The following is a 113,438-nucleotide window of genomic DNA, read 5'->3' as shown; positions in this document are numbered from 1 at the left end:
CAGAGGTTAGATACCAAGATTCTAAAACTGTGGCCAAAATTAGTTGACCACTACAAACCGATGCAATATTGGTGGAAAGTGTGGTTATGATGCTGGTGAGTGGATGCCAGAAAAAAATCAGTGTTGGTTTGCTAATCGAGTGCTTCAAATTAAAACCAAGTACAGCCTAAGTGTTGATAGAAATGAAGCTGAAGTTTTAGAGAGAACTCTGTCCGCATGTAGTTCATTTGAAATGATACTCTATCCTCACTCAGAGCTTAGCAACTCAGACCAAAAAGGTGATGAACAAGGAACCCCCTTAGAAATGTATGATGACAACAAGAATGGTCGCATAAGCTGTTCTGAGGCCAAAAAGCACAAAATTACGCCAGTGCTTAGTCAACACCCAGCTTATCAATTTATGAGGGACTCTGATGGTGATGGTATAGTGTGTGAGAATTAAACCAACATAACGACTTGGACAAACAAAAAGCTATTTTGCATTCATTTATCGCTTGAATTACAGGTTGCAATCCCCACCTATTTATAGTGTTTTTTCGACACTAAAGAAGTTGAGGTTATTGTTGCATTTTAAATAGAGGTTGTAATTGGAATACGCGAAATTAAGTAGAACACAGATAGCCAGAATCTGGGTGAGAATCTACCTCAAGAAGGTGGTGAGTACACCCATATAACGATCTCATATAATACTTCTAGCTTAAAGTTTCGCTCATGCACAGGTTGAGAGAAGTTTTTGTAGGCTTATTAAACCTTTCTAATACCAAAGTAAAAGCTTATTGCGTGGTAGATAACATTAGAGCATTTGCATTTTAGTTGGATGCGTAGCCTAACAAGAGACTATTGTGCTGAACGGCTGAGATTGGCACTTAGCGGAAGAACCTACTGAGTTTTAATTGGTAGTAATGAGTAAATAATAGTCGTTAAAAAAATCTTTGACAAAATATTGAAATATAAATCGTTAATATTTATAAGGGAAATTCATTGAAAGAGAAAGCAACTTCATACCTCTACCAATCCGTCACAGACATACAAAATACTATACGAGCCTTTGATGTGAAACTTGGTTTCTTGTTTATGGTCATTTTTTTACCTTTAGTAGGCCTTAAAGACTTAGTACCTCTGCTACAAGTGCTAATTGATAAAAGTCTCTATATAGTTTTGCTTTCTGCCTCGTTCGTATCGTGGCTCTTCGCTTTATACTTTCTCTTTTTAGGAGTGCGCCCTATTAATAATCCTAAGGAATACATAAAGGGGGATACTCCCAAAGGCACCTTCTATGCTGGAGGGTTATACACTTTTAAAAAAATAGATTATTTTTTGAACTTCCCAATTAAGACAAATAACGACATGGAAAACTTTATTAAATTGTTACCTCAAAGTGATGATGATATTCACAAGGAGCTAGTATTTGAAATACATAAACTTGCATATATTCGAGATGTAAAAGCAAAACGTACAACTGCATGTGTTTACAGTATTTTAGTTTGTGGTTTCATATCGGTGTTAACAATTATTTTCGTGACTCTAAAAATTGGAGGAATATAAGTGCTCAATCCAACTCAAATAGATGAACTAAAGAACATCATAGATAAAAGCTTAAGTAGAGCAGAAAAACATTGGGAAAACGGAGGCAGTGAACTCCAACCAATGCTAGAGAGCGTAGGCACTGAAGGTGAGAGAGTATTTAATAAAAGTAAATCAGATATACCTGGCCATGAATATGTGCAAGAAGAAGAAACCGTAATTAGTGAGTTTATAGCTTTTGTAGCTGATATGCGAGATAGCACTAAGCACCTAAGAGAGGCTATAAGTGCAAGAAAGTCAGATGTATCTCAGCTACAAAGAGTTTTTTACGAAACTTCTGCATTATTGCCAGCTTTAGCCTATGTAGTAGAAGCTTATGGCGGGAAAGTGACTGAGTTTCTTGGTGATGGTGTACTTGCCTTTTTTAGAATCGAAGAAAATAAAGAAGAAGTTGTTAGGCAATCACACAAAGCAGCCAAAGTATGTATCGAACAAGCCAGAGAGATTTTAAATAAAGTTTTATACGATAAGTACGGATTGCCACAAATTGATATAGGCGTTGGTATGGCACTAGGAAAGGCACTTATCACATTAACTGGGCTTGAAGGTAATAAAAAGCCGATAGCTTTTGGTGAGTGTGTATTTCGAGCAACAAAGTCTTCGAGTGGAAAAAATACAATAGAAGTAGATGAAATGCTATACCACGCTTGGCCTACTAGTAAAGGCGGGAAGCTGAGATTCACAAAACAATCAAATAACTCTTTTAATTCCTATATCATAGATATTTCATAAAGTATGGAGCATTAGTTTAAAATGGAAGTAAAATATAGCTATTATGATTATAAGAAGAGCATAGAGCGAATAGATGAAACTTTGAATACTCCTGATGCAGCTTATGAAGAAAAAAAATCAATCCCCTCACGGGATAACCTAACCTTCAACAATGGTTTCTATGTTAGCTGTTCTGCAATGTTCATAGATATCAGGGGTTCGAAAACTTTAAATGAGAAACACAAAAGACCTGTCTTAGCTAAAATTTATAAAACTTATATTTCAGAGCTAGTCGCTGTTATAAAAGACCATTCAAAAGTTAGTGAAATATATATTGAAGGCGATAGTGTGTGGGGAGTTTTCGATACCCCTCAAAAATATGACATAAATGAGCTTTTCAATGTTGCAGCTAAAGCTTCGTCACTTATAGATATTCTTAACATAAAATATAAGAAGAAAGGATACTCTGAGTTGACCGTTGGTATAGGTTTGTCCTATGGTACCTCATTATTAATAAAATCAGGCTACAAAGGAAGTGGCATTAATGAAGTCGTTTGGTTGGGTAAATTAGTAGGTGAGGCAGCTCTTCTCTGCTCTTACGGTGATAAAACCCTTTTAGACAAAGAAATGATGGTATCAGAAGTATTTTATGAAAATCTAAATGATCACAATAAAAACTTACTTACATATAACTCTCATCGTAATTGCTACCACGGCTATGTTGTAAATTCAGAAATGAATGAGTGGGTTAAAGATAACTCATAAATTATATTTAGAGTTGTAAATTCTCACGTCGTTGCCTTGTGCATGATGACGGTTGTCATTAGCTGCTTTTGTCACTTTACCATCACTACATAAGTTCCTGACTAAAACCAACAATCACGCAGACGGCCGAAAATAGTCCGAATGCGGTCATGGTTGGTGGGAATGTCGAAAGCCTGACAATCAATAAATTGGCGGAAAGCAAAACAAAAAAGCCCAAATTGCGAGTGTCGTTTTTACCTGAATCAAACCTGAAGATTCAAAATGAATTAGCGTTATACAAACCAGAAAGTCAAAAAGAATCAATGCGTCGGGATAGTATCCCAAACCATCTTCAAGAATTCGTTTCTGATGATGAGATAGAAAAATACAATTTACTTAATTGAGCGCGGTATGAAACAATAAATCGGTTCACGTTCTTACTAATTTCGTAGTGGATATGTACACATGCAATTACACAGGCAAAACACTATATTGGTGTAATTTTATATTAGAGGTGTACATTCGTGTTTACCGATGTAATTGTCACAAAACCTGGGGAAATATCACTGTCTAATCATGGCGTGCTATTTCTTGATGAGTTGCCAGAGTTTGAACGCAAGGTGCTCGATTCATTACGTGAGCCAATGGAAACCGGTGTAGTGACCATCTCTCGAGCCGCACGTCAGGTGGACTACCCGGCAAATTTTCAGTTGATTGCCGCGCTCAACCCCAGTCCTACTGGGTGCTATAGCGATAAACGAGCCTCTCCTGATCAAGTGTTGCGCTATTTAGCTAAAATCTCTGGCCCCTTCCTTGATCGTATTGATTTACAAATCGAGTTACCAAGGCTCAACACTGCCGAGCTGCAATCACAATGTCCAGGAGAGCCAAGTGAATTGATTAGGGTCAGGGTAGAGCAAGCTCAGAGCATTGCACTGCAGCGCCAAGGCAAAAGCAACGATAAGCTCAGTGTGCGTGAACTAAATCAAGTGTGCCAGTTAGCACAAGGGGAGTTAGACTTTCTTGGTAAGGCTGCTGAAAAACTGCAGTTATCACCGCGCTCTTATCATCGAGTTATTAAAGTGGCTAGGACCATTGCTGATTTGAGTCAAGAGCCACAGATCCGGCTGGAACATTTAAAAGAGGCGTTAAGCTACCGAGCGTTAGAAAGGTTGTTGCAGCAGCTTTCACAGTATTAGGTAGATAACATGTAGCCTTTACCACGGACAGTGACGATGCGTTTTTGCTCTCGATCATCACCCAGTTTTTTACGTAAGCGGCCAACTAACACATCGACGGTTCTATCGCTGGGGCTCCAGTCGGGCTGCCCTATGTCTTCTGAAATGCGCTCGCGGGAGGTGGCGCGGCCGGCATTGGCAATTAAACAGATAAGTACCTTATGTTCAGCCTCGGTGAGTCTTGACTCGGTGCCCACAGGATTAATTAAAGTGCGATTGTCAGGGTGGAGTTTGAAGTCGGCATATTCTATGAATTCTTCTGATTCATCATTTTTAGTACCCGACAAGCGCTTGTACAGCGCTCGCATGCGCAGTTCCAGCTCTAACGCATCAACCGGTTTACAGACATAGTCATCGGCACCCAGTGCCAGGCCTGCGATTCTGTCCGACTGTGAGTCACGGCTAGACAGCATGATCACCCCGATGTCGGTGAGGGTATTGATCTCTTTGGCGAGTTGTAAGCCATCTATTGCAGGCAATACAATATCAACAATGGCTAACGCAAAAGGCGCATTAGATTGTTCTTGGATCAACTGTAGCGCGGATGAGCCAGTGTTATCCACCGTGATATCAAACTCGGTGTCGGCAAAGTGGCCACAAAGCCGCTTTGCTAGTAGCTCATCATCTTCAACTAGTAGTACCTTTATCTGCATGTTGTTGCTGTTAATTGTTTAGTTGTCTTTAATATTAACACTGAGAGATCGCTGCTGAGAAGTCGACGACATGAATTCTTACAACTCTGTCTCAAGCAACTTAACCCGATCCTTTAGTTGGGATCAAGTAGATTTTATTATGCCTAATACAAAGCCGTTATTATTGAAACAAGTGAATGAATTCAGCAAACAAAAAGGCAGTACCAAAGTACTGCCTTTTAGCAAATGGCGTCAGTTAAACTGGTTATTTACCATATAAGTGCTGCCACCATTGTGGTTGTTGTTTTAAATGCTTATCAAAATAGGCCAACATGGTGTTCCACCAGTGGAAGCGTTTATCACGGGCAAATATTTGGTGATCAGCGCCTTTGTACTCCACTAACTCAACGTCTTGTCCTAAAATTTTCAACGCGGTGTACATATTATGGCTTTCGCCTGGTGGCACATTGGTATCGGCATCACCATGGATTAATAGTAATGGCGTCGTTACTTTATCGGCATTGAAAACGGGACTGTGCTGCGAGTAAAGTTTGCCATTGTTCCACGGGAAGCTGCCTTTAGATGCCTCGCCTGAGTACAAGTAACCCCACCAACCTTGGCCCCAATAAGAGGTAATATTAGAGATCCCAGCATGGGAAATGGAAGCACTGAATAAGTCTGTTTTAGTGGTTAATAACATGGTCATAAAGCCACCATAAGACGCGCCTAAGTTGCCAAGACGGTTGCTATCCACAAATGGGTAAGCCTCTACAAACTTCTTGGTTCCAGTTATGATGTCATTGGCCGTGTGCTCGCCCCAGGCATTAACATGCTGAGCAGAAAACTTTTGTCCAAAGCCCGTTGCGCCGGTTGGTTGCAGTACATAAACAACATAGCCTTTAGCCGCCCAAAGATTGAATGGGTATCGGCCGGTAAAGCCACGAGTCACTGGAGAAGTACCACCGTAGTAGTAAACTAATGCTGGGTATTTCTGCGATTTGTCCAAATCATGAGGTAAATAGACGCGACCCTTAATTTCTACGCCGTCTTGGTTAGTGAAATTAAATTCCTCTAAACTCGGAATATGAGTATTCTCATAAGCCAGTTTCTGGGAGTCCCACAACGTATCAGCATTACGGCCAGTAACCGACATACGTTTAAGCTGCTGTGGTGTCGACGCGGTAGTACCAGTAAATAGTATATCGGCACGGCTTTCATCAGAAACAGCATAGTCACCGATAACATCTAAACCGGTATTTAGGCGCTTAAAGCTTGATTTGCTGTGGTCATAAATAAACAACTGTTGGCGGTCTTCATCGGTGGCTTTGAGCACGACATCATCGTTATTAAGCACCGTAATGTTACCAATGGCTGGCTTAAAGGTTTTGCTAAGGGCTGTGACTTGCTGACCTTTATAATCCATCCAATATAGCTGGCCATCATAGTTATTAGCTAGCATACCCTCAGGTAAGTTGCGACCAACACCACCTGAAAAGTCAGGACCTGCAGTGACAAATATACCGTCAGCACCATAATGAGCACTGTTGAGCGTTTGATATTGCGCGATAACCCTCTGCTTAGTGCTAGCAACATCCACTTCGAGCAATTCAGTTTTCATATGTGGTGGCATGCTGTAGTCAGAAATTGAGCGAGTGACCAGCAACTTGCCGCGTTCGCTATCAAAGTCACTTAAGTAGTGGCTGTTATCGCCCACTGTTAATGCGCGGATCAGGCCACTATCAATGTCGAGTAGAAATACTTGCGACTGAGTGCGTGCGTATGACCAGCGATCTTCCAAGCCTTGGTAATGCTTAGTTAGCTTCCCTTCTTCTTTGCCAGAGTTAGTCCAAGCAAAAATAAGTGAGTCGTGATCATAGAACTGTAAGCCATTGGCCCCTTTTAGTTTACTGGCAATGCGTGTGCTTTGCTTGCTTTCTAAGTCGAAGAGGAAGGCTTGTTCAGCTTGCAGGAAAGCTAACTTTTTACTGTCTTGGCGCCAAGCAAATTGATCAGCATCTAAGCCATGAAACTGATAAATAACCTCGCCATCCTCATTAAGTAACAAGGTTTCTTTAATCGCTGAGTTGCCATTTTCATCATTGTAATGGCGCTTGGTAATGATTGAATACTCACCATCTGGAGAAAGAGAAATGGCACTGATCGTTGGGGCATCAAATAGCTGTTTGGCCGATAAGGCATGACGGGTACTGCTTGTTAGGGAAATGGTGTCATGATCCGCCTCTCCAGTGAAGTCGATCGCCACCTTGTTCCAATCGTCGACCTGCTCGGTGACCACAACAAACTGATGGTCGCCTTTGGGGACGTGCAATTGCAGTTCATTACCTTCGCTAAGCGCAACACCGTTTAAAAATGCTTGCGCTTTATCAATGCCCTGCAGCGTTAACTTACCTGAAGTAAATCTTGAGGTGGTGAAGTTGAATTTCAGCACCTGCATTCCTGGTAGGGTGATTTGATCCACGCCAGTTAGTGCTTGCCATGACATTTTCTGGTTAAATAGCGTTACATCTTTACTTGCTTTACTAACCCGAGGCAATAAGTTGCTGATAATAGCATCGCGGTGTGCGGTATCGGCGGGCTTAACCGAAGATTCGGTAGCAATGGGTCCCAAAAACTGTATTTTTGCAGGGTCAAGTGGGGCGGCGGCAAGTTGCGCCGAGGCTGCCGAGAATAGTAAAGTTACGGCTGTACGTAGTTTCATGTATCTGCGCCTAATGTAGGTAATCGTGAGCTAGACTATACCACAGTATTTTGACTGCGCAGTATTGCTGCGATAGATGTCAAAATGCATTGAATTGCTTTAAATTTACCGTGATTACTGGCAATCTCAAGTGGTGGGTTGCGGTGTGGTTAACCGCGATCAATTAATTTATTAAAGGAGACTCGATTGTTTTTACTTTTAACCTATATGTTTTTGGCGATTGCCATTTCTTTTATCTGCTCGGTGATGGAGGCGGTACTGCTTAGTATCACGCCCAGTCATATAGGTATTATAAAGCAAGAAAACGAGACTTTAGCGGCACGAGTACAAAAGCTAAAAGATAATATAGATCAGCCGCTTGCTGCTATTTTAACGCTCAATACTGTGGCCCACACTGCAGGTGCTGCAGGGGTTGGTGCACAAGCCGCTGTGGTGTTTTCGGATGCCGCTGTCGGAATTGCATCGGCGGTGATGACGCTGTTAGTGCTCGTCTTATCTGAGATCATTCCTAAAACCCTAGGAGCGACCTATTGGCGTGGCCTAACGCCATTTGTGTCGTTAATGTTAGTATGGTTAGTATGGATTTTAAGGCCTTTTGTGTGGTTATCCGATCAGCTCACAAAAGTCATCGGTCGTAAAGAAGATGAAGCACACTATATTCGCCAAGAAATTGAGGCCATGGCTGAAATTGGCTCTGAGGCGGGAGCGCTGCATCAAGAAGAGACGGAAACCATACGCAGCTTATTGCGATTTCGTCACGCCAAACTCGAAAGTATAATGACTCCAAGAACCGTTTTGTTTAAGGTTCATAAAGATATGACTGTTCATGAATACCTCTCGGAACATGGCTCAGTGGCTTTTTCGCGAGTACTGGTGTTTGATAAAAACAGCGACGACATCATTGGTTTTGTCCATAAAAATGACATTATGCTGGCTTATCACCGTTTAGGTGAAGAATACAAAATTGGTAAGTTATCACGACCGCTGTACACTGTGCCTGAAACTCTGGCTGCACCTGAGCTGTTTAAGGCATTATTGGCGAAGCGGATCCACATTGCACTGGTAATAGATGAGTACGGTGACGTACAAGGGATTGTGACTTTAGAAGATTTGCTCGAGTCACTAATGGGGATGGATATTGTCGATGAGCGAGAGCAAACAACCAACATGCAGGCGGCGGCCAAGCAAAAATGGCGTGAGCGTGTCGATAATCATGATAACTTGATTGAGGACGAAGAAGAGCAAGAGCCCGATGTGGATGATGCAGCCGAGCTCAGCAGCGATGAAGAAACGACTTCAGAGACTAAGAGTTCGAATTAATCATTCGCTGCCATGAATGTATCCAGCTCACTAATTCGACTAACGGCTTAGGCTTGCTGATGAGAAAACCTTGCATCAGCAAGCTGTGTTTATATCTATCCAAATACTGCAGCTCCTCAACGCGTTCAATGCCTTCAGCCACAATATCGAGCTGTTGGTTTTGTGCGATATCGATCAAGCTATCGATTAATACTTGAGAAAACCGATCGGACTCGACTTGGGTTATCAGTGAACGATCTATTTTTATCTCGGTAAAGGGTAACGATTTCAGTTGCTGAATATTGGTAAATCCAGTACCAAAGTCATCGAGGGAAATATCAAAGCCGCGGATCCGTAAGCGGTTCATGGTCTCGAGCTGAATGGCTTGATCCATGGGCTGATGCTCTGTGAGCTCAAGTATGATGTCACTGGGTTTTAAGCGGTTAATCTCTAAAATCAGTGCCAGCTTATCAGGGCAACTTAAATCATTGAGCTGCACTGGTGAGAGGTTAAAAGCCAGCTTAATGGGGTAATTTAGCTCGGACTTTATTGCTTTAAACTCATCCGTTGCCTTCTCAAACAGCTGAAAAGTAATAATATTAATAAGGTCAGTTGTTTCGGCAACACCAATAAAGTGATCCGGTAAGATGACTTTATTGGTTGATTTGTTAACAATTCGAGCCAACACCTCGACACTTTTTATCTTTTTTTCACCACGATGCACTTTGGGTTGATAATAAGGAGTGATCTCATTATTACTAATGGCTTGCAACAAATCACTTTCACTGACTTTTTCAATGTGGCTGCGTTTAACCGTGGTATAGGTTGCCATTTTTTTCAGCATGCGCTCAACATCCACCAGTTGCACTGGCTTAGAAATATTGCCAATTAAATGGGCATTGGATTGCCGGGCTAAATTGGTTGCTAAATCGATTATCTTCTCATCCATTTCAGAGATAATAATGATGGCGCCGGAGAACTTTAGTTCACCTAACTGGCGAATAAACTCCATGCCATCCATTTCTGGCATATTTAAGTCAGTAAAAATCACGTCAAACTGGTGTGGTGTTTGTCTAACTTTTTCTGCTGCCGAGACGGCACTGCTGCAAGTGGTAACGTGATCAATCCCCAGCTCAGTCATAATGGCTTGCATAACCACTAAAATCGCTGGTGAATCATCTACTACCATTGTTCGGTATTTTGCTAGTGACATTAACAATTCCTTCGTATACCTATACCTCAACTAAGTCTAGTACAAAAAGTCTGAATAGTAGGAAAATCTACTTGGTCATTGATCGTGCTTCTTTGGCAATTGGCAGGTTTTCTGTCCAGTTTTTAGTTTTCGGTGACAAAGCGCTTTTAGTCGTCATCACTTTTACAGATAATAGCCGCTATTAACTCGCGCCTGATTTGGCGCTGCAGCAATCGGTGGTAATAATACTTCGCTATGAATCAGTTAGAACTCAGCCTCGACGGCAAGCCAGTCCGTATTTTTTTTAATCAGCACCAGGTGGTACAGATTTTTGTTGATGGTCAAGCCATAGCCTTTGATGAAACTTCGGGGTGTGTCTATGCCGAAGTGGCGCAGCAGCGGTTAGTACTTGATACCACTCAGCTACCACAAGGACTGTTGGGGGTTGCTATCGATGACTCGGCTCAGCAATGGCTTGAAGTACCCAACCATGCTGTGAAAGAAAAACGCAGTATCTTGGGACTTGCTGCTCTCGGTTTTAAATTATTTAAAAGTGCTAAAGTGGTTAAAGCCGCCTTAGCTGGCGCTTCGGTAGCCGGTTATGCATGGTTGTTCTCTTGGCAGTTTGCGGTGATGCTAATTGCCTGCCTAGTGGTACATGAGTACGGCCATGTATGGGCGATGCGTTACTTTAATATTAAAACCAAAGGAATTTATTTAATTCCATTTGTTGGCGGCCTGGCTGTGAGCGACGATAAAATCACCACCCGTTGGCAAGATGTGGTCATTTCTTTGATGGGGCCGGCATTTGGTTTGCTCACATCGGTGTTAGGGGTGGTGCTTTATTATATCACTGAGATGGAGATCTTTGCCGGGGTCGCAGTACTCAGCGCCTTACTCAATCTGTTTAACTTATTACCAATTCTGCCTTTAGACGGTGGCCATGTGTTAAAAAGCATCAGTTTCTCGATGCGCTCTTGGCTTGGGCTTTCTGCGTGTTTAATGGGAGTATTATTAGGGTTATGGATAAGCTATGTTTTTGGTTTAGCTCTACTGGTGTTATTTATTATTATAGGCAGCGTCGAGATCCTGCTGGAATGGCGAACTCGCCATAATAGCCACTTATTACCACTTAATCGTTATGCTCAAGTGGTGGCGGCGCTGATGTATGTATTGGTCATGGCGGGGCACATTGCGGTGATGATGCACTTCGCTGATTCCGAGAGTGTGATTTTAAGCTTGCCGATGACCATTCTATCGAGTTAAATGCGGCGCCATGACGCGCCGCGAATGCCGTTATAGTGGTAACAACAGTAAAGCACCGAGTATGACACCGGTGACCAACAGCTGCACCAGGCAAAACCCCATCATATCGCGCGCCTTGAGGCCGGCAATGGCTAAAACGGGTAAAGCCCAAAACGGTTGGATCAGATTGGTCCAAGCATCCCCCCACGCCACAGCCATGGCTACCTTGGCAATATTGGCATCGAGTGCTTGTGCGGCAGGGATAATAATGGGAGCTTGCACGGCCCACTGACCGCCGCCGGAGGGCACAAAGATATTGACCAATCCGGCACTCAAGAAGCTCCACAGTGGCAAAGTGGTTTGGTTGCTAATGGCGGTGAACCCTTGCGAGATTTGCTGTGCTAAGCCAGTGTCTACCATAACCGCCATGATCCCGGCGTAAAAGGGGAACTGGATAACAATGCCGGCACCACCGGAAATGGCTTGTTGCAAACTATGTAAGAGATTAGCTGGAGTGCGATGCAATAGCATGGCGAGAAATAAAAACAACGCGATAACACTGTTGAGCGTTAAGCTACCTGCGGCAAAAACAAAGTAATAAATCAGGTAAGCCAAACCGACTAGACCTGCCAGGGTACCTATCCAGGCCGCGTGCTCTAGCTTGGCTGCAGGGGTGTCGGTAGTCAACGTGGCACGGGTTGGCGGTGTCAGCTTCGTTTTATCCACCAGTACTTGCTGTGATGGCGCGGGTAACATCATGCGGTTAAGTATAGGCAGCACAATAAAAATACAGGCTAGCATCAGTAAGTTAAAAGGTGAGAAAAGCGTTTCTGAGGTGGAGACTATGCCCATGCTGGCCGCGCTAAAATGCCCTGGGGTAGCAATAGTAAGTGGAATAGAACCGGAAAAACCGGCATGCCAGACAATAAACCCAGAGTAAGCACTGGCGACTAATACTCGGTAGTCAACCGCGACTTTACGCGCAATGGCTTTAGCAAATAAAGCCCCCACGACCAAGCCAAATCCCCAGTTTAGCCAGCTGGCCAGCATGGCGACCCAAGTAGTTAATAGAATAGCTTGAGCTGGACTCTTGGCCATGCCTGCTAGCCTATCCAGCGCTTTTGATACTAAAGGCGTCACGGCCAGCATATGGCCGCACAGCAGCACTAAAAGCATTTGCATGGCAAAAGTGAGCAACTTCCAAAAACCATTTCCCCATGACTCAAGCACTGCAATGGGAGTGGCAGGTGTCACTAAAGTGGCCAACGTGAGCACCACAAACGTCAGTAGCAAAACGATGACAAAAGGGTCAGGGAGGTATTTTTCAACCAGCTTGGTGAGTGGCGTAGTCAGCTTACTAAGCATATTAAATCCTGTTTTAGTTATTGTTTTTAGCCTATTCTAAATAGCAGCCCATGCTAAGGAGCGTGTTATTATCATGAATAACCTCGTGCTCATATGCTGTGCAAGGTATTGTCGGCAATCAATATAGCTAATTTTTAAGCTAAAAGTTAGTCTAATGCGCCAATAAGTGGTGGGTAAGGAATAGGTCACATCAATGATTTCTTTTAAAATCATTGTGTTATAAAGTGGCATAGAATCTGAAGTAATAGAACAAACAGATAAATAAGACTAAGTGAGGTAACTATGTCTGGACAAGGTTCTGGTGGTAACGTCATCGCAGCAATATGTAATGTATTTTTCCCTGGTTTAGGGCAACTGGTTCAAGGCCGTATTTTGGCGGCATTGCTGTTTGCAATTGTCGTCGTAGGTGGCTATGCCCTATGGTTCTTGGTGGTGCCTGCGGTGATAGCAGCCGTATTCCATTTATGGTCTATCATTGATGCGGCAAAATACAATCCACCGCGCTATTAAACATCAAATAATCAAGTACAGCCAACCTGTTAAGCTCACCATGCTTAGCAGGGTGGATAAAACCACAGTGGCAGCTAGTGTTGGTTGTTGACTATCGAGTTGCCGCGCCACCAAATACGCGTTTACCCCAAGCGGCGATGCGCTCATCAAGGTGATCACCTGAGTCTCAAGTAGTGGTAACCCTACCACTTGCGCCAAGCAGTAAACTAGCCCTGGTAACAGCAAAAGTTTGATAAAACTTAGCCCCAGCGCACTGAGCAGCCGGCCTTTAACACCATAGCTAACAAGACTTGCGCCAAGAATAAACAGTGCGCCTGGAATGGCGGGCTTTGCCAGCCACTCTAGCCCCTGGGTCAATAGTTTAGGCAGCGAAATACCAAGGTAATTAAACACTAAGCCGCCACTGATGCTGAGCACTATCGGGTTAAGTACCAGGGGTTTAAGTACTTTTAGTTTGTTTCTCTTTGGTGTCGCCAGCAAAAAGGTAAATGAAAATAACATCGCACTGTGAAAGGTAATGATCATAAATACCATGGCGCCAGCCTGCTTACCTAAGGCGGTTAAAATAATTGGTAAGCCTACTAACACCGTGTTGGAGTAGGTACCCGCTAACGCCAGTGTGGCAGCATCGACTTTTGCTGTTTTTACTGCTCTTCGAAGCAGAATATAAACGGCGATAAAACAACTGGCCACAGGTAAGTAAAAAGTCAGCAACAGTGTGCTGGTGGCCAAACTGCTCAGATCGGCTTGGTACATGCTGGTAAATAATAAAGTGGGAATACAAAGAGAAAAAATAAAGGTTCTTAAGCCATCTAACTGTTGGCTGGGAATAAAATTTATCTTGGCACTGATAAAGCCGCTTAAGACAATAAAAATAAGTGGGAATAAAATTTCAATAGGCGACATGTGTGAGCCAAGGTTGCAGCGAACAAGGCGGTATTATATCAAGCGTTAACAGTGACTCCAACGCTACCTGCAGAGATAGGGGAATTGCAGAGGGTAAGGTATAATAGCGTTAAGTTGTAAACATTAAGTAGTGGTTATGGAATATCAATTTATCCGCGATCCCATTTCGGGGTTTGCGGTGCGCTGTAGTGATGAACATACCTTAGTGGCACGTTGGTTAAACGATGAGCTCAGCCATCAAGCCGCCGCGCAATTGCTGACAACATTGCAAGGCTTCACGCCGACAACGCCTGAACTGATGATCTCAGGTAAAGAGATCCGCGTTACCTTCACAGCACAAGAAGCAGTGTTCGAGAGTCATGCACTGTTTCATGAAGATGAACAGTTGCAGCGTTACCAAGAAGATGCCTTGGCCGTTGATGAGGCAGGGCTGTATGCTGTGTGTGGCTATGAAGACTTTATCGAATTGCTACAACAGTGGGTCGACTTTATTACCGCGCGGCGCTAGCAATGCGCCGCGAGTGATAGGTTAACAGCCAACCCGAACTGTTGCCGTTATTTTGGCGTGCCGTACAGTTGCTCTGCACGATTAAATAACACCCACGAGGTGAGGATGTATTTGTCGTTAGAAATCGGCATGTTACCGCGGTGAGTATGGGTAAAGTAACCCGGTGCGATCACCATCGAGCCGCGCTTAGGTGCAATTTTACGGTTTTGATAGTAAAACTCGGTTTCGCCCCCTTCTTCGACATCATTAAGATAAAACATAAACAATAATACTCGGTGCAGCGCTTCATTGTGGTCGTGTTGTGGGTACACTTCGCTATGCCAGTAGGGGTAGCCACCTTTGTTGACTTGATAGCGCTGAGCCTGAATCGCGCCAAGTCGAAATAGTTGTTGTGCTAACACAGGCAGCTGTGGCTTACCCACTTCGGCAAAGTTATCAATGGTTAAGTCAACGGGCTTGCCTGTTTTTGGGTGGTATACCTTGAGTCCAAATGCACCAATCAGCATAAAAAAGTGCTCTTCCAGATAGTTAAACAGGTGCTTAGCCGTAACTTGTTGAATATGCTGTAGCTGTTTGGCATAGTCTGGGTAAGAGTTGAGATAGAGGTCGTGGCTTACTTTTTTGCTTAAATCGACACCACCCGAGGTTGTCCCTGGCGTTAAATGGGGACTTTGCTCAAATGTTTTGACAAACTCATCGCAAAATTCTGAACTGAGTGCGTTATCGTAAACGCGAATAAAATCACTCATGTGTTTCCCTAGTTTTTATTGGAGTTATTATGTTGTCTGAAAAGCTGATGCCGCGTTTTAGTGATACCGACGTGCTTGGACATATTAACAATACCGTACTCCCTGTATGGTTTGAAGCCGCGCGTACCCCAATCTTTAAAATTTTTACTCCAAAGCTGGATCCTAAGCAATGGAAGCTCATTGTCGCGAAAGTAGAGGTGACGTTTAAAGGTGAGCTGTTTTATGGTCAAGAAGTCGAAATTAAAACCGCCATAGAGCGCATCGGTAACAGCTCTTTTGTGATTAATCAGCAAGCGTGGCAACATGGCCAGTGCTGCGCCGAGGGCAAAACCACCATGGTGCGTTATGATTTTGCCGCGAAAAAGGCGCAGGCCCTAAGCGATACTGAACGCGAGGCTCTTACGGCTTATCTGCTTGAGTCTTAAATTGGTGGCCAATTGCAGCTGAGATACAGGGTTTTACTGTGTAGGTATAGCCATATTGTGCGCTATCGTCGGGTTGGATCTCGAGTATCTCATAGTCATTGAGCTCAATAACATTAGTGCCAGGGGCATGCTCACAGCGCGACCCCTCATCGGACTCGAAACGAAAAATAAAATACGCCAACAGAGTATTGAGGGCATCATTGTAGTTTTTCCCCTGCTGTGTCGGTTCACTGTCTTCTCTTAACAGTAAACCCGATGATGACCCTTCGGGCTGAGGCAGCTCGCCCTTATGCTTTGCCAATTCTCGCTCAACTTCTGCAGGGGTTAAATTAGGGTTCACCGTGGCTTGGATCCCTATGCCATTAAAGCTAAATCCTTGTTCTGTCACTTTCACATCATTGGCAAAACTGGTTAGCGTATCCGAAGCACCAGAGCGGGCTACAGCAATTAGCAAAAAGGCAAGCAATACAAAACAGAGCACCAAGCGAATAACTGCCGTGGTTGCAGGAAAACGATAATGATTTTGGTGCCAAAATGGCTTGATACCAAAGGGTTTTAAAATAAACAGCAAGATCACATAAAAGGTCATCAACAGCTGCAATAGAATAAGCGCTAAGGTGCTGGTAATAAAAAACCAAGTGGGCAGTGATAACAACACGCTGAGATTGTGCGTGTAGGGAAAGTTATCGGTGCTGACACCGGTGAGGTCGTTGATACGGCCATCGGCTTGCACTAACACGAAATTAGCGATAAAAGCATAGAATAGCAATATCACGGCTTTACCGGGAACGCTATGCCAAAAAGTCATGATCCGAGGCCAAAACTCGTAGCATAATGCCGTTACTGTGGTGATTAAAATTAAGCCATTGATGAAGTAGTTATCGACGGCTTCAGCCACGCTATACACGGCCAATACAAAGGCAGCTAGGTAATAACGCTGAGGTAAGTTAAGGCTGTGCCAAAATTGACTACAGGCAAAGCGTACCTTAACCAATAATGCCGTTAGGTTTTTCGGAGCGAGCAGTTGGTGCATAATCGTATTGTTATCGTTATTATGCACCAATCATAGAGGCTTTTTTAGATTAAGACAATAAAGGCTTCAAGTACTTACCCGTGTGGGAAGCATCACAAGCGGCGACGGTTTCTGGTGTACCTGAGACCAGGATCTCGCCACCACCGGCTCCTCCTTCCGGCCCTAAGTCGACAATCCAATCGGCGGTTTTGATAACATCCAAGTTGTGCTCAATCACCAGTACCGTGTTGCCATGATCGCGCAAGCGGTGTAATACCAGCAATAATTGCTGGATGTCATGGAAGTGTAGACCCGTAGTTGGCTCATCGAGTATATACAAGGTTTTGCCGGTATCGCGTTTAGATAACTCGCGAGCCAGTTTTACCCGCTGTGCTTCACCGCCCGAGAGCGTGGTTGCCGCTTGACCCAGACGAATATAAGACAAACCGACATCCATTAAGGTTTGCAGTTTGCGGTTGATGGCTGGAATTTTTTCAAAGAAGGCTTGAGCATCTTCTACCGTCATTTCCAGCACTTCATGGATGTTTTTGCCTTTGTATAGCACCTCTAAGGTTTCACGGTTATAGCGTTTACCGGTACAGACATCACAGGGCACATAGACGTCGGGTAAAAAGTGCATTTCTACTTTTATTACCCCGTCACCCTGACAGGCTTCGCAGCGTCCGCCCTTAACATTAAAGCTAAAGCGGCCCACTTTATAGCCACGTGAACGCGCTTCTTGAGTGCCAGCAAATAACTCACGAATAGCGGTAAAAATGCCGGTATACGTGGCTGGGTTAGAACGCGGTGTACGACCAATCGGACTTTGGTCAATATCGATGACTTTATCAAAGTGATCTAGTCCGTGAATGCTATCAAACGGCGCCGGTTCTTGTGTAGTGGCACCGTTGAGCTCTTGGTGTGCCAATTTGAACAGCGTATCGTTGATGAGTGTCGATTTACCTGAACCCGACACCCCAGTAATACAGGTCATTAAGCCCACTGGGACGGTTAAGTCGACCCCTTTTAAGTTATTGCCGGTGGCGCCCTTTAACTCGAGCCATTTATCGTCGCTTTGATGGCGTTGTTTAGGTACGGCGATGCACTTTTCACCGCTGAGGTATTGTCCCGTGAGTGACTCTGGGCTGGCCATGATTTGCTCTCTGTCGCCTTCGGCAATGACATAACCGCCATGCACCCCGGCGCCAGGACCAATATCAATAATGTGATCAGCGGCGCGAATAGCATCTTCATCGTGTTCCACCACAATAACGGTGTTGCCGAGGTCACGCAGATGGGTGAGGGTTTTTAGCAAGCGATCGTTATCACGCTGGTGCAGACCAATCGAAGGTTCGTCAAGTACATACATAACCCCTACAAGTCCAGCACCAATTTGACTGGCTAGGCGAATACGCTGAGCTTCACCACCAGAAAGCGTATCAGCGCTGCGCTCCAGTGAGAGGTAATTGAGGCCAACATTGGTTAAAAATGACAGCCTATCGCGGATCTCTTTTAACACTTTGTCAGCGATTTGGGCTTTTTGGCCTTGCAGCTCCAGCTCACTGAAAAACGCAAAGGCATCACCGATACTCATGGTGGTTACGGTGGGTAAATTGGTGCTGCCGATAAACACATGACGGGCTTCTTCGCGCAAACGCGAGCCATGGCAACTAGGGCAAGCTTGGCTGGTTTGATACTTAGCTAACTCTTCACGTACGGAGCTGGACTCGGTTTCACGATAGCGGCGGTTCATATTGTTGAGCACGCCCTCAAACTCATGATTACGGGTGATCAAATCGCCTCTGTCGTTGCGGTATTTAAACGCCACCTTGGTACGCCCTGAGCCCTCAAGTACCACTTGTTGAACCTCTTGCGGTAAATCTTGAAACGGGGTTTCTAAATCAAAGCCATATTGATCGGCAACGGAGCTGAGCATTTGGAAATAATAAAAACTGCGTTTATCCCAGCCTTTAATGGCACCACCGGCTAAGCTTAACTCGGGGTTATGAACCACGCGCTTAGGATCGAAGTACTGCTTCACACCTAAGCCATCACAGCTTTGGCAGGCGCCAGCAGGGTTATTAAATGAGAACAACCGCGGTTCGAGCTCGCTCATGGCGTAGCCACAAGTTGGGCAAGCAAAGTTGGCCGAAAAGACCAGCTCATCCGCAGCACTGTCGTCCATATAAGCGACCTGCGCAATGCCATCGGCCAGCTCTAAGGCCGTTTCAAATGATTCGGCTAAACGTTGTTCTAAACCGGCTTTTACTTTGAAGCGGTCAACCACTGCTTCGATGGTGTGCTTCTTTTGTAACTCTAAACTAGGAGGATCGGATAAATCACACACTTCGCCATCGATCCGCGCCCGGATAAAGCCTTGACTGGCGAGCTCTTCAAGTAGCTTTACGTGTTCGCCTTTACGGTTTTTTACCACCGGGGCAAGCAGCATTAGCTTACTGCCCTCGGGCAATGCTAAAACCGTGTCGACCATTTGACTGATGGTTTGTGCTGCTAACGGCAAATCATGGGTAGGGCAGCGCGGTTCACCAACACGGGCAAACAGCAAACGCAGATAGTCGTATATTTCAGTGATTGTCCCCACGGTTGAGCGTGGGTTGTGGGACGTAGATTTTTGCTCGATAGAAATCGCTGGCGACAGACCTTCGATGTGATCAACATCGGGCTTTTCCATTAAGGATAAAAACTGTCTAGCATAAGCCGAAAGTGACTCAACGTAGCGACGTTGGCCTTCTGCATATAAAGTATCAAACGCTAAAGAGGATTTCCCTGAGCCCGACAGCCCAGTGATCACGATTAGCTTATCTCTAGGAATAGTAAGAGAAATGTCTTTTAAATTATGGGTGCGGGCACCCCTGACTTCTATTTTATCCATACGACCCTTGTGTCTATTGTGTGCTTTGTAACGAACAGCGCTGCGTGGCTATCATACTGAAATATGAACCTGTCATACAGAGTTATGAGGCGGACAGGTTAACCTATCCCAGCTAGATTACCAATTGCATTGGTGGTTTTAGTTATTTTGGCATAAAAACTGTGCCTAGCAGCAAACTTAATGACGCTCATGGTGTGGTTAAATCATACCATGGGTGTAAATTAGTAACTGCGATGGCGCTTAGGTTCATTTGTAACAGTAAGCGGACACCGTCTGTGGCACATGATCATTAAAACGTTCGTTGCTGTCTCATTAGATCATATTCACTGCAAATAGCTCGACAATTGCGACGATACCTTTGCTGGTGATTTTATTGTGGTCCTCGCTATAAGTTGGCAAAAGAGTTTGTTAAACTTGCGCAGATTTTCGATAGTGGTGAACTCTGCTTTATGGCCAATGACTCTTTGAATTCAACAGAAAAACGAGCGGCACTTTCCCTTGCCGGAGTGTTTGCTTTTCGTATGCTGGGCTTATTTATGCTGATGCCAGTGTTGGCTATTTACGGTCAATCACTGCAAGATGTGTCGCCGTTATGGATTGGGCTGGCAATTGGCGCTTATGGTTTAACGCAGGCATTACTGCAGATCCCGATGGGCTGGCTATCGGATAAGTTTGGTCGCAAGCCGGTGATCCTAGCAGGTTTGTTAGTGTTTACTTTGGGTTCAGTCATAGCAGCGCTCTCGGAGTCAATCTACTGGGTGACATTTGGTCGAGCACTGCAAGGGATGGGGGCCATCGCCAGTGCCTTACTGGCCTTGGCAGCTGATTTGAGTCGCGATGAGCAACGTCCCAAAGTGATGGCGGTGATTGGCATGTGTATTGGTATGAGCTTTGCCTTGGCCATGCTACTTGGGCCCATGGTGGCCGCTGCCTTTGGTATTGCCGGAATATTCTGGCTCACTGCAGTGTTGGCCGTATTGGGTATGGTGATCATCTTATTTATGGTGCCCAATGCTGTCAATAAAGCGCCAAAAGGCGACACCATCGCTAGCTTTGACGACATCAAAAAGTTAATCAAACACCCGCAATTATTGCGACTCGACCTTGGCGTGTTGTTGTTACACTTAACCCTTACCACGATTTTTGTCGCCCTGCCTGGGCAGTTAATTGCCGATGGCTTGGTGGCAGATAAACACTGGCAGCTGTATATTCCGGTGTTTTTGCTCGCATTTGTGCTTATGGCACCGATGATGATAGTGGCGATACGCAAAAATAAGGAAAAGCAAACATTTTTGTTCTCCATTGCTATGCTGATTATTAGCTCGGTGATCTTGTATTGCTTTGTCGACTCACTGTGGGTCATCGCCGCAGCCATGTTGATCTATTTTATCGCTTTTAACTTTTTAGAAGCGACGATGCCGGCCTTGGTGTCGCGTATTGCTCCGGCAACCCAAAAGGGGTCTGCCATGGGGGTGTTTTCCTCGGGGCAGTTTTTAGGGGCATTTTTAGGTGGCGCTTTAGGTGGTATGTTGGCACAGCATTTTGCAGTCGATACCATATTTGCTGCCACAGCCGTAATTGGGGTAATATGGCTTGTTATTGCATGGGGCATGCAAGTGCCACCTAAGAGCAAAGCAATAAGCTTAGTTGCTGCGGTTAAGAGCGAGCAACAAGCAGCGGAATTGGCGAACCAATTGGTTTCATTACCCGGAGTTCTTGAAGCCACCGTAGTGAGCGATGAAAATCGCAGCTACCTCAAAGTAGACGATAAAGTTTTTGAATTGAAGCAAGCCAAGCAAGTGCTGGGTTTGTCATAGTGTGAGGAGAAAATGCCATGGCACGTGGTGTTAATAAAGTAATTTTGGTAGGCAATTTAGGCCAAGACCCTGAGGTTCGCTATATGCCAAACGGTAATGGTGTAGCGAATATCAGCATCGCAACAACCGACAGTTGGAAAGACAAAAACACCGGTCAGCTGCAAGAGCGAACTGAGTGGCACCGTGTCGTTTTATTTGGCAAGCTAGCAGAAGTCGCTGGTGAGTACTTACGTAAAGGCTCACAGGTGTATATTGAAGGTCGTTTGCAAACGCGTAAATGGACCGATCAAAGTGGCCAAGATAAATACACCACTGAGATTGTGGTTGATATGGGCGGTCAGATGCAAATGCTAGGCGGTCGTGGTGAGCAACAAGGCCAGGGCGGTCAATATCAGCAAGGTGGCCAACAGCAAAACAACTTTGGTCAGCAGCAGAGCTATAACCAAGCGCCGCAGCAACAATACTCGCAGCCGCAGCAAAGCCAAAATAGCCAAGCGCAAAGTGGTCAACAAGGTGGCTTTGCACCGCAGCAGCCACAGCAAGGTGGGCAGCAGCAGTCTTCTGGCTTTGGTAACCAGTCAAATCAACAGGGCGGCTTTGCACCGCAGCAGAACCCTAGTCAAGGGTCACAATCTGGTGGTAGCAGTAATCCGATGGAACCGCCGATTGACTTTGATGACGACATTCCGTTCTAGACAAAGAACTCGAGAAAAGCCCAACTAGATGTTGGGCTTTTTTGTGCATGCAAATCAGTGCACCGAAATAATTACTATTGCGGTTCAGTTAGTTAGTGTTCAATAGCCATAAAAGCCTAGGGCTGGCTTGAGTTTTCGGACCTTTTGAACAACACTTCATGTATCTAACCACGCAATAAATACGTTATGCCAACTCAGCTTTTAAGTGGATTTAGTCGCCGTTATCTGGTTAAGCTTTTGATGCTTGCCATCACGGTACTCTTGTGCCTGAATTTATTGCTTAATCATATGCTGCACTTGCAAATGCATAAGCAAGGTGCGCAACTGGCTAAGAGCATTGCTGGTGCTCAAAGCACAGCAGCGGTGCAAGATGTCACTAAGCAGGCTCTGCAATATGGTTTTACATTAAGCCCCGGCAATACTTTAGAACCTCATGTTTTTAGCGTGGATGAACAATCCGTTACCTTGTATCACCAGCCGATTTGGCGTAGTCACCCAGAGGTATTACTGTTTTTTAATTTACTCTCTATTGGGCTTATTTTGTTTGTTCATCGCTGGTGGTTTTTATATGGTCGCAAAACCACGGCAGCGAAACAAAGCACAGCGCCTGTCAAAGCTGTAATAAACAAAGCAAATGAAGACAACTACGCACTGTTTGCCTTGCTGCATTGGCAGTCGACGGTATCGCAGCAGGTCGATTTACAACTTCATTTTCAGTTAGCATTAGTAAAGGGGCTCGGGCGCTTTGGCAATGTTACCGTTAAATATTTAAACTCTGGCGCCTTGGCAGTCACCGTGCAAGCGCTGCAAGTGGGGCAAGGTGAAGCGCTTAGTAAGCAAATTCATGAGTTGGTGTATTGCGCCTTGCGGGAGTTTCGTGGGGATCTGTCAAGAAGTAAAGTGAAGCTAGGTGCCTGTTTCTATCAACAGGGTAGAGAGCAAACTCAAGTGTATCAGAGTGCAAAGTCCGCGCTTTCTATTGCGCAAAACCAAGTGTGGCAGCACACACATCTTATCCACCTTACCTCATTACTGGCAAAACGATTACAGGGTGACGGCGAGTCATTGCTTGAGCACATAAAGCGAGGACAATTTTCGCTGTTTTTCCAACCCCTATTCGACTTTCGTTGCGACGATATTGTGGTCAGTGAAGCTCTGCTCAGGGTGTCACATCAGGAGCTTGGACGGATATCGGCAAAACAAGTGATGCAATATTTATATGCTCCGAGCCAATTCCAAGCGTTAGATAAGATCATTATTAATCAAGTGCTCAGTGTTTATCAGCAAGAGCAGGGGTTTGGCAAAGTGAGCGTCAATTTGCATATCAGTAGCTGGTTAGAGCAGTCTTTTATCGATTGGTTAATCATGCGCTTACAGCAAGCGGGCATTGGTTCGGCGATTGCTTTTGAACTGAGTATCGATGAGGCTTACAGCCACAGTAGTACGTTGCGGCCTGCATTTCAGCAGTTAAGTGAGCTGGGATGTGATATTTATCTTGATAATATTGCCCAAACCCTGTCATCGACGCCATGCGCTTTGCAGGATTACGTGAGTGCCTTTAAGCTCAGCTATGAGCTAATCCACGGCATTGAGCATTCTGGATATCGCCGCCGCACAGTCAAACACATTATTCAGCAAGCCGCTGAGTTTGGGGTGCCGGTGTATGCTGTGGGCGTTGAAACCGACAGTGAACTCAGTTGTGTGAAAGGCTTGGGTGTTAAGGGGGCACAAGGACACTATTTTTCTGCGCCCTTGCAGCAATTAGCGGACATTCATTGAATTCATATAGCGCAAGCCATCAAGCCCTTGCAGTCCGCCGGTGTGAATAGCGGTAATGGTTGCGCCCGATGGAAATTGGCCTTGCGCCACTAGGCTGAACAAAGCATAGAATAATTTCCCGGTGTATATCGGTTCCAGTGGTAATCGATAATGCTGCTTCATGGTGTGACAAAATTGCAGCAGCTCCGGGGTCACTTTGGCGTAGCCACCATGATGGAAGTCATGTTCTAAGTGCCATGCAGCGCTCTCCTTGCCATCTAGCATAGTGCGGATCTCAGCTGCTAAATATTCTGCCCCTTTTAAAACGGCCACGCCAATGAGTTGCGTTTCTGGCGTTAGCCCTTGTGCCAAGCCTGCAAGGGTGCCGCCGCTGCCAACAGCAGTCATGACATAATCACTTTTCGGAAGCTGCTGTGCTAGTTCTTTCACACCATTTAGGGCTAAGCTATTGCTACCGCCTTCGGGAATAATAAAGGCATCAGGGAACTGATGTTGCAAAGTGTTGAGGTAGTCTGGCTGGTGTCGTTGGCGGTATTCAATTCGAGTAACCGGGTGCAGTGATAAGCCACAGGCTCTGGCCATTTTAATCGTCGGGTTATTTTCATCTAACTGCGGCCCACGGATGATGGCATGACCTGTTATAGCAAATGTTTTACACGCCATCGCTGTGGCATAGAGGTGATTTGAAAAAGCACCGCCAAAGGTGACGAGCTCGCTCACACCGCTTTGCTGCATATGCAATAGGTTATACTTTAATTTACGCCATTTATTGCCTTGGATCAGTGGATGCAGTAAGTCGTCCCGCTTTACTACTAAGGTAATGTTATGCTGCTTTAATAGCGGGTGATGAATGGTTTGTAGCGGGGGTTCAGGCAATCTGTCTAGGGTTATCAACGGTTTTTCTCTTCGCTATTTAAGGGCTATAGTGTAATAGCTGGAAAACGACTATGCCAGCGACAAACGTAGGCCTGATGGCCCTAAAACTCAAACACTCTAATAAAATATAAAAAATAGTTGGCAAAAACTGGCAACAGGCTGGTTAATAGTTGTAAACTCAGATATTAATTGCGCAAAGCTTGTGTTTTACTTTGTAAGTACATAGCATAGAGCCCTAACTATAAGAAATAACAAGACCAAACAATTGCCGCTGTTGGGAATGGAACATATGCGAATTGCTCCTATAACTTTTATTGTCTCGGCCTCTATTTTGGCCATGAGTGCAGTAGCTCCGAGCGCTAACGCGCAAGATACGGCCACTGTAACTGCCATAGAGTCCGAATTGTCTAATAAGCAAAACGAGCTTGATAAATACTCGGCTATTCTAGAAAAACACCTTGCTGAAGAAACCCGTTTGCAAACGCAATTAGAATTGTTGCGTGATCGCTCTACCGAATTAGATAAAGAGAAAAATCAGGCTCTTGATGCTATGAACGAGCTTTATAGAAGGTTGATTGACGACCCTTCTATCGATATTGGTGTAGCCCAGTCTCGCTATCAGCAGGCGGTCGCTGATCATAAGCAGAACAAAGAAGACATTGCGATGCAAATAGCGGCAATTGCCTCGCAACGAAAAGACATTGAGCAAGTTCGAGTAACAAAACACACCCTAGTTAATACCCTAGAAAACCTCAAAGATCAGCTAGGCACAGCGCGAGTTGAACGCTTACGCAATGAGTTTACCCGCGAGGGCACATTGGAAGTTGAGCACACCATTAACTGTAAGCGCACAGAAACCTTGGCGGCGTGTGAACAGCGTGGTCAACAAATGGGGCTACAAAAAGCGACCAAACGCTTTATTGATCAAATCTTTGCTAATCTAACCGAGAATCGGGTCGTTGAACCAAAACGCAACATGGCCGGTGCCCAAGTACAAGTGGTCAGTAGCCATGTGGTTGACAGTGGTTTTAGTGGCCAAGGTAATTACAGCGTTAACTTAAGCGTTACTATGCGTGGTGATGTCAACAGCAGCCGTTTGTGTAACTTATTGAGTTTAGACAATCGCTACTGTAGTGAATATGGCACTCCACTGGCTGTCAGTTACCAGTCGAGCTACCCTGCTACCTACAGTGATAGTCAATTGACTTTTTCCGATCCCGTTGCTGATACAGTAGAAGTCGCTACTGTAAAGGCGCAACCGATTGTGGAGACCCCCCTTGTAAAAAAGTCACAATCGGCTGATAAAACAGTCGAGCTTACCTTGCGTTCCAATGTCTACGACGACGAAGTGTTTATCAACGGTGTCAGTTATGGCGCCACCAAAACCGTGGTGAACGTGCCGCCAGGGTTTTACGATATTGAAATACGTAAAATTGGCTACGAACCATTTAAAACGCGGCTAAACCTGCGTGCGGCGCAAACCGTCAACGCCAAATTAGTTAAAAAACGCGAGCCTGTAACCGCTGTTGTAACCGAGCAGCCAACCAAGAGCAGCAATGCCATTGAAGTAGCCGTTTCCAATCATGACAATGAGCTGTCGATTATTCCTGCTGGGACATTTGAAATGGGCGACCTGACGGGCAATGGCTTACCTAATGAACGTCCGGTTGTGGAAAAAGTACTGAGTCATTCTTATGCTATGCAAAGTACTGAGGTGAGTGTGGCGGCTTTTCGTCAGTTTGTGCAAAGCACCGGCTATAAAACCCTCGCTGAAAAAGGCAAAGGTTGTGCTTATTACAAAAATGGCGCACCGGTATGGGAGCTAGAATACAGTTGGCAGAACCCAGGTTATACACAGTCAGATAATTTCCCGGTGGTGTGTGTTTCTTATGAAGATGCCAAAGCGTACGCAAACTGGTTATCAGGCGAGAAAGGGCAGCAATTTCGCTTACCAAACGAAGTGGAATGGGAATACGCAGCCCGAGCTGGGACAACGTCTGAGTATCCTTGGGGCAATGAAATTGGTCGCAACCTAGCTAACTGTGGTTGGTGTGGCAGTGAGTGGTCAAACAAAAGTCCAGCGCCTGTGGCGCAGTTCTCTCCAAACGGCTATGGGTTATATGATACCGTGGGTAATGTGTGGGAGTGGACGCAAAAACGCGCATCTCAAAGTGATGTCACTGTAAGAGGTGGGGCATGGAACTTTGCGCCTAGTTTGGCTCGTGTTTCAACACGCTTAGCCCTAGCTCCTGACTTCAGAGCGAATTATATAGGCTTTCGACTGGTTCGAGAGCGCTAAGGTAGTACACTAAGAGTGACGTTGAACGTCACTTTGTTTGATAGAATTCTTAAAGGTTATCCAGCCTCATGTTTAAAAAATTACGCGGATTATTTTCCAACGATCTCTCTATCGACTTAGGGACAGCAAATACATTAATTTATGTAAAAGAAGAAGGCATTGTACTGAATGAGCCATCGGTAGTTGCGATCCGTCAGGAGCGTGCTGGTGGACCAAAAAGTGTCGCTTCTGTCGGTACTGCGGCAAAACAAATGCTAGGCCGTACGCCAGGTAACATCAAAGCAATCCGCCCCATGAAAGATGGCGTTATTGCTGACTTCTATGTTACCGAGAAAATGCTGCAACACTTTATCAAGCAAGTGCATAATAATAACTTTATGCGACCGAGCCCTAGAGTATTGATTTGTGTGCCATGTGGTGCCACGCAAGTTGAGAAGCGCGCCATCAGAGAGTCGGCAATGGGCGCGGGCGCCCGTGAAGTGTATCTCATTGAAGAGCCGATGGCGGCAGCAATTGGTGCTGGCCTGCCGGTTTCAGAAGCAACTGGCTCAATGGTGGTTGACATTGGTGGTGGTACCACGGAAGTGGCGATTATCTCACTGAACGGCGTGGTGTATTCTTCTTCTGTGCGCATTGGTGGCGATAAGTTTGATGAAGCCATCATCAACTACGTGCGCCGTAACTTTGGCAGCCTAATTGGTGAAGCCACAGCCGAGCTGATTAAGCACGAAATTGGCTCAGCATTCAAAAGCGAAACGCCGGTGGAAATCGAAGTGCGTGGTCGCAACCTCGCAGAAGGGGTGCCGCGTTCATTCACACTGAATTCTCATGAAATCCTAGAAGCCTTACAAGAACCATTAATGGGCATAGTGAGCGCAGTGATGGTGGCACTAGAACAGTCACCACCTGAGTTGGCGTCGGATATTTCTGCTCACGGTATGGTGTTAACTGGCGGTGGGGCACTATTAAAAGATCTCGATCGCTTGTTGATGGAAGAAACGGGGATCCCAGTGGTTGTTGCAGAAGATCCACTCACTTGTGTAGCTCGCGGTGGCGGTAAGGCACTGGAAATGATAGATATGCACGGTGGTGACGTCTTTAGTTACGATTAATGAATCTTTTATTCGGACGTACCGTCTCCCTACAACTGCGACTTACGGTCGCAGTTGTGCTTAGTATTATCCTCATTATTGGCGATCGTTTTACCGCTGGCGGCACCCTAGTGCGTACCAGTTTAAATACCTTAGTCAGTCCGCTTTTGTACGTTGCGAACATTCCTTATGAAGCGTTTAACCTCGGGCTGCAAAGTCTTAATACCCGAGATAAGCTACAACAACAAAATCAAATCTTACTGGAAAAGCAATTACTGCAAAGTGAGCAGCTACAACAATTACAATTTCTACAAAAAGAAAATCAAGAGCTGCGAGCACTGCTCGGGGCATCGGCTCGAGAGAGCAATAAACGCCTAATTGCACAAGTGCTGTCAGTGCATTCCAACCCTTATAGTCACCAAGTGGTGATCAATCGTGGCACCATTGATGGTGTAAAGGAGGGTCAGGCAGTCATTGACGAAATGGGGATTGTCGGGCAATTAACGCAAGTGGGGACCACGACCTCTCGGGTGTTGCTGATGACAGATACAACCCATGCCACACCGGTACGTATTTTACGCAATGACGTGCGTACTGTGGTAGAGGGCACGGGTAAAATCCAGAGCGTTAGATTAGCCCATGTACCCCATAGCATGGATATTCGTATCGGCGATGTGTTGGTTACTTCTGGCTTAGGGGGCACCTTTCCAGAAGGCTACCCTGTGGCGGTGGTGACTGAAATCGATCGGGATGAAGGCTTACCCTTTGCGCAAGTTCAAGCAGAGCCTGTAGCGCAGCTAGATCGTATCAGGTTATTAGTGGTGCTAGGCAAGCAAAGTCGCGAGGCCATTAATAATGAGTAGACATAGCAACTTAATGATTGCGCTCAGCGTGTTTGTGGCCTTGATTATGGCGCTGATGCCATTGCCATTTTCGTTAGAGCCTTTTCGTCCAGATTGGGTGCTTTTAGTGCTCATGTACTGGTCATTGGCGGTACCACATCGTGTTAATATTGGCTGGGCCTGGGTGATTGGTTTAATCATTGATTTAGCCATGGGGGCACCATTAGGGGTCAACTCCCTAACCTATTCCATTTGTATTTATATAACTGCGAGTAACTTCCAAAAAATACGTAACTTTTCAATTTGGCAGCAAGCAGTGTTAATTGGCTTGTTCTTGGCTCTCTATCATTTGTTACAATTTTGGCTTAATCACTTCTTGCTTGATATCTACTTTAACCCGCAATATTTATGGCCAGCGGTTACGGGTATGGTGTGCTGGTTGTGGATTTTTCCGCTACTAAGAAAGTACCGCAGACAGTTTAGGATCAGATAATGTCAATTTCGCTTTATTTAGCGTCCGCTTCGCCACGCCGCAAAGAGCTGTTGGCGCAGTTGGGCTATCAATTTTCGCAGTTCAGCGTTGATGCTGATGAAACCCCACTGGCTGATGAGAAGCCCATCCAGTTAGTGACTCGTTTAGCGCGTCTCAAAGCACAATCTGGCGTAGCAATGGGCTACACCGACAAGCCTGTTTTAGGCAGCGATACTGTGGTAGTGGTAGATGACCAAGCCTTAGGTAAACCCCGTGACAAAGCCGATTTTATGGCGATGATGCAGCAGCTATCAGGGCGAACACACCAAGTGATGACGGCGGTTGCTCTGGCCAGTAACGACAAGGTGCTGAGCGAGGTGGTGATCACCGATGTCACCTTTAAACCCTTAAGTAATGCTGAGATCCTAGCATACTGGGACAGTGGTGAGCCGCTGGATAAAGCCGGTGGCTATGGTATTCAAGGGCAAGGTGGCCGCTTTGTCACTGAGATCCGAGGTAGCTATTTTGCAGTTGTCGGCTTACCTTTGTATGAGACAGATGAATTAATTCAACGGTTTTTTGAATAATATGAGTACAGAGTTACTAATTAATGTTACGCCCAGTGAGAGCCGAGTCGCGTTAATCGAGAATGGCGTTCTGCAAGAAGTGCAAGTGGAGCGTATCGGTAACCTTGGCATCGTGGGGAATATCTACTTGGGCAAAGTAAGCCGCGTACTGCCCGGCATGCAAGCGGCATTTGTGGATATTGGTCTGGAGAAAGCGGCATTTTTGCATGCCTCAGATATTGTTAATAGCGCCTCAATCGAAGAGGGCGTAGACGACTCTCCAGTAAAAAAGGTGCAAGATATTCGGGAGTTGGTTAAACAGGGCCAGTTTATTATGGTGCAAGTGGTTAAAGATCCCTTGGGCACCAAAGGCGCACGGTTAACCACGGATATTACCATCCCATCGCGCTATTTGGTGTTTATGCCTGATGCCACTCATGTCGGGGTCAGCCAACGCATCGAAACCGAAGCCGAGCGCGACAGGTTAAAAGACATTGTGGCTGAGTATAATGATGAAAATGGTGGCTTTATTGTCAGAACCGCGGCGGAAGGGGCCACGGAAGCTGAACTAAAACACGACGCTGAGTTCTTAAAAAAGCTCTGGCAGAAAATCATTAGCCGCCGTCGTAAAACCAGCAAAGCCAGCATTCTTCACGAAGATTTAACGCTCGCGTTTCGTACCCTTAGGGATTACGTCGGGGAAGATATGGAGCGTATTCGAGTTGACTCTAAGTTGACCTACCAAGAGCTGAAACAGTTTACTGAAGAATTTGTTCCTCAGTTGGCTCAGGCTTTGGAATACTACCCGGGTGAACGGCCTATTTTTGATTTATTCGATGTCGAAACCGAGATCCAAAAAGCCCTGCATCGCAAGGTGGAGCTGAAGTCCGGTGGTTACCTCATAATCGACCAAACTGAAGCCATGACCACGGTGGATGTTAATACCGGTGCCTTTGTTGGTCATCGTAACCTCGAAGAAACTATTTTCAATACCAATGTCGAAGCAACGTCTGCTATTGCCAGACAATTAAGACTTCGTAATTTGGGCGGCATTATCATCATCGACTTTATCGATATGGTTTCTGATGAGCATAAACGACGCGTATTGCACTCTTTGGAAACCGCGTTGTCCAAAGACCGAGCGAAAGCCAATATTAATGGCTTGTCGGCTTTGGGGCTGGTAGAAATGACGCGCAAACGCACCCGTGAAAGCCTGGAGCATATTCTTTGTGGTGTTTGCCCCTCGTGTGCGGGTCGTGGCTCGTTAAAGACCGTTGAGACCGTATGCTATGAAATATTGCGAGAAATTGTGCGGGTGAATCGCGCCTATGACGCCGATAAGTTTATGGTGTACGCTGCACCAGCGGTGAGTGAGGCGCTGATAAATGATGAGTATCATAACCTCGCCGAACTAGAACTGTTTATTGGTAAACAAGTGAGTATTCAAACAGAAAGCCTCTACAGCCAAGAGCAGTTTGACGTTGTAATGATGTAAGGGTATCCATTGATGCAGGCTAAGGCCGTCTGTTTTTTCTGTCTTCGTAAAGCGTGGCAGTTGTTTGCTATCACATTAGTGACACTGGCGGTATTGGTGTCGGCGCTAAAGTATGCGTTGCCCTATGCCAATGAGTATCGTGACAACATCGAGGCCTTAGTACAAAAGCAATTCAATATCGATATCAGCATCGGTCAAATCAGTGCCAGTTGGGAGGGCAATGGTCCCGCCCTGGTACTTGAGTCGCTCTCTTTTAAAGACAATCAAAATTCACCTATTGCCGTTGAGATCGCGAAAACATCACTGCAGCTTAATGTCATAGAGTCGTTACGGCGACTGCAAATTGCATCTAATTACTTTGTTATCGAGGGCTTCGAAGCAGACATTAATTTAGCGCAATTAAAAACCTCACAAGAACAACAAAACTTTGAGCAACAAGCCCTCATCGAAGGCTTATTTTTAGGCGATGTTGGTCACTTTGCTATTCAAAACAGCCGCTTAAACTTAACTTTTGACAGTGGTAAAACCCATAGCTTGTTACTTAAGGATTTGATCTGGCAAAACTCGATTCAGCTCCATCAAGGTACCGGAGAAATCGCTTTACCCGGGTTTTCTCAAGGGCAATTTAACGCTCGCTTATCGCTCTCTGGCAGTAAACTTTCGGAGCTCAATGGTAACATTTATGTGTCTGCCGATACTGTCAACCCAGTTGAGTGGCTGGGGGAGTTTGTTACCTTGCAATACCCAGACATTGAAGCCGATATTAATGCCCAGCTGTGGCTTGGCTTTAGTGCGGGAGCATTGCAAGATATTAGCGTCGATATAAAACCCAGTGTACTCACTTGGGTGGAAGACGACAGACCCAGCTCTTTAGCGCTGGACGATGCCCAGTTCATTCTGACGCCAGAGCAACAGGGATGGCGAGTAAAAAGTAGTGGTATTCAGTTTACCCGAGATCAACAGGCCTTAGTGCCGGTGAACGTTGAGGCGGTCATTCAGCCAGACGCTAAAACCCTTTGGTTTGAGGATTTGAATATCAGTTTTGTGGCTGAGTTGGCCCAGTTATTGTCGTTTCCGGGGCGTGAAGCGCTGTACGGTATGAACCCTAATGGCGTGGTCAGTGCTGCTAAGCTAACGGTGGCGAACAATGGCGATATTTCAGCTTGGGGAGTTATTGATGAACTGGCATTTCAGCCTTATGAAGGGATCCCTGGGCTGTATGGCACACGCGCCGAGTTTAACTTCGTTAATCAGCAAGCACACCTTAACCTCAGTGCTGAAAATGTGCAGCTTTTGGCCCGTGAGACCTTCAAAGATAACCTCAAAATAACCCAGCTCAGTGGTGATATTTATTTGCAGCGCTCATTGCAACAACAATGGCAGCTTTCCAGTCCCAACTTGTGGCTGAGTAACCAAGACCTTGCCCTAAGCACAGAGTTTACCTTGCAGTTAGGTGAGCAACCAGAGCTTGCACTGTATGCCGAGCTACTGGGTGGCCGCGGTGAAATTGCAGACAGCTATTTCCCTGTTAGCATTATGCGAGATAACCTAGTGGATTACTTAGAGCGAGGCATTATCAGTGGCCAACACTTAACCACTCAAGTATTACTGAATGGCCCTTTGCAGCATTTTCCATATGCCAATAAAGAGGGGCAGTTTGAGGTGAAATCACAACTGAATGATGTGATCTTCAGCTTTGCCCCGGACTGGCCGAACGTGCAACAGGGGGAGGTCGAGCTACACTTTGAAAACCAGCGCATGGACATTTACGCGCACAGCGGCAAGTTGCTCAACCAAAGGATCCAAGAAGGCGTGGTGGTCAGCATCGCGGATTTAAGTAATGCTGATATTTTAACGGTGGATATTAATCATCAAACGCCAGGTCAGACATTACAGCCTTTTTTTGCAGCCACTCCTTTGGCGGACCCCTTAGCCAATATATTTTCCGTGGTACAAGTTGAACAGCCGGCTCGTGGTGATATTCAATTGCAGGTAGACCTCCGCTCGGGTGCAACCCAAGCTCAGGGAGAGGTGTGGCTCGATAATAATCGGGTTTATTTATCTAAACCCGGTATGCAACTCACGGATGTCTCAGGCCGAGTGGCATTTGTTGATGATACTATTACCATTGAGCAGTTGAGGGCATCATGGTTAGACATGCCTTTATCTTTACAGCTTAGTGGCAGTGGTGATAGCACACTATATCAGCTCGATAGTGATATTGAATTACAAGCCGAGATGGCGAAGCTGCAACCACATACTAATGGCATCCTAGATAATTACTTAGCTGGAACGACCACCCTTAATGCCTCCTTGGCACTGCGCTTTGCTGATACTGGCTTTAGTTATAAGGCAAAGTTTGACTCGGATTTACGCGGGGTAGCCAGCCAATTACCGCAGCCGCTACACAAGCCGGCCGAGCAAACAACATTACTGCGAGGCACCGTCTTAGGTGATGATATTTCGAATTTAATCACCGCCAACTGGGGTGAGCAACTCTATTTTAATGCCATTATTGGCAACGACTCTGGGCGCATGGACAACGCCCACCTGATTTTAGCCGAGCAAGACTTAGGCTTAAACACTCAAGGTTTTGATGTCACCATCGCACAACAAAACACCGAGTTATTGCCATGGTTACCCTTGTTAAAGAACATTACCAATGCAGCTAACCGCTCTGAAGGAAAAAGCTTTTTCCCTGCTCTTAATCGGGTGCAAGGGCAATTTGCCAGCTTATCGTTTGCTGATATTCCATTTCACGATGTTGAATTTACGCTGACCCCAGCGCAGTCAGGAACGTTATTACGACTAAACAGCAAAGAAATGCGCACCCAAGTCAGCATTCCTGCATCCAGCTCCAGCCGTCCAATTCATATCAATAGTGATTATCTGCGGCTAAACTTACCTCAAGAGCAACAAACAGAGTTATTACCGCAAAGTGAAGAAAGTCCTTTGCGTTCTTTAGATTGGTTATTAACCCTACCCGCGACAGAATTTGTCTGCAGTGACTGCAAGGTGGATGACTACCAGTTAGACCGAGTCAATTTATCTTTATTCGGGGACGGTGAGAAGTTGAATATTTCGGAGTTGGTGATAGATAAAGAAGAACACCAGCTCAATGCCAGCGGACGCTTTGAGCTGGGCCAGAGCCGTTTTAACGGAGTGCTGATAAGTGATGATTTTGGTGAGCTAACGGATGAGTTTGATATTACCTCTACCATCAAAGACTCCAGTGCCAATATTGAATTCGACCTGGCATGGCAAGGTGCGCCTTACGATCTCAATGTTGCAAGCCTAGCCGGTGAGTTAGATTGGCGGCTCGGAGAAGGGCACTTGGCTGAGATCAGCGATAAAGGCGCGCGAGTGTTCTCGTTACTGAGTTTGGACTCTTTGATCCGCAAGCTTAGGTTGGACTTTCGCGATGTTTTTTCGAAAGGCTTTTTTTACAACAGTATGAGTGGCAAAGTACGCATAGATAAGGGCATTGCTTACAGTGATGACTCAAAGTTAGACGGCGTGCCCGCTGATTTATCAATTCGAGGTTATGCTAACCTCAACAATCACGAAATTAATTATGATCTTGCGGTCGCGCCACAGGTTACCTCGAGTTTACCGGTGATCATGGCTTGGGCGGTGAACCCAGTGACTGGGCTGGCCGCTTTGGCATTAGATAAAGTGATCCACTCTGCCCGTGTGATCTCGGAAATTAATTTCAAAATTACCGGGACCATGCAAGAACCCATAGTGACTGAAGTCGACCGTAAGAGTAAAGAGGTTGAATTACCGCAGCCGATAGTGCCTGAGGGAGAAAACCCGACCTCCGGCGAGCCTGCTTTGCAACCAGAGCAAGCTCAAAGTGAGGAGTTACAACCTCAGCAAGTACAGCAGGAGAAAGGTAATGGCTAACGTAATTGCGCTGCCTATGCGTTCAACACCAGAACCACAAGACAATTTAGCTTACCTGAGAGCACAGTTACAACAGCTGCAAATCACAGCGCCGACCTTGGTGTGTTTACCCGAAACCTGGTTGGCTTTTTGTGCTACAGCGGCACAAAGTTGGCAAGTAGCACAGCACAGTGAACAACACATAGCACAACTGGCGCAATTGTGCCGCGAGTTCAACATTTGGTTAGCCGCTGGCACCATAGCCACCCCAAGCAACGATGAAAAATATTATGCCACCAGTTTATTGTTTAATGATGTTGGTGAGGTGGTCGCCCGCTATAATAAGATCCATCTTTTTGATGCCGATGTTAATGACAGCACCCAGCAATACCGCGAGTCGGCACGGACACAGCCCGGCGACGCCACAACCGTAGTCAACAGCCCATTTGGTTTAATTGGTCTAAGTGTCTGTTATGATCTGCGTTTTCCGGGACTGTATCAGCGTTTACGGCAGCAAGGTGCTGAGCTGATCTTAGTACCAAGTGCATTTACTTGTAGCACCGGAGCGGCACATTGGCAGCCGCTATTACAAGCCAGAGCCATTGAAACACAGTGCTATGTTATCGCAGCTGCACAGTCAGGCCACCATGACAATGGCCGTGATACTTATGGTCATAGCTTAATTGTGTCACCTTGGGGAGAGGTGTTAGGCGATTCTGGTACGGCATTAACGCCACTGCAGCAGCAATTAGATTTGAGTTACCTAAAAGAAATCCGTGGCAAAATGCCCGTTGCGAGTCACAATCGATTTAAAAGTGAGTTTTTATGAGTAATGTAGAGCAAAATTTACTGGCCAATAGTCAGTTGACGCGCGAGCAGTTAGCACAAACGCTAGCTTATATTCATCAGCACCAAGTAAATTATGCCGATCTTTACTTCCAATCAAGTCATCATGAGACCTGGGTGCTTGAAGATGGCGTGGTAAAAGACGGTAGCTATAATATCGAACGCGGTGTCGGTGTACGGGCGATCAGTGGCGAGAAGACGGGGTTTAGCTATTCCGATGCCATTAACCTAGAAGCCTTGAACAAAGCGGCAGAAGCCGCTCGTAGTATCGCTAGTGCTGGTAACAATGACTCGGTACAAGTGTTCAGTGACGTTAAAGCCCCACTGCACTTTCAGCCTGCACAGCCCATCATGAGCATGACGGATGCGGATAAGGTCGCTTTGTTACGAGAGGTGGAAGGTTGTATTCGCGATCTCGCGCCAGAAGCGCAGCAGGTTGTTAGTTCTATTTCAGCGGTGTATGAAGAGGTGCTTATTGCCGCCAGCGATGGCACGTTTGCCACTGATATCAGGCCCTTGATCCGCTTAAACTGCTCGGTGTTGTTGGAAAAAAATGGTCGCCGAGAGCGCGGCAGTGCTGGTGGCGGTGCTAGGTTAGACTATGGCTACTTTAAAGAGTTAGTGGATGGTGAACCCCGCTGGATGCAGTTTGCCAAAGAAGCGGTGCGCCAAGCTCGGGTTAACCTCGAAGCGATAGATGCGCCAGCTGGTGCGATGCCTGTGGTGCTGGGGGCCGGTTGGCCAGGCGTGTTGTTACACGAAGCAGTAGGCCATGGCCTAGAGGGTGACTTTAATCGTAAGGAAGCCTCTGCATTTAGTGGTCGCATTGGTCAACAGGTTGCTTCTAGCCTTTGTACTGTGGTGGACGATGGCACCATTGCCGATCGCCGTGGCTCATTAAACGTGGATGACGAAGGCACGCCAGCGGCGTACAACGTGCTGATTGAAAAAGGCGTGTTGAAAGGCTATATGCAAGACAAGCACAACGCCGGACTCATGGGCGTGGCGCCAACTGGCAATGCCCGTCGGGAGTCGTATGCGCATTTACCTATGCCGCGTATGACCAACACCTATATGTTGCCAGGTGAGCACACTCAGGAAGAAATCATTCGCAGTGTCGATAAAGGTATTTTTGCCAGCAACTTTGGTGGAGGACAGGTCGATATCACTTCGGGTAAGTTTGTTTTCTCGGCGTCTGAAGCTTACCTGATTGAAAATGGCAAAATTACTCAGCCAATCAAGGGAGCCACGTTAATTGGCAACGGCCCTGAAGTGATGAAAAAGGTCTCTATGGTAGGCAATGATCTGGCTTTAGATAAAGGGGTTGGGGTGTGTGGTAAAGACGGTCAGAGTGTGCCTGTGGGCGTTGGCCAACCCAGTCTTAAAATTGACGAAATCACCGTAGGTGGCACGGCATAAACGCTAAAGGTTAGAGGGAGCGAGCTCCCTCTAGGCCACATACCCTCATGGCATGATGGCATCTTTAAGGTACTGAAACAGCTCTTTGTAGGCTTTGCCTGGCTTTTCCGCTTTGAGCTCTTTGTTGGCTTGTCGGGCTAACTGACGCATCTTTTGACGTTCTAACTCTGGATAGCTGTTCAGCAGCTCATTAATCTTGCTGTCTCCTTGAGCTATGACCTCATCACGGGTGGTTTCAATTTGATTTAATAAGACATCAGCTTGGTTATTGCGGTTGAGCAGAATATCCATGGCTGCTTGGATCTCGTCAATATTACTGGTGCTGCGTAACGTCTTGCCAATGTAATTCATGTGACGACGGTAAGCGTCGGTTTTGGCACGGATCTTATCCGCTACCTTCATCGCTTCCTTCAGCTCATCGGACAGGGGTAACTTTTCTTGTTGTTTCTTGCCTAACGCGGCAATTTCACAGCCTAACTCGTGCAGCTCTTGGGCATCACGTTTTAGCTCGGTCTTAGAAACATAGATGATTTCTTCTTCGGTATTTTGCTCGTCTTTTGCCATTGCTTTGATCTGTTTATCGTTGGTGAATTATGCAAAGTATACCACAATTGATCACTACAATAGCGAATGGCTGTGTTACGATTATTAGCCAATACTATTTATATCACACTTGCCAATAAGTACGAGCGGATAAGGTATCTATGACGCACTCCTCACAAGACCCAATATATAGCCAAATTGATGAAGTAAAAAATGCCGTAGAAGAGGTGCTTAAGCATGCTAAAAAGCTTGGTGCAACCTCTGCTGAAGCTGCCATGTCGAGCACCTCAGGGCTCTCTGTTAGCACCCGTATGGGGGAGGTTGAAACCATAGAGTTTAACCAAGATGGCGGCTTGGGGATCAGTGTATATGTCGGTAATCATAAGGGCTCGGCGTCTACCGCAGATCTAAGCCCTGAGACCTTGCGCACAGTGGTAGAAAAAGCCGTTGATATTGCGCGTTTTACCTCGGATGACCCTTGTAATGGTATTGCCGATAAAGTGCTACTGGAAATGTCGCCACCGCAGCTGGACTTATTTCACCCATGGCAATTAACGCCCGAAGAGGGAGTCGCTCAGTGTATTGAAGCAGAAAAAGCAGCACTGGAAGCCGACCCCAGAATTGTTAATTCCGATGGCGCCAGCCTTGCCAGTCACCAAGGGATCCGAGTATATGGTAATAGCCACGGACTCATTGCCGGCTATCCGCGCACTCGCCATACCTTAAGCACTATGGTGATTGGTAAGGAAGGCGAGCAAATGCAACGTGACTCTGCTTACACCATTTCTCGAGTTCATAGTGAGTTGAAATCGGCCCACGATGTTGGCTTGGAAGCTGCCACCGCAACACTGGCAAAGCTTGGGAGCCGTAAAGTATCAACAGCAAAAGTGCCGGTGGTATTTCGTGCCGACATCGCCAATAGCTTGTTTGGCCACCTTGTTGCCGGTATTGGCGGTGGAGCTCTTTATCGTAAATCGAGCTTTTTACTCGACACACTTGGTGAGCAAATCTTTAACCCTTGTGTCAACATTACAGAAAAGCCTCACTTAATGCGTGGCTTAGCGTCTAGCCCCTTTGATAGTGAAGGAGTCAAGACGGTGGACCGCGATATTATCACCGATGGCGTGCTAAATACTTACCTGTTGGCAAGCTATGCAGCGCGACGCTTAGGAATGGAAGCGACGGGGCACGCCGGGGGTATTCACAATTGGCTGGTCAAGCCAACTCACGATGATCTCACTAGCTTGCTCGCTAATATGGGTACTGGGTTGTTGGTAACCGAGCTTATGGGACAAGGTGTTAATACGGTGACGGGTGATTACTCCCGTGGCGCGGCAGGGTTCTGGGTGGAAAATGGCGAAATCCAATACCCCGTTAGCGAAATCACCATTGCCGGAAACCTAAAAGACATGTTTATGGGCATTGAGGGCATTGGCGGTGATATTGAGCAGCGCGGCGCGGTGCAAACTGGCTCGGTGCTGGTTAATAATATGCAAGTTGGTGGAGAGTAACGCGGCCCACGGTGCTGGCATGTGCCAGCATCGTTCTAATACCCTAAACCAGCAGCCAGGTTGCGGTACCTAAGAAAGCAAAAATACCCACTATATCGGTGACTGTGGTGAGCACCACACTGCCGGCCAATGCTGGGTCGATGTTCATTCTCTTTAAAATGATGGGTATACTGGCGCCGGCAATACCTGCCGCCACCAGGTTCATAAACATTGCAAAGGCAATTACGCCGCCGAGTTTAAAGTCCCACTGCCAGATAGCAATCACCCCAGCGATGAGCACAGACCAAAGCACGCCATTGAGCGCGCCAATGGCCAGCTCTTTGCCGAGTAAAAATCGTTGGTTGGTTTGGTTAATGTGGCCAAGGGCGATACCACGTATCACCAAGGTGAGCGTTTGGCTACCAGCCACACCACCCATACTGGGCACAATGCCATTTAATACCGCAAGAATGGGCAGAATATCTAACGTGCCTTCAAAGAAACTGGCAACGAAGGCCGCCAGTAACGCCGTTAAAAGATTAATGCCAAGCCAAATAGAGCGGCGCTGGCTACTTTTCATCACCGGTGCAAAGGTATCTTCTTCATCCTCAAGACCGGCCATGCTTAGTAAGCTGTGCTCAGCGTCCTCACGAATAACATCAACTACGTCATCGATGGTGACTCGGCCTAGCAAATGCGCGTTATCGTCCACCACAGGCGCTGAGATCCAGTTGTGACGCTCAAAAAGTTGTGCCACTTCGGATTCATCCATCGAGATAGGGATGGTTTCCTTGTCTTCATCCATCAAGTCACGCACCAAGCTCTCAGGTGAGCTGGTTAATAATAAATTGATGGTTAACGCCCCTAAAAAGCAGTTGTCTTTGTCGACCACATAGAGCTCATCGGTGCCATCGGGTAACTCACCTTTTAAGCGCAAGTAACGAAATACCACTTCCAAGGTGACGTCGGGGCGAATGGTGACGGTATCGGTGCTCATTAAAGCACCGGCAGAGTGCTCTTTGTACGATAAGGCTTGGGTGGCGCGATCGCGGTCTTGGCTATCCATGGCGCCAATCACGTCTTGATAAACGGTATCAGGCAGGCTTCTTAATACGTCGCCGAGATCGTCGTCATCCATGTCCTCGGTAGCCGCTGCGATGAGCTCAGGTTCCATCTGCGCGATGATCCCCAAACGCACGTCCTCGGACAGTTCTTCAAGGACATCCCCCTGAATATCTGGGTCGACCAATTGCCAGAGCATGGCACGGACTTTATGGGGTGAAGACTCGAGTAAAAGAGCAGTATCACACGGTGCGGTTTCAGCTAATACCCGCCGAACTTGAACAAACTGTCCACTGTTTAAGGCTTTTGTCACCTTTTGCAGTTGTTCCAGTGTGTAGTCTTGCTCAAATACTTCAGGCATAGGCATCCTTTTGCGTGTTAATACTGAATACTATGGTTGTTGGTTTTATATTTTACCCTAGCTATTTTGTTATTTTATTGCAGAGAACCAACCTTACATGCAGCGCCAGGAGGGCAATACAGTGTAACCCACTTTACAAAAAACTACCAAGTAGAGTAAAGCAAAAGCGCCACCAGATCCGCTATGGCGACAGGATGTGAAGATAGGACAGTAAAGATGAGTTACCCAAACAGCTTGGTATTACTCATCCTCGTGGAATTTGTTTTCAATCAAGGCGCCAATTTCAGCCAGCGCTTTATCGGCATCAGGGCCTTCGCACACCACCTTGACCTCTTTACCTTGGCTGCTCTCAAGCAACAACAGTGCTAGTACGCTATCAGCGGCGGCTGACTTATCGCCTTGATAAAGCGTGACTGAGGCATCAAATTGCGTCGCTAGTTGCGCCAGCACCGACGCGGCTCTGGCATGCAAGCCGAGTTTGTTTTTGATTAAAAAGGTCCCTTGTTGCATTAGCCTTCCTGCTCACGGTGGCGTATTTTGACGTTACTGTGGGTTTTGGCAAAGCGTTCACCAATGGTTTGCGCAAGATAAACAGAGCGGTGCTGACCGCCAGTACAGCCAATGGCTATGGTTAAATAACTGCGGTTATTTCGCTCTAGATGTGGCAGCCAAGTTTGCACGAAAGTTTGAATTTGCCAAGTAAACTTCTGCACTATGCTGTGGCTAGCAAGGTAGTCAATCACCGGCTGATCTAATCCCGTTAACGGTTTTAGTTCTGGCTCCCAATGAGGATTGGGCAAAAAACGGGCATCAAACACGTAGTCGGCTTGTTTGGGGATACCATGTTTGAAACCAAATGACTCAAAGGTGATGATCAGTTGTTTGTCTTTTTTACCTAAAATCTTCTCGCGGATCTCTTCAGCAAGCTGGTGGACACTGAGGCTGGTAGTGTCGAGTAAAAAGTCAGCACGGGTGATCAAGACATCCAATAGCTCGCGCTCTTTTTTTATTGCTAAATCGAGTGGTAAGTTATGCAGCGATAATGGGTGTAAACGTCGGGTTTCAGAAAAGCGCTTTATAAGGGTCTGATCGTCACTATCTAAATAAAATAGAGCGGGCTTAGCAAATCCAGGAAGGTACTCAAGAATGTCGTTAAATTCGTCTTGTTCTTTGGGTAGGTTTCTAACGTCGATGCTGACAGCGATTTTATTGTAGTTATCGGATACGCTGCGCACCAAAGAAGGCAACAGGTTGACCGGGATGTTATCAACACAGTAATAGCCTAAGTCCTCTAGCACGCGTAAAGCCACTGATTTACCAGAACCAGAACGGCCACTAATAATGATTAACTCTAACCCCTTGTCTTCATCACCCATTATCGTCTCCTTGGATAACTGCGTAAAGCTCTTGATCGGTCTTGGCGTGCCGTAGCTGTTTACAAAACGATTTGTCTTGCAGTTTTTCAGCGATAGCAGCTAAAGTTTTTAAGTGTTCTTCATTATTGCCCTCAGGGACAATAAAAGCGACAAAAATGTCCACGGGTTGCTTGTCGATTGCTTCAAAGGCGATCGGCTGCTCACTCACCAGCACCATCGCCAGAATTTGCTCAATACCTTGCAACCGACCATGGGGTATGGCAATGCCTTTTCCTATCCCAGTACTGCCGAGCTTTTCCCGTGTCATTAACGCATCGAGAATGACGTGTTTGCTAACATCAGGAAGTTGCTGGTGAGCCAGTTCACTGATGTATTCTAGAATTCTTTTTTTGCTATTAAAAAGGACCGCAGCTTTGCTACAGTCCTTGTTCACTAATGTGCATAATTTCATTTTAGTGTCGAGTGAGCTTCTCTTTGTGTTTGATAACTTGACGGTCTAGCTTATCAATGAGCTTATCAATTGCCGCATACATATCTTGATGCTCGGTCGATGCAAACAGCTCACCGCCATTGACGTGTAATGTTGCCTCTGCTTTTTGTACCAGCTTTTCAACATCAAGGATCACGTGAACGTTATTTATATGATCAAAATGCCTCTCTAGCTTCGCAAACTTGTTGGTGACATAGTCTCGTAATGAGTCTGTGATTTCTACATGGCGACCAGTTAGATTTAGTTGCATAAGCATTTTCCTTCTTGGTTTTTTACGTCTTAAATCAAGCTTTTACGTTGATTTGACGGTGGAATGGCTAGGGATTCACGATATTTTGCAATCGTACGTCTCGCTACCTTAATTCCTTGCTCAGCTAAAATATCTGCAATTTTGCTATCACTTAATGGCTTAGCGGTGTTTTCTGCAGCTATTAGCTTTTTGATGAGCGCTCTAATCGCGGTAGATGAGCACTCACCGCCGTTTTCGGTACTGACATGGCTAGAGAAGAAATACTTTAACTCAAAGATACCACGAGGCGTATGCATATACTTCTGGGTGGTGACACGAGAAATTGTAGACTCATGCATATCAACCATCTCAGCGACATCATTAAGTACCATTGGGCGCATTGCTTCAGGGCCATGTTCAAAGAATGCCTGTTGTTGCTGGACAATGCAATTGGTTACTTTTAATAAAGTATCATTACGGCTTTCTAGACTTTTAATAAACCACTTAGCTTCTTGTAAGTGGGAGCGAATAAATTGGCTATCAGCACTAGAGCGAGCGGTTCTAGACATGGCCGCATAATGATCATTGACGCGGATTTTTGGCATGGCATCAGGATTGAGTTCGACTACCCAGCGACCTTTTACTTTTTTCACCGAGACATCAGGGATGACATACTCAGGCTCTTCACGAATAATGCTGGCGGCCGGCTTGGGATTGAGGCTGTGGATCAGCGTCATCACCTCTTTCAATTCGGCCTCTTTTAACCGCGTCTTTTTCGCTAAGGTACGGTAATCTCGGCTCGCCAGTAGATCGATGTGCTCAGTGAGGATCATTTTGGTTTCTGCCAGCCAAGGTGTCTCTGATGCAAACTGATTAAGCTGTATACACAAACACTCTTGCAAGCTCCGTGCAGCAACACCAACAGGGTCAAACAGCTGCACACGCTTGAGTACGGCTTCCACCTCGTCTAACTCTATCGGTTCCTCTGCTTCTGCGTCATTAATGCTGTCGAGAATGTCTTCACAGCTTAGGGTGAGTAATCCAGAGACATCGACCGCCTCAATGATGGCAATAGCAATGGCTCTATCCGTGGGACTAAAAGGAGTGAGCTCTAATTGCCACATCAAATAGTCATGCAGCGACTCAGATGTTTCTCCTTGATAAACATTATCATCATCTGGAAGAGGAGCTGAGCTGGCAACAGGGGCTGCACTCATATACTCATCCCAAGTGACGTCCATGGCTAAGTCATCGCTAACCGTGTCTTTGCTCATGGCGGTATCAGAATCGAGCTCATAATCACTGACAGGCGCTTCTTCCTGAGATGCTTGACCTTCGTCTGCAGCGGATTTTTCTTGGTTGTTTTGCTCCAAGCTTTCGGTATCAGCGTTTTCACCTTCTTCCACTTCTAGCAACGGGTTGCTATCCAGTGCTTCTTGGATTTCCTGTTGCAAATCCAAGGTACTGAGCTGCAGCAAGCGTATCGCCTGTTGCAGTTGTGGAGTCATTGTAAGTTGCTGCCCCATGCGCAGCTGTAATGATTGCCTCATGTATCTTTAACAATCCCTTATAACAGTTATTATTACTACGTCTTAACTATAGCTTGAATTGTTCGCCTAGGTAGACATCTCTTACGGTTTGATCGGCTAAAACGTGTTCTGGCGTACCTGATGCGATTAATTCCCCATGTGAAACAATATAAGCTTTTTCACATACATCAAGGGTTTCCCTGACATTATGATCGGTAATTAGCACGCCAATGCCACGATTTTTTAAGTGCTCAATTATGGTCTTTATATCTAACACCGAAATGGGATCAACACCAGCAAAAGGTTCATCAAGGAGAATAAATTTCGGGTTGGCCGCCAGAGCTCGGGCGATCTCTACTCGACGTCGTTCGCCACCAGACAGTGCCATTCCCTGTGAGTCGCGAATATGCTGGATATTAAACTCATCTAATAGTTCATTGAGTTCGGTTTCACGTTGGGCTTTGGTTAAGTCCTTACGGGTCTCTAAAATGGCCATTAAGTTTTGGTATACGGAAAGCTTACGAAAAATCGAGGACTCTTGGGGTAAATAGCCTATCCCCATTCGGGCGCGGCTGTGCATTGGCAATAACGTGATGTCTTCATCATTTATGCTAATTTCACCTTTGTCGCTAGGCACTAAGCCTACGATCATATAAAACGTGGTGGTTTTGCCAGCGCCATTAGGCCCTAATAAACCGACAATGCTGCCAGCTTCAACGCTTAACTCAACATTTTTGACCACCTGTCGGCCTTTGTAGCTTTTCGCAAGCCCAGTTGCTGTTAATACGCTCATGGATTGTTACCTTGCGATGGTTGTGGTTCTTTTTCTTTTTTGTTTTCATCGTCCTCATCAACCGGCACTAATACGGTTCTGACCCTGGAATCCTGTTGCCCCGAACGTTCAGCGCTGATCAGTTGTTGTTCAATATCATAGGTGATGACTTGGGCATTAATTTTTTGTCCAGCTTGGCTAATTTCGGCGTCACCGGAAATAACCAGCGTCAGAGCTGCTACGTCGTAACGAATTTCATTGGCTTTAGCCTCTAACAAACTACCATCCGCTTGTTTTTCGCTAAAAATAGCTGGGCTTCCGGTGGCAACCAATAATTGTTTGTTGGTGCCAAGCTCTGCGCGACGATGGACCTCTAGGCGGTCGGCTTGGATTTTCCTGTCACCATGGATAATCACCACGTTTTGCTCAAAAATACCAATGTTGCTCTGTAGCTGGGCTTGCTGTCTTCCGGAGTCGATGATGACTTCATTTTGCTCCGCGGCGAGCGCGTTGGTAGCGGCAGCTAATAGGCCTAAAAAAACGAGTTTGTTCATTACTTTACTGGTCATAATAAATTGTCTTAGTGTGATTGATGAGTTCGATCACTTGGTTGTGTAAATCCGCATGCAGGCCTTTTCCGGTGATCTTAACACTAGGACCTGTAATAATGACTGGATGTTCCGACTTCATCAATTTTTGCTTAATATCGACTCTGACATTATCGGCGTTAATATCGCTTATCATGGCGTTTGGCACTAAGTTTTGTGCTAGTACCTGGCCCTCTAAAATCAGGGTGTTGTTTTCATATAATGTGGCTTCAAGGGCGCTAATGCGCCAATTTTGCTCGCCGTTGTACAAGGTAAAAATGGGTTTCTCAAAATGGCTAAAACCAAGGTCTTGATAGAGTTCCATCTTATCTGCCGTGACTTGATAGTTGAGCAAGCCGTTTTCACTGTAGGTGGTTTGTTGTAATGCGGTGGCGACATAGTCAGGTTTAGCCAGCGGCTCATCTCCTTGGCTTTTGCGGCTAGTATCTTGGTTGAACATGGGAGACCACATCCACACCATGATGGCAGCGAAAACAATAAGTAAGATGACACGAAGAGCGGTCATGCACTGACCCCTTTGGTGGTTAGGCTATGACCTTGGCTTAACATCAATAAGTCAGTGAGCTCTCGCACTGCGCCAAAGCCTCCTGGCTGCAAGGTAATGTAATCTGAAATTTGTTTAATTACCGGGTGAGCATCGTTGACCGCTACCGCAAAACCCACTTGCTCCATCACTGGTAAATCTGGGCCGTCATCGCCTATATAGGCAATGTCACTATCGCTTAGATTGAGTGTGTTTTTCAGTGCTTGATAGGCTTGCAACTTGTCCTCTTGGCCTTGATAAATGTGCCTTACATTCAAGCTAGTCATACGCTGCTGAACAATGTGTGAATGGCGACCGGTGATAACGGCCACTTCAACGCCACTTGCGATGAGCGCTTTGACGCCAAATCCATCTTTGGTATTAAACGCTTTTAGTTCTTCGCCATTATTGCCTAAGTATATGCGACCATCGGAAAAAACACCGTCAATGTCGCAAATAAGTAATTTAATGTTGCTGGCTTGCTGCCAAGCGGACTCAGATATGGGCTGATATAAATCTTGAAACTGCATTATAACACTCCTGCTCGCAGCAAATCTTGAGTATTCAAAGCACCAATCGGGGTGTTGTTATCATCCACCACAATTAAGCCATTGATGCGCTTTTTTTCCATAATATTAAGCACTTCAGCTGCCAACATATTGGCTTTCCCGGTGGTGCATTTGGCCGTCATTACCTGGGTGATAGGAGTGCTATGAATATCGACTTTTTGCTCGATAATACGACGCAAGTCACCATCGGTAAAAATCCCTTTGAGGCTTTTTTGGTCATCGACAATGGCAGTCATACCTAAGCCTTTAGCTGACATTTCAAATAAGGCTTCTTTCACTGTGCTGAGCTCATGGACCATAGGGATAGTATCCCCGCTGTGCATTACATCATTGAGTGTCAGCAGTAAGCGTTTACCAAGGCTGCCACCAGGGTGAGAGAGGGCAAAGTCATCCGCGGTGAAGCCTCGCGCTTCGAGTAAAGCGACCGCCATGGCATCGCCCATCACTAAGGTTGCTGTGGTGCTGGCCGTGGGCGCTAACCCTAGTGGGCACGCTTCTTTAGACACTTTAACACAGACATGAACCGTGGCATTTTTCGCCATCGTTGATTCTGGGTTTCCGGTCATGGCAATGACCGGGGCGCCAAGGCGTTTGATCACAGGTAAAATTGACACCACCTCTTGGGTTTCCCCTGAGTTGGAAATCATGACAATGACGTCATCCGCAGTGATCATGCCTAAATCGCCGTGACTAGCCTCTCCTGGGTGCACGAAAAACGCAGGGCTACCAGTGCTGGCTAGGGTTGCGGCTATCTTGTTACCAATATGGCCCGATTTTCCCATACCAACGATAATAATCCGGCCTTTACAGTTAAACATGAGTTCACAGGCTGCAGCAAACTCTGAGTCGACAAAACGCTGCACTTCTTCGATTGCAGCGAGCTCGGTTGCAAAAACGTGCTTGGCAGAAGCAATGAAATGATGTGTTGACACAGCCAGTCCCTAAATAATGTAATAAATGTACGCCGTAAATCCAGCTAGCAAGCAGCCACCTTCAATGCGGTTGATGCGACGTTTGCCAGTGATGCTCAGGCTCATAAGCAATAACAACAGTGTGGCACCAAGCATGATATAAATGTCTCGCGACGCTATGTTTAAATCTAAATTAGCGGGGTTGATAATGCCAGCAATGGATAAAACAGCGAGGATATTAAAAATATTGGAGCCAATGATGTTGCCCAGGGCTAAGTCATCTTCATTTTTCAGCACCCCAGCAATACAGGCTGCTAATTCCGGCAAACTGGTACCAATGGCAATGATGGTCAGTCCAATTAATAGATCGCTCATGCCAAAGTATTTGGCAATATCCACCGCAGCACCGACTAAATAATCGGCACTAATTGGTAACAGCACCATGCCGACAACGAGCCAAAAAACGGCTTTTTGGGTGGGGATATTATCGGGCACTTCGTCGCAAGCTTCGCTGACTAAGGGGTCATCACTTTGGCCGCCACTGTTTTTGGTGACGATAATGAGCGCCACGATAAAGGTGATAAAGCCCACTAACAAGACCACCCCTTCGGTAAAGCTAAAGGTATTATCACTGACGATGTACCAGGCACCCAAGGAAACCAGAATTAATAGCGGCATTTCTCGGCGTAAAATACCGGAGCCGACAGATAAGGGCCTCAGTAAAGCGGTGATCCCTAGCACCAGTAAAATATTAGCTATATTAGAGCCAATGGCATTACCTACCGCGGTATCGGTTTTGTCGGCGAGTGCCGCTTGCGCAGCGACCATCATTTCTGGTGCAGAAGAGCCCATGGCAACAATGGTTAACCCTACGATTAAGGTTGGCACGCCAAAGTTACGTGCTAACGCTGCAGCTCCGAATACAAAGCGATCGGCACTCCAAACTAAGGCGATAAAGCCCAGAACCAGAATAACAAACGATAGAACCATAAACCTCTAGCCAGAAACGGATTTAAATTTCCGTAGATACTACCAAAAGCGCTATAGAAAGTATAAGTAAACCGCGACATTTACAAACTTACAAAAATTTACCAAAACGATTTTCCATCTTGATTGAAAAAAAAGTATCATATAAGAATGAATTTAGTCTCGATCTGGAGAGCGACTTGTCGCAGTCAATTGTAGAAGTCAAGGATGTAACCTTTTCTCGAGGTGAAAGGATCATCTACAAAAACATGAGCTTTTCCGTACCTAAAGGCAAGATAACCGCCATTATGGGGCCTAGCGGGATAGGTAAAACCACCATGTTGCGCCTGATTGGAGGCCAGCTTAAACCTGACTCTGGTGATATTCTTTTTGCTGGTAGCAGTATCCCTAAGATGTCTCGTTCCGCACTGTATCAAGCAAGAACTCGCATGAGTATGTTATTTCAAAGTGGTGCTTTGTTTACCGATATGAGTGTGTTTGATAACGTTGCTTTTCCACTGCGAGAACATACCGAATTATCTGAAGAACTGATCCGCCTTATTGTGTTAATGAAGCTGCAAGCGGTGGGCTTGCGCGGTGCAAAAGACATGCAACCTGCTGAGCTTTCTGGCGGCATGGCGCGCCGTGCGGCGTTGGCTCGTGCCATAGCATTAGACCCTGAACTTATCATGTATGATGAGCCATTCGCAGGTCAGGATCCGATTTCCATGGGGGTGTTGGTGCGGTTAATTAAATCCCTCAATGAAGTGCTGGGCTTGTCTTCCCTCATTGTTACCCATGATGTCACTGAAGTACTCAGTATTGCCGATCACGTGGTCATTATTGCCGATCAGGGCGTGATTGGGTCAGGCACACCTGAGCAAATGTTGCAGCATGAATCAGAATTGGTGCAGCAGTTCCTTCAGGGCTTGGCTGATGGCCCAGTACCATTTCATTATGAAGCGCCGGATTATCAGCAAGCATTATTATCTGGAGATGGCAAATGATGGATTTACTTCAGCGCCTTGGTCATAAAACCCTGAGTCGATTTGCGGCTCTGGGTCGTGCGACAAGCATGCTTGCCGGCACATTGTTTAGTATGCCAAATGTTCGCAAAGGTACGCCATTATTGATTAAACAGCTATATCAGGTGGGTCACCAGTCGCTATTAATCATCATGGTGTCGGGGCTGTTTATTGGTATGGTATTGGCGCTACAGGGCTATACTGTGTTGGTAGGCTATGGTGCCGAAGACAGTTTAGGGCCTTTAGTGGCATTAAGCTTATTGCGTGAGCTGGGACCTGTGGTTACCGCATTGCTATTTGCAGGTCGCGCGGGAAGTGCGTTAACCGCCGAAATTGGCTTGATGAAAGCAACGGAGCAACTATCTAGTCTTGAAATGATGGCCATAGATCCACTGAAGCGAGTAATTTCGCCAAGGTTTTGGGCTGGGGTTATCAGTATGCCGTTACTGGCACTCATTTTCTCTGCCATTGCCATACTCGGAGCTCACCTTGTGGGGGTTGATTGGTTAGGCGTTGATTCTGGCAGTTTCTGGTCGATTATGCAGTCGCAAGTATCATTCCAAAAAGATATTTTGAACGGACTTATTAAGAGTTTCGTATTTGCATTATTAGTAACTTGGATTGCGTTATACAAAGGCTATGACTGTGTCCCCACTTCGGAAGGGATCAGTAAAGCCACCACAGAGACAGTGGTCCACTCTTCACTGGCGGTGCTTGGCTTTGACTTTGTATTAACCGCAGTTATGTTCTCAAGTTAAAAGGTTTTAAAAAATGAATTCACGGAAAACAGAGATTTTAGTTGGTTTGTTTGTTGCGCTTGGAATTGGCGCGTTTGTATTGTTAGCCCTAAAGGTTGCCAACACAGGTATCGCAGGTAATGGCGAAACCTATACTCTCGAGGCCAAGTTTGAGAACATTGGTTCGTTAAAAACCCGTGCGCCAATTAAAGTGGGCGGTGTTGTAATTGGTCGCGTAGAGGAAATTCATATTCACCCTGAAGAATTTGTGCCAGTGGTATCGATGAGCATTGACCGTAACTACGAATGTCAGTTTTCCGATACTTCCTCAGTGTCTATTCTTACGTCAGGTATTTTAGGGGAGCAGTATTTAGGTATTTCACCTGTTATTGCCGCTGAGTCGGCAAAACAAAAATGCCTTGGACAAGAAGTAACTAGCAGCGACAGCGTTGATATAGAGTCGCTCTTTGGGGTTGAAACCAAGGCATTGAAAGACGGTGACATGATCACTGACACCAAATCTGCACTAGTATTAGAAGAGTTAATCGGCCAGTTCTTGTTTAATCAAGGGAGCGAATAAAAATGCATAAGTTATTTATCACAAGCTGGACTCTGTTGCTCGCTCTGTTGTTTGCATTGCCAACGAGCGCTAAGGAAGTGGATGTCACTAATCCCTACAAAATGGTAGAGCAAGTTGCCGATCAGACCTTTGCACGGGTGGCTCGAGAGCAAAACATTATCGCACAAGACAAAGAGCACTTACGTGTTATTGTTGAAGAAGAGTTAATGCCATACATTGACTACAAATATGCAGCCTACCGGGTGTTAGGGGCTTATATTCAAACCGTGCGCAATATGGAAGATCAGCAGCAGAAAGCTGCCGCGATAGAGCATATCCGAGAGTTTATTGAAGTATTTAGAAACTATCTGATAGCGACTTATGCCGGTGTATTTACCCAGTACCAAGATCAGGAAGTGGTGTTTGGTGAGCACCGACCTTTTGAGGGCGAGAACATAGCCATTGTCAAAACTAAGATTGTTGAAGCCGGTAAACCCGACATCAAAATAGACTTTAAAGTCCGTCGTGGTAAAGACGATGATTGGCGCGCTTTCGATATGATGGCAGAAGGAATTAGCTTACTTGATGCCAAACAAACTGAGCTTCATGGCATTTTGCGTCAGCAAGGGATTGAACATGTAATAGAGCTACTGGATAAAAAAAGTAAGTTGCCAGTGCAATTTCGAGGTGATGATGGCAGCGCCTAAAATCTCATTCACGCAAAGTAAAGGTGAAATCGTGTTAAATGGCGAACTGACAAGAGAGAGTTTGCCAAGTGCCCTACAAGGGTCTGAGATCACCGAATTGTTGAAAAATGCACAAACAACCGTCAATTTTAACCTTTCTGAAGTGACAAGGGTTGACACTGCGGGCTTAGCTTGGTTAATTCACTCTTTAGGTCAATTAAAACAGCGAGACATTCGTCTAGAGCTGAAAAATACACCTGTGCAGCTGCAAAATTTGATGGAGTTGGGACAGGTGACAACCTTATTTGAGTGAGTCTAATGGAAACAAATCAAGTCGAAACCCTATTAAAAGAAACGCTATCGCTGGACGAAATCATTGTTAAAGCGAATGGTAGCCATTATGAAGTGATTGCAGTTGGAGCGTGTTTTGACGGATTAAGAAGGCTCAAGCGTGAGCAGCTGATCTACGGTCCGTTAATGGATACCATTAAAGACGGTACCATCCACGCCGTTAGCATTCGCGCTTTCACAGCGGATGAGTGGCAAAAAGAGCGCAAATTTATCCTGCCACAATAGCGGAGTGCCATAAATGGATCAGTTTGTTATCCAAGGTGGCACCACTTTAGCCGGTGAAGTCACTATCTCTGGAGCCAAGAATGCGGCTCTCCCCATCCTGTTCGCTGCGCTTTTGAGCGACGGTCAGTGCCGCTTTACGAATGTTCCGCATTTGCGTGACATAGGTACTACAGAAGCTTTGTTAAAAACTCTAGGTGCTGCAGTGGAATGGGATGGCGATGTGCTCGCCATCGACGGTAGCACAGTCAATAGCGTGATTGCGCCTTACGAGCTGGTAAAGCAAATGCGTGCCTCGGTGCTGGCCTTAGGGCCTTTGTTGGCCCGCTTTGGTAAAGCTCAAGTGTCTTTACCTGGTGGCTGTGCAATTGGGGCTCGTCCGGTTGATTTACACATCTCTGGGCTTGAGAAAATGGGCGCGGATATTAAAGTTGAGAATGGCTACATTCACGCCGTGACCTCTGGCCGTTTACGCGGTGCAGAAATTTTCATGGAAACCGTGAGCGTCGGCGCCACAGAAAACTTGCTGATGGCCGCCGCGCTGGCTGATGGCAAGACGGTACTAGAAAACGCCGCCCGTGAACCCGAGATTATTAACCTAGCTGATTGCTTACAAGCCATGGGCGCTAATATTACCGGCGCCGGCTCAAGCCGCATCGAAATCGAAGGGGTTGAACAGCTGCAAGGCTGTGAGCACAAAATTCTACCCGACCGTATTGAAACTGGTACTTTTTTGGTTGCTGCGGCCATGGCGAAAGGCGAAGTGCTCTGTAAAAACACCGACTACCATAGCCTTGAACCGGTACTTGAAAAGCTCAGAGCAGCCAATGCCTTGGTTGAAGTTAATGACGACAGTATTTACGTCGATATGCGTCAGCGTGCGTTACAAGCGGTAAATATTAAAACCATGCCGCACCCTGGCTTTCCAACCGATATGCAGGCACAGTTCACAGCGCTTAATGTGGTTGCCGAGGGCAATGCCACCATCACGGAAACCATTTTTGAAAACCGTTTTATGCATGTGCCTGAACTGCAGCGTATGGGCGCTAATATCCGTTTAGAAGGGAATACCGCGATTTGTGGAGATACCGAGATCTTAACGGGAGCACAGGTAATGGCAACGGATTTACGTGCTTCAGCCAGTCTTATTTTGACTGGGATTGTCGCCAGCGGTGAAACGGTGGTTGATCGTATCTACCATGTGGATAGGGGCTACCAGAAGATTGAAGATAAACTCAGTCGGCTGGGAGCGAATATCAAACGCCGCAAGAACTAATAGTAACTCAGCGCAAACAGGGCAATGCTTGCGCTGATTTTTCACTAATACTCGGTTAATATCCGGTTTCTAGCTCAGCGACTTCAACGTTGATGTTGAGCCGCTTACCGCCACGTAACACTTCAAATTTAAGCTTAGTACCTGGCGCGGTATTGCCAATTTTCTTTAGTGTTTGCTGTGGGTTAGTAACCGCATCTCCGGCCACTTTGACAACAATATCTCCCTCTTTCATTCCCGCTTGCCAAGCTGGCCCCAATGGGTCAAGATCGCTCACCGCGAGTCCCACAATGGGCGTGTACAGATCTGTGACACTTTTCCCGGTGTTGTCCACCGGAGTGCCTCTAAAGCCTAAATAACCACGAATAACTCGCCCGTCCATGATCAACTTGTTCATTACCTCAAGGGCAAGGTCGTATGGAATGGCAAATGAAATACCTTGAATATCAATGTTAAGCCGAGTTCTAAACTGGGCTGAGGTAATCCCAACTAGGGCGCCATTGGAGTTCACTACCGCACCACCCGAGTTACCCACATTAATCGCAGCATCCATTTGCAACAAACTGTTAAATTGGCTGTCGGTAAGTGCTTGCTTGCCTGTTGCGCTAATGATCCCTTGAGTAATGGTTTGCCCCAAATTAAGTGGGTTACCAATGGCTAACACCACATCACCGACTCTGGGATTAAAACTGTTATCGATGGGGATCACTGGCAGGTTTTCCGCTGGGATCTTCAGTAACGCTAAATCGGTAATGGTGTCAAAGCCAATTAATTGGGTGTCGGTATACTGTCTGCCATCGGTGAGTAAAACAATGATTTGATCGGCATTATTCACCACATGATAGTTGGTTAGGATATAGCCATCACGGCTCATAATCACCCCAGATCCCAGCTCTCGGACGGTGCTTTGCCGTTGGTAGCGGGGTTGATTACTAAAACCTTCTGAGAAAATGGTCACCACTGCGGGGGCCGCTTTATCGACGGCATCAGCAAAACTCATATGCATGGCTTGGGTATGCGGTGAGACCTCTAATTGCGGTAAATTGCTTCGCAGCTCTGGGTTAAACCAGATAACAATGAAAGCAATACCTAGCCCGGCCAATAAAGGCGGGAAGATAAACTTAAATAATTTGAACACGAGCGCTTAAACTTATGATTTTTGTAATTTACTAATAATGACACAAAAAAAAACACAGCGACAAGTTTCGCTGTGTTTCTTTCCTAAATAGTGGCTGGTTATTGGATTAAGTAGAACACGGTTTCGCGGCCGCGCTTAATACCTAAAACAATATTCCCTTGGATGTTATCAATTAACTTAGACATGTCGTTAACATTGGTGACGCGTTGGCGATTCACTTGCATGATAACGTCGCCTTCTTCTAGGCCAACTCGGGCTGCAGGTGATCGTGATTCGACAGAAACCACTACCACACCTTCGTTACCATTGCGTTCACCGCCTTCTAACACGGCACCACGGAGCATCGGATGGATGTCTTCGGCATTGGCTTGTTGCTGTTGCTGACCGCCCAGTTCCACTTCGATTTCACGGATGTCACCATCACGGTAAATCCCCAGTTTGACCTCACGACCTTCACCCATAGTGGCAATCTTGCCTTGTAATTCATTGAAGCTCTCAATGGCGTCGCCGTTCAGGCTAACAATAACATCATTGGCTTTCAGCCCGGCATCATCGGCGGCAGAGTCTTTGAGCACTTGCATGACATAAGCACCACGCTTAACGTCAAAGCCTTGTGCTTTGGCAAGGCCCGCGTCCAGTGTACGGCCCATAATACCGAGCGAGCCACGGCGCACTTCACCATACTCGACAATCTGATCCACCAAGTTTTTCATCATATTGGAAGGAATTGCAAAACCAATCCCAACATTGCCGCCTGAAGAGCCTAAAATGGCGGTGTTAATGCCGATTAATTCGCCCTTTAGATTCACCAGTGCGCCACCAGAGTTACCTTGGTTAATGGCAGCATCGGTTTGAATAAAGTCTTCGTAGCCCTCAATGTTTAGTCCACTGCGACCAAGGGCACTGATAATGCCTGAAGTGACGGTATGACTGAGACCAAAAGGGTTACCAATAGCCACAGAAAAATCGCCGACTCTTAACTTATCGGAGTTAGCCAGTTTTACCTCGGTGAGATCATCGCCATCGATTTGCAGCAATGCGATGTCCGATTCCGGATCGCTGCCAAGCAGTTTTGCCTTGAATTCGCGGCCATCTTTGAGTGTTACTATCATTTCATCAGCGTCATCAATGACGTGATTGTTGGTTACCACATAGCCTTCATCGGCATCAATAATAACACCCGAGCCTAGGCCACTGAACGGCCGCTTTTGACTCCGTGGTTGTGGTTGCCCGAAGAAAAAGTCAAATGGGTCAACGCGACGGCGCACTTCTTTGGCACCGCGGACTTGGATACTTACAACGCCCGGGGCGACCTTTTCTAGCATGGGCGCTAAGGTGGGTAATTGTTGGCCATCTACGGCAACGGGCAACTTGGCCACACTCTGCTGCGGTAACAGCAATAGACTGGAAGAAAGCAGTGCGGCTGATAGCAAAGATAATTTAAATTTCATAGTCGTGAAGTACTCCGCAAAAAAGCGTTAATCTTATAAAACGCGAACATAAGGGGCTGATAAACAGGCCCTTATTTGCAATCAATAGCTTCTTTTAAAGACTATGGGGGCAAAAAAAAGTTCATCAAGAGGCTTTAATTTGCTCACTTTCTTTTTTATCGCCAGAAAATAACCCCGTTTCTCCTTCCGCGTAGTCGCTAGGCGGCGCATCGAAGCTAGGGTCTTGTTTACGTCGTTTCTCAGGGCGCGCCTGTAAAGAGGCTTGCAACTGCTCAGTGGTTTCTTTTGAGAAGAACGGATCTTGCGGGTGAGAAGGACGTTCTTTGGTCAGCAGCTGATTGGTTTCTTCAACATGACTTAGCAATTGCGAGTAGCTGTCTTGCATTTTGTTTACCAGCTTGCGCGTGCCCGCTAAGTGATCAGAAACGTCTTGGCGGTATTGCTCTAAGTCGTGCTTAGCCTGTTGTGCTTGAACTTCTAGCTCATCGTGCTTGAACTGTTTTTTGGTGATAAAGCTGCCTAAAAAGAAGGCGGCAATCGCAACAATAATGAGTAGTCCAAGCCAAGTAACGGTAGTCATAGGTTTCTCCCTGTGTGCCTGCAATGGCAAATGAAAATACGATACGGCTAGGGTAATAGCAATTAAACTTACGTATCGAACAGTATTAATGAGACTGTTATTTAATATACGCCCAGAACCCAGTCGTGTTAATATAACTGGCAAACAAATCGCAAAAAAATATTTAACTCGATGACGCCTTGGGAAAAATATCAGCAAGACCTACAACGTGATGACTTTCAATACGACAGTGCGCAGGAAAATGCCGTTAAGCATCTGCAACGTCTTTATGATGATTTAGTCAACCAGCCGGAACCGAAAATAGGCTTCTTTGCTCGCCTGCTCGGCAAGCAACCGTCGCAGCCCAAAGTGCAAGGCCTGTATTTTTGGGGCGGAGTGGGGCGCGGTAAAACCTATCTGGTTGATACTTTTTACGAAGCCTTGCCAACAGAGCGTAAGATGCGGGTGCACTTTCATCGCTTTATGCATCGGGTTCATGGCGAGCTAAAAAAGCTCAAAGAGGTAAAAAACCCACTTGAGACCATTGCCGACATTTTCAAAGCGGAAACCGACATCATTTGCTTTGATGAGTTTTTTGTTCAAGACATCACTGATGCTATGTTGCTCGGTGGTCTGATGGAAGCGCTGTTTGAGCGCGGTATTGTGTTGGTGGCAACGTCAAACATTATTCCAGATGAGTTGTATAAAAACGGTCTGCAGCGAGCGCGTTTTTTACCGGCCATTGAGTTAGTAAAGCAAAATACGGAAGTGGTGAACGTGGATTCTGGTATTGATTATCGCTTACGTACCCTAGAGCAAGCGGAAATCTTCCACAGTCCATTGGATCAGCAAGCCGACGATAATTTATTTGAGTACTTCGAGAAGCTTTCTCCTGAGCCGGGACAAAAAGATCAAAGCATAGAAATCGAAGGACGACAGATCCAAACCCGCATGGTATCGGATTGTATTGTCATGTTTGATTTTACCGCGCTGTGTGAAACCGCCCGCTCACAAGTGGACTACATGGAGATCAGCCGCCTCTATAACACCGTTATTTTGTCGAATGTAAAACAAATGGGGCAGCACAATGACGATGCTGCGCGCCGCTTTATTGCCTTGGTGGATGAGTTTTATGAGCGCAATGTCACGCTCATTATTTCCGCTGCCGCGCCTATCACTGAGTTGTACACGCAAGGCACCTTAACCTTTGAATTTAAGCGCTGCATTAGTCGCTTACAAGAAATGCAGTCGCATGAATACCTCGCCCGTGAGCATTTAGCCTAAGCAAATTACGGGGCAGTAAGAAAAAAGCCGCATTTCGAACAGTCATTATTGGGTGGTGACTTCACACAGCCAATAAACTGCAATTTTCTTGTAGAAAAAAGCACCAAGCGCTGGTTTTCGTTTTTAAGCCTTGCTATAATCCGCGGCCTGCCACGTTGCGTTCTATTGCCCTCGTCGGCTTAGCCACTGACTTGAGCGGCATCAAAGTCTTAAACTCGAAGGGGTTTTAAGCAAATACAAGTAGAGCGGTAGTCTAAGGACTGCCTGTGGTTTTAAATTGAAAACTTTGGATTTTTATAATGAAAACGTTTGTTGCTAAACCAGAAACTGTAAAACGTGACTGGTACGTAGTTGACGCTGAAGGTAAAACTTTAGGTCGCATCGCTACTGAAATCGCTCGTCGCCTACGCGGTAAGCATAAAGCTGAGTACACTCCTCACGTAGATACTGGTGATTACATCATCGTTATCAACGCTGAGAAAGTTACTGTTACTGGTAATAAAGCAAAAGACAAAATGTACTACGCTCATACTGGTTTCCCAGGTGGTCTTAAGTCTACTACTTTCGACAAGCTTCAAGCTGCAAAGCCTGAAATGATCATCGAAAAAGCTGTTAAAGGCATGTTGCCACGTGGTCCTTTAGGCCGCGCAATGTACCGTAAACTTAAAGTTTACGCAGGTACTGAGCACAACCATGCTGCACAACAGCCTCAGGTTCTAGACATTTAAGGAGCACTATCATGGCAAATCAATACTACGGTACAGGTCGTCGTAAAAGTTCAAGTGCTCGCGTATTCTTACGCCCAGGCACTGGCAACATCGTAATCAATAAACGCTCTTTAGAAGAGTTCTTCGGTCGTGAAACGGCTCGTATGGTTGTTCGTCAGCCACTAGAGCTTGTTGAAATGACAGAAAAGTTTGACCTACACATCACTGTTGCAGGTGGTGGTACTACTGGTCAAGCTGGTGCTATCCGTCACGGTATTACTCGTGCACTAATGGAGTTTGACGAGTCTCTACGTCCTACTCTACGTAAAGCTGGCTTTGTTACTCGCGATGCTCGTAAAGTTGAGCGTAAGAAAGTGGGTCTTAAGAAAGCACGTAAGAAGACACAGTTCTCAAAGCGTTAATTTATTACGTTTCAAGAATTCAAAAACCCAGCTTTATGCTGGGTTTTTTGTTTTTACGCGATAAAGGTTTCTGTTTAACCCCATCTTGCCTTTGCGCGGCTCCCACAAATTGCGCCTTCACGATTTAAATCGTAAAAAAAGTTCAATAAATATAATAATTAGTGCAATTGGAGCGATAACTTGGCGGTTTTTTTTGCTACAATTGGCGGAGCAAGTAGAAAGACCTGAGATCCAGATACGCGTGTTGTTGCGTATCCCCTGTAGGGGTTGATCTTAGTCAGTTTATTGTGATGCCTGATGCGGTATTATAGATTGGCGGTCTCATGCTCGAGGTAACCTAAGCATAGGTTTATTGGGGCATGGGTCTGAAATAACCTTGTTTTAATCAAGGGATTTATTTATGATCGCGTCTATTTTGTAATTTCTTAAATTAACCTGCTGTAACTGATGTTCTCAATATAGCAAGTGTTGGGAATCAAGTGGAGATAAGTGGATGAGCAATGCGCCTGTAGACAACAGCCGACGTCGCTTTTTAACTATCGCTACCTCTGTCGTAGGTGGCGTTGGTGCGGTTGGAGCTGCTGTTCCTTTTATTGCGTCCTGGAATCCAAGTGAGCGAGCTAAATCTGCAGGTGCGCCTGTAGAAGTAGATATCAGCAAACTGGAACCTGGACAACTTATTCGTGTTGAGTGGCGAGGCAAACCGGTATGGATTGTTTCTCGTACACCTAGAATGATAGAACAAATGAAACAACACGAAGGCCAACTTCGTGATCCTAACTCTGAAGAGCCTCAGCAGCTAGAGTCTGCTAAGAACGACCATCGTTCTAAGCGACCTGAAATCTTCGTAGCGGTTGGGATTTGTACGCACTTAGGATGTTCACCAACGTTCTTAAACGGAAGCTTTGGTGAAAAAGTAGAAGGCACGGAAAGTGGTTTCTTCTGTCCTTGTCATGGTTCCAAGTTTGATATGGCTGGTCGTGTATTCCAAAACGTACCTGCACCACTCAACTTAGAAGTCCCTCCGTATACCTTTATTGACGACACTACCATCTTGGTAGGTGAAGAAGAAGGGGTTGCATAATGTCTGGTCAAGTAGATAAAGCAGCAAATACGGGCGCCGTGGGTAAGGTGTTAAACTGGATTGATGATCGTATTCCAATGACGCGTGTTTGGAATATGCACATTGCGCAATACCCAGCGCCGAAAAACTTTAACTTTTGGTACTTGTTTGGCTCGTTGGCCATTCTTGTACTAGTGAACCAGATCGTAACTGGTATCTGGCTAACGATGAACTTTGTTCCTTCAGCTGAGGGCGCATTCGCTTCAGTTGAATACATCATGCGTGACGTTGAATACGGCTGGTTGCTAAGGTATCTGCACTCCACTGGGGCCTCGGCTTTCTTTGTGGTGGTTTATCTGCACATGTTCCGTGGCATGATTTACGGTTCTTACCAAAAGCCTCGTGAACTGCTTTGGCTATTTGGTATGTTTATCTTCCTAGCCTTGATGGCTGAAGCCTTCATGGGTTATCTATTGCCTTGGGGTCAGATGTCATTCTGGGGGGCTCAGGTAATCATCTCACTGTTTGGTGCAATCCCAGTTATTGGTGATGACTTAACTTTATGGATCCGTGGTGACTACGTAATCTCTGGTGCAACGCTAAACCGTTTCTTTGCTTTACACGTTATTGCACTGCCATTGGTTCTTGTTATCCTAGTTTTCCTTCACATCGTGGCATTACATGAAGTGGGCTCAAACAACCCTGACGGCGTTGAAATCAAACGTAAGAAAGGCACTGTTGCTGAAGAAGATAAGCCTAAATTCAAATTCCATGAGTACTACACCAGCAAAAAAGACATTGTTGATGCGATTCCGTTCCACCCGTATTACACCGTAAAAGACGTACTGGGTGTGGCAGGCTTCTTAATTTTCTTCTGTGCTATTGTGTTCTTTGCACCGGAAATGAATGGTTTCTTCCTTGAGGCGCCAAACTTTGAAGCAGCAAACCCATTGAAAACACCAGAACATATTTTCCCGGTTTGGTACTTCACACCGTTTTACGCGATTCTACGTGCTATCCCAGATAAGTTAATCGGGGTATTAGCAATGGGTGCATCGATTGTAGCGCTAGCGTTACTGCCTTGGATTGACCGTGGCTCGGTGCGTTCTATTCGTTACCGTTGTGGTCTACACAAGTTGAACATTGCACAGTTTGTTGTGACTTTCATTATCCTTGGTTGGATTGGTGCAACACCACAAACTGACTTTAAAACGTTGTTGTCGCAAATCACGACTGTGACATACTTCATGTTCTTCGTACTGTTGTTCTTCTATAGTAAAAATGAGAAGACGAAGCCATTACCAACGAGGTTAACGAAATGATGAAAAAGCTAGTAATCGGTTTATTCGCATTGTTGCCAACGTTGTCGATGGCAGCAGGCCCATCAGTACCATTGATGGAAGCTAACAACGACCTAAGAGACAAAGCATCTTTGCAACGTGGCGCGCAGTTGTTCATGAACTACTGCTTAGGCTGTCACCAGATGCAATACCAGCGCTATGAGCGTACCTTCCGCGATATCGGTATTCCAACTGATATTGGTGAAGAAACGCTTATTTTTGACGGCTCTAAAGTGGGTAGTCATATTTTAAACGCGATGGACCAAGAAGATGCAGCAAAGTGGTTTGGTGCTCCACCACCGGATTTAACACTGATTTCTCGTGTTAAGTCTCCAGACTATATTTACACTTATCTGAAGTCGTTTTATAAAGATGAGTCGCGCCCATTTGGCGTAAACAATATGGTCTTCCCACTGGTGGGTATGCCACACGTACTGCAAGAGTTGCAAGGCTTGCCAACGCCTATCACTGAAGAGCATCAAATTGAAGTGATGGAAAACGGCGAGAAAGTAACAAAAACAGTAACCAAGGTAGTAGGTACCGAAACCGATGGTACTGGCGAGATGAGTGTTGATGAATACGACCAAGCGGCTCGTGATATCACTAACTTCCTAGCTTATGTCGGTGAGCCTTCTCGCCTAGAGTCAGAAGCATTAGGATATAAAGTGTTAGGCTTCTTAGTTATTTTCTTCATCCTGGCATTCTTCTTGAAGAAAGAGTACTGGAGAGATGTTCATTAATTTGAATATCCAAAGGTAATTATTGCAACGGGGGCATTCGCCCCTTTTGCTGTTTAAAGTGATTTAATTACTTTTAGTTTTTTAATGGAGGTAGGCATGGCCGTTGCTGCCAATAAGCGCCCTGTAATGACACTTTTTTCTGGCTCTAACTGTATGTATAGCCATCAAGTACGCATTGTGCTTGCTGAAAAAGGTGTAAGTGTTGATATTCATCAGGCTGAAAAGGACAACTTACCAGAAGCTCTGCATGAGATTAACCCGTATGGCACAGTGCCAACGTTAATTGACCGCGAGCTTGGCTTGTATCAAGCTGACATCATTATGGAATATTTAGATGAGCGCTTCCCGCATCCTCCGTTGATGCCAGTATACCCAGTTATGCGTGGTCGTAGCCGTCTGATGATGCACCGCATTGAAACAGACTGGTATAGCCTAGCTGAAAAAATCACCGCGGGCGGTGATGAAGCTGCACAAGCGCGTAAAGAGCTAACAGAAGCTCTGCTAGCTGTTGCACCTATTTTCAATGAAGCCCCTTACTTTATGAGTGAGGAATTTAGCTTGGTTGATTGTTACCTTGCACCACTGCTATGGCGTCTACCGCAATTAGGTATTGAGCTTAACGGTGCTGGTAGTAAAGAGCTAAAAGAATACATGCTGCGTTTGTTCGAACGTGACTCATTCCAAGCATCACTAACAGATGCTGAACGCGAGATCAGATCATAATGACGTCTAATCGTCCTTATCTTTTACGCGCGTTCTATGAGTGGATTGTCGATAACGACTGCACACCTCATTTAGTGGTGAATGCTGACTTTCCTTCAGTACAAGTACCAACACAATTTATCCAAGAAGGGCAAATTGTGTTGAATATTAGTCCGTCGGCGGTGACCAACTTCTCAATGGACAATCAAGCACTTAGCTTTAATGCTCGATTTGGTGGTCAGCCTATGCAGGTGTATGTGCCGGTTGGGGCCATACTGGCTATCTATGCCCGAGAAAATGGTGAAGGCACCGTATTTACTCCAGAAGAAGATCTTTTTGAAGAGCAGGGTACGGAGCCAGAGTTAGAAGTAGAATCTACTCCTGAGCCAGAGACAAAGCCTGACGCAGACAAGAAGAAAGGTTCACACTTGAGAGTGATCAAGTAACGGCAATCTTTGCGACATAAAAAAACCTGCAATAGCAGGTTTTTTTGTGTCCAGTGAAAGAGCAACTAGAGATATTCAAACGCTTTAATCACTCGCTTAACACCACTGATATTGCGAGCAATCTCAACCGCACAATTGGCTTCTGTTTGCGATACTAACCCCATTAAGAATACTTCGGCGTTCTCGGTCACCACCTTGATATTTGCGCCATTAACATCATCCGCTGCCAATAGTTTGGTTTTTACCTTCGAAGTAAGCCAGGTATCATGGGTTTGGGTGGTGATGCCAATATTGCTGCTGAGTCGCAGCTGGTTGTGTATCTGACGGATCCCGGAGACGTCTTGCAGTGCTCGCTCTGCTTGAGATTTCATTTCTTGGTTGGCTACTTGGCCAATCATCAAAACTACACCGTTAACGCTCACCAAGGTGATATTGGCGCGCTCGGCAAGGTGTTTAATGCCTTTAATTGCCAATGTGCCTTTTATTTCGATATTGTTATCGTCGATTTGTGCGCCGATAGTGCGTCTATCGTTTGCCGCAGACACTGCACCTGCAGTACCCGCTACCACGGCAGCGGCACAGCCTTGGAGCATCATTATAGCGGCTAGTAAGGAAGCTATTCTCATCATTATACTTCATCCTGAGGGAACAATATGGCATCGATTAACTCACTAAGGCAGTGAGTATTAAATAATTGTGATTCAATAATACGGCTTGGACGCTTACTGGGAATGCGGATTTCAACGTCTTGAGGGCCTAATAACCCGGTGATCTCACCGCCATCGTCGCCCACCAGGGCAATGACTTTCATATCTCTGGTAAGGGCTGCCTCAACAGCGCCAATCACTGATTTCTCTTGGCCATTAATGGCATACACGACCAACAAGTCACCTTCTTGAGCGAAGGCTCTGACTTGTTTGGCAAAGCGCTCTCTGGCTTTACCATTTTCTGGAGAGGCTAGGTTGTATTGCTCGTTGGTTAAGGCTATCGCTGGTAAACAAGGGCGCTCAGTTTCGTAAAAATTGCTTAAAATGGTGGCAAAGTGGGTTGCCAGCATATGATTACTCGGAGCGCCACAACAGATAATTTTATTGCCATTGATGAGGCTTTGCGCCATGGTCATGGCGGCGGATTCCAATGAGTGAGGCAGTACTTCACCTGCCGCTATCTGGGCTTGAATAGACTCTGTAAATATTGACTTAATAGATTCTTGCATACTAAAAAATATTTTTTATCCAGTTTATTTGTGGAGGCTGTTCCCCCTGAATTGCAACAAAATCTACTCTCAGTTGCGTGTTGTGTATTTGCTGTTGCGCAGTGTAAGTATAAATGCTGCGCTTTAGCCTTTGTAGCTTTGTTTTCGAAAGCGCGTTAAGCGCACCACCAAAATGGGGCGATTTTCTAAATTTTACTTCAACAAAGACCCAAGTATCGCCATCGCGCATAATGAGGTCGATTTCCCCATACTTACACAAATAATTGCGCGTGACGGGCACAAGACCGTGTTTTTTTAAGTAGTCTTCTGCCAGTGACTCAAAATGCTGACCTTTACTGCGGGTATTATTAAATAGTCCTTTAAACATACAGATATCCTATCTGACCAAGGAAGTAGCGGTTTGCTCCTCCTGCTGCATAAATAACGGCAAGGGCGCTTGTTCATCTAAACTGACCAGTCGCACTTGCTTATTTTTGTATTGCGCCCAGCTCAGCTTGCGTTGAATTTGGGTGCCATTTTGAATGCTAAGCTCACCGGTTAAGCCGTCATAGCTTTTTCCAGCCAGCCAAGCAAGCTGTCGCAATTGCGGCACTAAGCCCACGGCATCATAAGCCATGGCAAATAAGCGCTGTTCTAAATCAGCCTGCTCAGGCCATAGTTGTTGGTATGCCTCACGCAATGACGCTTGGCTGACCGCGCCCGGAAGCATCCAAGGTTGCTCGGTGAAGTAAAGCCCTTCTAAATCGCCTTTATCGGTGACATCAATTTGCTTACTGTAACTGCGCGAACTGGCATAGAGCGGAATACGCTCGGCAAACGTACTGACATTAACGTCTAAATAAGGTTTCAATAAACGGGTTTCCATGGCGTCACCCAGAATATACACGGCATCGATATCACGGCGTGAGCGCGTTTCGCTCTTTACTTCTTGGCGAAACAAGCTTTTCACACTGCGAGTGCGAGAGCGAGAAGTATCGACCTCTAGCAGGTCGGCAATGACTTCGGCCATATTCTCGCTGTTGGTGTAATAGCCGATTTCCGGTTCCACTTCACTGTAGCGCTGCCAATGCTCGGTAAAATGTGCAATCAAGCGCTTTCCGGAGCCAGTATCTGGTGCCAATAACATGGGTTTTTCATAGCCCTTTGCCAAGAAGTGATTCATAGCTTGTTGCACTTCATGCTCTGGATTTAAAGCAAAAAAGTATTGCTCACTGGCGCTTGTCTCAATGCTCTCTTGGCTGTTTAAAAATAACGTCGGGTAAGCGGCAAAGCGATTGTCTTGGGCGAGCTTCTCGACATTGCTTTTTAATAGTGGGCCAATCACAAAATCAACGTTGGATTTGGCCAATTCCGCAGTGATCTCATCGGCCGATGCCATTTCATCGATAAAGAAAATTTCTTCAATATTGCTGTCATCGGTGGCCGCCAAAAAGCCATTTTTTAATGCACTGCCGAGGCGCTCACTGGGGCCCGTTTGCGGCAGTAAAATCGCCAGCTTGCTCACTTGGTACGGCTCAAGCGCCACGGCACCTTGTAGCTCCTTTGGCAGTAGGCTAATGGCCGGATGATCTTGAAAGCGGCGACGCCAATTGTTCATGGCTTGATCTAACGCGGCACTGGAGCCTAGATAAATTTGTTGATACTTGGCTAAGGTAACCCAGCCACGTTGTAATACTGAGCCGCTATCAAAGCGTTCCAATGCATATGTAGACAGTTGTTGCAGTGCTTGCCAAATACCCTCATCCAATCCTGCAACAGTGAGGTTATTGGCTTTAGCGATATCTGCAGCGGCAAAGTATTTTGTTAACGCTTTTTTAGGTAGGCTTTGCGAAGCATAGACGCTCGCCATTAAATACTGATGCCAAGCTTGATGCTGTGGTGTGGTTAAACGCCCTTCTAAGGTTTTTAACATTATCAGCGCGCTTTCATATTTACCTAACTGTTTGCGTGCAAAGGCGATGTAGAGCTTATTTTGGATATGGTCGACACTGGGCTTGGCCTCTAAGGCTAAGCCAACTTGTTCTAACGTTTGCCAATCTTGTTCGCTAATGGCGGCATCTCTGGCACTGTACAGCAGTTGAATTTTGCTGATCCCTGACGCGCCTTGTGCTTTGTTGAATAAGGCCGCAGCGCTGAGTTCGGCTGACACCGCTGTTGGCTCAATTTGCTTGGCGCGGTCTGTTGTAGTGACATTTGTGCTTGTACTACAAGCGGATAACCCCGACAATATGGCAACTAAAAGCGCTATCTTTTGAAACTGCACAGGCAAACCTTCTTTTTCCCGAATAAGTGGATATCTTACTGACTGATATTGGAGAGCTCAATGGCTAATCTTCACAATGAAAACAAAATCGGCACGCTGTATGTTGTTGCCACGCCAATTGGTAATTTAGATGACATCAGTGAACGTGCACTGAAGGTGTTAAGTCAGGTCGATTTAATTGCCGCTGAAGACACTCGCCACACAGGTAAATTATTGAGCCATTTCAGTATAAAAGCAAAAACTTTTGCGCTGCATGATCACAATGAAAAACAAAAAGCCCAGCAAGTCCTCGATTGGTTAAACGAAGGCAAAGACATAGCCTTGGTATCCGACGCAGGTACCCCGCTGATCAGCGATCCGGGCTATGCCGTCGTCAATCTTTGTCGTGATGCTGGCGCTGCGGTCACGCCTGTGCCTGGTGCCTGCGCCGCCATTGCTGCATTAAGCTGCTCTGGGCTGCCGACTGACCGCTTTCAGTTTATTGGCTTTACCCCTGCTAAGAGCCAAGCGCGTCAGCAATTTTTTAAAGATGCCGTGGCCTCAGGCTGCACCAGTATAATTTACGAAAGTACCCACAGGATCATGGCAAGCCTAGCCGATATGCAAACCGCACTGGGTGAGGCGCAACCCGTGGTGTTTGCCAAAGAGCTGACGAAAACCTACGAAACCTTTTTCAGTGGCAGTGTTACTGAGCTGATAGCTTACTTAGAAGCCGAACCAGAGAAACAAAAAGGCGAGCTGGTGTTAATGCTTCCAGCAGCGGTGATTGATAAACAGGCGCTTAGCCCTGAAGCCAGCAAACTGATTGGCTTATTAGAGGCAGATATGCCGTTGAAAAAAGCCTGTGGTGTGGCTGCTGACTATTTCGGCCTGAAAAAGAACGCCTTATATAAAGCAATCATTGCAGAACGCGAGTCGTAACGGGAGTAGCTAATTAGCGCGTGCGTTCTGGTATTAAAGTGCGTATAATCGCCCGCCTGAGTCAGCCGGATAATCGCTGCCTGTGACGCAAATGATCAGGGGGAGGAAAGTCCGGGCTCCAATGGGCAGGGTGCCAGCTAACGGCTGGGGGGCGTGAGCCTACGACAAGTGCAGCAGAGAGGAGACCGCCAACTTCGGTTGGTAAGGGTGAAAGGGTGCGGTAAGAGCGCACCGGGCCACTGGTAACAGTTGGTTGCAAGGTAAACTCCACCCGGAGCAAGACCAAATAGGGTTCCTTATGGTGTGGCCCGCATCGGAACCGGGTAGGTTGCTTGAGCCTAGGAGCGATCCTAGGCCTAGACGAATGATTATCACCTCGCAAGAGGAAACAGAACCCGGCTTATAGGCTGTCTCAGAAGCTTTAGTAACCGCTTGATTTGCTTATGCAGATCAAGCGGTACACTAAAATTATCCACCCTCTAATCACATTTCCATGTACCGTTTGGTACACGGCTCGCAACTTAAAAATTCAATTCAAAAAACAAAATTCAACTCGCAATAAACTCCTAAGGTATTGATTTAGGTGCTTCTTTTCGCCTGATACACTTTTCACTAACAGTTTGATTTTACAAATCAAAAGCATAGTTTTTGTGGTACATGGCTTTGGTACACAGAACAGCCTCTCAGAACGTTTAAAGCATTCCATTACGACATTGCATATTTTAATAATTAATGTAATAGTTAGTACAAATTATCCATGGAGGGTTATGTTTTGTATCAGCATCTTAAAAAGCGTCACCGGCGGGATAGAGGTTCTTACCCACAAGCGTTATCTTTACGCGTACATCGAGCTTTGAGTTGGTTAGGTAAAGCTGAGCAGTGTGAAGATTATGATTCTCAGTTTATCTTTCTATGGATAGCTTTCAATGCAGCCTATGCACAAAATTTTGATTACAAAAATGATTTTACTGAGCGTGGTCTATATCAAGAGTTTTTGGCAAAAATAGAGCACTTAGATAAATCAAAAAAGCTATCCGAAATCGTTTGGTCTCAATATTCTACTTCTATCAGGCTTATCTTAAATAATGAGTTTATCTTTCAGGCTTTTTGGAAATTTCAATCTGGAACAATAACTGAAGATATGTGGAAGCAAGAACAGCTTAGAACCAAGGTAGCAGCTAATAATGCATTAGCGAGTGAGGATACTGTTACCGTCTTAAGCATCTTGTTTTCAAGGCTATACACCCTACGGAACCAGCTACTTCATGGGGGAGCTACATACAATAGCCGGACAAACCGCAAGCAGTTACGTGATTGCACCTCATTATTAGCGAGTATTGTACCAATAATTATTGAGCTTATGATGGATGGCGCTGATCAATTATGGGGTGATGCAATATACCCATTAGTAAATGTCTAGTGCTTAAAATATTCAATACAAAAAAGTAACCAATGAATATGGATAATTCACTTTTGAATAGACGCAACCTGTCCCAATGTCACGTTATATTACGCAGCACCTTACAAAATTAAGTTGATTTATGAAAAGTAATATCCTTGCAAATCGTTTAGCCGACATTGTAGCTAAGGCATATTCTGGGCAGCCTCTAAATACTAATAATTTGGCTGAACAATATCAGGTCAGCACTAAAACAATACGAAGAGATTTTGACCGCTTATGCGCTATTCTCGAGCGTTGCCCAGACACTGGCAATTACTTACTTTCGACATCTGCGCGAAACCAATACAATGAGCAGGACCTTGTTCGCTTAATTGAGGAGCTTGGCCTTAAAAAAGCGCTTCCGCAAAAAGCTGGCCAGTTCCTTCGCAGCTTAGCAAATGACTCAAACAGTGATTTTTATCACTTTCAGGAACAACCCCTTGAGGCAGACTTCATATCTTCACTTCATGGCGCCTTTGAGACAGCGATTAAAAATCGACGCACTGTGACCTTCTTATACAGAGATAAATCACGGACAGTCTCGCCATACCTCATGGTTTATAGCCGTGGTAGCTGGTATTTAGCTGCCATATCAGATGGCGTGCTGAAGACGTTCTCACTTGCTCGCATCAAGTTCGTATGTGTGCAAAAAGAGCATTTTGATTATGACTCGTCAGTTGTCGATAAAATCAAAGAACAAGACACTATTTGGTTTGGACAGCCCATTTTTGACGTAACACTGGAAGTGACAAAGGACATTGCGTTTTATTTTGAACGTAAGGCCCTTCTGCCAAAACAAAAAATCATCGAAAAGCGGCAGGACGGTTCGCTTGTCATTTCCTCTTCAGCGTGGAGCTATAACCAAATAGCCCCGATTGTTCAATATTGGATACCTAATATTCGAGTCATTTCCCCAAGCGAGCTCGATAACTACATCCGAGAAAAACTAACGTCTTGGATAGCCCGAACAAGCAATGAAGTTGAAAGCACATCGTTATGAAAAACAGAACAAAATACATACTCGTTGCTGCCTCAATGAGTGCAGGAAAATCTTCACTTATTAATGCACTTGTCGGCAAAGAATTGCTTCCAGCAGGCAACGAAGCGACAACGGCTAAAGTCGCACGCATAACTGTAGGTGCGAAAGTGAAGCCTAGCGCAAAGGCTTATTCCCACTCAGGTTCCATCGTTGCATCAAGCAACACACTTTGCGCAGAGCAAATAAGAACATGGAACCGTTCTGACGAAATCAGTGCTTTCGATGTAGTCATCCCTCATTCGGGAAGCAAACTTCATTCAATGTTGGCTGGCTACACCCTGATTGACACACCAGGAGCGAATAACAGTAGAGACTACCGCCACAAGGAACAGTTTATTAGTGCGATAAAGGCTTACCCGAAAAGTCCGATTCTTTACGTGCTAAATGCCACGCAGCTCGGCACAACAGATGATGTGGAGATCATTCGCACAATTCGAGAAATCAATCCAAAACAATCCATCATCTTTGCACTGAATAAAGTAGACGCTTTAGATGAAGAAAAAGGCGAGACCGCTAAGCATTATGTGTTACTCGCGCGCAAATATCTGGAAGGTCTTGGCTATAAGAAAGCCAAAATCATACCGCTCATGGCACAGTCTGCATTGATAGCGAAGAAATCGCTTAATCACCTTGAGCTTGGGCGTACCGAGCGAAATATCCTTGTGGCTGAATTGGCACGTTTTCGAGAAAAACCATTCCATTTTAATAATGCCGCTGCTGTGCCACAAGTAACGAAGAAAAAAGTGCGAAGAAGGCTCGTAAAAATTAAAAAAGGAAAAACCTCAGCGATGAGTGAAAAGGAACTAAATACGTTCGTTGATTACACTGGCTTAACCATGTTGAATGCTCTCATCACGAGCGAATCCTAGTCTTTATCAGTTTGAAACAATTTATTTTATATAACGCGAGAGCTTAGTTATGAATCACATTGCTATTACGCATAACCCATTTTTAGTAGAAACTGAATTTCTGATTAATGGTCACTCACCATCTGAAAGTTCGAACATCACAGCATACTGCGCAAAGCGCTTACAACTGTGGGTAGAGCAAATTTTTGATGACCTGCAGGCATTGTTTAATGGCAGCAGCGACTTCTTAATTGAGTTCACAGGCGTCGAATCCGATTACAATGATATTCAAGAAGCGGCCAACAATGCAATCCAAAAAGGCATGTATGTTGAGCTGAAGTTTAATCCTGTATTGCCTGCTGAAGAGCGATTGGAAAAAATCAAAAATCTAATGGGACGTGTTAGAGAAGAGTCACCAAAGTTTGCCGAATACCTAGCTAACAGCGATCAAAAAGCTAAACAAGATTTTGAAGACGCATTGAACAATGATTTTGACGCGTACGTGGTCGCTACTATGTCTTCAGGGAAATCAACCTTTATCAATGCCATTCTGGGCCAAGACTTGCTGCCCGCAGCGAACGAAGCAACCACCGCGACCATTGCTCATATTTTTGACGACAAATCCAAAGGTAACGACTTTTACGGTAAGTGTTTCGACGGCAATAACAACCTCATTAAACAGAATGACAGCGTTAATTTAGCTACGATGGAGACGTGGAACGCTGACCATGAAACTAAAACTATCAAGTTAGAAGGTGATATACGTGCCATAAAAGAAAACACGAATGTCCGCCTCGTGCTAACCGACACCCCGGGACCAAATAACAGCCAAGACCCTGAACACCAGCGAACAACATTAGGCTTTATTCAGGACTCAGCTCGTCACCCACTCATTATCTATGTGTTAAATGCAACGCAGTTAGGTACAAATGATGACGCGAATTTGCTAAGACTTGTCGCTGACACAATGAGCAAAGGCGGTAAACAAAGTAAAGATCGCTTCTTATTTGTGGTTAATAAGATGGACATGTTCGACCCCGAGCGTGGTGAAAACATTGAAAAAGCGCTAGAGCGCGTGAAAAGCTACCTCGAAGAGAACGGTATTCACGACCCTAACCTCTTCCCTGTTTCCGCGCGTATGGCTTACTTGCTCCGCAAGCAAGGTGAACTAACCCGGACTGAGCGAAATGACAAGACAAATATCGCTGAACTTCTGCTCGAAGAGCCAACTATGGCTTTTCCACAATATATGACGGTCAGTAACTCAGTAGAGTCAGCAATACCAGAAAAAGCAAAAAATGATGAGGCACTACAAGACAAAGCCATGTCGCGCGCATTGCTAAACAGTGGCCTACCCGCTGTTGAAGCCGTTATCGACGAGTACATCAACAAATACAGCTTTCCAATGCGATTAAATCGCGCACACTTGGCCTTGACAGCGGCTATCGAACGTGGAATGCAAGAAGCAGAGTTAATTAAACAACTGGAGATTGATGAGCAAGCGCTTTCCAGGCTGCAGTCAGAAATTCACAGCCTAAAAGTACGTCGCGATCAGGGTTTCAATACACAAGCCTATAAAGAGCAACTCAAACAAGAAGGTCGAGACCTACCAATGGACGTGCACGACTCTCTGAACGAAATAGAGACACACGTCTATGCACGTATTGGGGAGCTAAGCGACACGTTTAGCGGTGACGTCAGTATTAGCGAAGCTGAATCCAAAGTTGAAATTGCATCAGATGAGATTAAGTTCTTATTTAATCAAACCATAAACGAATACGATCAGGCGTTTGTGCAATCTCAAGAGAGTATCAAAAAAGAGTTATACAAAGAGTATCAAGTTCATGTCGCTGAGTTATTCCCTAAAAGCAGCACGCTTGAGCTTCCCGTATTTCAGGCTCTAAAACAATCTATCTCTGCAATTCCGCTGGATATTGAACTGAATCAAAGTGATATAAGCAAAAAGTCTGTTAAAACTGGGTCCAGAACAGAAAGTAACGCAAAATGGTATAACCCATTTTCGTGGTTTAGTACACGCGAAGTGCCCATTTACGAAGATCAAGAATACGTCAATCTGCAAGACTTTTGGAAAGTTCAGAATATTGACATCCGCGGTAAGTTTACTTCCTTAAAGAGCGAAGCGATTGAGCGTATTCAAGAAGACAAGAACAAGTTGATTGACAACTACCTCGCGTTCTTGGAAGACGAGTTTAGCTCCAAGTTTACAGCCATTCTCGACGACCTAGAGCAAAAAGCTGAAAACCAAGTTCAACGTGAAAGTGCCATTGCTCAAGCTAAAAATGAGATCGACGAAATTCGCGCTATCAAGCAAGAGTTGGAAGCTATCTTACAGTTTTAACTAATTACGGGCCTACTGAAAATATCAGTGGCCCTTTAGAGGCCAGACACCATGACTGCATCTACAAAATTTGTTGCGCCCAATTTAACAGCCACAGAGTTTAAAGCAAAAATCTTCGACTTTATTACAAGCAAGGACTTTAAAGCGGAGTTGCTCCGCCAAATACTGTCAGCACTGCCTGATGACAAACGTGCGCTTTTCGAAAAATACCGAACCGATAGCACTATGGATCCAATTAGTGAAGACTGTAAGAAGTGGGAGCGGGAGGGGGGGGCATATTTTGCCTTACAACGCCACTTGGCAGAAAAAAATTTCTGCTTAAAACGCTTAGAGCACCTTATTAAAGTGAAAAGCCACTTAACTGAACGTGGAATTGCTGGTTTTTCTCGCCCAGCTTCTAGTTCTACGAGAAGTAACGAAAAACTTAAAAGCACAAAGGAAGAAGCAATGAGCGTTAATTTTTCATCTGTAGATTTAACAGGGTTTATCCCATCCCGCTCACTAGTAAATAGCATAAAAAGCGGTGATCTATCTGTTATTCGTATTTCATTATTTATGGAAATGAATGATAAGCGCCTATCTACGAAAGAGATTACCCAAGCTATCGCCTGGGCGCTGTCAGAATATCCAACCCTTTTTGTTGCTTACGAAGAAAACGCCTACTCCCAGCAAATGGAACAAGACAAGGTGAAGTGGGATAGTCACTATTACCACAAACAAGAACTGTATGCGACATCCAATTTTTCTTTGGAGCGCATTCGCCATATGGTCATAGTGCGTGAGCATGTGTTTAACATTGCACAAGATGACACTCGTCCTGCAACATCGTCGAACTCTCAGCCAAAAAATGTTAGGAAGGGCTCCGCTCAGAATCAAGAACGAAGATCGACGGGAAGACGTCAACAACCAAGCCCCATGCCGGAGAACAACGTACTGAAATCATTACTGCTGATTGGTGGCGTAGTGGCAGCTATCGCAGTAGTCATTCTGGCTACCATTGTTTAATGAGACTTACTATGAATCTATCTACTGCTGAAATGGAACATCTTAATTCTGAAACCGGGCTGCTTCCCGCACAACAAGAAGCGCTAGCAACACTCTCGACTGCGCATGCATTGGTTAACAAAAGCTACCTTGCTGAACTCAAACACTACGATGTATTGCCGGTAGAAAACCAACAAAGCGTGTCACTTAACCGAGGCGGAGATGTACGCATTTTCCGTGTGGAACGTTTAGTTCAGGAAAATAAGCAATCCGTGCTAGAAAGCACCACCGCGGCTTACACTGCATTGGGGGCTGCCGGATACACAGTGTTCCTTTTTCTAAAATCTGACGGAAAAGAGACACTGCTCTACATTGGCACGCGTGGTGAGCCCGGGAAAATGCTGGGCCAAAACTCAGGAGATTTGTTGCAAGAAACTTTCAAAGGGCATTTCCCTGGCAGCAAGCTTTCCCCGCTTAATGGTTCTGATGTTGACGCTATGCTAGACGAACTCAGTGAAGATGGTTCTTACAAAACAGTCACCGCGGTCAGTAGCGTTCCTGGGCTTTCTACAGAAGACCAAACTCACTTTATGCAAGGGCTAGAGCGTTTTATCGATGCTGCAGAAAGCCGCACCTATGAGGGACTAATTCTCGCCGAGCCCGTTTCAATGCAAGCATTGAATACTGTTCGCACTGGCTATGAGCAAGTGGCGACGCAGCTTTCCGCTCTGTCAAATCGCCAATACAGCTATGGCATTCAGGACAGCGATGCGATCAACCTCAGCATCAGTGAAGGACTGAGCCATTCTTTGGGCGAAAGCCTCGGACTGACAGAAACAACAGGCACCAGTGAAAGCACAACAACATCGACTTCCCGTTCTCACACCACCAATCAAAGCAAATCCTCGCCAAACAAAAAGGATAAAATGAAAGCAATGGGGGCGATGGCAATTGGCTCTGGGTTAGGCGCTTTCGGAGGCCCATTAGGGGCCATGGTTGGCGGACAAGTTGGTGGACAAGTTGCAAGCATGTTCCAAACAACAGACACAGCCGGCTCTTCTGAATCTACCTCAACAAGTGAAAGCAGTACCCATTCGACTAACCAGTCGACGGCAACCAGTACTACAACAACAGAAACAGACACACATAGTACGACCCACACCAAAGGCCTAACGCAGACCCACGGCTCAACACAACAAGTGAGTTTTGAAACAGCGGACAAAGGCATTTTAAACATGCTTGATAAGGTGGATCACCACTTAAACCGCATCAACGAAGCGAAAAGCCACGGTGGCTGGCTCAGTACCGCTTACTTTGTTAGTGACTGTAAGGCCTCCAGTGAAGCCCTATCAAGCATTTTCTTGGGTCTCACCCGCGGGACAAAATCGTCAATGGAAGATTTTGCTCTGACCACATGGGCTGGCAAAAAGGCCAATGCGATAACACAATGGTTGAGTCAGCTTATGCACCCCCGACTTGAGCCGAATTTTGTAGGGAATGCTCACATCCCATACCTCACTCCAGCAACCTTGGTATCGAGCAAGGAAATGGCGCTACAGCTAAGTCTTCCTCGCCTTTCTACATCTACCGTCGTGGTGCAGGAAACAGCCGCATTTGGCCGGAAAGTGCAAACTCTGAATGCTGACGTCGCTAACACCAACTCGCGCACTATCTCATTGGGCCAAGTACGCCACTTGTGGAGCGATTTGCCACAAACTGTGGAATTGGACCTTGACCAACTGACAAGCCACACGCTGATCACTGGCTCAACAGGTTCAGGCAAAAGCAACACGGTTTACTCGCTACTGGATCAAGCAATACAGCAAAACATTCCATTTTTGGTCATTGAGCCTGCAAAGGGCGAGTACAAGCACGTATTTGGAAATCGAGCAGAAGTGCGTGTTTTTGGCACAAACGACCGATTTACAGAACTACTGAAAATCAATCCGTTTTCTTTCCCTGAACAAACCCATGTCCTTGAACATGTAGATCGCCTGATTGAAGTATTTAATGTCTGCTGGCCTATGTATGCGGCAATGCCTGCCATTCTCAAAGATGCAGTACTGAGAAGTTATGAAAACTGTGGTTGGGATTTGCGCGACTCGACGTCAACTCTCGGTTATCCTTTGTTTCCAACGTTTGCCGATTTGCTTATGCAGCTAGAGTCCGTCATCGCCCAATCGCCATACTCAGACGAAATGAAGAGCAACTATACTGGTGCATTAGTCACGCGTGTTCGGTCAATGGTTAACGGACTGAACGGCCAAATCTTTGCTGCTGATGAAATCAGCAATGCCGACCTGTTCGACCGCAACGTCATCATCGATTTGAGCCGAGTTGGTTCGCAAGAAACCAAATCGCTTCTAATGGGGCTATTGGTCATTAGACTTGGTGAATACCGTGCTGAACATATGCTCATGAACCAGCCTCTCAAACACATAACTGTGTTGGAAGAATCCCACAATATCTTGCGAGCAAACCCATCAACAGGTGGCGCTGAAGAAGGTAGCGTTGTCGAGAAGTCAGTCGAAATGCTGTCGAATGCCATCGCAGAAATGCGAACGTATGGCGAAGGCTTTATCATCGCGGATCAATCACCGTCAGCGGTACATATTTCAGCTATTCGCAATACCAACACGAAAATCTTGATGCGTTTGCCAGATGAAGCAGACCGCTTGTTGGTTGGGAAATCTGCAGCACTAACGGATGAGCAAGTTGACGAAATGGCCCGCTTGCCTCGAGGGGTAGCAGTGGTGTATCAGAATGAATGGCTCGAAGCTGTATTATGTAAAGTCAGCCGTTTTTCTTGGCAAGAAAGCCCCTACCAGTATCAAGCAGTGCCAACAAACGTAATGAGTGAGATGTCGTTTCGCTTTAATTTAATCACTCATCTTTTGAGTGGATACAATCAAGTGAAGTCAGACATAAGTGAAGAGAAACTGGTAGAAGCTCTCTTTCGAAGCAATTTGCCAACGGCTACAAAGGTTCGACTTATACAGTATTTGCGTACCGGTATCACTGATCTCTTTTTCAGCGATTTCGCTTTTCTGGTACCTCATGTATTGGACTGTAACCACCTGCTAGAAAGTGCTATTTGCAATGCTAAGAGTGTAGAACAAGTACATGCTCGTCTTCAAATGTTGGTATTGGATAAGTTCAACAATGCGTCTCAGGAACAAGTGGTTATGATCATCCAGCCCCTACTGAGATCATTAGTCCCCAATGGGGAGCTATACAAGAAACTCTACTCAGAGTGGAAACAGTTTGCTAAACGGAAGGTTGCATAATGATGGATCTACTAGCGATTAAAGAGGTTGCAAGTAAGTTGCAACCCGAACTGTCGAAAATGTTAGAGAGTATTGATGCAAACAGCATCGACTTAGATGAGCTTGACCGCCCTATTTTAGAACAAAAGGATGCGAAGTCTGAATGTGAAGAAGGCGAAACCCGACCTTTGACTCAGGAGGAGAAAGAGCACTATAAAGAAAAGCTCGGCTGCTCAGGTCACTTACTAGAAAGCGCAACAATAGATGAAGATGGAAAGATTCACCTAAAAACAATTAAAGAAAGTAAAGAAGGTAAAATAGGTGAAGATGGTGTTATATATGAACGCAAAACAGTTGAAATAAATGGGGTCGAGGTTGAAGGTGTGTTCCCACAATTCAACAGTGCAATTGATGTACAACTGCCAGAAGAGTTGATCCAGGCAAGAGACACTGCGCAAGCAGAATATGCGAATGAAACACTTAAAGAAAAAGTTGACAGCGATCCTGAGTTTGCAAAGCAGTTCAACGATGAACAGTTAGAGCAAATTGAAAATGGTGAAACCCCTGATGGCTATACTTGGCATCACAGTGAAGAGTATGGCGAAATGCAGCTTATTAGCACTGAAGACCACAATAGTAACCGTCATACTGGTGGCAAAGCCATTTGGGGCGGCGGAAAAGAAAACCGTTGATTTAAAGGATAAAGAAAATGAAAGAATGGCGTTACATAAAGCCTTTGGCCGCAGATAGTCTCATTTCTGACGCTGAAGAAAGATTAGGCTACAACTTTGTCGACTCCTATATCGACTTTGTTAAGAAATATAATGGAAGCCGACCTCCTGTCAGTATATTTAGTACCATTACATCGCAAGAAAGAACGATAAAGTCCTTTTTGTCATTCAACCCCACGGATGTAGAAAACATCCTTAAGATGAACAAAGGTGTCGATGAGATCTCTTCAAAATTGGTTGCTTTTGCGATAGATAATTTCGGCAACTACATTTGCTTTGACAAGGAAAATGATGCGATTGTTTTTCTGGACTTTGAGTCAGGCGAAACAGAACTTATCGACAAGACATTTTCAGATTTCTTACTTAAAATCGATAGTTAATATGAAGAGGCTTGAATATTAGTAGATAAAAAGGGCTGTATTGATCTCTTTATAGGCTAAATTGACTTGTTAAAAGAGGGCGTTCAAAATTCTGTGTCAGATAATAACGCCTAAATACCCAAGTATCTTTCTAAGCGACCATCAAGATGGAGCGCGAGTTGTGACAGTGTCATGTTCCAGTTTTGGATTGGCATTGTCCACTTCTTTGACGCATTGACTATCCCAGCATAAAGTAGCTTCAGCAAGCTATTTTCGTTTGGGAAGCTGCCTTTGGTTTCGCTAATTTGCGAAATCGCTTAATTCAGCGTGTTGGTATCAAAGTGTATGCTGATCGCCAATCCACCGCTTACATTATGAGTAAATTGGCAATTGCCATTCAGCACTGACACCCGTTCACGGATGCCATCCATACCAAAGCCGCTGTTGCTGGCGCGCTGTTTGGGCTCATTAAGGCCGATACCATTGTCATTTATTGTGAGTGCGACTACCTCGTTCGCAAAAACGATATCAATGCTAAGCTTAGTGGCCAGCGAGTGCTTAATGGCATTGGTGGACGCTTCTTGGCAAATACGGTAAATGGCAATTTGGTATTCGTCGCTGAGGTCATTGATGGGTCCGGCAATCTGGCATTGATAAGCGATCCCAGCTTCGGCTAAATGTTCAGAAAATAATTCACTTTGCAGGGCAGCCTTGAGCCCAAGCTCGTCTAGCAACCTGGGTCTCAGCCAGTGCATTAGTCTATACACTGAGTCGTACATGCTACTTGAAACGTTTTCGAGTCGTAAGATGGTATGGCTAAGTTCATCATGGTGTTTGGTTTTCTTAGCTAGTACAGCGATATTGGTTTTTAACGCGGTGAGGTTTTGACCTATATCATCGTGCAGCTCTTGGGATAGCTGACTGCGCTCAGACTCTTGAACATTGACCACCTTAGTCGCGAGGTTTTGCGTTAACGCACTGAGTGTAACAAGCTCCTGGTTTTGCTTGAGTAATTCGCTTTTCGACTGGTTTAACTCGGTGGTTAAGGCACTTAGTAGCAGGGCCAGCACGCTATAACTGATAAGATAAAGTTGCGTCGTTAGCAGCAGCTCAGTTTGATTCACGGCAAAAACATTCACCATCAGGGTCGCCACTGTAAGTGTGCCATAGCTGAGTGCTCCTAAAGCGCCAAACTGAAAACTGAACCAGAGCAAAGGAAAAATCGCCAACATACGCAGTAAGTAAACGGACTTAGGTTCGATTAAAAATGTGCTGTAAAAAACAAAAAAGCATAAGCTAAGCTGCAAAGCTAATATGATATTTTTACGACTGAAGAAGTGCTTGCGCTGTGAAAACCAGGTTTTAGCAAAAAATGCCAATAACAGTAAAATAAGGGTCGTTAAAATCCCCCCAAGTTGATGTGCCAGCATCATCTCAAAGCGATCTTCCGCTGCAATTAAAGCATATTTATTTTTAGTTCCCTCTGGCAAAACAATTAGCATTGAGCGGATAAAGCGATAGGAAATAGCAATAAAAATAACCGTTACAGCGCTTTTTAAGGTGTTAATATCCAAGCGCACTTTGAATAACTTGGCCAAGATCAGAGGAGTAAGTATCATGTACTCACGTGATACAGTGCTTAGTAAGCGATAGCCTACATTGTCTAAGGCAACATCATAGTAATACCAAACATAGAATATTTGCCCAAGTGTGAAACCAATAGTGAGTGCAGGCCAATAGCGTAGCGGTAAAAAAATATAACAAATAACCCTAAAACCCACTGGAAAATACCAGCTCACAAAATCTTCATACACCACGTAGTTAAAAGACAGCAGATACAGCAAGGTTTCAATGTTTGATGCAACCACTACAATAAACAGCGACAGTAGTAGAAACTTGATTATCTGAGTGCGGCTCACGGAATTGAACTTATTACTCAAAAACTGGTAATGAAAGTGACGTAAAACTCCATCCATGAGTATCTTTTGGCCTTTTAGGGTAAGTAAACCTGAGTTGTGTCAAACTGCAGTTTAGGGTTTGGATTACACAGAGTATAACGCTGTGTGATTTGAATTTCAGCTTTATTACCAATGAGTTGTAACAGGTGTCCTTTGGCAATATCTGACAAGTTACGTTTATGTTTAACGATAACTTCTCTTCCTAGTGCGCCTTGTAACCGTGGCTTGGGAAAAGCGGTTTTAACCACCGAGTTGATGTGCTCGCAACGAGTAAAATAATCTAGACATTGTTGCTTGGCTTTGAGAATGGCTTCATCGTTGCACTTAATAACATCAACGTTTTTTATAAAGTGAACAAACGCGGCATTGCGTGAAGTAAAGTTGGTTGCCACATCGGGAAGGCTTCTGGTTTCAGGCCATTTGCGGATCACAACATATTTATTTTTGCCTGTTTTCACTAAGTTGGTCGAGCCTTTGGTCATTTTACTGGTCCACTCAATACGGTAATTAGATTCGCCAATATGATGAAGTAGAACCGTAATATTATGAAAGCGCTCAGTGTCTCCGGTAATGTTTGGCATAGCTATCTCCTTATGATTGACAGATAGCTTAGGCAGGTTAGCGTCAGAGTTTTATTGCCATTTTTCTTAAAGGCATAGGAAAAATTCTTAGCTGAGCTTTATCACGACGAGTTATACTGATGAAAAACAAGGAGGTGAGATGAATTTTGCGCTGATTGATGACCATCAAATGGTCAGAGAAGGCTTTAGGGCGTTGCTAGAAGAAGAGTGTCAAGATTGGAACGTAGTGCTTGAAGTAGGCAGTGCAGAGGAGTTCTTGGAGCAATCGCAGCAGAGTCAAATTGACTATTACATCATCGACATTTCTTTGCCAGACAGAAATGGCTTGGAACTAGCAGCGCTAATTGCTCAGCGACACTCTGGTGCAAAACGCATTATGCTGAGCATGTATGAAGAAAAGTCTTATATAAAAAGAGCGTTAGCGCTTGGCGTTGATGCTTATTTGTCAAAGCGCGATGCTGCCAATGAACTTATTTATGCAATCCAGTCGGTTGCAGCTGGGCGACGTTTTTATAGTCCTGCGATCAGTGATCGCTTGGTGAATGATGGTACGCCTAACCCCTGTCTATCATTGTTAACTGCTCGGGAACTTGAGGTGTTTAAGTTACTCGCCCAAGGCCTGAATGCAAAACAAATCTCACAGGTGATTAATGTGATGCCGAAAACCGCGCATGTACATAGAGCGAATGTGATGACCAAGCTACAGCTGACCTCGCAAATACAAGCCACTAAACTGGCACTTGCCGAGGGGCTACTGCAAATTGATGAGATTGGTTAAAGCGGCAGCCAAACAGCTACGCTGAAGCCGTCATTATTTTCGAAGCTGCAATGCCCCCCAAGTGCCGTAACGCGCTCTTCAATATGACCATGGTAACCGCATCAATCATGGCATCCGACGCTGAGCGCTTTGAAACATAGCCCATCGCTCCCAAGCGCAGCGCGTTGCTAACATAAGGGTCGTGATCGTACATTGAGGCAATGATCACTTTTATCTTAGGGTAGTGCTCTCGCAAGTAGCTTAAAAAGGTTAACCCCGTTTGACCTTCGTTAAGTGAAATATCCAAGATAAAAATATCAGGTTGATCTAACTGAACGGCGAGCAGGGCATCGTTTACATCGCAAGCCTCTATGGTCACTTGCCAGCCGGGCTGTAACTCGAGTAATTTTTTAAAGCTGTCGCGCACTAATTGATGGTCTTCCAGTATACCAATGTCCATAACCCCTCCTTTTTGTCACTGCATTATACCGTGAAATCAAATAATTGGGTTTAGGAATTATTCCTATATTGCAATGTTTTTAGCACTACAGGTGAGAACAAAGGAGGTAGCAACAAACGGCTTTTTGATTTAGCACAGGTTGAAAAGCATTTTTGCGGCTAAGCTGAAATAACAGAGTAAAGAAATCGCGTTATCGCAGGCTTGAAGGAGAAGTAATGGCAACGATTACATTTCATGGCGCAGCACAAGAGGTGACCGGGTCGTGTCACCTAGTACGCTCAGCAGAGCTTGGGGATGTGCTATTAGACTGTGGTATGCATCAAGGCATGCGCGCCAAGCATTTAATTTCTCGTGAGCAATTTTCTTTTAACCCCACCAGTATCGATAGGGTGATTTTATCCCACGCGCATCTAGATCACTCCGGTCGGTTGCCCTGTTTGATTCATGAGGGCTTTGCTGGGCCAATACATTGCACCCCAGCAACGGCGCAGTTGCTTCCCATTATGCTGTTCGATGCATTGAGCTTATACGAAAATGACTTACGTAGAGAAAACCGTAAGCGAGCGCGTAAGGGCAAGCCTGAAATCGCACCACAATACAGTAAAGACGATGTCTTGCAGGTATTAGCCAGCCTTAAACCGCAGCCCTATCAGCAGCCGGTTGCCATTACTGAGCATGCGACCTTGTGTTTTCATGATGCTGGCCATATTCTTGGCTCGGCTATCACCGAGCTGACATTCCATGATGGCGAGCAACAGAAAAAGCTGGTGTTTTCCGGCGATCTGGGCAATACCGACACCTTGCTTATGAACGATCCTGTTTATTTGAGTGAGGCAGACATTGTGCTGGTGGAGGGCACCTATGGCGATCGCGAGCACCGCTCTTTAGGTGACACACAAACCCAACTAAGAGATATTCTTAGTGAGGCTTTTTCCCGTGGCGGCAACGTGATGATCCCAGCCTTTGCTGTGGGGCGCACTCAAGAGCTGTTGCTGTATTTGGGCTTATTGCAACACGCCGGTGAGTTAGATAATTGGCAAATATTTCTCGATAGCCCCATGGCCATCGAAGTCACCAAAGTATACGACCAGTGGTTACCAACCCTTGACTGCGAAGGAGTAAAAAAACTCTGCACTGGGGAGCAAACCTTATTAAAGGATTTTCTCTCCACCTTGCACCTGATGGTGGATGCCGAAGATTCAATGGCCATCAATAAAATCAGTAAGGGCGCACTCATTATCGCAGGCAGTGGTATGTGTACCGGAGGCCGCATTACCCACCACTTTAAGCACCGTATTTGGGATAGTCGCAATACCATTATTTTTGTGGGCTATCAGGCCAATGGCACCTTAGGGCGAATATTGGTGGATGGTACTCAGCACATTAAACTGTTTGGCGAAGACATTATTGTCAAAGCCAACATTGAAACTCTAAATGGTTTTTCTGCCCATGCTGGACAGCGCGCATTGGTTGATTGGGTAGGCCATTTTAGTACCTCACCTAAAGTGGTGTTGGTGCACGGTGAACCCGATGCCTTAACGGGCTTTTCAAAGCAGTTAAAACAGCAGCATGATATTACCGCAGACATTCCCGTATTGGGTGAGACGATAGAATTTTAATAAAAAACGGCACCGTTGCGGTGCCGTTTAGGGTAAGTTTTTAAGTAATGAAGCTTACTGCGGCAATGGTGCGCCAGTGGTCCACGGACTACCAGCCTCACTCATGGCTTGTTGCAGCGCAGGGATTGTCTGACGTTGCAGGGTATGCAGTCGTTGACTTACTTCGTTGAGGCCTTCTAAGGCGTAACCGAGTTAATGTCTCTGCACTTTTATTTCACGTTGTCAAAATCACTACTTTTTCTCGATTCTCACCAATCAAGCATACTTACAGCCAATTGTGTACCTTTTGTTTTTAGTTAATATCATGAAAAGTAAGGGTTTTTACTTTTGGCATAACACTTGATACTAAGAAACCATCTCTTAGTATCAATGAACAATGGAATTATCATGTACAAGAACAATAAAGCCCTATTATCTGCTGTTGCTTGGTTAGGCACCGCGCTATTTTCAACCCTCTTCTCGCTGGTGGTAAAAGCTCAACCGGTTGATAAGCTTATTAAGACGCTGATGAAAGAGCACCAAAACACTAGCCTGCAGCTTACAAAAAGCACAGTCAAGCGTACGCAATACTCTGACTCTCAAGAACATAATAACCAGCGATGATAGGCGTGATGTTGAATATCACCTATCATCCATCAATTGCTTTCTGCCTCAATCATTGCTTTGGTCAGTAATGAGTTGCTAGCTTAGCCACTTAAATGGAATGTTCGAGCACATCCACAGACATTATGGTTATTAGTAAGTCTAATGTAGGACTCTCTAAGTAAGCTCCAAACAAGGCATTTTTCTAATTCTTAGTATAGAGCCCGCCTCTTTCCTTTTGTGCTGAATATTCTGCTTTCATTGTGTATAATCTTGCCCTAGCTTTTCTCGCGAACTATACAACTTATAGCGCAACTCGTTAGAGTTAAGTTTCGATTTTTCGGTGCTATGAACAGTCAGCCTTTGTCCCCATAAGTTATTGAACTGTCCTACTGGTTATGGGGAACTATTGGGGTACCATATGGTGAAATTGGCTGCAATTCAAGGCGTTCCAGAGCAACAGAGGTACTATGCAAAATTCAGTGAAATCAGGCTTTAAGCCAGTAAATATAAGCGATTCAGGCTTTCGCCGCTTTAGTGTAGCACCGATGCTGGATTGGACGGATCGCCACTGTCGCACTTTCCATCGTAAGCTCACAAAGCATGCGGTGCTGTACACCGAAATGATCACCACCGGGGCGATTATTTTTGGTAAGGGCGACTACCTTGCTTTTGGTGAGCATGAATTACCGGTGGCATTGCAGCTCGGGGGCTCTGATCCAAAAGCGTTGGCTGAATGTGCTAAACGGGCTGGTGAGTATGGCTACAGTGAAGTGAACCTGAATGTGGGTTGCCCGTCAGATCGGGTGCAAAATGGTCGCTTTGGTGCATGCTTAATGGCTGAGCCACAGCTGGTAGCGGAATGTGTGGCGGCGATGAAAGCCGAGGTGGATATTCCGGTGACGGTAAAAACCCGTATTGGCATCGATGAACAAGATTCTTATGAGTTTTTAACCGCATTAATTGAAGCGTCGCGCACGGTGGGCTGTGATGACTTTATTATTCACGCGCGCAAAGCTTGGTTGCAAGGCTTGAGTCCGAAAGAAAATCGTGAGGTACCGCCGCTGGATTACCCTCGTGTGTATCAGCTGAAAAAAGATTACCCAGATTTACATATCAGTATTAATGGCGGCGTAAAAACCATTGCGGAGTGCCAGCACCATCTCGAGCATTTGGATGGCGTGATGATTGGCCGCGAAGCCTACAGTAATCCATTTTTATTGTCTCAGGTTGATGAAGCCCTGTATGGTGAGCCAGCCTTTAGCCAAACTCGCCATCAGGTCGTGAGAAGCATGTACGACTACTTTGAAGCGCAAATGTCACAGGGCGCTAATTTTTGGCATATTGCCCGTCATATGTTGGGTATTTTCCAAAACCAACCTGGCGCGAGAGGCTTCCGTCGTCATCTATCGGAAAATGGCCATAAGAAAGGCGCAGGCATCGAGGTAATGGAAAAAGCCCTGACCTTTGTGCCGGAACAATAATTAGAGTGTGAAAAAGACGATTTAATCGTCTTTTTCACTATTTATCCTTTCCTTTTTCTCTGCTCTTTCTTATAGAAGTCCTTTAACTTATTGAATAATTGAGTAAATTAATTTTGGCATGGCTCTTGGAATGTATTCATTACATTATAAAAGGAGCCGACTATGACACTCATCAACAGAATCGAAGATCTTATTAAAGCCGAATTCAATGCACTGCTAGACAAGGCTGAAGATCCACAAAAAATGGCAACACAACTGGTACGTGATTTAGAAGAAGCACTTTCTGATTGTCGTGGTACCGCTGCTGAATTGATTTGTCAGCAAAAAGTGTTGCAGCGCCAAATAGACCAAGCACACCAAGCAGCTACCTCGTGGCAAAGTAAAGCGGAGCATGCGCTTGAAAAAGGCCGTGAAGACTTAGCGCGCTCTGCGCTTGAGCAAAAGCAACAAGCATTGGAAAAAGCCACTGTAGCACAGCAGCAAATCGATGAATTGGCCCCCTCACTGGAAAAGCTAAGCGCCGATGCCGATAAGCTTCAAAGCAAAATTCAGCAACTGCGCGCCAAAGAAAAAGCCATGTTGCGCCGAGAAGCCACAGGCCAAGCGCGACTGAACATTAAGCAAACGCTTAACAGTGATGCCGTGCAGACGGCAACCCGCAAGTTTGAACAGCTAGAGCAAAAAGTAGCGCGTTTAGAGTCTGAAGTGGAAGCGTATGACTTGGGGCAACCTGATGTGTGGCAGCGCTTTGAAGATGAGCAAAAGCAGCAAAAGGTTGACGATGAGTTAGCGCAGCTGAAACAAAAAGTGGCCAGCTAACCCTAATTTCTTCAACTGATATTCCATAAGGGGATAGAGATGAACAGCAAATATCAATCGACCATGTCGCACATGAACAGTAGCAAGAAAATTGGTGGCGTATGCGCACAATTGGCACGCCGTTTTGATTTACCAATATGGTTAACCCGGCTACTCACCGTATTGTTATTTTTTAAATTTCCAATGCTGGTGGTATTGGCGTACGGCGTCGCATGGTTTGCGATGCCAAAAGTGGCACATCATGGCTAACCAGTATGCTTAGGAGTAAGTGATGAAAACCATTGCCAGTCTATTTTTTGCTGCATTACTGCTGTTAGCCCTATCTTGGGTCTCTTACCCACTTATGTGGTTGGATGTGGGTCGCTTTGACTTCCCTTGGGAGGGTAACTTAGGTTGGGTTGGTTTTGAAATTTTAACGCTATTATTTGCGCTGGTGGCCGTGCTGGTAATGGCAGCTTTGGTCAGTGTTGGAGTCATTGGATTATTGTTTGTTGTGCTCATTGGGCTAGTAATGGCACTGCTACTCAACTCCCTCCTGGCCTTGCTGCCATTTATAGCCCTCGCCTTAGTGGTGTGGTTGGTGATTGACAAACCAGCTCGGCAAACGACATGAGCGTGTAGGGAGAGAAAAAACACCCTATTTGGGGATCTGTGATATAGTTATTAGCATCACAAACCTCAAGGAAAGCCATAATGAAATCAAGTGTAATCAAACCCTTATTTTTTGTAGCCGCCGCATTTATTGGCTTTAGCAGCGCGGCACATCAGGGCCATGAGCATGAACATCAGCAGCACCAATCACAGTCTTTGAACGTACATAGTGCAACGGTACGTGCATTTTTACCTGCAGCGCCTTCTACAGCGGGGTATTTAGTGATTGAAAATACCACAAGCAGCGACAAAGTGTTGGTGAAAGCCACACTCGAAGGAGTCAAACGGGTTGAAATCCACGAACATGTGCATAAAGAAGATATGATGAGGATGCAGCGCGTTGAGCAGCTTACCCTTCCTGCAGGCGAAACAGTGACGTTTCAACCTGGCGGCTATCATTTGATGATTTTTGAACCACAAGAGCCACTTAAAGTCGGTGAGTCGCGCAAACTTACGCTATATTTTGCTGATGGCGACCGAAGTTATACCACGGCAGAAGTGGTGGCCTTGGGTGACATGTTTGGTGACAAAAGCAAAAAGCAGCCAGCGCATCATTCGCATCACGAATAATTGCTTACAGTGAGGTACTAAATGGGAAATCATACCGGAAAAATACTTTCAGGCATCGTGGCTATATTGCTTTTAGGTTACGCCATTGCCGTGTATTGGAGCGTGGAGCCAGATCAGTTTGATGTGGTAGCAGCGGCACAAGAAGATGCCAGAGCCAGCGGTAATACTATGGTGACGGGTTATGTTACCACGCACACCCTAATAGCAGTAACCGATACACTACTGAATAAACCAGGTGGCTACTTATCCAATGACATGATGCCGCCAAGCGTGATGATGGATAATATGCCAGCTTGGGAATTTGGCGCATTGGAAATGACCCGAGACTTAGCGCTTTCGATGCGCAAAGATTTTAGCCGCTCTCAATCGCAGTCGACCGAGCACCCCAGTCTTAAAATGGCCCAGCCGCAGTTTAATATTAGCTCTACTGCCTGGATGTGGCCAAGTGCTGAGGGAGAGTATGATAAAGGCAAAGAACACCTGCGTTCATACCTGACACAAATCGCTGATAACAGCAATCGAGACAGCCAGTTTTATGCCCGCGCAGACAACTTAAGAGCTTGGCTCAAAGAAGCCGAAAAGCGTCTAGGTAGTTTAAGCCAGCGTCTAAGCGCCAGTGTTGGACAAGACCGACTCGATACCAATTTAGCCGGAGATAGCGCCGCTGAAAAAGCGACCAAAACGCCGAATCATAATATGGTGAAAACATCATGGTGGCAGATTGATGATGTCTTTTATGAATCACGTGGTGCGACTTGGGCACTACTGCATTACTTAAAGGCCGTAGAGCATGACTTTAAGCCAGTACTAGAGAAAAAGAATGCCTTAGTAAGCCTACAACAAATCATCAGAGAGCTTGAAGCCACTCAAGAAACGGTTTGGAGCCCAATGGTGCTTAATGGCAGTGGCTTTGGTTTAGTTGCCAACCACTCGCTAGTGATGGCAAATTATATTTCTCGAGCCAATGCGGCTTTAATTGAACTTAGTGAACTCTTAGCGCAAGGATAACATCATGAAAAAACACTTCTTAGCTGCGGCATTGTCACTGGCGTGTATCGCCCCTGCTGCGCAAGCGGATACAGTACTTGGCCTCTATGTCGGCGCAGAAGGGTGGGATACCGAAAGTGAAGGTAGCTTCTCGGAAAAAGGCAGTATGCAAAACTTCAATTTTGAAGATGATACCTTTAGCAGTGTGTATGCCGCACTAGAGCATCCAGTCCCCCTAGTGCCAAACGTGAAGTTAAGATACACCGAGTTAGAGCTAAACGGACAAACGTTATTAACCGAGTCGTTTGATTTTGGCGGTGAGGTATACACCGTTGGCACTACCGCGACAACCAATGCCGATTTAACGCACATGGATTACACCTTGTACTACGAGTTGTTCGATAACGACTTACTGACGTTTGATTTTGGTTTGAACTTCAAACAATTTGATGGTTCTATCATGGTATCTGGAACCAGCAATGGCACCACCCGTACAGAGACGGTGGACTTTTCTGGCTTTGTACCACTGGGCTATGTTCGTGGTGAAGTGGGTTTACCGTTAACTGGGTTAAGTGTCTTTGCTGAGGGCAGCATGCTGGCCATTGATGACAGCAAAATCCAAGACTACCAAGTCGGCATTGCGTATGAGTTCATTGATAACATGGCAATTGATGTCGCAGTGAAAGCGGGCTACCGTTCAATGGTGCTTGAGCTCGATGATATTGATGATATTAATACCGATTTAGATGTCTCTGGTCCGTTCGCTGGCGTTCAGGTGCATTTCTAAACCCTATATCCTAATGCGCTGCTGGGGCGCTTATCCTCGCAGCGTTTTTATTTTCTACCTATCACTCCAATCAATACTAAATTCCGCTTCAAATGCTTTATCAATAAGTTGTTTGTAGTTTTTGTTAATTGGACTTTGCAATAGCTTCTTGAGCTCATCCCCGGTTTGCGTCAGCTTGTAATAACTCAACACCAAGTCATTAGACTTAGCCGTCAAGGTGATTTTCTTGCGCTGAAACACCAGCTCCATGGTTTGGCCTTTTTGCAGCGATGCAGATTCTATTTCTTGGCGATATAGAATATTAATATCCATTAAGGTGAGGATATTAGGAAAGCTTAAACCCGCTTGGCTGAGGTTAATTGACTCGGTACTGCCTTTGCGAATGAGATCTAAAATCGAGGGTTTTTTATAATAGCCATGCAAAATTAAGTAACTGTCTTCTCGTTCAAGATAGCCACACAGTGGCGCGCACTTTTGCAGTGCGTTGGCTTCTCGCTGGGTCATCAATTTCAGTGTCTGTAAGCTTTTTATCGAAAAAGTCCCAGGCGTAATACTTTCTCCTACTAGAATTTTTGCCCAAAGCTTTTGCATGGCATGATTGGTAATGTCTTCAGCCAATGTAATAAAGTGCTCTAACCAGTCTGGATCTGGGCGACCACGTGCGGTCACTTCGGGGCATAAAGTCAGGGCACTGCCCATAATGGCTTCAAGGTTTTTTTGGCGTTGAATTTTATTTAATTGTTGGCGTTTCAACGCCCGTTTCAATACTCCATGTTCGGTTTTTACCGCATACTGATTGTCTTTATTTTTTGCTTGCTGATAGCGCTCATCTTGCGACATTAAAGGGGTTGCGCGCTTTATCATGGGGTAGCCGAGCTTTTCTTCAATGGAAAGCGCTAATGCCGACTTTACTTGTGCGTTTTTAACCGTCATGGCTTGCTCGCATCTTATATTGAGAGTTCATGTGGTTGAGTGCTGAGTCGGTGAGTTGCTGTAAATACCTTTGCATAAACAAGGCGACAAAGCTGCCAAAAAACGGAGTATTAACCCTGCCATTTATCTCTATTTTTAGCTCTTTACTATTATCCTGTTGGCTTTGTATTAAGTGAATAGTTGCCATATGCTCTTCGCTAATGTGCAGTGACAGTTTTAACTGATTTTTACTGACACTATAAATTGTGATTTCAGCCTCACCCCAAGGATGCACAAGAATAGCTGAGCTGCCTATGGTTTGTTGCTTTGGCATCAAGGTGACATATATGGGCTCGGGTTTTTGCCAATTAAACAGTTGCGGCCAATGAGAGAGCACTAAAGGCGTTAAGGCATTGTTGTGCGTGGTGAGCTTGGTTCGTGTTTCCACTTGGTATCGGTGGGGCATGGCGAGGCCAGCAATAACTATAACAAAAGCGATTGCTACCACTAACTTTAGCGGGGCTGATAAACGTTTAATGGCTTTTCCTCTTCACTAAAAAGTATGCTAAATCATCTATATTGTTCTATGCTCGAGTATAATGTTTAATATAAGTTAAGCAATTACAAACATAATAGTAAATTTACCATTTTGGTTGCGATGGTAAACACTGGAGTGAATCAGTGCCTATAATTAAGAAGTAGTGCAGAATTAAAGGGTAGAAGATGGCACCTGAGCAAGATGATTTTTTGTTTGCAGAGCACGAAGACATAACTCAAGAAGAAGAAACGATAAGTGCTTTTTGGGATGTTTTAGTCGTAGATGATGACCCAGAAATTCATTCTGTCACTAAGCTCGCATTATCAAACCTAGAAGTCTGGGGTAGAAAGTTGCGCTTTTTTCACGCCTATTCTGGTGCTGAAGCAATAGAAATCTTAAAACAGCAAAACGACATCAGCATTCTATTACTTGATGTGGTAATGGAAACCGACGATGCTGGATTAAATGTAGTGCGCCGCGTCCGCGAAGAACTAAAAAACATGGCTGTGCGCATCATTATGCGAACAGGTCAGCCAGGCTACGCCCCAGAAGAAAAGGTGATCCGCGAGTACGACATCAACGATTATAAAATGAAAACCGAGCTGACTCGTAGTAAGCTGGTGACATCCATTTTAACAGCTGCACGCTCTTACCAGCAAATTTGTGAGTTAGAGGCACAAAGTCGTACCTTAGGGCAAATTCTACAGGCATCAAGGGCCATTCTTGGCCATACCGATATGAGCTCTTTCTCTTCCGCGGTAGTAGCCCAGCTGGCAAGGATCCTTGGCGGTTCTGGTGAAGGGCTGGTCAGTGGCTATCTCGATGACGAAACCCAGTTACGAGTATTTGGTGGCAGTGAACAGTACCATGAGTTTTTTGGTCATGGCCTAGAGCAACTCGACAATGGCCGTGTCATTATGCAGGTGCAAAATTGCATCAATTCTGAGCAGCATCAAAGTACCGATCACGACATCACTCTACTACTTGAAAGTAATAAAAATAAGCGCGCAGCACTGTACCTTGAAATAACCGAGCCACCCAGTGAGGCGCAGCTTAAGTTTGCGGAAATTTTCTTAACCAACGTCAGTGTTGGTCTGGATAACATTAAACTGTTTAATGAATTGCGAGATGTAGCTTATAAAGATAACCTAACTAAGCTACCGAACCGAGCGAACTTTACAGAGCATATCGCCGCTTACTATGGTCAGTCGCAGTCATTATTGTTTGTGCTAATCGATATCGCTCAGTTCTCAGATATTAACAATGGCTTAGGACAAGAAGTCGGCAACCTATTACTGCTCGGCGTTGCGGATAGAATTGCTATCGAGTTTCCGCAAGCGCAGCTGGTTTCTCGGATTGGCGCTGATGTCTTTGGCTTTTTATTGCCCGAAGCACAGTTCGATGAAGATAACTTAATTGAGAGCCTTACGCTACCTTATCAAGTCGGTGAACATGTACTTACCATGCACTTTCATATTGGTGTGTGCCGGCAACAAGACTTTCAACCTCAGGGTATTGAAACCCTCAAGCTCGCTTACATTGCCCTTAACCAAGCAAAGCTATCTTGCATTCCACTGGATTGGTATAGCTCCGATTTAGAAGAAAAGATGGCTTGGAAGTTAGGCCTCATACGGCAGCTGCGTCAAGACTTTGAGATGAATAAGCTCGAGGTTTGGTATCAGCCGCAGTTTGACATCGAAAAGCGCAACATTATTGGTTGTGAAGCTTTACTGCGATGGCCCTCTGGTAATGGCAAATACATCTCGCCAGCAGTGTTTGTGCCTTTAGCAGAAAATGCTGGACTGATTGTTGAGATAGGGCAGTGGGTTTTAGAGCAGGCCTGTCAGCTGCAAGCAAAGCTACAGCAGCAAGGGTTTGGCAATGTCAGCGTGGCGGTGAATGTGTCTGTGCCCCAGTTCAAAGTGCCAAATTACGCAAAGCAGGTAAAAGAAACCATCACCTCCTATGGCGTAGAGCCACAACACATTGAGCTTGAGGTCACAGAAAGCGTGGTGATGGATGAGGTGAATGCGGTGGTTAGTACCCTAGAGGAACTTCAGGCATTTGGCGTTGAAGTAGCAATCGATGACTTTGGTACTGGTTTTTCATCGCTGAGTTACTTGCAAAAGCTCCCCTTGGCACGATTAAAAATAGAACGCGCCTTTATTAAAGATATTCCTGAGACAGATACCGGCGCCATTGCCGATCTGGTTATTTCGTTAGGCCGTCATCTGGGTTTAAAAACCATTGCCGAAGGCGTGGAGACCGAAGAACAAATGGCGGTGTTACAAAAGCTTGGTTGTGATGAGGTGCAAGGCTTCTTACTCGCCAAGCCCATGCCTGAGCAAGACTTTATGGCGTTTTTAAAAAAGTGTTAGGCCGCAAATAAAAATGGCCACACCCAGCGGTGTGACCATGACTTTTAAGCGCTAGTGAAAATTTAAACTCCGCTGCAAACCCCTGGTGCGCATAGCGTGGAGTTTGACGCGAATAATTTGCACCATAAATAGGCTTTAGGCTTTGTTTCTAGCATCCGCTAGGCCTGCACGCCATTAGTGGATCGCTTCACCTTGTAAAATCCAGTCAGCGGCTGGAAGGCCTTTCAGGTGATAGTCAAAATACTCTTTCATTCTAATGGAATAATCGAGTTGATTAGGCACTTGCTTTAAGTGGTGCGGCTCACCTTCATACTGCAGCATAATCGCGTCTTTGCCATGTCTTCTTAGCGCCAGATAATACTGAATGCCTTCTTGCCATGGCACGGCGCCATCTTCATCGCCAAACATGATCAAGATGGGCGTATTAACCTTATCTGCGAAAAACACTGGTGAATTCTCAATATAAAGCTCGGGTGCTTCGGTGAGTGATTTACCAATGCGGCTTTGACCGGTTTCATATTGGAACTGCCGAGCAAGCCCTGACTTTAAACGAATGCCGCTGTATGCCGAGGTCATATTAGAAACAGGGGCACCTGAGACAACCGCTTTAAACATGTCGGTTTGAGTGATCATAAAGGCGCTTTGGTAACCTGCCCACGAGTGGCCTTGCAAACCAATTTTATCTGGGTGTGCGACGCCGCTATCAATGAGCGCTTGGGCAGCATTTATCATCGTTTGTGTCGATGAGGGACCCGGGCGACCAATTTCAAAGCGGATGTCGGGTAAGAAAATGGCATAGCCATTAGAGGTGAACATCGGCAAGTTAGGTCTATGGTTGAGCTCCATTTTAGGGAAGTCATACATGCGTTGACTCATGTAGCGGTAGAAATAGATCACCACTGGCACTTTGTCACCTTCTTGGTAACCATCGGGCTTAATTAACACCCCTTGTAGGTCTTCCCCATCAAACCCTTTATATTGCACTAACTCAGGTTTTCCCCCCCAAGCAAAGGTCGATTGTTGTGGGTTGAGGTTGGTGATCTTGGTAGCATTGCTAAAGCTGCCGTCACTGATCCAGTAATCGGGGAATTGATGGTAAGTTTGCTTAGTGAATAGGTAAGTGTCTGACTCTTTGGCTTTCGTCACTATGGTGAATTTGGCCTCACCTGTGAGTCGGCTTTCTAGTTTACCAGTAGCTAAGGATAGGGTGGCCACATGGGTTTGCTTATTGTTTAGGTTATGACCATGGAGCACTAAGGTATCTGATTTATTAAAGCCTAGCTGCTCGTTATCTTGGTAACCTAGACGATATTGTGTTTGGGTCTTATAGCCGTCGGTTAAACGTGTTGCTTGGTGAGTTTGGGTATCGAACGCCCAAATGTCGTATTTGCTATAAGCATACAAAACGCTGCCATCCGTTTGCCAACCGGCAAAGCCATAACCACTATTTGGCTCTGGGCGGTCGTGTTTATCATCGGCAAAAATAGCCGTTTTAACCGCTTGGCTGACGGCGGTCAGTTTTTGGTTAGGTAATGACTTAAGCCATACTTGGCCGTTTTTGAAAAACGCCGCGTGTTGCCCGCTAGGTGACAGCGTTGGGCGGTTAGGGCTGGCTTTAACGATCAGCTGACGTTCACCGGTTTGCACATTGGTAGCGTAATAATCACGATAAAAGCCTTTGTATAGTATTTGCTCTAAGTAAGGCTGGTCGTTGCTACCAAGCAGGTAATCAGCATTTTTGTTGAACGCAACATAGGGCATGGTGGGGCTTTCTAACTGCACCACTTGCTGACCTTCGAGGTGATAAACGGCTTGAAAGTGCTGGTCGCGGCGGCTTTGCTGCCACGTTTTGGCTTCTCGCGGTTTAATTTCTGGGTCTTGGTTATGCCAAACCTTTAAGCCCTTTTGGTCGCGTATGGTGTCATAGTCATACAAGGATGCGCGATCTTGATACTTGAGTTCAGGTTGTTTAGCGTCTAGGACTGGGCGGTTTTCGAAAAACAGTCTGGTGCCATCATCCGACCAACTTAACTTAGCGGTTTTACCGCTAAACCACTGAGGAGGGTTTTCGATATTACGCAGCTGGTTGGATTTCGGGGCCCATAATGTCAGTTGATAATCGCGACGGCGCTTATCCTCATTGACATAATTGCCTAAATAGAAGGCGACGTGTTCACCGCTGGGTTGCCAAGCTATATCAGCCAAGGTTACCCCAGGCTCTTCAATTAGGTTTGCTTGGCTGCCATTGGTTAAATCCATGTAGACCACGCGGTTTTGGCTGCCATCATGGCTGTGCTGGGCGAGCAAGATGGCTTGACTGTTTGGAGCCAGTTGATAACTGGCAACATCCGCGATGGTTTGGCGGGTGTTGGTGGCTAAATTCACCACTACCAGTGGCAATGCCGTGTCTCCTTTATCGGCAGAAATTGCCGCGTTTTCAGAGGTTTCTTCTGCGGGCTCAGAGGCTTTATCTTCACGGTAAACTAACCAGTTGCCATCATCAGAAAGCTGGTAGTCTTTGACGGCTGTAAAGGTCTGTTGCTTCTCTGTATTGGCGTTGACTAAAACGAGATCGTTTTTAAGTGCTTTTTTGTCTTTTTTGCTTGCCGTTTCTTGCGCCAGTAAGGTCGGCTGTTGGGTAAATGCCACCCACTGACCGCTTTTATTAATGGTGGGCTTGGTACCACGAGGAACTGTTGCAATGCGTTGTTTGGTAATGAGATTGTAAACATGTCCTTCACTGTTACCGCGATAAGGCTTGGCGCTAAAGCTAAGTAGTTCACCTTGCTCTGATACTTGGGTACCATGAGGGTAGCGAAAATCGAATACATCTTTAAATTCTAAACTTGGCTTAGCTGCATAGCTTGCTGTGCTCAGTAAGGCGGCACTGAGCAGTGATAATTTGAGTGTCATAGTAAAAGCATCTTAGTCATTGTTTATTGCGTTTTTATCACTTTTAGTGATGAAACTAAAATGCTCTGCGATACGTGGGGGGATTAAGCGGTGAATTTTGTATGCTGGGGGCAAGTGCAAGCATAGTGAGTTAGTGCGATGTCCTGCTCAGGGGGGGGACAAAATAGCAGCTAAACTGCAAAGTATTTGTTGCTGCAGGGAGAGGGCCGCAAATAATCGCGGCTAACTTGTATCGCTATAGCCAGATTTTTTCTAGTTCAACCCACTGTTTATCAAATTGTGCCGTTGGTCTTGCTTTAAAGTCACTTCTGACAAATTGATTCATTTTGCCTTCGACAAAAGCCAGAAATAAATTAGCTAAAATACCTTCTTCGCTACTGAACGCTTTGCCTTCGCGTAGCTTGCGCTCTCTAAGCACTTGCTTAAACTGGGTTTCTAACTTTTCAAATAGGCTTTGCACGCGTTCGCGCAGACGTTCTTGCTCACCTTGTAGGGCGTCACCAGTCAAAATTCGAGTGATCCCTGGGTTCTTCTCTGCAAAGGCCAACAGCAGGGTTAAAATGTTGTAGATGCGAGTACGAGTTTCTTTTTCGTTTTCTAAAATTAAATTAATTCGCGATAGCAGGGTATCTTCAATAAACTCAATCAGCCCTTCAAACATCCGTGCTTTGCTGGGAAAGTGGCGATATAAGGCGGCTTCAGAAACACCTACCTCGGATGCTAGTTTTGCCGTAGTAATACGTTGCCCGGGACTGGTTTCTAACATTTGTGCGAGAGACTGGAGAATTTGCTCTTTGCGATTACTGCGTTTGGTCGCTGGCATGAAATTTCCCTTATTTGTTCTAGTTGTTATGTTTATTATCAATGCAATGAAGCGTAAACCCCGATCAGCTCACACTACCGGGGTATCATGTTAATGTTTTATTCAGTTTCTTTCCAGTCTTATTACATGAAGGTTATTTTATCTTTTTTGCAATGGCTTGCATGACAGTGAGTGCTAACTCTTTTTTACTAGTGTGGGGAAGTTCTTGTCGTTCTTTAGTCCAGTAAAGCGTCAATGTATTGTTATCAGAGTTAAAGCCACCTTCTTGTTGAGAAACATCGTTGGCACAGATCATATCTAAGCCTTTATTGGCCAATTTGCCTTTGGCATAGGTTTCAACATTTTGGGTTTCCGCAGCAAATCCTACGGTGTAAGGGCGCGAGTCTCCTAGCGCGGCAACACTGGCAATAATGTCAGGGTTTTTTACCAGCGTTAGGGTCATCTCATCGCCTTGCTTCTTGATTTTTTGCTCGGCGACGTTGGCCGCGCGATAGTCAGCAACCGCGGCACAGCCAATAAAGACATCGGATTGTGGCGCATACTCTAAAGCGGCTTGCTGCATTTGCTCGGCACTTTGCACATCAACACGATTCACTCCCATTGGGGTTGAGAGCGCAACCGGGCCGGAAATCAAGTTGACTTTAGCGCCTAGAGCAATTGCCGCCTGAGCTAGGCTGTAGCCCATCTTACCTGAGCTATGATTGGTAATAAATCGCACTGGGTCGAGAGCTTCTCGCGTGGGACCTGCGGTAATGGTGACGGTTTTACCGGCTAGGGTTTGCGGCACCGCAGTCAGTGCGCTTAAACATAGCTCTACCAGTTCATGGGGTTCTAGCATACGACCAGCACCGACATCACCACAGGCTTGCTCGCCTTTGCCTGGCCCCCAAATAGCCACGCCACGTTGGGCTAAAGTCGCTATATTTGCTTGAGTCGCGCCATGGCGATACATTTGCTGGTTCATTGCCGGTGCTACAGCAACGGGAGCCGGTGTTGCTAACAACAAGGTGGTGAGTAAGTCATCAGCAATTCCCATGGCCATTTTAGCGAGAATATTCGCGGTGGCCGGTGCCACCAGAACTAAATCGGCCCACTTGGCAAACTCAATATGCCCCATCGACGCTTCGGCTTGGGGGTCGAGCAGAGAGTCTGACACCATCTCTCCCGATACGGCTTGCATGGTCAGTGGCGTGATAAAATGTTGCGCTGACTCGGTCATGACGACTTTAACGTCAATCTGATGGTCTTTAAGGCGGCGAACGAGCTCGGCACATTTATAGGCTGCAATGCCACCGCTCAGCCCCAATAGTAGGCGTTTATTTCTTTGCATGCTGATGTTGCACTTTAATAACCAGTAATAGCGCTAAGATAGCACAGACTCGACTGGCTTTTGAATTATCTCAGCCACTGACTACACTTCAACAGTGATGGAGATAATTTTAACAAGGAATAATGTTATGCAAATATCCGCACTGCCCAAAGCTACGCGTCCCCGTGAAAAACTACTTGCCCAAGGCGCTGAAGCGCTCAGTGACGCCGAACTGCTGGCGATCTTTTTGCGCACCGGAATAAAAGGATTAAATGCCATTGAATTGGCTGAGTCGTTGTTGCAGCAACAGCAGTCGCTGCAGCGCTTGTTTGATGCCCCGCTGCAGGAGTTTGCCATGCTGAAAGGGCTCGGGGTGGCAAAATACACTCAGCTACAAGCGGTGTTGGAGCTAAGCCGCCGTTATTTAAAAGAGCAATGTGTCCGTGAGACCGTATTTCAAAACCCCAGTGCCGTCAGAGCGTATTTGACCGCGAGGCTAAAGGGTTTGAGCCATGAGGTGTTTATGGTGCTCTATCTTGATAACCAAAATCGCTTAATCAAAGATGATATTTTATTTCATGGCACCATTAATGCGGCGTCGGTGTATCCTCGGGAAGTGGTTAAGGCGGCACTAAAAGAGCATGCCGCGTCGCTTATTTTTGCGCACAACCATCCTTCGGGGGTTGCTGAGCCCAGTGAAGCCGATAAGTTAATTACGAAAAAACTTTGCCAAGGATTAGCGTTGGTGGATATAAATGTCTTAGATCATTTAATTATTGCTGGCTGTGATTGTATTTCGTTTGCCGAACGTGGCCTAATTTAACTGTGTTGCTGGAAATTTGTGCGATAAATCAGGACGTTTGGCTATATTTTGCAAATTAGTTCAATTTAAATGCAGTTTTTACTTTCCTCGAGGGCTTCGGATCATTATAATTGGCCGCTATCAAATTTACCCATGAGCTGATTTCAGTAGGATCAGAACCTTGATCTCTGCCTGTAGATACTGTATAAAGAGCGCCCTTTGATTTTACCTGGGGCACGCAGTTAAGGCCTTAAGGGAAAATTAAGCTCGAGCGAAGTTATTGGAGATACATAGACATGTCTAAAGTCTGTCAAGTTACAGGTAAGCGCCCAGTGGTTGGTAACCACCGTTCGCACGCGCGCAACGCTACTAAGCGTCGTTTCCTACCTAACCTACAAACTCACCGTTTTTGGGTTGAAAGCGAAAAGCGTTTCGTTTCACTACGCACTACTACTAAAGGTATGCGTATTATCGATAAAAAAGGCATCGACGCGGTACTAGCTGATATCCGTGCTCGCGGCGAAAAAGTGTAAGGAGCTTAAATCATGCGTGATAAGATCCGTTTAGTTTCTACTGCTGGTACTGGTTATTTCTACACTACCGACAAGAACAAGCGTAACATGCCTGAAAAAATGGAGATCAAAAAGTACGACCCTAAGGCTCGTAAACACGTGATCTTCAAAGAAGCAAAAATCAAGTAATTTTGCTTTTACAGAATACTAAAAACCCAGCTTAGGCTGGGTTTTTTGTTATTAGCAGCAACAGCAGCGAGTTTTCATAATCGCCTAGATTATTGTCTTGGTTTTTTAATGATATCAAATGACCACAATGACTAGAGTGTTTGCTGTTATGGCTAACTTCACTCCTAGTACCACCTTTGTGGACCACATAAGGGATAAGTTTAGGGGTCATAAGCTCTTCCGTTGTACCTAGCTTGATAAAGCTTCTCTAATATTCGTACCCAGTTCAGTCCAACTCTCAATCACTACCGTTAAATTGTGTAGTACCTTAACTTGATTATTGCTATGTTGCTGAGTGTCACGGCTTGCTACAGTAGCAAAATACAGCAAATGACAGAGGCTCCAGTCTGGTTAATGGTGATTCATTAACTAATATAGTGCTTTTGCTATCAAACTTAGTGATCTAATTATTTTTGTATGGCTTTTATGCTGTGTAAGTTTATTTATTATACTTACTTGGTAAGGAACCTCTAACAATCACTTCTCATGAAGCTATGGTGCTTTTCTATTGTATATTTAAGGCACACTAAAACCATTTTATAGGGACTATAACAATGAAAAATAACAATAAGACAATCACTGCTATTAGCCTTTGCGCTTTCGTTTTTCTCAGTGCTTGCAATGGCGGTAATGAACAACGTCGTGAAAATGAAAAAGTTAACGATACAGATCAGATTATTGCTGGCATGCAACAGTTTGCTTTGAATGATCGATCTTATTATATCGCCGCATCGCAGGCTGAGCCTGATAATAAAGCCTATAAGTTACTACTGGCGTTTCATGGTTCAGGTGGTACTGGCTACGGCATGGCTCGGATGACCCAGCTACATGAGCAAAATGATGACTACTTAGTGGTCTACCCCAATTCAAAATATGAAGAGTGGAACGAGGGTTGTGGTTGCAATAAGGCCCACCGTCTTGGTGTTGATGATCTGGGGTTTGTGGATGACTTAATCCTGAAGCTGAAAAGTCAATACGACATTATTGACGGTGAAATATATGCCACAGGCTTTTCTCAAGGTGGGCTATTTGTACAGAATTTGCTTTGTAACCGTTCAGACGTTTTCCAAGGCATAGTGACAGTGGCAGCCCCAATGTCTTTTCAGCTAGGATCGGCTTGTAATCTTACTACACCAACCAACTACCGCATAATGCATGGTATGAAAGACGATGTATTGCCGTATTATGGTATAAATAGCGGAAATTTTGCTTTGTTGTCATCGCCACAAGCAATCGATGTTGTGGCTAAGCTGAATACCCAGCAACCCCAATACACTGAAGAAGCTATCAGGGAAGGTGTGACGCTACGATATTATCCAAGTGATGCGGTTAAAACTGAGCTTATCAGTGTTGCACAAGCATCTCATACTTGGAATTTAACTCCAGTTAAAACCACGCAGTCAATTTTGGCGTTTTTTGAATCTAGCAGTGGTCAGCCATTACCTGCGGGCTCAGATCTTTATGAATTAAGTGGCCATTACTATCATGTGAGGCAAACTATGAAGCAGCCTGATAAGCCAACCGTAGTGATGCTATCAGGTGCTAATAGGCACTTTTATGGTGATAGTGCTTGGTTTGCCTTATTGCAGCCTTACTTAGAAACAAAATTTAATGTCGTAGTCATAGACCGGTTAGGGCAAGGGCTTAGCAGTAAAGCTGCGACGCCGTCCATGGCACAATTTGCGGCCGACTTACCAACATTATTTAAAAAATTAGGGCTCAATGACGTGCATTTATTGAGCTTTGCTAATAATAACTCGGTTCCGCTTATAGCAATGCAGCGCTCAAGTGAATTTAAGCAGCAAGTTGCTAGTTTGTTATGGCTAAATCCTGATAGCTTATTGCCTTATCCTAATGCGCCTCACCCAGCCCTCCCTGCTGATTTATACCGTAACCACGCTCAAGAATTGGTCGACCATGTCACCGCTGACAATTGGCAGGAGAAAATGGTTGGCAAAACTGCCGCGGAAAAAGCCCATGTTGAGGCGCTAATGGCCAACAATGATTATGCGCAATACATGGATTGGGACTACTTCAATTTGATCATGCAAACCCGCCACAACATTGCTGCCCAGCTCACTCGAGTCCATGAGGTGATGAACTATCATGATGATTTAGAGTTAATCAAAGATTGGCAGCCTGATGGCAGTATCCCAATCAGTATTATCGATAGTGACTTTGAAAGTGAAGATATTGCCCAGGCAGACGATGAAGCAGTTAAAGCGAAGTTACTAAAGTGGCAAAGCGAAGGCCGAAAATGGTCACAGGAGGTGGCGGCTGCAAGTGGTGGTCAGTATATATCACTGAGCTCCACCGAGCACCTTATCCCATTTACCCATCCAGAGGTGATCGAACAGGCACTGCTTGAACTATCACAATAGTCAAACCATTCCTACTAGGTGATATGCCCATCACCGTTCACCTAAGCCAGCCAAACGTGCTGGCTTTTTCTGTTACTTTACCCGTTGCTATAAGGTCTTTTTATGTCTTGTGGTTATAAAGCAAAGCGGGATTTTGCCAACACTTTTCGGTTACTGTATGGTGATGACCAAATTGCATAGGACAAAATAAAGCTGCATAACCTTTTACTACTTTGGCGTTAATTAAGTGGTCTAGCTTTAGGTAAGACAAGTTTAGCGCAGCGAGCATCAGATGAAATCCTTCAAATTACCCAAGTCATAAGCCGAATGGTATCAATGCTACGACTAAAATTTGGACTCTGATATACAAGGTGCAGTGAAGCTGATTGCGGTCAGTTGCAGTCGTCTGCAATGCAACCCAAGGAAAATTTATCAAATATTTTCTTTACCTCAACCTATGTTGAGGTAATAACCTGAAGTCAGGATCAACAAAAGGAATATTATGATGACACTGCAAAACTATATCGAGTCGTTACAATTAACCCACACCGTCCCTTCAGCTGAGCAGTTACACGAATTTCAGGAAAAGCACCTGGCACAGTATAGTTTTTCCAGTATAAATGCGTTGAAAGCGGAAATTTTGCCTTTAGATGAAGCCGCACTGTTAGAACGCGTGGTGCTAAAACAGCAAGGTGGCTACTGCTTTGAACTCAATAAACTAGCTTATTTAGCGTTACATCAGCTTGGCTATGAAGTTACGCCGTTATTAGCAAGGGTACTGCTAAATGGCCGTGAAGATAATGGTAGAACCCACCGACTAACCTTGGTCCATTTAGCAGGCGAGAGTTATTTGTGTGATGTCGGGTTTGGTTCGAAGTCGCCACAACGGCCATTGCCAGTATCAAAGTCAGGGGTCGTCGAAGCTGGGCACTACCGTTATAAAATAACCCGTGATAATCATTCTCTCAGGATTGATGTATTGCATCCCGAAAGCGTCAGTTTATATAGTGCAGAGTTGAGCCAAGTGAACGAAATGGATTGTGATATTGCGCATTTTTATAGTCACCAGCATCCAGAGTCCAACTTCGTTAAGAATCTGATTTTGTCACGTGTGGCTAATGGTAAACGATATACTATCCGAAATTTGCAGTTTAGTGAGTTAGATGAGCGCAGTCAGTTACGCTCACAAACCATAATTACTTCGCCGCAGCAGTTATTGGAGCTGATCCGTAATACCTTTTTAATTAACCTATCAACGGCGCAAGCAGAGCACCTCTTTTCTCGAGCTCGGGCAAATGCATGCTAACACACGCTAATCATTATTACACAGAGGGTTATCTAGGGCGTGAGTTTAAAGGGTTAAACCGTCGCGCCCTGCATTCAGCTTAGTGGTTTAGACTGACTAGTAACTTTTTTAGTAATTGCGCAAGTTGGTCTTTTTCTTCGTCGCTGAATGGCGAAAGTAATTCATGACCCTTTTGCACGTGAGCTGCCACGACTTCATCAATGAGCTCTAACCCCTCAGCTGATAACGAAACCATTACGCCACGGCGATCGTTAGGATCTGGGCTACGTTTTACTAGGCCTTTATTTTCTAGCTTATCAATCCGGTTGGTCATAGAACCAGAGGTGAGCATTAAGCTTTGTAATAACTGATTGGGGGTTAGCGTATACGGTTTACCCGAGCGACGTAGGGTTGCTAACACGTCAAATTCACCACCATTGAGTCCAAACTGGGTAAAAACTTTATGAAGTTCTTTACTAAATAGGGCATCAGTACGCACTAACCGTCCCATTACTGCCATGGGTGAGGGATCAAGATCCGGCCTTTCCTGGTGCCACTGCGCTATTACGGTATCTACCAAATCATTTTTCTGCATAACAACTACTTCTTTATTGATTCGTTCAACCTAAGATACTCGAAAAAAAACTCTAAAGCAAGAATCATTGAATCAACTATCTTTATATAAAGATGGTTGACATTGAGATTGTTTAGGTTATCTTTTTGTAAAGCTTGTTGCATTTAATTTACCTACTAGTCTCATAACCAGCTAGTTATTGGTATTCGAGTATTTCAACAAGTGAGCACAGAGAATTAGGAATTTTGATTTAATAACAAGATATTACAGGAGCAGGAAGATGAACTTACGGAACCCAATGAATGCACTAGAGCAGTCAATTGTGGAAAAACCAGGGAGCAAGGGAACTGAGATCGACACCCTCATTGACCTATTACAATATCAGGTATCAGCTCAGCCCAACGCTCAAGCCATTGTTGGTATGCACGGCAGTATGACGTTTAAGCAGCTAGCACAACAAGCCCAACAGATTGCGGCTGCTTTAAAACGAGCGGGGGCTAAGCCAGATGAATATATTGGTTTATTTGTCGACCCATCTTCAGAATTAATCACGGGTGTGTGGGGAGCTTTATACGGTGGTTGTGGTTATTTGCCCCTGTCTCCTGAATATCCAGAAAAGCGCATTCAGTATATGATTAAGGACTCAAATACACGCTTTATCCTAACCCAAGAACACCTTAAAGCTAAGTTGCTCAAGATGGTTGATGCAGATGTTACGGTGATGAGTTTTGCTGATCTGGTATTGCGTGAACCTTATCAAGCGCAAGCAAGTGCAAAGAATCTTGCTTACATGATTTACACTTCGGGCAGTACCGGGGCACCGAAAGGGGTGATGATTGAGCATCGCAGTGTGGTAAATCAGCTGCTCTGGTTGGGTCGAGAGTATGAGTTTGATTGCAATACACGCATTGTGCAAAAAACACCATTTAGTTTTGATGCGGCACAATGGGAGATCCTCGCCAATGCCATGGGCGCTTGTGTAGTAACGTGTGATGTCGGCATGTATCGTGATCCACTGGCGCTGATAGACACTATGATTGAATATGAAGTAAGTGTCTTACAGTGTGTTCCTACCTTATTGCAAGCATTACTCGATGCTCCAGGTATTCAGCTATGTAGTGCATTAAAGCGAGTGTTTAGTGGCGGGGAAACGCTCACTAAACAACTTGCAAAGCAGTTTTTCACAGAGTTACCTGATAAGCAGCTGACTAACCTGTATGGTCCCACTGAGTGTACGATTAACTCCTCCGCGGTGGATGTGACGAGTAGAATGTTGGCACAAGATAGCGAAGCAATCACCATTGGTAAGCCGGTTGAAAATACACGTTATTACGTTTTAGATGAACAACTAAAGCCGGTTGCGCAAGGGCAGTCTGGAGAGTTATTTATCAGTGGGGTGCAAGTTGCACGTGGTTACTATAACCGCGAACAAACCACTAAAGAGCGCTTTATTAGCAACCCGTTATCAGATGACCCCGAACATAGCGTACTGTACCGTAGCGGTGATCTAGTGAAATCGGATATTGATGGCAACATACACTTTCTTGGTCGTGCTGATAACCAGGTTAAGCTGCGGGGTTACCGGGTTGAGCTGGATGAAATTAAGCTTGCTATAGAAAAGCATGATTGGGTTAAAAATGCCGCCGTGGTGATAAAAAACGATCAACGCACTGGCTTTGAAAATCTCATTGCCTGTATTGAACTCAATAAACGAGAAGCCGCGGTGATGGATCAAGGTAACCACGGCGAACACCATCAATCAAAGAAGAGTAAACTCCAAGTCAAAGCACAATTATCCAATGCCGGTTTTCGCGCACCACAGGCGCTGCAGTCTAGCCCGGTTATCGATTTACCAAATAAAAAGCCCAGTTTGGGGCAGCAGCGTACGGTTTTTGCGCGCAAAACCTACCGCTTTTTTGAGGGGGGAGAGCTCACAGAACAAGATATTGTGGCCTTGTTAACAGCAGCCAAGGCAGGCAGTTCAGCGCAACCACTAGAAAACTTTACTTATGGTCAGTTTGGTCAATTGCTGCGTTACTTCGGTCAGTTCAAAAGCGAGCAAAGACTGCTGCCGAAGTATGGTTATGCTTCACCAGGCGCTTTATATGCGACACAGTTATTCGTAGAAATTCATCAATTATTCGATCTTGAAGCGGGGATTTATTACTACCATCCAGAGCATCACGCTCTGTACCTAGTTCAGCCATTAGCTGAGCGAGCCGCGGCGAATTTTCAGGTGCATTTTGTCGGCAAGCAACAAGCCATTGAGCCGGTGTATAAAAATAATATTCTGGAAGTGTTAGAAATGGAAATGGGGCATATGCTGGGGCTATTTGACCACGTATTACCTCAATTCGGATTAGCGCTCGGTGCAGGGCAATATCAAGCTGAACTACAACAATCTCTCACCTTGAATGACGATGATCAATACCTGGGTTCTTTTGAAGTCACCAGTGGCCATAATGCTGTGCCACTTACCAGTGTCGAAACCATAGTCCAGGTACATAAGGTTGCTGGGCTATCACGAGGGCAGTACCGTTTTCGCGAAGGTCAATTGCAGCCTTTTTCTGAGCAGGTAATCGATAAGAAAAGCGTGATTGCTATTAATCAGCAGGTATACGAGCGTGCGAGTTTCGGTATCTCGTTACTAAACCACAGTGATCAGAGCTGGCGCCATTATGTTGACCTTGGTCGCCGCTTGCAGCAGCTACAAATGAACTCACTGAATATTGGGCTGATGTCCTCAGGCTATAGCTCAAAAAGTGGTAATGATTTACCTTCGGCGGAGCGTATGCGCGGTATTTTGGCTGAGCAAGGAAGCGCCATGAAGCCATTTTACTTTTGTGTTGGTGGTAAGGTTTCCGATGAGCAAATGCAAAGTGAGGGAATGAAAGAAGATTCGATCCATATGCGTGGACCGGTTGAAGTTCTCAAAGATGACTTACAAAGCCGGCTACCCACATACATGGTGCCAAATCAGATCGTTGCCTTTGATGCTTTTCCTCAAACGGCAAATGGTAAAGTCGATTATATTGCCTTAAAAACATCCGACAAACTCGCTCAGTTAGGCAGCAATGTGCCCTATATTGAGCCGCGAACGGCCCTTGAGGAACAACTGGCCGAAATCTGGAAACAAGCGCTTAAGTGGGACAAGGTGTCTGTGAAAGATAACTTTTTTGAAGGCGGAGGCAACTCACTGACCGCGGTGACTATGCTCAACCATATCAATAAAGCCTTGAACCTTGCGCTACCCATGCAAACCTTATTTCAAGCCCCAACGGTGGAAGACCTCGCGGCGCATATTCAACAATGTGATCGCGATTCTGGAACACGTTTAATTACACTGAATGACAGTGCTGAGTCAGCTAAAATATTCTGTTGGCCTGGATTAGGCGGATACCCTATGAGTCTCAAGTCTTTAGCTGAAAAGTCAGCGGAGCAGGGTCAATTCATTGGTGTTCAAGCTCATGGAATTAATGCCAATGAAGTCCCTTATCAAACCATTAGTGAAATGGCTCGAGCAGACATTAAGCTACTCAAAGAAGTACAACCCGAAGGTCCATACACGCTGTGGGGATACTCCTTTGGTGCTCGAGTGGCGTTTGAAGTGGCCCACCAGTTAGAGTCCGCAGGCGATACTGTGGAGAGTTTATATCTGATTGCACCGGGCTCTCCGGAGTTGCCGCAATTTAATAGCCGCGCACGCGTGCCATGTTTTAGCTCACCGGCATTTGTCACTATTTTATTTTCGGTGTTCTTTCAGCGGATCCGAGGCCCGGTACTGGATAAATGCTTAGCGGTAGCCAAGGACAAGGAGAGTTTTATTGACTTTGTCTGTACTAACCACCGCGCGCTGAATAAAGAAATGGTCACCTGTATTGTCGAGATTGTGATGCAGACATACGAATTCAAATACACCTTTAACGAGTTATTGGAGCGCCAAGTCAAGGCCCCTAAGGTGATATTTAAAGCCCAAGGCGACGACTATTCATTCCTAGAAAGCACCCCAGGCTACAGTGAGCGTGATACCCAAACCGTACATCTGCAAGCCGATCACTATGCGTTGTTAAAACACCCTGGGGTCGAAGAGCTTTATGCCGGTATTGTGGCACAGCAACAAGAGCAAGCGCATTTCGAAAACATCTTAACCGCTTAATCATGGAGCTATAAACACAGTAATTCCGGATGTTAAATACAGAGAGTGACTAAGTGATGTTTCCAGTGCTGTGGTGGTGATTGATTAGGTTCACAGCAGGCAGCTAAGCATTAGCACCAACTTATGTACATGTTTAACTCTATTTACCAACTTATGAAGGATAATAATGATGACAAGCTCAACCATACCGCTGCTTATAAAACCCGAAGTCAGTGAGGCATTAAAAAAAGGGAAGGCCGTAGTAGCTTTAGAATCTAACGTAATAACCCATGGTTTAGACTATCCCGAAAACCGCGATACAGCACTGCGAGTGGAAGCGGCGGTTCGCGAGTCTGGTGCTATTCCTGCGACCATCGGGATTGCAGATGGCAAATTCTTAATTGGCATGGATCGGCAAGAAATTGAAATGTTTGCAACCACTGAAAATATTCCCAAGGTCAGCACCAGAGACTTGCCTGTGGTATTAGCACAAAAGCAGCTAGGGGCAACAACCGTGGCATCCTCTTTAGTCGCTGCAGAGATGGCTGGGATAGACTTTTTCTCCTCCGCTGGAATTGGTGGCGTTCACCGAAGAGCACAACAAAGTATGGATATTTCCTCTGACTTAATCCAGTTCACGCATTCAAAAGTCGCAGTGGTGTGTGCTGGGGCAAAAAATATATTGGATCTTGGTCTGACCCTAGAGTATCTCGAAACCCATAATGTGCCTGTGATCTCTTATCAGTATGATGACTTTCCTGCTTTTTATTGTCGCTCAAGTGGGTTCAAGGCCCCGCAACGAGTCGATGATGCCAGTGTCATGGCCGATATTATTGCCACTCAGTGGCAGCTGGATAATAGTCGTAGCCTAGTGATCACCACACCCACGCGTGAAGAAGATGCGATAGCAAGTGAGGAAGTGAATGAAGCGATTAATGGCGCCATTTTGGCGGCTCAAGCTCAAGGAGTCGCAGGAAATGCGGTGACTAAATATATTATGAAAGCCATTGATAAAGTGACCCAAGGCCGCAGTGCTGCAGCCAATGCTGCGGTGTTAGTTAACACTGCTCGGGTCGCGGGATACTTAGCCGTTGCTTATGCTACTAAAGTGCGCAGCCTAGAGCAGCCGGCTGGAAAAGAAAAAGAATTCGTTGTTTGACAAAATTTTTTTATAATATATCTTTACATAAAGATACTTCATATAGAGTGTCTTTATGTTTTATCGATGCAGTGAAGCGCCACTGCATCGTCACAAGATGAAGGAGCAGAACATGAAATTATTACCTTGGATTGTAACGGTGGTGATAGTCACCACATTGGCTGCTGGGAGTTATGCCCTAAAAGGCAGCATCATTGCAGCGCGGGCACAGTCGTCATCGGAGCAAGCGGCTACCGTTGAGGCGATGCGGGTTAAGACCGAGGCCCATCAACCTTATATTGAAATCAGTGGTGTGCTCAAAGCACCGCAGACGCTTACTTTAGTCAATGAAGTACCCGGAAAGATCACTAAAGTGCATTTTGCTTCAGGTGACTTGGTTGAAGCGGGTTCTGTGCTAGTAGAGATCAATCATACCGAGGAGCTAGCCCAGCTTAAATCGGCAAAAGCACGGGTTAAGCAACAGCACAATACTGTGGCTAGGTTTAAGCGATTAAATAAGCTTGGCAAGCTTAGTGAGCAGCAACTTGAAGAGGCCGTCACCTTGCTATCTCAGTATCGAGCCGATGTTGACTTATTGCAGGCAAAAATTAACAAAAAAGTGATCACAGCCCCATTTACGGCCTATGTCGGGATCCATGATTTGCAGGTGGGGCAGTATTTGGCTGCGAATACCGAGCTGACACAAATGGTCGGATTACAACAACACATGTGGGTGGACTTTTCGGTGCCGCAAACCTATGAAGAGCTTGCTATTAACACCCCGATCCGAGTGTCTTTGATAGGCAATGACAATAGCGAACAGTTAGCCTACATAAACTCAGTAGAACCTGAAGTTTCTGCTAATACTCGCCAGCTAAAGTACCGCGCACGGATTGCACGAAATGAGGAGCTGTATGCCAATCAGTTGGTCAAAGTCCGTTTGCCAATAGGCGATGTGCAGCAGGTAATATCGGTGCCTGCAATGGCGATTATAAAAGATCAATTGGGTAACTATGTCTACCTGTTGCAAGAAGATGAACAAGGCGTTTTACGGGCGCAACGTCAACAGGTGGAGCTTGGTGAACGCATCGCAGACCGAGTGATGATCGTCAAGGGTTTGCAGGGTAACCCCATGATTGCCAGCTCCGGTGCGTTTAAATTAAGAAATGGCTTGAAAACCTTTATTGCGCAACCGCAACAAGAGTCGGTGGCCATGGAAGAAACTCAGCAGCGCGGGGTGTCATTATGAACAGCCAGCACCACCTTATGGATAAATTTGTGACTAAGCCCGTATTAGCGATCGTGTTATCTGCCATTATCTGTATTGCAGGGCTATGGTCAGCATGGCAAATAACCGTGCTACAGTTTCCTAAAATTGCGAGTTCTTCACTGGTTGTCTCCACCAACTATGTTGGGGCATCGGCTAGTACGGTTAAAGGCTTTATCACCGATCCTATTGAGCGTATTAGCGCCACGGTACCTGGGGTTGATTACGTTGAGTCGGCAACCACGTCAGGTAGCAGCAAAGTCACGGCTTACTTAAAACTCAATGAAGACAGTGCTAAGGCATTAGCGGAACTCAACGCTCGGCTAGGGCAAGTCAGTTATATGTTACCCCAGGCGGCGGAAGATCCCGTGGTGTCTGTTGAGCGTACCGACAGACCGCATGCCTTATTTTATTTGAATATTGAAAATGATGGTGTGGCGTTAAATCAACTGACTGACTACTTATCACGTCAGGTTACACCAGTGATAAATGGTATTGAGGGTGTTCAGCGTGTGGCGATTGAAGGAAGTCGAACGCCGGCACTGCGCGTCGATCTGAACTCAGCAAAGCTGGATGCCTTTGACTTGAGCGCTGATGAGGTCTATCGCGCGCTGGCAAACAACAATACCATTGCAACGTTAGGCTTTACTGAAACGTCAAAGCAACGGATCGATTTGGTCACCAATACGCAACTAAAAGATTTAAGTGAGTTTAAGCGTTTAGTGATTCGACAAGCTGACAACGAAACCATCTATTTACGCGATGTTGCCAGTGTTCGCCTGGGCTCTGAACAACCTACAGTGAGTGCCCGTTTAGATCAGCAAGATACGGTTTATATTTCGGTATGGCCACTGCCGGGGGCCAATGAGATCGCGATAGGAGATGCCCTGTATGACCTCACTGCAGAAATAAACCAAACCATGCCTGAGGGGCTGAGTATTAACTATGCCTATGATGGCACGCTTTATATGCGTGATGCCTTAAATGAAATTTTTATCACCTTAATCGAGACCATTGTGCTGGTGGGGGCGGTGGTGTTATTTATGATGGGATCGTTTAGAAGTGCTGCGGTCCCCTTGATCACTATCCCCATCTCAATTTTAGGTGCTGTGGCAGCCATGCACTTAGTGGGGTTCTCTTTGAACTTATTGACGGTGTTGGCGATTGTGTTATCGGTAGGCTTGGTGGTAGACGATGCCATTGTGGTGGTGGAAAATGTGTCTCGCTACATCCGTGAAGGAAAATCAAAGCTGCAAGCTGCATTAGAAAGTTCTCGGCATCTATTTGTGCCTATTATTTCTATGACCTTAACCTTGGCCATGGTGTACACTCCAATAGGCTTCCTTTCTGGACTAACGGGAGTGTTATTTAAAGAGTTTGCTTTTACACTCGCCATCGCTGTATGCATTTCTGGTTTCGTTGCGGTCACCTTATCTCCCATCATGAGTGCTTACGTCACCCCTGAAGGCGGTAAAGAGACCAAGTTGACTAAGCAAGTGAATAGTGGTTTTGATTGGATCCGTGAGCGCTATAAAGGTGTGCTGAGCAAAACAATGCTCTGGCGCGATCAAACCTTGTTGGCGGCGTTGCTGTTAAGTTTATTGGTTGTACCATTTTTTATGGGCTCTAAAAAA

The 113,438-nt window shown here is 45.5% G+C and carries 105 protein-coding genes, 1 other RNA gene and 2 pseudogenes (1 of these 108 only partly in view); 69 read left to right on the top strand and 39 right to left on the bottom strand.

The window, feature by feature from the left end; genetic code table 11:
* The first annotated feature begins 103 nt into the window (after nt 1-103).
* The 6 genes and pseudogenes from ACNKW2_RS03535 to ACNKW2_RS03510 form a co-directional block, all read left to right on the top strand.
* On the top strand, nt 104-442 hold the full coding sequence (locus tag ACNKW2_RS03535; protein WP_419147314.1) for an excalibur calcium-binding domain-containing protein: 339 nt from the start codon (nt 104-106) through the stop codon (nt 440-442).
* A gap of 539 nt (nt 443-981) precedes the next feature.
* Nucleotides 982-1,545: a Pycsar system effector family protein gene (locus ACNKW2_RS03530; protein ID WP_419147313.1), complete on the top strand. Its 564-nt coding sequence runs from the start codon at nt 982-984 to the stop codon at nt 1,543-1,545.
* Entirely contained in the window at nt 1,546-2,316 is a 771-nt protein-coding gene (locus ACNKW2_RS03525; protein ID WP_419147312.1) for a hypothetical protein, read from the top strand.
* 21 nt (nt 2,317-2,337) lie between these two features.
* Nucleotides 2,338-3,060: an adenylate/guanylate cyclase domain-containing protein gene (locus tag ACNKW2_RS03520; RefSeq protein ID WP_419147311.1), complete on the top strand. Its 723-nt coding sequence runs from the start codon at nt 2,338-2,340 to the stop codon at nt 3,058-3,060.
* Nucleotides 3,061-3,209: 149 nt separating this feature from the next.
* Nucleotides 3,210-3,443, top strand: coding sequence for a hypothetical protein (locus tag ACNKW2_RS03515; protein WP_419147310.1), 234 nt, complete (start codon nt 3,210-3,212; stop codon nt 3,441-3,443).
* A 144-nt stretch (nt 3,444-3,587) separates the two neighbouring features.
* A pseudogene (locus ACNKW2_RS03510) lies at nt 3,588-4,238 on the top strand (ATP-binding protein); the annotation flags it as partial.
* On the opposite strand, the gene ACNKW2_RS03505 reads toward ACNKW2_RS03510, so the two are convergent.
* Entirely contained in the window at nt 4,235-4,930 is a 696-nt protein-coding gene (locus ACNKW2_RS03505) for a response regulator transcription factor (RefSeq protein ID WP_419147309.1), read from the bottom strand. The pseudogene ACNKW2_RS03510 and the gene ACNKW2_RS03505 overlap by 4 nt on opposite strands.
* Nucleotides 4,931-5,174: 244 nt before the next feature.
* Nucleotides 5,175-7,628 carry an alpha/beta hydrolase family protein gene (locus ACNKW2_RS03500; RefSeq protein WP_419147308.1) on the bottom strand — a complete coding sequence of 818 codons (2,454 nt, stop codon included), beginning with the start codon at nt 7,626-7,628 and terminating at the stop codon, nt 5,175-5,177.
* Between the two features lie 186 nt (nt 7,629-7,814).
* Between ACNKW2_RS03500 and ACNKW2_RS03495 the strand changes: the two genes are divergently transcribed.
* Nucleotides 7,815-8,948 (top strand): hemolysin family protein, encoded by a 1,134-nt coding sequence (locus ACNKW2_RS03495; protein WP_419147307.1) that lies wholly within the window; start codon nt 7,815-7,817, stop codon nt 8,946-8,948.
* Here the strand turns inward: ACNKW2_RS03495 and ACNKW2_RS03490 are convergent.
* Nucleotides 8,932-10,140 carry an EAL domain-containing response regulator gene (locus ACNKW2_RS03490; RefSeq protein WP_419147306.1) on the bottom strand — a complete coding sequence of 403 codons (1,209 nt, stop codon included), beginning with the start codon at nt 10,138-10,140 and terminating at the stop codon, nt 8,932-8,934. The two genes, ACNKW2_RS03495 and ACNKW2_RS03490, sit on opposite strands and share 17 nt — an antisense overlap.
* A gap of 234 nt (nt 10,141-10,374) precedes the next feature.
* Here ACNKW2_RS03490 and ACNKW2_RS03485 point away from each other — a divergent pair, with 234 nt between their 5' ends.
* Complete coding sequence (locus ACNKW2_RS03485; RefSeq protein WP_419147305.1) at nt 10,375-11,385, top strand: site-2 protease family protein; 1,011 nt, start codon at nt 10,375-10,377, stop codon at nt 11,383-11,385.
* A 30-nt stretch (nt 11,386-11,415) separates the two neighbouring features.
* Here ACNKW2_RS03485 and ACNKW2_RS03480 read toward each other — a convergent pair whose 3' ends face one another.
* On the bottom strand, nt 11,416-12,729 hold the full coding sequence (locus ACNKW2_RS03480; RefSeq protein ID WP_419147304.1) for a short-chain fatty acid transporter: 1,314 nt from the start codon (nt 12,727-12,729) through the stop codon (nt 11,416-11,418).
* Nucleotides 12,730-13,011: 282 nt separating this feature from the next.
* Between ACNKW2_RS03480 and ACNKW2_RS03475 the strand changes: the two genes are divergently transcribed.
* Nucleotides 13,012-13,239 (top strand): hypothetical protein, encoded by a 228-nt coding sequence (locus ACNKW2_RS03475; protein WP_336567772.1) that lies wholly within the window; start codon nt 13,012-13,014, stop codon nt 13,237-13,239.
* A gap of 3 nt (nt 13,240-13,242) precedes the next feature.
* Here ACNKW2_RS03475 and ACNKW2_RS03470 read toward each other — a convergent pair whose 3' ends face one another.
* Complete coding sequence (locus tag ACNKW2_RS03470) at nt 13,243-14,145, bottom strand: AEC family transporter (protein ID WP_419147303.1); 903 nt, start codon at nt 14,143-14,145, stop codon at nt 13,243-13,245.
* Nucleotides 14,146-14,281: 136 nt separating this feature from the next.
* Here ACNKW2_RS03470 and ACNKW2_RS03465 point away from each other — a divergent pair, with 136 nt between their 5' ends.
* On the top strand, nt 14,282-14,653 hold the full coding sequence (locus ACNKW2_RS03465; RefSeq protein ID WP_419147302.1) for a YacL family protein: 372 nt from the start codon (nt 14,282-14,284) through the stop codon (nt 14,651-14,653).
* Between the two features lie 47 nt (nt 14,654-14,700).
* Here ACNKW2_RS03465 and ACNKW2_RS03460 read toward each other — a convergent pair whose 3' ends face one another.
* On the bottom strand, nt 14,701-15,402 hold the full coding sequence (locus ACNKW2_RS03460) for a 2OG-Fe(II) oxygenase (RefSeq protein WP_419147301.1): 702 nt from the start codon (nt 15,400-15,402) through the stop codon (nt 14,701-14,703).
* Nucleotides 15,403-15,431: 29 nt separating this feature from the next.
* Between ACNKW2_RS03460 and ACNKW2_RS03455 the strand changes: the two genes are divergently transcribed.
* Nucleotides 15,432-15,827: an acyl-CoA thioesterase gene (locus ACNKW2_RS03455; RefSeq protein ID WP_419147300.1), complete on the top strand. Its 396-nt coding sequence runs from the start codon at nt 15,432-15,434 to the stop codon at nt 15,825-15,827.
* Here ACNKW2_RS03455 and ACNKW2_RS03450 read toward each other — a convergent pair.
* Both ACNKW2_RS03450 and uvrA read right to left on the bottom strand, forming a co-directional pair.
* Entirely contained in the window at nt 15,802-16,860 is a 1,059-nt protein-coding gene (locus tag ACNKW2_RS03450; protein WP_419147299.1) for a hypothetical protein, read from the bottom strand. The genes ACNKW2_RS03455 and ACNKW2_RS03450 overlap by 26 nt on opposite strands.
* A 49-nt stretch (nt 16,861-16,909) precedes the next feature.
* Nucleotides 16,910-19,732: an excinuclease ABC subunit UvrA gene (gene uvrA / locus ACNKW2_RS03445; protein WP_419147298.1), complete on the bottom strand. Its 2,823-nt coding sequence runs from the start codon at nt 19,730-19,732 to the stop codon at nt 16,910-16,912.
* Between the two features lie 449 nt (nt 19,733-20,181).
* Between uvrA and ACNKW2_RS03440 the strand changes: the two genes are divergently transcribed.
* From ACNKW2_RS03440 to ACNKW2_RS03430, 3 genes are all read left to right on the top strand, one after another.
* Nucleotides 20,182-21,549: an MFS transporter gene (locus ACNKW2_RS03440; RefSeq protein WP_419147297.1), complete on the top strand. Its 1,368-nt coding sequence runs from the start codon at nt 20,182-20,184 to the stop codon at nt 21,547-21,549.
* Between the two features lie 17 nt (nt 21,550-21,566).
* Nucleotides 21,567-22,244 (top strand): single-stranded DNA-binding protein, encoded by a 678-nt coding sequence (gene ssb / locus ACNKW2_RS03435; protein ID WP_419147296.1) that lies wholly within the window; start codon nt 21,567-21,569, stop codon nt 22,242-22,244.
* Between the two features lie 186 nt (nt 22,245-22,430).
* The gene (locus tag ACNKW2_RS03430; RefSeq protein WP_419147295.1) at nt 22,431-24,023 is read left to right on the top strand and encodes an EAL domain-containing protein; all 1,593 of its coding nucleotides are present in this window, start codon (nt 22,431-22,433) and stop codon (nt 24,021-24,023) included.
* Here the strand turns inward: ACNKW2_RS03430 and ACNKW2_RS03425 are convergent.
* Nucleotides 24,006-24,917 carry a 1-aminocyclopropane-1-carboxylate deaminase/D-cysteine desulfhydrase gene (locus tag ACNKW2_RS03425; protein ID WP_419147294.1) on the bottom strand — a complete coding sequence of 304 codons (912 nt, stop codon included), beginning with the start codon at nt 24,915-24,917 and terminating at the stop codon, nt 24,006-24,008. The genes ACNKW2_RS03430 and ACNKW2_RS03425 overlap by 18 nt on opposite strands.
* Before the next feature lie 271 nt (nt 24,918-25,188).
* On the opposite strand from ACNKW2_RS03425, the gene ACNKW2_RS03420 reads away from it, so the two are divergent.
* The 9 genes from ACNKW2_RS03420 to tldD all read left to right on the top strand — a co-directional run bounded on the left by ACNKW2_RS03420 (nt 25,189) and on the right by tldD (nt 37,814).
* Nucleotides 25,189-27,198, top strand: coding sequence for an SUMF1/EgtB/PvdO family nonheme iron enzyme (locus ACNKW2_RS03420; RefSeq protein ID WP_419147293.1), 2,010 nt, complete (start codon nt 25,189-25,191; stop codon nt 27,196-27,198).
* A 68-nt stretch (nt 27,199-27,266) separates the two neighbouring features.
* Nucleotides 27,267-28,310, top strand: coding sequence for a rod shape-determining protein (locus ACNKW2_RS03415; protein WP_336567733.1), 1,044 nt, complete (start codon nt 27,267-27,269; stop codon nt 28,308-28,310).
* Entirely contained in the window at nt 28,310-29,152 is an 843-nt protein-coding gene (gene mreC / locus ACNKW2_RS03410) for a rod shape-determining protein MreC (protein ID WP_419147292.1), read from the top strand. The genes ACNKW2_RS03415 and mreC overlap by 1 nt, the downstream gene beginning before the upstream one ends.
* The gene (gene mreD, locus ACNKW2_RS03405) at nt 29,145-29,624 is read left to right on the top strand and encodes a rod shape-determining protein MreD (RefSeq protein WP_419147291.1); all 480 of its coding nucleotides are present in this window, start codon (nt 29,145-29,147) and stop codon (nt 29,622-29,624) included. Before mreC ends, mreD begins: the two co-directional genes overlap by 8 nt.
* The gene (locus ACNKW2_RS03400) at nt 29,624-30,190 is read left to right on the top strand and encodes a Maf family protein (protein WP_419147290.1); all 567 of its coding nucleotides are present in this window, start codon (nt 29,624-29,626) and stop codon (nt 30,188-30,190) included. The genes mreD and ACNKW2_RS03400 overlap by 1 nt, the downstream gene beginning before the upstream one ends.
* Nucleotide 30,191: 1 nt before the next feature.
* Complete coding sequence (gene rng, locus ACNKW2_RS03395; RefSeq protein ID WP_419147289.1) at nt 30,192-31,664, top strand: ribonuclease G; 1,473 nt, start codon at nt 30,192-30,194, stop codon at nt 31,662-31,664.
* Between the two features lie 12 nt (nt 31,665-31,676).
* Nucleotides 31,677-35,570 (top strand): YhdP family protein, encoded by a 3,894-nt coding sequence (locus ACNKW2_RS03390; RefSeq protein ID WP_419147288.1) that lies wholly within the window; start codon nt 31,677-31,679, stop codon nt 35,568-35,570.
* Nucleotides 35,563-36,378 carry a carbon-nitrogen hydrolase family protein gene (locus ACNKW2_RS03385; RefSeq protein WP_419147287.1) on the top strand — a complete coding sequence of 272 codons (816 nt, stop codon included), beginning with the start codon at nt 35,563-35,565 and terminating at the stop codon, nt 36,376-36,378. The genes ACNKW2_RS03390 and ACNKW2_RS03385 overlap by 8 nt, the downstream gene beginning before the upstream one ends.
* The gene (gene tldD, locus ACNKW2_RS03380) at nt 36,375-37,814 is read left to right on the top strand and encodes a metalloprotease TldD (protein WP_336567727.1); all 1,440 of its coding nucleotides are present in this window, start codon (nt 36,375-36,377) and stop codon (nt 37,812-37,814) included. Before ACNKW2_RS03385 ends, tldD begins: the two co-directional genes overlap by 4 nt.
* A 45-nt stretch (nt 37,815-37,859) precedes the next feature.
* Here tldD and yjgA read toward each other — a convergent pair whose 3' ends face one another.
* Nucleotides 37,860-38,378, bottom strand: a complete 519-nt coding sequence (gene yjgA / locus ACNKW2_RS03375) for a ribosome biogenesis factor YjgA (protein ID WP_336567726.1) — start codon at nt 38,376-38,378, stop codon at nt 37,860-37,862.
* A 140-nt stretch (nt 38,379-38,518) separates the two neighbouring features.
* Here yjgA and pmbA point away from each other — a divergent pair, with 140 nt between their 5' ends.
* Entirely contained in the window at nt 38,519-39,868 is a 1,350-nt protein-coding gene (gene pmbA / locus ACNKW2_RS03370; RefSeq protein ID WP_419147286.1) for a metalloprotease PmbA, read from the top strand.
* 43 nt (nt 39,869-39,911) lie between these two features.
* Here the strand turns inward: pmbA and mgtE are convergent, their stop codons facing one another.
* The 12 genes from mgtE to ACNKW2_RS03310 all read right to left on the bottom strand — a co-directional run bounded on the left by mgtE (nt 39,912) and on the right by ACNKW2_RS03310 (nt 49,267).
* Nucleotides 39,912-41,270: a magnesium transporter gene (gene mgtE, locus ACNKW2_RS03365; RefSeq protein WP_336567724.1), complete on the bottom strand. Its 1,359-nt coding sequence runs from the start codon at nt 41,268-41,270 to the stop codon at nt 39,912-39,914.
* 240 nt (nt 41,271-41,510) lie between these two features.
* Complete coding sequence (locus ACNKW2_RS03360; protein WP_419147285.1) at nt 41,511-41,780, bottom strand: HPr family phosphocarrier protein; 270 nt, start codon at nt 41,778-41,780, stop codon at nt 41,511-41,513.
* Nucleotides 41,780-42,646 (bottom strand): RNase adapter RapZ, encoded by an 867-nt coding sequence (rapZ, locus tag ACNKW2_RS03355; protein ID WP_419147284.1) that lies wholly within the window; start codon nt 42,644-42,646, stop codon nt 41,780-41,782. The genes ACNKW2_RS03360 and rapZ overlap by 1 nt, the downstream gene beginning before the upstream one ends.
* Nucleotides 42,639-43,097 carry a PTS IIA-like nitrogen regulatory protein PtsN gene (ptsN, locus tag ACNKW2_RS03350; RefSeq protein WP_419147283.1) on the bottom strand — a complete coding sequence of 153 codons (459 nt, stop codon included), beginning with the start codon at nt 43,095-43,097 and terminating at the stop codon, nt 42,639-42,641. The genes rapZ and ptsN overlap by 8 nt, the downstream gene beginning before the upstream one ends.
* A 1-nt stretch (nt 43,098) precedes the next feature.
* Complete coding sequence (gene hpf, locus ACNKW2_RS03345; protein WP_336567720.1) at nt 43,099-43,386, bottom strand: ribosome hibernation promoting factor; 288 nt, start codon at nt 43,384-43,386, stop codon at nt 43,099-43,101.
* Nucleotides 43,387-43,415: 29 nt separating this feature from the next.
* On the bottom strand, nt 43,416-44,915 hold the full coding sequence (locus tag ACNKW2_RS03340; protein WP_419147282.1) for an RNA polymerase factor sigma-54: 1,500 nt from the start codon (nt 44,913-44,915) through the stop codon (nt 43,416-43,418).
* 46 nt (nt 44,916-44,961) lie between these two features.
* Nucleotides 44,962-45,687 carry an LPS export ABC transporter ATP-binding protein gene (lptB, locus tag ACNKW2_RS03335; protein WP_336567717.1) on the bottom strand — a complete coding sequence of 242 codons (726 nt, stop codon included), beginning with the start codon at nt 45,685-45,687 and terminating at the stop codon, nt 44,962-44,964.
* Complete coding sequence (lptA, locus tag ACNKW2_RS03330) at nt 45,684-46,235, bottom strand: lipopolysaccharide transport periplasmic protein LptA (RefSeq protein ID WP_419147281.1); 552 nt, start codon at nt 46,233-46,235, stop codon at nt 45,684-45,686. Before lptA ends, lptB begins: the two co-directional genes overlap by 4 nt.
* Nucleotides 46,225-46,779 carry an LPS export ABC transporter periplasmic protein LptC gene (gene lptC, locus ACNKW2_RS03325; protein WP_419147280.1) on the bottom strand — a complete coding sequence of 185 codons (555 nt, stop codon included), beginning with the start codon at nt 46,777-46,779 and terminating at the stop codon, nt 46,225-46,227. Before lptC ends, lptA begins: the two co-directional genes overlap by 11 nt.
* Nucleotides 46,776-47,327, bottom strand: coding sequence for a 3-deoxy-manno-octulosonate-8-phosphatase KdsC (gene kdsC / locus ACNKW2_RS03320; RefSeq protein WP_419147279.1), 552 nt, complete (start codon nt 47,325-47,327; stop codon nt 46,776-46,778). Before kdsC ends, lptC begins: the two co-directional genes overlap by 4 nt.
* A complete protein-coding gene (locus tag ACNKW2_RS03315; RefSeq protein WP_419147278.1) occupies nt 47,327-48,298 on the bottom strand; it encodes a KpsF/GutQ family sugar-phosphate isomerase in 972 nt (323 codons plus the stop codon). The genes kdsC and ACNKW2_RS03315 overlap by 1 nt, the downstream gene beginning before the upstream one ends.
* Nucleotides 48,299-48,307: 9 nt before the next feature.
* On the bottom strand, nt 48,308-49,267 hold the full coding sequence (locus tag ACNKW2_RS03310) for a calcium/sodium antiporter (RefSeq protein ID WP_419147277.1): 960 nt from the start codon (nt 49,265-49,267) through the stop codon (nt 48,308-48,310).
* Nucleotides 49,268-49,443: 176 nt separating this feature from the next.
* Between ACNKW2_RS03310 and ACNKW2_RS03305 the strand changes: the two genes are divergently transcribed.
* From ACNKW2_RS03305 to murA, 7 genes are read left to right on the top strand one after another with little or no spacing between them, the layout of a single operon-like run.
* Nucleotides 49,444-50,250 carry an ATP-binding cassette domain-containing protein gene (locus ACNKW2_RS03305; protein WP_419147276.1) on the top strand — a complete coding sequence of 269 codons (807 nt, stop codon included), beginning with the start codon at nt 49,444-49,446 and terminating at the stop codon, nt 50,248-50,250.
* A complete protein-coding gene (gene mlaE / locus ACNKW2_RS03300; RefSeq protein WP_419147275.1) occupies nt 50,247-51,026 on the top strand; it encodes a lipid asymmetry maintenance ABC transporter permease subunit MlaE in 780 nt (259 codons plus the stop codon). Before ACNKW2_RS03305 ends, mlaE begins: the two co-directional genes overlap by 4 nt.
* 13 nt (nt 51,027-51,039) lie before the next feature.
* The gene (gene mlaD, locus ACNKW2_RS03295; RefSeq protein WP_419147274.1) at nt 51,040-51,585 is read left to right on the top strand and encodes an outer membrane lipid asymmetry maintenance protein MlaD; all 546 of its coding nucleotides are present in this window, start codon (nt 51,040-51,042) and stop codon (nt 51,583-51,585) included.
* 2 nt (nt 51,586-51,587) lie between these two features.
* Nucleotides 51,588-52,271 (top strand): MlaC/ttg2D family ABC transporter substrate-binding protein, encoded by a 684-nt coding sequence (locus ACNKW2_RS03290; protein ID WP_419147273.1) that lies wholly within the window; start codon nt 51,588-51,590, stop codon nt 52,269-52,271.
* Entirely contained in the window at nt 52,258-52,563 is a 306-nt protein-coding gene (locus ACNKW2_RS03285) for an STAS domain-containing protein (RefSeq protein WP_419147272.1), read from the top strand. Before ACNKW2_RS03290 ends, ACNKW2_RS03285 begins: the two co-directional genes overlap by 14 nt.
* Nucleotides 52,564-52,568: 5 nt before the next feature.
* On the top strand, nt 52,569-52,826 hold the full coding sequence (locus ACNKW2_RS03280; RefSeq protein ID WP_336567704.1) for a BolA family protein: 258 nt from the start codon (nt 52,569-52,571) through the stop codon (nt 52,824-52,826).
* A gap of 13 nt (nt 52,827-52,839) precedes the next feature.
* Nucleotides 52,840-54,099 carry a UDP-N-acetylglucosamine 1-carboxyvinyltransferase gene (gene murA, locus ACNKW2_RS03275; RefSeq protein ID WP_419147271.1) on the top strand — a complete coding sequence of 420 codons (1,260 nt, stop codon included), beginning with the start codon at nt 52,840-52,842 and terminating at the stop codon, nt 54,097-54,099.
* 55 nt (nt 54,100-54,154) lie between these two features.
* Here murA and ACNKW2_RS03270 read toward each other — a convergent pair whose 3' ends face one another.
* The 3 genes from ACNKW2_RS03270 to ACNKW2_RS03260 form a co-directional block, all read right to left on the bottom strand.
* A complete protein-coding gene (locus ACNKW2_RS03270) occupies nt 54,155-55,234 on the bottom strand; it encodes a trypsin-like peptidase domain-containing protein (protein WP_419147270.1) in 1,080 nt (359 codons plus the stop codon).
* 98 nt (nt 55,235-55,332) lie between these two features.
* Nucleotides 55,333-56,685 (bottom strand): DegQ family serine endoprotease, encoded by a 1,353-nt coding sequence (locus ACNKW2_RS03265; protein ID WP_419147269.1) that lies wholly within the window; start codon nt 56,683-56,685, stop codon nt 55,333-55,335.
* Between the two features lie 124 nt (nt 56,686-56,809).
* On the bottom strand, nt 56,810-57,265 hold the full coding sequence (locus tag ACNKW2_RS03260; RefSeq protein ID WP_419147268.1) for a Z-ring associated ZapG family protein: 456 nt from the start codon (nt 57,263-57,265) through the stop codon (nt 56,810-56,812).
* Nucleotides 57,266-57,436: 171 nt separating this feature from the next.
* Here ACNKW2_RS03260 and zapE point away from each other — a divergent pair, with 171 nt between their 5' ends.
* The 8 genes from zapE to ACNKW2_RS03220 all read left to right on the top strand — a co-directional run bounded on the left by zapE (nt 57,437) and on the right by ACNKW2_RS03220 (nt 63,948).
* Complete coding sequence (gene zapE / locus ACNKW2_RS03255) at nt 57,437-58,528, top strand: cell division protein ZapE (RefSeq protein ID WP_419147267.1); 1,092 nt, start codon at nt 57,437-57,439, stop codon at nt 58,526-58,528.
* 299 nt (nt 58,529-58,827) lie between these two features.
* A complete protein-coding gene (rplM, locus tag ACNKW2_RS03250; RefSeq protein ID WP_217875682.1) occupies nt 58,828-59,256 on the top strand; it encodes a 50S ribosomal protein L13 in 429 nt (142 codons plus the stop codon).
* 8 nt (nt 59,257-59,264) lie between these two features.
* Nucleotides 59,265-59,657 carry a 30S ribosomal protein S9 gene (gene rpsI, locus ACNKW2_RS03245; protein ID WP_336569306.1) on the top strand — a complete coding sequence of 131 codons (393 nt, stop codon included), beginning with the start codon at nt 59,265-59,267 and terminating at the stop codon, nt 59,655-59,657.
* 493 nt (nt 59,658-60,150) lie between these two features.
* On the top strand, nt 60,151-60,741 hold the full coding sequence (gene petA / locus ACNKW2_RS03240) for a ubiquinol-cytochrome c reductase iron-sulfur subunit (protein ID WP_336567695.1): 591 nt from the start codon (nt 60,151-60,153) through the stop codon (nt 60,739-60,741).
* A complete protein-coding gene (locus ACNKW2_RS03235) occupies nt 60,741-62,042 on the top strand; it encodes a cytochrome b (protein WP_419147266.1) in 1,302 nt (433 codons plus the stop codon). The genes petA and ACNKW2_RS03235 overlap by 1 nt, the downstream gene beginning before the upstream one ends.
* A complete protein-coding gene (locus ACNKW2_RS03230; RefSeq protein ID WP_419147265.1) occupies nt 62,039-62,800 on the top strand; it encodes a cytochrome c1 in 762 nt (253 codons plus the stop codon). The genes ACNKW2_RS03235 and ACNKW2_RS03230 overlap by 4 nt, the downstream gene beginning before the upstream one ends.
* A gap of 96 nt (nt 62,801-62,896) precedes the next feature.
* Complete coding sequence (sspA, locus tag ACNKW2_RS03225) at nt 62,897-63,523, top strand: stringent starvation protein SspA (protein WP_336567692.1); 627 nt, start codon at nt 62,897-62,899, stop codon at nt 63,521-63,523.
* Entirely contained in the window at nt 63,523-63,948 is a 426-nt protein-coding gene (locus tag ACNKW2_RS03220) for a ClpXP protease specificity-enhancing factor (protein WP_419147264.1), read from the top strand. Before sspA ends, ACNKW2_RS03220 begins: the two co-directional genes overlap by 1 nt.
* A 65-nt stretch (nt 63,949-64,013) precedes the next feature.
* Here the strand turns inward: ACNKW2_RS03220 and dolP are convergent, their stop codons facing one another.
* From dolP to ACNKW2_RS03200, 4 genes are read right to left on the bottom strand one after another with little or no spacing between them, the layout of a single operon-like run.
* Nucleotides 64,014-64,577 (bottom strand): division/outer membrane stress-associated lipid-binding lipoprotein, encoded by a 564-nt coding sequence (gene dolP, locus ACNKW2_RS03215; protein ID WP_419147263.1) that lies wholly within the window; start codon nt 64,575-64,577, stop codon nt 64,014-64,016.
* Nucleotides 64,577-65,164: an SIS domain-containing protein gene (locus ACNKW2_RS03210; protein ID WP_336567689.1), complete on the bottom strand. Its 588-nt coding sequence runs from the start codon at nt 65,162-65,164 to the stop codon at nt 64,577-64,579. Before ACNKW2_RS03210 ends, dolP begins: the two co-directional genes overlap by 1 nt.
* Nucleotide 65,165: 1 nt before the next feature.
* Nucleotides 65,166-65,531: a YraN family protein gene (locus tag ACNKW2_RS03205; RefSeq protein ID WP_419147262.1), complete on the bottom strand. Its 366-nt coding sequence runs from the start codon at nt 65,529-65,531 to the stop codon at nt 65,166-65,168.
* 9 nt (nt 65,532-65,540) lie between these two features.
* On the bottom strand, nt 65,541-67,427 hold the full coding sequence (locus ACNKW2_RS03200; protein WP_419147261.1) for a penicillin-binding protein activator: 1,887 nt from the start codon (nt 67,425-67,427) through the stop codon (nt 65,541-65,543).
* Between the two features lie 60 nt (nt 67,428-67,487).
* On the opposite strand from ACNKW2_RS03200, the gene rsmI reads away from it, so the two are divergent.
* The 10 genes from rsmI to ACNKW2_RS03150 all read left to right on the top strand — a co-directional run bounded on the left by rsmI (nt 67,488) and on the right by ACNKW2_RS03150 (nt 79,396).
* Nucleotides 67,488-68,348 carry a 16S rRNA (cytidine(1402)-2'-O)-methyltransferase gene (rsmI, locus tag ACNKW2_RS03195; protein ID WP_419147260.1) on the top strand — a complete coding sequence of 287 codons (861 nt, stop codon included), beginning with the start codon at nt 67,488-67,490 and terminating at the stop codon, nt 68,346-68,348.
* A 57-nt stretch (nt 68,349-68,405) separates the two neighbouring features.
* Nucleotides 68,406-68,767, top strand: an RNA gene (gene rnpB, locus ACNKW2_RS03190) — RNase P RNA component class A.
* Nucleotides 68,768-69,120: 353 nt separating this feature from the next.
* Nucleotides 69,121-69,768 carry a hypothetical protein gene (locus ACNKW2_RS03185; RefSeq protein WP_419147259.1) on the top strand — a complete coding sequence of 216 codons (648 nt, stop codon included), beginning with the start codon at nt 69,121-69,123 and terminating at the stop codon, nt 69,766-69,768.
* A 121-nt stretch (nt 69,769-69,889) separates the two neighbouring features.
* Nucleotides 69,890-70,789, top strand: coding sequence for a helix-turn-helix transcriptional regulator (locus ACNKW2_RS03180; RefSeq protein WP_419147258.1), 900 nt, complete (start codon nt 69,890-69,892; stop codon nt 70,787-70,789).
* Nucleotides 70,786-71,697 (top strand): dynamin family protein, encoded by a 912-nt coding sequence (locus ACNKW2_RS03175; protein WP_419147257.1) that lies wholly within the window; start codon nt 70,786-70,788, stop codon nt 71,695-71,697. Before ACNKW2_RS03180 ends, ACNKW2_RS03175 begins: the two co-directional genes overlap by 4 nt.
* Nucleotides 71,698-71,746: 49 nt before the next feature.
* Nucleotides 71,747-74,035: a dynamin family protein gene (locus ACNKW2_RS03170; RefSeq protein ID WP_419147256.1), complete on the top strand. Its 2,289-nt coding sequence runs from the start codon at nt 71,747-71,749 to the stop codon at nt 74,033-74,035.
* Between the two features lie 51 nt (nt 74,036-74,086).
* Nucleotides 74,087-75,040: a hypothetical protein gene (locus ACNKW2_RS03165; RefSeq protein WP_419147255.1), complete on the top strand. Its 954-nt coding sequence runs from the start codon at nt 74,087-74,089 to the stop codon at nt 75,038-75,040.
* 11 nt (nt 75,041-75,051) lie between these two features.
* On the top strand, nt 75,052-78,306 hold the full coding sequence (locus ACNKW2_RS03160) for an ATP-binding protein (RefSeq protein ID WP_419147254.1): 3,255 nt from the start codon (nt 75,052-75,054) through the stop codon (nt 78,304-78,306).
* Nucleotides 78,306-78,977, top strand: a complete 672-nt coding sequence (locus ACNKW2_RS03155; protein ID WP_419147253.1) for an HNH endonuclease — start codon at nt 78,306-78,308, stop codon at nt 78,975-78,977. Before ACNKW2_RS03160 ends, ACNKW2_RS03155 begins: the two co-directional genes overlap by 1 nt.
* A gap of 17 nt (nt 78,978-78,994) precedes the next feature.
* Nucleotides 78,995-79,396, top strand: coding sequence for an SMI1/KNR4 family protein (locus tag ACNKW2_RS03150; protein WP_419147252.1), 402 nt, complete (start codon nt 78,995-78,997; stop codon nt 79,394-79,396).
* A gap of 110 nt (nt 79,397-79,506) precedes the next feature.
* Here ACNKW2_RS03150 and ACNKW2_RS03145 read toward each other — a convergent pair.
* The 3 genes and pseudogenes from ACNKW2_RS03145 to ACNKW2_RS03135 all read right to left on the bottom strand — a co-directional run.
* Nucleotides 79,507-79,683: pseudogene (locus ACNKW2_RS03145) on the bottom strand (IS256 family transposase); the annotation flags it as partial.
* Nucleotides 79,684-79,692: 9 nt separating this feature from the next.
* Entirely contained in the window at nt 79,693-81,351 is a 1,659-nt protein-coding gene (locus tag ACNKW2_RS03140; RefSeq protein WP_419147251.1) for an ATP-binding protein, read from the bottom strand.
* Between the two features lie 17 nt (nt 81,352-81,368).
* Nucleotides 81,369-81,914, bottom strand: a complete 546-nt coding sequence (locus ACNKW2_RS03135; RefSeq protein WP_419147250.1) for a hypothetical protein — start codon at nt 81,912-81,914, stop codon at nt 81,369-81,371.
* A gap of 139 nt (nt 81,915-82,053) precedes the next feature.
* Here ACNKW2_RS03135 and ACNKW2_RS03130 point away from each other — a divergent pair, with 139 nt between their 5' ends.
* The gene (locus ACNKW2_RS03130; protein ID WP_419147249.1) at nt 82,054-82,692 is read left to right on the top strand and encodes a response regulator; all 639 of its coding nucleotides are present in this window, start codon (nt 82,054-82,056) and stop codon (nt 82,690-82,692) included.
* Between the two features lie 16 nt (nt 82,693-82,708).
* Here ACNKW2_RS03130 and ACNKW2_RS03125 read toward each other — a convergent pair whose 3' ends face one another.
* Nucleotides 82,709-83,131, bottom strand: a complete 423-nt coding sequence (locus tag ACNKW2_RS03125) for a response regulator (RefSeq protein WP_419147248.1) — start codon at nt 83,129-83,131, stop codon at nt 82,709-82,711.
* Nucleotides 83,132-83,346: 215 nt separating this feature from the next.
* Between ACNKW2_RS03125 and ACNKW2_RS03120 the strand changes: the two genes are divergently transcribed.
* The 9 genes from ACNKW2_RS03120 to ACNKW2_RS03080 all read left to right on the top strand — a co-directional run bounded on the left by ACNKW2_RS03120 (nt 83,347) and on the right by ACNKW2_RS03080 (nt 90,630).
* Nucleotides 83,347-84,750 (top strand): MBL fold metallo-hydrolase RNA specificity domain-containing protein, encoded by a 1,404-nt coding sequence (locus ACNKW2_RS03120; RefSeq protein WP_419147247.1) that lies wholly within the window; start codon nt 83,347-83,349, stop codon nt 84,748-84,750.
* Nucleotides 84,751-85,137: 387 nt separating this feature from the next.
* Nucleotides 85,138-85,353, top strand: coding sequence for a hypothetical protein (locus ACNKW2_RS03115; protein WP_419147246.1), 216 nt, complete (start codon nt 85,138-85,140; stop codon nt 85,351-85,353).
* Between the two features lie 449 nt (nt 85,354-85,802).
* Nucleotides 85,803-86,816 (top strand): tRNA dihydrouridine(20/20a) synthase DusA, encoded by a 1,014-nt coding sequence (gene dusA / locus ACNKW2_RS03110; protein ID WP_336567651.1) that lies wholly within the window; start codon nt 85,803-85,805, stop codon nt 86,814-86,816.
* A gap of 162 nt (nt 86,817-86,978) precedes the next feature.
* The gene (locus ACNKW2_RS03105; RefSeq protein WP_419147245.1) at nt 86,979-87,635 is read left to right on the top strand and encodes a PspA/IM30 family protein; all 657 of its coding nucleotides are present in this window, start codon (nt 86,979-86,981) and stop codon (nt 87,633-87,635) included.
* 39 nt (nt 87,636-87,674) lie between these two features.
* Nucleotides 87,675-87,884 (top strand): PspC domain-containing protein, encoded by a 210-nt coding sequence (locus ACNKW2_RS03100; RefSeq protein WP_336567648.1) that lies wholly within the window; start codon nt 87,675-87,677, stop codon nt 87,882-87,884.
* 22 nt (nt 87,885-87,906) lie between these two features.
* The gene (locus tag ACNKW2_RS03095; RefSeq protein WP_419147244.1) at nt 87,907-88,248 is read left to right on the top strand and encodes a hypothetical protein; all 342 of its coding nucleotides are present in this window, start codon (nt 87,907-87,909) and stop codon (nt 88,246-88,248) included.
* Nucleotides 88,249-88,328: 80 nt separating this feature from the next.
* Complete coding sequence (locus ACNKW2_RS03090; protein WP_419147243.1) at nt 88,329-88,856, top strand: copper chaperone PCu(A)C; 528 nt, start codon at nt 88,329-88,331, stop codon at nt 88,854-88,856.
* Between the two features lie 21 nt (nt 88,857-88,877).
* Nucleotides 88,878-89,864 carry a DUF2333 family protein gene (locus ACNKW2_RS03085; protein WP_419147242.1) on the top strand — a complete coding sequence of 329 codons (987 nt, stop codon included), beginning with the start codon at nt 88,878-88,880 and terminating at the stop codon, nt 89,862-89,864.
* Nucleotides 89,865-89,868: 4 nt separating this feature from the next.
* Nucleotides 89,869-90,630 carry a TIGR04219 family outer membrane beta-barrel protein gene (locus ACNKW2_RS03080; RefSeq protein WP_419147241.1) on the top strand — a complete coding sequence of 254 codons (762 nt, stop codon included), beginning with the start codon at nt 89,869-89,871 and terminating at the stop codon, nt 90,628-90,630.
* 54 nt (nt 90,631-90,684) lie between these two features.
* Here ACNKW2_RS03080 and ACNKW2_RS03075 read toward each other — a convergent pair whose 3' ends face one another.
* Together ACNKW2_RS03075 and ACNKW2_RS03070 are read right to left on the bottom strand one after the other, a co-directional pair.
* Complete coding sequence (locus ACNKW2_RS03075; protein WP_419147240.1) at nt 90,685-91,563, bottom strand: TIGR03899 family protein; 879 nt, start codon at nt 91,561-91,563, stop codon at nt 90,685-90,687.
* The gene (locus ACNKW2_RS03070) at nt 91,553-91,990 is read right to left on the bottom strand and encodes a hypothetical protein (RefSeq protein WP_419147239.1); all 438 of its coding nucleotides are present in this window, start codon (nt 91,988-91,990) and stop codon (nt 91,553-91,555) included. Before ACNKW2_RS03070 ends, ACNKW2_RS03075 begins: the two co-directional genes overlap by 11 nt.
* 275 nt (nt 91,991-92,265) lie before the next feature.
* Here ACNKW2_RS03070 and ACNKW2_RS03065 point away from each other — a divergent pair, with 275 nt between their 5' ends.
* Nucleotides 92,266-94,458, top strand: a complete 2,193-nt coding sequence (locus tag ACNKW2_RS03065; protein WP_419147238.1) for a GGDEF/EAL domain-containing response regulator — start codon at nt 92,266-92,268, stop codon at nt 94,456-94,458.
* A 174-nt stretch (nt 94,459-94,632) separates the two neighbouring features.
* Here the strand turns inward: ACNKW2_RS03065 and ACNKW2_RS03060 are convergent, their stop codons facing one another.
* The 3 genes from ACNKW2_RS03060 to coaBC all read right to left on the bottom strand — a co-directional run bounded on the left by ACNKW2_RS03060 (nt 94,633) and on the right by coaBC (nt 99,524).
* On the bottom strand, nt 94,633-97,371 hold the full coding sequence (locus ACNKW2_RS03060; protein ID WP_419147237.1) for a S9 family peptidase: 2,739 nt from the start codon (nt 97,369-97,371) through the stop codon (nt 94,633-94,635).
* A 235-nt stretch (nt 97,372-97,606) separates the two neighbouring features.
* Entirely contained in the window at nt 97,607-98,194 is a 588-nt protein-coding gene (gene slmA / locus ACNKW2_RS03055; protein ID WP_336567639.1) for a nucleoid occlusion factor SlmA, read from the bottom strand.
* A 133-nt stretch (nt 98,195-98,327) separates the two neighbouring features.
* Nucleotides 98,328-99,524, bottom strand: a complete 1,197-nt coding sequence (coaBC, locus tag ACNKW2_RS03050) for a bifunctional phosphopantothenoylcysteine decarboxylase/phosphopantothenate--cysteine ligase CoaBC (protein WP_419147236.1) — start codon at nt 99,522-99,524, stop codon at nt 98,328-98,330.
* Between the two features lie 127 nt (nt 99,525-99,651).
* On the opposite strand from coaBC, the gene radC reads away from it, so the two are divergent.
* From radC to ACNKW2_RS03025, 5 genes are all read left to right on the top strand, one after another.
* Nucleotides 99,652-100,326, top strand: a complete 675-nt coding sequence (gene radC, locus ACNKW2_RS03045; protein ID WP_419147235.1) for a RadC family protein — start codon at nt 99,652-99,654, stop codon at nt 100,324-100,326.
* Between the two features lie 275 nt (nt 100,327-100,601).
* On the top strand, nt 100,602-100,838 hold the full coding sequence (gene rpmB / locus ACNKW2_RS03040) for a 50S ribosomal protein L28 (protein WP_138508549.1): 237 nt from the start codon (nt 100,602-100,604) through the stop codon (nt 100,836-100,838).
* A gap of 12 nt (nt 100,839-100,850) precedes the next feature.
* Nucleotides 100,851-101,006, top strand: a complete 156-nt coding sequence (rpmG, locus tag ACNKW2_RS03035) for a 50S ribosomal protein L33 (RefSeq protein WP_099643121.1) — start codon at nt 100,851-100,853, stop codon at nt 101,004-101,006.
* 593 nt (nt 101,007-101,599) lie between these two features.
* Nucleotides 101,600-103,426, top strand: a complete 1,827-nt coding sequence (locus ACNKW2_RS03030; protein WP_419147234.1) for an alpha/beta hydrolase — start codon at nt 101,600-101,602, stop codon at nt 103,424-103,426.
* A 481-nt stretch (nt 103,427-103,907) separates the two neighbouring features.
* Entirely contained in the window at nt 103,908-104,711 is an 804-nt protein-coding gene (locus tag ACNKW2_RS03025; protein ID WP_419147233.1) for an arylamine N-acetyltransferase family protein, read from the top strand.
* Between the two features lie 79 nt (nt 104,712-104,790).
* Here the strand turns inward: ACNKW2_RS03025 and ACNKW2_RS03020 are convergent, their stop codons facing one another.
* Nucleotides 104,791-105,285 (bottom strand): MarR family winged helix-turn-helix transcriptional regulator, encoded by a 495-nt coding sequence (locus tag ACNKW2_RS03020; protein ID WP_336567630.1) that lies wholly within the window; start codon nt 105,283-105,285, stop codon nt 104,791-104,793.
* Between the two features lie 259 nt (nt 105,286-105,544).
* Here ACNKW2_RS03020 and ACNKW2_RS03015 point away from each other — a divergent pair, with 259 nt between their 5' ends.
* The 4 genes from ACNKW2_RS03015 to ACNKW2_RS03000 form a co-directional block, all read left to right on the top strand.
* The gene (locus tag ACNKW2_RS03015) at nt 105,545-109,420 is read left to right on the top strand and encodes an amino acid adenylation domain-containing protein (protein WP_419147232.1); all 3,876 of its coding nucleotides are present in this window, start codon (nt 105,545-105,547) and stop codon (nt 109,418-109,420) included.
* A 166-nt stretch (nt 109,421-109,586) separates the two neighbouring features.
* On the top strand, nt 109,587-110,558 hold the full coding sequence (locus ACNKW2_RS03010) for a pseudouridine-5'-phosphate glycosidase (RefSeq protein WP_419147231.1): 972 nt from the start codon (nt 109,587-109,589) through the stop codon (nt 110,556-110,558).
* Nucleotides 110,559-110,670: 112 nt separating this feature from the next.
* Nucleotides 110,671-111,786, top strand: a complete 1,116-nt coding sequence (locus tag ACNKW2_RS03005) for an efflux RND transporter periplasmic adaptor subunit (RefSeq protein WP_419147230.1) — start codon at nt 110,671-110,673, stop codon at nt 111,784-111,786.
* Nucleotides 111,783-113,438 carry the 5' portion of an efflux RND transporter permease subunit gene (locus ACNKW2_RS03000; RefSeq protein WP_419147229.1) on the top strand. It continues 1,425 nt past the right edge of the window, so 1,656 of the gene's 3,081 nt are visible here — the first part of the coding sequence; it begins with the start codon at nt 111,783-111,785; its stop codon lies off the right edge, out of view. The genes ACNKW2_RS03005 and ACNKW2_RS03000 overlap by 4 nt, the downstream gene beginning before the upstream one ends.

The sequence above is a fragment of the Pseudoalteromonas 'SMAR' genome (assembly GCF_048515945.1).
In the GTDB taxonomy this organism is placed as follows: Bacteria; Pseudomonadota; Gammaproteobacteria; order Enterobacterales; family Alteromonadaceae; genus Pseudoalteromonas.
Note: the sequence above shows the minus strand (reverse complement) of the source record. Positions and strands in the feature narration are given on the sequence as shown.

What these genes read in the sequence shown, in the direction of transcription:
- ACNKW2_RS03100 (WP_336567648.1), top strand. Translation starts at nt 87,675, where the DNA reads ATGAACAGCAAATATCAATCGACCATGTCGCACATGAACAGTAGCAAG.
- ACNKW2_RS03430 (WP_419147295.1), top strand. Translation starts at nt 22,431, where the DNA reads ATGCCAACTCAGCTTTTAAGTGGATTTAGTCGCCGTTATCTGGTTAAG.
- ACNKW2_RS03025 (WP_419147233.1), top strand. Translation starts at nt 103,908, where the DNA reads ATGATGACACTGCAAAACTATATCGAGTCGTTACAATTAACCCACACC.
- ptsN (WP_419147283.1), bottom strand. Translation starts at nt 43,097, where the DNA reads ATGAAATTATGCACATTAGTGAACAAGGACTGTAGCAAAGCTGCGGTC.
- ACNKW2_RS03285 (WP_419147272.1), top strand. Translation starts at nt 52,258, where the DNA reads ATGGCAGCGCCTAAAATCTCATTCACGCAAAGTAAAGGTGAAATCGTG.
- ACNKW2_RS03440 (WP_419147297.1), top strand. Translation starts at nt 20,182, where the DNA reads ATGGCCAATGACTCTTTGAATTCAACAGAAAAACGAGCGGCACTTTCC.
- ACNKW2_RS03175 (WP_419147257.1), top strand. Translation starts at nt 70,786, where the DNA reads ATGAAAAACAGAACAAAATACATACTCGTTGCTGCCTCAATGAGTGCA.
- dolP (WP_419147263.1), bottom strand. Translation starts at nt 64,577, where the DNA reads ATGATGAGAATAGCTTCCTTACTAGCCGCTATAATGATGCTCCAAGGC.
- ACNKW2_RS03400 (WP_419147290.1), top strand. Translation starts at nt 29,624, where the DNA reads ATGTCAATTTCGCTTTATTTAGCGTCCGCTTCGCCACGCCGCAAAGAG.
- kdsC (WP_419147279.1), bottom strand. Translation starts at nt 47,327, where the DNA reads ATGCAGTTTCAAGATTTATATCAGCCCATATCTGAGTCCGCTTGGCAG.
- ACNKW2_RS03450 (WP_419147299.1), bottom strand. Translation starts at nt 16,860, where the DNA reads ATGCACCAACTGCTCGCTCCGAAAAACCTAACGGCATTATTGGTTAAG.
- ACNKW2_RS03160 (WP_419147254.1), top strand. Translation starts at nt 75,052, where the DNA reads ATGAATCTATCTACTGCTGAAATGGAACATCTTAATTCTGAAACCGGG.
- ACNKW2_RS03290 (WP_419147273.1), top strand. Translation starts at nt 51,588, where the DNA reads ATGCATAAGTTATTTATCACAAGCTGGACTCTGTTGCTCGCTCTGTTG.
- ACNKW2_RS03205 (WP_419147262.1), bottom strand. Translation starts at nt 65,531, where the DNA reads ATGTTTAAAGGACTATTTAATAATACCCGCAGTAAAGGTCAGCATTTT.
- radC (WP_419147235.1), top strand. Translation starts at nt 99,652, where the DNA reads ATGCAAATATCCGCACTGCCCAAAGCTACGCGTCCCCGTGAAAAACTA.
- ACNKW2_RS03085 (WP_419147242.1), top strand. Translation starts at nt 88,878, where the DNA reads ATGGGAAATCATACCGGAAAAATACTTTCAGGCATCGTGGCTATATTG.
- sspA (WP_336567692.1), top strand. Translation starts at nt 62,897, where the DNA reads ATGGCCGTTGCTGCCAATAAGCGCCCTGTAATGACACTTTTTTCTGGC.
- ACNKW2_RS03075 (WP_419147240.1), bottom strand. Translation starts at nt 91,563, where the DNA reads ATGACGGTTAAAAACGCACAAGTAAAGTCGGCATTAGCGCTTTCCATT.
- ACNKW2_RS03060 (WP_419147237.1), bottom strand. Translation starts at nt 97,371, where the DNA reads ATGACACTCAAATTATCACTGCTCAGTGCCGCCTTACTGAGCACAGCA.
- ACNKW2_RS03415 (WP_336567733.1), top strand. Translation starts at nt 27,267, where the DNA reads ATGTTTAAAAAATTACGCGGATTATTTTCCAACGATCTCTCTATCGAC.
- ACNKW2_RS03180 (WP_419147258.1), top strand. Translation starts at nt 69,890, where the DNA reads ATGAAAAGTAATATCCTTGCAAATCGTTTAGCCGACATTGTAGCTAAG.
- coaBC (WP_419147236.1), bottom strand. Translation starts at nt 99,524, where the DNA reads ATGCAAAGAAATAAACGCCTACTATTGGGGCTGAGCGGTGGCATTGCA.
- ACNKW2_RS03480 (WP_419147304.1), bottom strand. Translation starts at nt 12,729, where the DNA reads ATGCTTAGTAAGCTGACTACGCCACTCACCAAGCTGGTTGAAAAATAC.
- tldD (WP_336567727.1), top strand. Translation starts at nt 36,375, where the DNA reads ATGAGTAATGTAGAGCAAAATTTACTGGCCAATAGTCAGTTGACGCGC.
- ACNKW2_RS03535 (WP_419147314.1), top strand. Translation starts at nt 104, where the DNA reads ATGCCAGAAAAAAATCAGTGTTGGTTTGCTAATCGAGTGCTTCAAATT.
- ssb (WP_419147296.1), top strand. Translation starts at nt 21,567, where the DNA reads ATGGCACGTGGTGTTAATAAAGTAATTTTGGTAGGCAATTTAGGCCAA.
- ACNKW2_RS03390 (WP_419147288.1), top strand. Translation starts at nt 31,677, where the DNA reads ATGCAGGCTAAGGCCGTCTGTTTTTTCTGTCTTCGTAAAGCGTGGCAG.
- ACNKW2_RS03235 (WP_419147266.1), top strand. Translation starts at nt 60,741, where the DNA reads ATGTCTGGTCAAGTAGATAAAGCAGCAAATACGGGCGCCGTGGGTAAG.
- ACNKW2_RS03220 (WP_419147264.1), top strand. Translation starts at nt 63,523, where the DNA reads ATGACGTCTAATCGTCCTTATCTTTTACGCGCGTTCTATGAGTGGATT.
- rsmI (WP_419147260.1), top strand. Translation starts at nt 67,488, where the DNA reads ATGGCTAATCTTCACAATGAAAACAAAATCGGCACGCTGTATGTTGTT.
- lptB (WP_336567717.1), bottom strand. Translation starts at nt 45,687, where the DNA reads ATGAGCGTATTAACAGCAACTGGGCTTGCGAAAAGCTACAAAGGCCGA.
- ACNKW2_RS03465 (WP_419147302.1), top strand. Translation starts at nt 14,282, where the DNA reads ATGGAATATCAATTTATCCGCGATCCCATTTCGGGGTTTGCGGTGCGC.
- ACNKW2_RS03020 (WP_336567630.1), bottom strand. Translation starts at nt 105,285, where the DNA reads ATGCAGAAAAATGATTTGGTAGATACCGTAATAGCGCAGTGGCACCAG.
- mlaE (WP_419147275.1), top strand. Translation starts at nt 50,247, where the DNA reads ATGATGGATTTACTTCAGCGCCTTGGTCATAAAACCCTGAGTCGATTT.
- ACNKW2_RS03005 (WP_419147230.1), top strand. Translation starts at nt 110,671, where the DNA reads ATGAAATTATTACCTTGGATTGTAACGGTGGTGATAGTCACCACATTG.
- ACNKW2_RS03165 (WP_419147255.1), top strand. Translation starts at nt 74,087, where the DNA reads ATGACTGCATCTACAAAATTTGTTGCGCCCAATTTAACAGCCACAGAG.
- ACNKW2_RS03490 (WP_419147306.1), bottom strand. Translation starts at nt 10,140, where the DNA reads ATGTCACTAGCAAAATACCGAACAATGGTAGTAGATGATTCACCAGCG.
- ACNKW2_RS03090 (WP_419147243.1), top strand. Translation starts at nt 88,329, where the DNA reads ATGAAATCAAGTGTAATCAAACCCTTATTTTTTGTAGCCGCCGCATTT.
- ACNKW2_RS03505 (WP_419147309.1), bottom strand. Translation starts at nt 4,930, where the DNA reads ATGCAGATAAAGGTACTACTAGTTGAAGATGATGAGCTACTAGCAAAG.
- ACNKW2_RS03030 (WP_419147234.1), top strand. Translation starts at nt 101,600, where the DNA reads ATGAAAAATAACAATAAGACAATCACTGCTATTAGCCTTTGCGCTTTC.
- zapE (WP_419147267.1), top strand. Translation starts at nt 57,437, where the DNA reads ATGACGCCTTGGGAAAAATATCAGCAAGACCTACAACGTGATGACTTT.
- lptA (WP_419147281.1), bottom strand. Translation starts at nt 46,235, where the DNA reads ATGACCAGTAAAGTAATGAACAAACTCGTTTTTTTAGGCCTATTAGCT.
- pmbA (WP_419147286.1), top strand. Translation starts at nt 38,519, where the DNA reads ATGACGCACTCCTCACAAGACCCAATATATAGCCAAATTGATGAAGTA.
- ACNKW2_RS03150 (WP_419147252.1), top strand. Translation starts at nt 78,995, where the DNA reads ATGAAAGAATGGCGTTACATAAAGCCTTTGGCCGCAGATAGTCTCATT.
- ACNKW2_RS03520 (WP_419147311.1), top strand. Translation starts at nt 2,338, where the DNA reads ATGGAAGTAAAATATAGCTATTATGATTATAAGAAGAGCATAGAGCGA.
- mreC (WP_419147292.1), top strand. Translation starts at nt 28,310, where the DNA reads ATGAATCTTTTATTCGGACGTACCGTCTCCCTACAACTGCGACTTACG.
- ACNKW2_RS03385 (WP_419147287.1), top strand. Translation starts at nt 35,563, where the DNA reads ATGGCTAACGTAATTGCGCTGCCTATGCGTTCAACACCAGAACCACAA.
- rplM (WP_217875682.1), top strand. Translation starts at nt 58,828, where the DNA reads ATGAAAACGTTTGTTGCTAAACCAGAAACTGTAAAACGTGACTGGTAC.
- ACNKW2_RS03095 (WP_419147244.1), top strand. Translation starts at nt 87,907, where the DNA reads ATGAAAACCATTGCCAGTCTATTTTTTGCTGCATTACTGCTGTTAGCC.
- ACNKW2_RS03125 (WP_419147248.1), bottom strand. Translation starts at nt 83,131, where the DNA reads ATGGACATTGGTATACTGGAAGACCATCAATTAGTGCGCGACAGCTTT.
- ACNKW2_RS03230 (WP_419147265.1), top strand. Translation starts at nt 62,039, where the DNA reads ATGATGAAAAAGCTAGTAATCGGTTTATTCGCATTGTTGCCAACGTTG.
- petA (WP_336567695.1), top strand. Translation starts at nt 60,151, where the DNA reads ATGAGCAATGCGCCTGTAGACAACAGCCGACGTCGCTTTTTAACTATC.
- ACNKW2_RS03140 (WP_419147251.1), bottom strand. Translation starts at nt 81,351, where the DNA reads ATGGATGGAGTTTTACGTCACTTTCATTACCAGTTTTTGAGTAATAAG.
- dusA (WP_336567651.1), top strand. Translation starts at nt 85,803, where the DNA reads ATGCAAAATTCAGTGAAATCAGGCTTTAAGCCAGTAAATATAAGCGAT.
- ACNKW2_RS03340 (WP_419147282.1), bottom strand. Translation starts at nt 44,915, where the DNA reads ATGAGGCAATCATTACAGCTGCGCATGGGGCAGCAACTTACAATGACT.
- rng (WP_419147289.1), top strand. Translation starts at nt 30,192, where the DNA reads ATGAGTACAGAGTTACTAATTAATGTTACGCCCAGTGAGAGCCGAGTC.
- ACNKW2_RS03260 (WP_419147268.1), bottom strand. Translation starts at nt 57,265, where the DNA reads ATGACTACCGTTACTTGGCTTGGACTACTCATTATTGTTGCGATTGCC.
- ACNKW2_RS03135 (WP_419147250.1), bottom strand. Translation starts at nt 81,914, where the DNA reads ATGCCAAACATTACCGGAGACACTGAGCGCTTTCATAATATTACGGTT.
- ACNKW2_RS03170 (WP_419147256.1), top strand. Translation starts at nt 71,747, where the DNA reads ATGAATCACATTGCTATTACGCATAACCCATTTTTAGTAGAAACTGAA.
- uvrA (WP_419147298.1), bottom strand. Translation starts at nt 19,732, where the DNA reads ATGGATAAAATAGAAGTCAGGGGTGCCCGCACCCATAATTTAAAAGAC.
- ACNKW2_RS03420 (WP_419147293.1), top strand. Translation starts at nt 25,189, where the DNA reads ATGCGAATTGCTCCTATAACTTTTATTGTCTCGGCCTCTATTTTGGCC.
- ACNKW2_RS03280 (WP_336567704.1), top strand. Translation starts at nt 52,569, where the DNA reads ATGGAAACAAATCAAGTCGAAACCCTATTAAAAGAAACGCTATCGCTG.
- mlaD (WP_419147274.1), top strand. Translation starts at nt 51,040, where the DNA reads ATGAATTCACGGAAAACAGAGATTTTAGTTGGTTTGTTTGTTGCGCTT.
- ACNKW2_RS03015 (WP_419147232.1), top strand. Translation starts at nt 105,545, where the DNA reads ATGAACTTACGGAACCCAATGAATGCACTAGAGCAGTCAATTGTGGAA.
- ACNKW2_RS03500 (WP_419147308.1), bottom strand. Translation starts at nt 7,628, where the DNA reads ATGAAACTACGTACAGCCGTAACTTTACTATTCTCGGCAGCCTCGGCG.
- ACNKW2_RS03475 (WP_336567772.1), top strand. Translation starts at nt 13,012, where the DNA reads ATGTCTGGACAAGGTTCTGGTGGTAACGTCATCGCAGCAATATGTAAT.
- ACNKW2_RS03105 (WP_419147245.1), top strand. Translation starts at nt 86,979, where the DNA reads ATGACACTCATCAACAGAATCGAAGATCTTATTAAAGCCGAATTCAAT.
- mreD (WP_419147291.1), top strand. Translation starts at nt 29,145, where the DNA reads ATGAGTAGACATAGCAACTTAATGATTGCGCTCAGCGTGTTTGTGGCC.
- lptC (WP_419147280.1), bottom strand. Translation starts at nt 46,779, where the DNA reads ATGACCGCTCTTCGTGTCATCTTACTTATTGTTTTCGCTGCCATCATG.
- ACNKW2_RS03310 (WP_419147277.1), bottom strand. Translation starts at nt 49,267, where the DNA reads ATGGTTCTATCGTTTGTTATTCTGGTTCTGGGCTTTATCGCCTTAGTT.
- rpmB (WP_138508549.1), top strand. Translation starts at nt 100,602, where the DNA reads ATGTCTAAAGTCTGTCAAGTTACAGGTAAGCGCCCAGTGGTTGGTAAC.
- ACNKW2_RS03065 (WP_419147238.1), top strand. Translation starts at nt 92,266, where the DNA reads ATGGCACCTGAGCAAGATGATTTTTTGTTTGCAGAGCACGAAGACATA.
- ACNKW2_RS03080 (WP_419147241.1), top strand. Translation starts at nt 89,869, where the DNA reads ATGAAAAAACACTTCTTAGCTGCGGCATTGTCACTGGCGTGTATCGCC.
- ACNKW2_RS03210 (WP_336567689.1), bottom strand. Translation starts at nt 65,164, where the DNA reads ATGCAAGAATCTATTAAGTCAATATTTACAGAGTCTATTCAAGCCCAG.
- ACNKW2_RS03515 (WP_419147310.1), top strand. Translation starts at nt 3,210, where the DNA reads ATGGTTGGTGGGAATGTCGAAAGCCTGACAATCAATAAATTGGCGGAA.
- yjgA (WP_336567726.1), bottom strand. Translation starts at nt 38,378, where the DNA reads ATGGCAAAAGACGAGCAAAATACCGAAGAAGAAATCATCTATGTTTCT.
- mgtE (WP_336567724.1), bottom strand. Translation starts at nt 41,270, where the DNA reads ATGCCTGAAGTATTTGAGCAAGACTACACACTGGAACAACTGCAAAAG.
- ACNKW2_RS03010 (WP_419147231.1), top strand. Translation starts at nt 109,587, where the DNA reads ATGATGACAAGCTCAACCATACCGCTGCTTATAAAACCCGAAGTCAGT.
- slmA (WP_336567639.1), bottom strand. Translation starts at nt 98,194, where the DNA reads ATGCCAGCGACCAAACGCAGTAATCGCAAAGAGCAAATTCTCCAGTCT.
- ACNKW2_RS03470 (WP_419147303.1), bottom strand. Translation starts at nt 14,145, where the DNA reads ATGTCGCCTATTGAAATTTTATTCCCACTTATTTTTATTGTCTTAAGC.
- hpf (WP_336567720.1), bottom strand. Translation starts at nt 43,386, where the DNA reads ATGCAACTAAATCTAACTGGTCGCCATGTAGAAATCACAGACTCATTA.
- ACNKW2_RS03265 (WP_419147269.1), bottom strand. Translation starts at nt 56,685, where the DNA reads ATGAAATTTAAATTATCTTTGCTATCAGCCGCACTGCTTTCTTCCAGT.
- ACNKW2_RS03460 (WP_419147301.1), bottom strand. Translation starts at nt 15,402, where the DNA reads ATGAGTGATTTTATTCGCGTTTACGATAACGCACTCAGTTCAGAATTT.
- ACNKW2_RS03155 (WP_419147253.1), top strand. Translation starts at nt 78,306, where the DNA reads ATGATGGATCTACTAGCGATTAAAGAGGTTGCAAGTAAGTTGCAACCC.
- ACNKW2_RS03485 (WP_419147305.1), top strand. Translation starts at nt 10,375, where the DNA reads ATGAATCAGTTAGAACTCAGCCTCGACGGCAAGCCAGTCCGTATTTTT.
- ACNKW2_RS03455 (WP_419147300.1), top strand. Translation starts at nt 15,432, where the DNA reads ATGTTGTCTGAAAAGCTGATGCCGCGTTTTAGTGATACCGACGTGCTT.
- ACNKW2_RS03130 (WP_419147249.1), top strand. Translation starts at nt 82,054, where the DNA reads ATGAATTTTGCGCTGATTGATGACCATCAAATGGTCAGAGAAGGCTTT.
- ACNKW2_RS03360 (WP_419147285.1), bottom strand. Translation starts at nt 41,780, where the DNA reads ATGCAACAAGGGACCTTTTTAATCAAAAACAAACTCGGCTTGCATGCC.
- ACNKW2_RS03115 (WP_419147246.1), top strand. Translation starts at nt 85,138, where the DNA reads ATGTACAAGAACAATAAAGCCCTATTATCTGCTGTTGCTTGGTTAGGC.
- rpmG (WP_099643121.1), top strand. Translation starts at nt 100,851, where the DNA reads ATGCGTGATAAGATCCGTTTAGTTTCTACTGCTGGTACTGGTTATTTC.
- ACNKW2_RS03120 (WP_419147247.1), top strand. Translation starts at nt 83,347, where the DNA reads ATGGCAACGATTACATTTCATGGCGCAGCACAAGAGGTGACCGGGTCG.
- rapZ (WP_419147284.1), bottom strand. Translation starts at nt 42,646, where the DNA reads ATGGGTGATGAAGACAAGGGGTTAGAGTTAATCATTATTAGTGGCCGT.
- murA (WP_419147271.1), top strand. Translation starts at nt 52,840, where the DNA reads ATGGATCAGTTTGTTATCCAAGGTGGCACCACTTTAGCCGGTGAAGTC.